We start from the raw sequence: 114,580 nt of genomic DNA on the forward strand, positions 1-114,580 counted from the left end.
CATGCGCTGGGTCACGAGGAAGCCGCCGAAGATGTTGACGGACGCCAGGATGACGGCGAGAAAGCCGAGGACCTTGGAGAAGCCGAAGCCGGCCGGACCGGCGGCGACCAGCGCGCCGACGATGATGACCGACGACACGGCGTTGGTGACGGCCATCAGCGGCGAATGCAGAGCCGGGGTGACGCGCCAGACGACGTAGTAGCCGACAAAGCAGGCCAGCACGAGCACCGTCAGGCCGGTGACGAAGAAGCTGCCATGACCGCCGGCGGCCTCCGCGGCGGGCTGCGCCGCGTGCGCGACCTGGGCGGCCAGCTGGTCGGCCTGCTGGCCGAGCGCCGCGAGGTTCGCCTTGAGCTCGGCAATACGGGCGGACAGTTGGGTCTGATCCATTGCGGTAAGTCTCCTCGGGCGCCCGGTCAGCCGGCGAAGGCGGGGTGAACGATGGCGCCGTCGCGGGTCAGCGCGATGGCCTTGACGATCTCGTCGTCCCAGTTGACGGCGACGCCAGTCTCCTTGCCGTGCAGCGACGTCAGCAGCGCCAGCAGGTTCTTGGCGTACAGGAGCGAGGCGCTCTCGGCGATGCGGCTGGCGTAGTTGGCATGGCCGACGATCTTCACACCGTTGGCCGTGGTCACCACCTCGCCCAGCTTGGCGCCCTCGACGTTGCCGCCCTGCTCCACCGCCAGATCGATGATCACCGAGCCCGGCTTCATCGACGCCACATGCTCCGCCGTCACCAGGATCGGCGCCTTGCGRCCGGGGATCAGCGCGGTGGTGATGACGAGATCCTGCTTCTTGATGTGYTCGGCGACCARGGCKGCCTGCTGGCGCTTGTAGTCGTCCGACATCTCCTTGGCGTAGCCGCCGGCGGTCTCMGCCTGCTTGAACTCGTCGTTCTCGACGGCGACGAAGCTGCCGCCCAGCGACTGCACCTGCTCCTTCACCGCCGGGCGCACGTCGGTGGCCGAGACGATGGCGCCGAGGCGCTTGGCRGTGGCGATGGCCTGGAGGCCGGCGACGCCGACGCCCATGATGAAGGCRCGGGCCGGCGGCACGGTGCCGGCGGCGGTCATCATCATCGGGAAGGCGCGGCCATATTCCGAGGCGGCATCGACGACGGCCTTGTAGCCGGCGAGGTTGGCCTGGGAGGACAGCACGTCCATGACCTGGGCGCGGGTGATGCGCGGCATGAACTCCATGGCGAAGGCGTTCACGCCGGCATCGGCGTAGGCCTTCACATGGTCACGGCTGTTGTAGGGATTGAGGATGGCGAACAGCAACGCACCCTTGCGGATCAGCGCCAGCTCGTCCTCACCGCCCTCGGAAGCGATCAGCGGCCGCTGGACCTTCAGGACGATGTCGGCATCGGCCAGCGCCGAAGCCTGGTCGGCGGCGATGGCGGCCCCCGCCGCCTCATAGGCCGCGTCGGTGATGCTGGAGCCGAGACCGGCCCCGCTCTCCACCACCACGTCCAGTCCCAACCCCTTCAGTTTCTTCACCGTTTCCGGTGAGGCGGCCACGCGAAGTTCGCCCGCACGTCGCTCCTTTGGAATGGCGACTTTCATTAGATAAAACTCCCCTGCCTCAAATACGCCGATCCCGGCATCCCCCATGGGTTATCGGCACAGACGACGCGCATACATGCCGGATCCATGTGACTTTGTGAAGCCGAACCCACCGATGGTAATACCAGCCTATTGGGTGCGCCGCAACAAAGGGAATGGCTGCGTAGGCCTATCGTACGATTGTTTCATGCAAACAGACAAATCAGCCACGGGCTGTTCAAATTCCGCCGACGCTCCCGCTTGTACGAAGGAGTTGCCGCGACGCGATGACGCAGCCGTACCCCTGCCGTGCACCAGCGCGGCACATCGCCGGCTTGCCATTCCCCCCGCCCGCCGATATTGTCCCGCCCCGTTCACGAACACCCCCATCGTTTGAGGTTTTGCCATGTCCGACGTCGGCGGCATCGCGGCGGATCGCCTGAAGTCCTTTGTCGAGCGCATAGAGCGTCTCGAAGAGGAAAAGCGCGGTCTGCAGGAAGACATCAAGGAAGTCTACGCCGAGGCGAAGGGCACCGGTTTCGACACCAAGATCATCCGGCAGATCATTCGCCTGCGGAAGATGGACAAGGCTGACCGCCAGGAGCAGGAAGCCATCCTGGAACTCTACAAGGAAGCCCTGGGCATGGTGGAGTGACGGGTTTCCCGTCACTCTCCCAGCTTACCGGACTTGCGGACGCGGCGGCCCCTTCAGGCCGCCGCTTCGCGTTCCGGCACCTCGGCGGCACGCCCAGCCAGCATCTCCATGACGTTGGCGACGAGCGCCAGCCCAGCCCCTCCATTGGCCCCGCCGTCGGCGGCCCCGTCCAGCGTCAGGATCGATTCGGGATGGAACTGCACGGCGGCCAGCGGCAGCGACCGGTGCTCGACCGCCATCACCGTCCCATCCTCCGTCTCCGCCGTCACCCGCAGGTCCGGCGGCAGGCTGTCGCGCCGCGCCACCAGCGAATGGTACCGGCCGGCCCGCATCCCCTGCGGCAGCCCGTCGAAGAGCCCGCTTCCCTGGTGACGCAAGCTTGACGCCTTGCCATGCATCGGCTCCGGCAAGCGGTCCAGCGTCGCACCGAAATGCTCGACCATACCTTGCAGTCCCAGGCAGACGCCGAACACCGGCACACCGAGATCGAGCGCCGCCTGCACGCTGCCGCCGACATCGAAATCGGCCGGCCGTCCCGGTCCCGGCGACAGCACCAGCAGGTCGGGCGGGTCGTTGCGCAGGGCGGCACGCGCATGGGTATGGCGCAGGGTCGTGACGCTGGCGCCGGTCTGGCGGAAATAGTCGGCCAGCGTATGGACGAAGCTGTCGTCATGATCGACCAGCAGCACCCGCTTGCCCTCGCCACTCCCCTGCCCGCTCCGCCGGACACCCCTCTCAACCACCGACAGCCGCGGGCCGGCACCGCGCACCGCGTCGAGGAAGGCCGACGCCTTCAGCCGGCACTCGGCGTCCTCGGCATCCGGATCGCTGTCGGACAGCAGGGTGGCGCCGGCGCGGACGAAGGCAACCCCGTCCTTCATGCGGATGGTGCGCAGGGTCAGCCCGGTGTCCATCCCGCCGTCGAAGCCGATGCGTCCGAACGCCCCGCCGTACCAGCGGCGCGGCGAATGTTCGGTATCCTCCAGGAACTGCATGGCCCAGCGCTTGGGCGCGCCGGTCACCGTCACCGCCCAGCTGTGGGTGAGAAAGGCATCCAGCGCGTCGAAGCCATGGCGCAGGCGCCCTTCCACATGATCGACGGTGTGGATCAGTCGGGAATACAGCTCGATCATCCGCCGGCCGATCACGCGGACGGAGCCGGGTTCGCACACCCGCGCCTTGTCGTTGCGGTCGACGTCGGTGCACATGGTCAGCTCCGCCGCATCCTTGGCCGAGTTCAGCAGCGTCAGGATCTGCGTCGCGTCGGTCAGCGCATTGCTTCCGCGCGCCACGGTGCCGGAGATCGGGCAGGTCTCCACCCGCCCCTGGCCGACGCGCACGTACATTTCCGGGCTGGCGGCGACCAGGAACTCGCCATCGCCAAGATTGATCAGCGCCTCATAGGGGGCGGGGTTGGCGGTGCGCAGACGGCGGAAGATCGTGGCGGGGGTATCGGCGCAGGGCTCGGCAAAAGTCTGGCCGGGGACGACCTCGAACAGATCGCCGCGTTTGAAAGCCTCCTTCGCTGCTCGCACCACCTGCTGGTATTCGCCGGGGGCATGATCGCACTCCGCGGCGGCGTTGGTGTCGGGCCGGTAGCCATGGGCCCGCCCGCCACCTGCGATGCCCTCGGTAGAGACCCCGTCCACCACGAACTCGTAGGCGAAGCGGCGCGCCACCCCGGCGGCATGGTCGACCACCAGCAGCCGGTCGGGCAGATACAGCACAAGGTCGCGCTGGTCGTCCGGCCGCACCAGCCGGCGGCGGATCGGCTCGAACTGGAAGGCGAGATCGTAGCCGAAGGCGCCATAGAGCCCCAGGAACGGCTCGTCCGGGCAGGCGAACAGTGCCATCAGCACCCGCAGCACGCTGAAGACGGAAGGCTGGCGGCTGCGCTCTTCCTCGGCGAAGCCCCCGGCCGTCCGGCGCACCAGGGCGGTGACCCGGCCGGCGGTGACCTCCAGCCCGACAAGCGCCTCATGCCCGTCCAGCGCGGCGGCCACGGCGGGCAGCAGCAGGTGCCCACGCGGGTTCAGCGCATCGATGCGCACGGTCCGGCCGCGGGCAGTCACCGACAGCGGCGGATCGACGAAGCCCAACGCCTGACGCTGATAGCGCCCGGGCGCCTCCACCCCGCCGGACAGCAGCAGCCCGCGCCGCTCGTCGAGCGCGGTGACCAGAGCATCGACCGCCTCGGCCGGCACCGCCGGCTCGGCAGTGCGGTGCAGACCGAGGCCACCGTCGGTCTTGGCCGCGAACGGACCGAGGAAGGCAGGATCGGCAAGGAACAGATGGGATGGGATCATGACGGCGGTGCTCCGATTCGGGCGTCTTTTCGGTGACGCCGCCCGGTGCTTCCGCCTGCCTGTCCGTTCTTCCGCTGGGTGACCCGCCGTGACGGGTCAGGAAAAAGGCCGCTCCGGATGCACCGGGCGGCCTTTTGTTCTCAATCCACGCTCACGCGCGTCGCCAGGCCGGCCCGTTGGAGACGGGCCACCACCAATGCTGCGACAGGAGGGGCGAGGAGATGTTCATGGCTGCAACCGCAACACAGGGCGGGGCTGCCTGTCAAGTGCTCCCTTCAAGCGTTCCCTGTCACGCCCGGTCCTGCGGCGGGGCGACGGCGTAGCTGCTGAGGTCCTCCTTGCGGCGCTCGTCCGACGGCAGACGGCCCTTGACCAGGAAGCTGATGTTCTCCGCCACGTTGGTGGCATGGTCGCCGATGCGCTCGATCGACTTGGCGGCGAACAGCAGGTGGGTGCAGCCGGTGATCTGCGCCGGCGTCTCCATCATGTAGGTCAGGAACTCGCGGAACAGCGCGGTGTAGGCGGCGTCCACCTCCCCGTCGCGGTCGCGGACGGAGGTGGCAAGCTCCGGATTCTGTTCGGTATAGGCGCGACGCATGTCGCCGATCATCGCCTGCACCATCCGCCCCATGCGGACCAGCGAGGCGACCGGCGGAGCCACCGGCAGGGTCGACAGCGTGACCGCACGCTTGGCGACTGATCCGGCGAAATCGCCCATGCGTTCCAGGTTGGAGGCGATCTTCAACGCCGCGACGATCTCGCGCAGATCCTTCGCCATCGGCTGGCGCAAGGCCAGCAGGCGAACGGTCATCGCCTCCACCTCCGCCTCCAGCCGGTCGATCTCGGCATCGCCCTTCAGAACCTCACCGGCGATGTCGGCATCGGGACCGGCCAGCGAATCGAGCGCAAGCCCGACCTGCCGCTCCACCAGTTCGCCCATGCGGTCGATGGCGGTGCGCAGGGCCGCCAGTTCGGTGTCGAAAGCCGCAAGCGTGTGTCCACCCGACATGATCCCCAACTCCTTGTTCCCACTTGGCTGCGACCGGCGGTTCGACGCCCGGCGCCCCGCAGATGGGGCCTGACGCCGTCCACGCCAAGACGGCGCGGCACTGGATGCGGCATTAACCTTTGGCATAGATTATTTCGGAACACTGGTCTATCGATGGACCACGCAACCATGCAGACCGGACAGGATCGATGACACCGCACGAGTTGGTTGCCGTGCTGGAAAAGCACGAGCGCTGGCTGAAGAATAAGTCGGGCGGTTCGCGCGCCAACCTGACCATGGCGAACATGGAAGGGTCGAACCTGTCCGGGGTCAATCTGGCCCAGGGCAAGCTGTCCGGCGCCAACCTGTCCCATTGCGACCTGTCGAATGCCAATCTCAGCACCGCCGACCTGTTCGCCGCGCACCTGACGAAGGCCGACCTGTCGGGCTGCAACCTCTATCGCGCCGACCTGCGCGGCGCCCACATGCGTGGCGCCAAGCTGAAGCGCGCGATCCTGAAGGAGGCCGACCTGCGCGGCGGCGCCCTGCTGTATGGCGGGCATGGCGGCAAGAATGGCAAGGGGCTCGATTTCGTCCGCTCCGACCTGTCCGGCACGGATTTCGACGACGCGTCGCTGAACAACGCCAACCTGTCGGGCGCCGACCTGACCGACGTGTCGATGAACGGCGCCGATTGCGAGGGCGCACTGCTGACCGGCGCCACGCTGATGCGCGCCAGCATGAAAAGCTGCAATCTCGCTCGTGCCGACCTACGCGGCAGCAACCTGTCCGGCGTGAATTTGCAGGGAGCGGTGCTGCGCGACGCCAACCTGACCGGCGCCATGCTGGCCGGAGCCAACCTGCGCAACGCCGACCTTCAGGGGGCGAAGCTGGAGGGTGCCGATCTGGCCGGCGCCGACACCACCGGCGCCAATCTGGCGCGGTCGGCCGACAATTTCTCCGTCCAGATCCAGCAGGCGCTGCACAGCCATTACACCTGGATCAACACCAACGGAACGATGGGCGCCAGGGCCGACCTGACCGCCGCCGACCTCAGCCACATCGACCTGACGGGGGTCAACCTGTCGGGCGCCAATCTGAAACGGGCCAATCTCAGCGGCGCCAAGATGCGCGAGGCGCTGCTGATCATGTGCGACATCTCCGAAGCGGTGCTGGACGGCGCCGATTTCAGCGGGGCGATCCTGGACGGCGCCAATCTGCGCGGCGCCAACATGACCGGGATCCGGCTGGACGGGGCGGGAGTCGGCTGGGTCGATATAAAGGGGCCGGACGGTCAGCCGACCGGTCGCCTGTGGGCGGCGAACCTGACCGGCGCAAGGCTGACCGGCAGTTCCTGCGTCCGCACCAACCTGCGCGGCGCCAACCTGTCCGACTGCGATTTCAGCAACGCCAACCTGACCGGTGCGATCCTGAGCGACGCCAACATCCGCGACGCGAAATTCACCGGGGCCAACCTGACCGGCGCCAGCCTGCCGCCGCCGCCGGACCCGGATGACGATTGACCCGAGATGCGGCTGATCGGACGGACGGCCACTCCAGACAAATCTTTCGAGATCGACTGAAACGGGACGGCGGGAGCAGCGGACCGAAGCGGCCTTGCGCTACCTCTCGTCCCGACCGCCGCCGTCTTCGCCGTCGCGGGCCGCCGCGCAGGCGGCGTTGAGGTTGGCGCCGACACGGCGCAGCACCTCCAGCGTCAGATCCAGATCTTCAGGCGCAATGCCGTCGATGGCGATCTGCGCGATCTCCGACGCGCTGGGCATCATCGTCTGACGCAGGGCCCGGCCCTTGTCGGTCAGAAAGACGTTCATCTTGCGGCGGTCGTGGCTGTTGCGCACGCGCTGGACCAGCCCCTGGCTCTCCATCACGTTGACGGCGGTGACCGTGGTCGGCTCCATCATGCCCACGCGGTGACTCAGCTCCCGCTGGGTCAATCCGTCCTCTTCCCACAGGGCACGCAGGAAGAACCATTGTCCCATGCTGACCCCCGACCGCGCGATGCGTGTCTGGAGGGCGCGGGCGAAGGCGCGATTCACGTCCCGGACGACGAACGATAAAGCACCATCGGCCGAACCGGCCGCGTCTTCCGACTCGCCGGGGCGTTCCGGCTCCCACCCCTTGACAGACGCCTCCATACCGACAATCTCTCTGCCGTCGTTCCGTGCCCACAGCCACCCCAGCCCGTTGGCCGCGATGGACAGACAGCCGCCTGTCGAGGCGACGCCGCCGCATTGCATCCACCGGGTCCATGCCTGTCTGGTAACACCACCTTGACACGAGTGGGCATGGCTGCGTCATCCAATCATAACGTGTTGTGTGCAAAGCGCAAATCAATTGCGCAGCCATCGGTCGCCGGCATGCAATGATATGTCGGTTTTAGTCATCCAAATCGCCGGCAGCGTAAACAGAACACGCCCACAGACTCTTCGCATGGCCGACTTGTGTCACATCCATCTTTTTGGGGCCGTCGCCAGACACCATATCCGCATATGATGATCGATATGATGATTGCCGATTGGATCGGTTTTATTTGGCAATTCGTACAGCACCAGAACGTTAAATGAATATTTCGCTAAATTGTTGAGAATTCCCTTCCGGCCGCTTGCAACTGCCGCGACCTTTGGTCACACAAGCCCCGAACCGCCCTTCACAGGAGCCGTGAACCCGCAATGACCGCTTCGCCGACCGTCCCCTCGTCCCGTACCGTCACCGTCGCCGCCACCCAGATGGCCTGCAGCTGGGACCGTGCCGCCAACGTCGATGGCGTCGAATCGCTGATTCGCGAGGCTGCCGCCAAGGGCGCGCAGATTATCCTGCCGCAGGAGCTGTTCGAGACCCCGTATTTCTGCAAGGACCAGAAGCAGTCGTTGTTCGAACTGGCTGCGCCGGCCGAAGGTCACCCGGTGATCGGACGGATGCAGGCCCTTGCGCGGGAGCTGTCGGTGGTCATCCCCGTCAGCTTTTTCGAGAAGGCCCGCAACGCCTATTACAACTCGATGGCCATGGTCGATGCGGACGGCAGCCTGCTGGGCGTCTACCGCAAGTCCCACATTCCCGACGGCCCCGGCTATCAGGAGAAATTCTATTTCAGTCCCGGCGACAGCGGCATCCAGGTGTTCAAGACACGCTACGCCACGGTGGGCTGCGCCATCTGCTGGGACCAATGGTTCCCGGAGACGGCGCGCGTCATGGCTTTGAAAGGGGCGGAGATCCTGCTCTATCCCACCGCCATCGGCTCGGAACCGCAGGATTCCTCCATCGACAGCCAGGGCCACTGGACCAGGGTGATGCAGGGCCACGCCGGCGCCAACCTGATGCCGCTGGTGGCCTCCAACCGCGTCGGGGTTGAGCAGGGGGAAGGCTGCGCGCTGACCTTCTATGGCTCGTCCTTCATCGCCGGCCCGCAGGGGGAGATCGTCGCGCAGGCCGACCGCGAGAGCCGGACGGTCCTGACCGCCAGCTTCGAGCTCGACCGCATCGCGGCGCAGCGCGCCTCCTGGGGCGTCTTCCGCGACCGCCGGCCGGAGTTGTATGGCGCCCTGCTGACGCTGGACGGCGAAACCACCCCGCGTCGCTGACCGGTAGGGAGGGGAACTGGCGCTGGCGACAGGCGCTGGCCGCTGAGGCGTCAGACCGTCAGCCCCTTTCCCGTTCCGGAATTGCGTCCCGCAGTGCCGAGCGCCTGTGCCGCGCCGTAGGCGGCGGCGGCGCGGGCGGATGCCGTATCGCCACCCTGCCGGCGCTGGTCTGATTGGGCTTGCAGCTTCGCTGCATCGGCCTGTGCGGCGACTCGCAAGTCCTGAGGCGAGGGATCGGCCGGTGCGAGCGCCGCGGCCTTGACCTGCTCCATCTTGGCGACGGTGGCCGCCGGTTCCGATTCGGCGCTGACATCGATCGGTACCTCGCCGGCGGTGGCGTAGTTCTTGCCGTCCGGACCGCGGGTAAAGGTGAAGGAGGCTCCGCCGGCATGGGCACCGCCGGCCGCCTGATGCGCCGCTTCATGTTGGCGGACGCTGGTGTCGGCCTGCTTGAGTTTCTGGACCTGCTGCTGGGCTGCATCGGACAGGGTGATGCTGTCGGCGGAGCCGCTCTTGCCATGCTGAGCGCCGGATTCCTGGGCACCGGACGCGTCTTTCCCGTCCCGCCGCAGCGGCACGCTGCGCGGGGTGGAATAGGTTCCGATCGACGGGCTGGAGATGGAAAGGTCGGCAGCCACCGCCCGCATCCTCACTCAGATGCCGAACTTCCCATCAATTTAGGACGATTCGTCCGCACCGGCAACGGTATGGACATCCCTGCGACCGTCCCTGGCCCCGTCTCTCTGCCTCAGACCTGCTCGAAGCCGGTCAGGACGTTGGCGACATTGACGCCCAGATCGTCGACGGCATAGCCGCCTTCCAGCACGAACAGGGTCGGCAGGCCTATTCCGGCGATGGCGGCGCCCATGCGCAGGAAATCCTCCGACAAAAGGCGGAAGCGGGAAATCGGGTCGCCGCCATAGGTATCCGCGCCCAGCGAGAGCACCAGCGCGTCGGCGCCGAACTCGCGAATGCGCGCCGCCGCGACGGCCAGCGCCTGGGCGTAAGCGTTCCAGTCGGTCCCCCAGGGCAGCGTCAGGTTCAGGTTCGCCCATTCCCCGGCACCCACTCCGGTCTCATCGGCATGACCGCAGAAATATGGGAACTCGTCGGCCGGATCGGCATGGATCGACACGAACAGCACGTCGCCACGCTCCCAGAAGATCTCCTGGGTGCCGTTGCCATGGTGATAATCGACGTCCAGCACCGCCACGCGCACAGCCCCACCGTCGCGCAGGGATTGCGCCGCGATGGCTGCGTTGTTCAGGAAGCAATAGCCGCCGTAGAAGGCGTGGCCGGCATGGTGACCCGGCGGACGGCACAGCGCAAAGGCGCTGCGGTCGCCGGCCCGCAGCCGGTCGGCGCCGGTCAGCGCGCTGTCGGCTGCGGATGTCGCAGCCCGCCAGGTGCCGGCGGTGATCGGCGTCCCCGCGTCGAAGGAGTAAAAGCCGAGCCGCCCATCGATGGACCGTGGCACCCGCCGCCGCGACATTCCCGGCGCCACCCAGTTCAGCGGCAGCGCGTCGATGTCAGTACCATGCTCCTCCACCCAGTCGTCCCAGGCGGTCTGGAGAAAGCTGAGGTAGCCGGCGTCATGCACCCGTTCCAGCGGGGCGATGCCGTGACGGGTGGGCTCCACGACCGGCCCCAGCCCGACCGCCTCGATCCGCGCCCGGACGATGTCGGCACGCGCGGGCTTCTCGTAGCAGGGAACGAGTTGGCCGTCGTTGAGTTCGGACCGGCCGGCCTGCAGCCGGTGCTCTTCGCTGTGGATGACGATCACGCCGTTGGCTTCCTTGACTGTTTCGCCGCTCCTGTGAGGTCCGGACCGGCGGAAGGCGGACTCATCATAGCGCCCCCTCGCCACCCGTGGGTGCCACCCTTTTGCATGGCGCACCGGACGCAGGCCATTGCCTTTCGGCCTATTGCACGCGATAGTGTTCAGCGCCGATCACTCGCGCTGTGCGGGTGGTTGCTGGGGTTGTTGGACATCCATGTTGGCTGCTGCGTGCAGGATATTCGCCCGAATTGCGCCCGGGGCGGCGTTGATTCTGTGGGCGTGCGCCGTGTCGGCCGCCGGGCCTACGCGGGACGATCCACCATTGCCGCGGCCTCGGCCGGCATCGACGGACTCCCCCTTGGAGGCGGCCTTCTCCATCCGGGCGGGAGAAGCGTTGCGCCAGTTCGGCTATGACCTGTTCGCCTCGGCCACCGATGCGGCTTCGGCGGCCGAAGCGACGCCCGGCGCCATCCAGGGCGACTATGTCCTGAACACCGGCGATACCGTTCTGGTCACCCTGCGCGGCCAGAAATCTTTCAGCAAACGCTTCGCCGTCGACCGAAACGGCCAACTGGTGGTGGACGATCTGCGGCCGCTGACCGCCGCCGGCCTGACGCTGGACGCCCTGCGACGCGACTTGACCGCCGCCGCCGCCGCCACTTGGCCCAGCACCGATGCCTTCGCCTCGCTGGCGGAGGTGCGGCGGATCGGCGTGCTGGTCACCGGCGCCGTGCACCGCCCCGGCCGGCAGGAGATCAGCGCCTTCGCCACCGTGCTCGATGCGCTGTCGGCTGCCGGCGGTGTGGATCGCGGCGGCAGCCTGCGCGCGGTCAGGCTGATGCGGTCCGGCGGTGCGGTCATGGTCGACCTCTATGCCCTGCAAATCGCCGGTGCCACCGGCAACGCGGATATGCCGTTGCGTGACGGTGACCGCCTGTTCGTCCCGCCGCTCGGCGCCACCGTCGCGATTGCCGGACCGGTGAAACGGCCGGGCATTTACGAACTGCCGCCGGATGGCGGCTCCTTGTCGGCGTCGGAGATGCGCGACCTCGCCGGTGGCGCGCTGCGGCCCGGCCGCGGCCGGCTTGTGCGATTCGGCATCGGGCCGTCGGGCGAGGAAGCGACGGAGGAGATCGCCGACCCCGACGCCAAGCGGTTCGGCGACGGCGATCTGCTGCTGATCGCGCCGGAACGGGAAGACCGCCGCGGCGAGGTTCGGCTCGACGGACATGTGCTTCGTCCCGGCCCGCGCGCGCTGACCCGGGTTAAATCCCTGTCCGGACTGCTTTCCCGTGCGGATCTGCGCCCATCGGCCTATTTTCCCTTCGCCGCCCTGGAAAGCACGGCCCCTGCCACGGCGGCGCGCAGCCTGCGGCCGGTCGACCTGTCGGCCGTTCTGAACGGACGCGACCGTCGGCAGCTTTCGGACGGCGACACGCTCTATGTCCTGGGGACTGCGGACGTCGATTTCCTGACGTCGGAGGCGGTGCTGGCCCTGCTGCGCGGCGAACGCCAGCCGCCGCAGGATGCCTGTCCCGGTCTGGTCGCGCTGGCCCGCATCCTGGCGGCGGAGCCGGCCGGCACCCTCGCCACCGGTCCGCAGGCGCGCGCCGCCGCCACGCTGACCGGTTCCCGCACCCCCTGCCCGCCCCTGTTCGCGACGGTGCCGGACCTGCTGCCGCTTGCCCTGCGCCATTCCGTTCTGCGGCTGACCGGTGCGCCGCGGCCCGGTTTCTATCCCGTGGCCGATGGGCCGGAGAGCGCCGGCGCGCGCGAGACCATCGTCGAATCGGAAGCGCCTCAATATGAGCTGATCGGCCATGTTCGCCGGCCCGGCACCCGCCGGTTGCCGGCAGGGGCCACGCTGCGCCAGGCTCTGGCGGAGGGCAAGGCCCTGAAGCGCGACGTGTATCCGCTGCTTGGCATCGTCGAACGCTATGACCGCCGGACCTTGACCCGCGCCTATCTGCCCTTCTCCCCGCAGGAGGTGGCTGCCGGACGTGCCGACCGTGCCCTGAGCGATGGAGACCGCATTCACCTGTTCGCCGCCGATGACATTCGCGGCTTGGTGAAGCCCGCCGAATCCAAGACGGACAGCAAGGCGGACGACGAGTCCGAACCGCCGATGCTGGCGGCCTTGCTCGATCCGGCCATCGTCGCGGTGATCGGAGAGCGGACTGTCCAACTGCGCGGCGCCGTGCGCGATCCCGGCGGCTATCCGGTCGCCGACCTCACCCCGCTGGCGGCCCTGGTCGCGGTGGCAGGTGGGCTGTCCACCGACGCCGACCCCACGGTGGCGGAACTGACCGCCGCCAACGGCACTCGCATCGCCATCGACCTGACCCGCGACGGCGCCCGCAGGATCGGTCCCGGCGATGCGCTGCGGATCAACCCGCGCCCGCAGGCGCTGGAGGCCCGCGCGGTCGCCATCGAAGGGGCGGTGCGCCGTCCCGGCCGCTACGACATCGGCCGCGGCGAGACGCTGTCCTCCCTGATCGCGCGGGCCGGCGGCCTGATCGACGACGCCTATCCGGCTGGAGCCGTGCTGATCCGCGAGAGCGAACGCCGCCGCGAGAAGGAGCAGTTCCAGCTGCAAGCGCGCGAACTGGAGCGCACGCTGGCGCTGGAGGTGGAGAAGGGCGAGCCGGTGAAGGCGGAGAATGTCGCGCTGGCCCGCCAACTCGCCGCCCAGCTTCGCGCTGCCGAGCCGCTCGGCCGCATCGTGGTGGAAGCGGACCCGGCTGTCCTGCGCAGCCGCCCGGCTCTCGACCCGCTGCTGGAGCCCGATGACCGGATCGTGATCCCGAAGCGACCGCTGACCGTGGCGGTGTCGGGCGAGGTTCTGCATCCGACCGCGGCGCAGTTCGTCAGCGGCAAGGGTGCCGAGGATTACCTGAACGAGGCGGGCGGCCCGACGCGCGATGCCGACACCGGCCGCAGCTTCCTGGTCCTGCCGGACGGCCGGGCGCGGCCACTGGCGCTGTCCTCCTGGAACCATCGGGTGGACGTTATCCCGCCCGGGTCGATCCTGGTGGTGCCGCGCGACCCCCGCCCCTTCGACGGGCTGGATGCAACCAAGGCCATCGGCAACATCCTGAGCCAGCTGGCGATCACGGCCGCTTCGATTTCGGTGATCACGCGATGACGGCGCCCGCCCCGCCCCGACTCGCCATCCTGACCGTGGTCCGCAACGACTGCGCCGGACTGGCCGACACCTATGACAGCCTGCGCGGGCAGCTCGGTCCCGGCATCGTCTGGCTGGTCGCCGACGGCGCCTCCACCGATGGAACTGCGGAGTGGCTGGTGGGCCATGCCGATGTCCCGCTGTGGTGGCGCTCAGCCCGCGACTCGGGGCTGTACGATGCGATGAACGATGCGCTCGCCGCCGCGTGCCGGCTGGGCTGCAGCCATGTGCTGTTTCTGAATGCCGGCGACCGGCTGGCGGAGCCGGGCAGCGGCATGCGGCTTTTGCAAGCGATTGCCCGGCATCCCGACTGCGCCCTTTTCTATGGCGATGCGCTGGAACGGCTGGGTGACGGACGTATCCTGCTGAAGCGCGCCCGCTCCCACCGCTGGGCATCGCTGGGCATGTTCACCCACCATCAGGCGATGATCTACTCCGTGACCGCGTTGGCAGGGCTGCGCTTCGACTCCGGTTACCGGATCGCAGCCGATTATGACTTCACCTTGTCGGTGCTGAAGCGCGGACGGGCCGAACGGCTGCACTGGCCGGTCTGTCTGTTCGCGGCCGGCGGCCTGTCGCAGCGCGACGCAACCACTGGCAGGCATGAGCAAACAGCGATTCGACAAAGGCATTTCGGCCATGGAGCCACACACGCCGCAATGATCACCATCGCTCAACGAGTCGCACTGGCATTACGCCACCGCCTTCCCGCTCTATACGCGAAATTACGTTTCCGGTGCCCTGAAATTTAATGTCTTTCGCTCTCTTCCTCCCCCTTCCACCCAAACGGACCGTTGATACGCACAAATGGTTGCATAGAATTTACTTTCTGAACTAAGCATTCTCGCGGCGCCTTCCCTCTGGCTTTCCTTTCGAGGTACGACTTATGAGCGCGACCAAGACCAAACTCGCCCCCGCCCACACCCTGTCGCGCCGCGGCGAAGGTCCTAACCCCATCGACATCCATGTCGGAGCCCGCCTGCGGCTTCGCCGGACCCTGCTTGGCCTGAGCCAGGAAAAGCTGGGCGAAGCGGTCGGGATCACCTTCCAGCAGCTCCAGAAGTACGAGCGTGGGTCGAACCGCATCAGCGCCAGCCGCCTTTACAACCTCTCCCAGGTTCTCGGTGTGCCGGTCAGCTACTTCTTCGACGACATGCCGTCGCCCGACCAGATTGCCGCCGAAGTCCCGGCCGAGGCGATGAGCGAGACGGACGAGTTCGAATCGATGGCCCGCCGCGAGACGCTGGAACTGGTGCGCGCCTATTACCGGATCGAGGATCCGGGTGTGCGCAAGCGGACCTTCGACCTGCTGAAGGCGCTGGGTGGCGACCGGATCGCGTTGCTCGAAGAGTAAGGGTCGCCGGCCGGACGGACAGCCCGGACAGACTCGGAAGCGGCGCGGATGGACGGGAAACGGTCGAACGCTCCCGGTCCCATTGCCGCCGACCGCATCTTGAGCCCGACCTGCCAATAGTAGAATGCGCGCGCCAGCGCGTGATCTAGCCCGGCTGCGCCATCGAGGACGCCAAGGCGCAGCACATAGGCATGCAGAAACGCCAAGAGCGGCCGGCCCGGCAGGCGCTGGAAAAGCCGCTTCTGCATGCGCCGGCCGATGAGGGCGCGGAGGCTGGGAAAGGCGCTGGAGCCGCCCTCCGGTTCACCCGTTATCAGCCGCTCCATCCGACCGTCGGCACGAATCGCCGCCTCCCAATCGGAATAGCGGTTATGGCGATCGAACCAGGCCGAGAGCGGCTTGGCATCCTCATGGTCCATCGGGTGGCGAAGCCGGCCGGTCGTACCGGTCACCTGCGGCTGGTAATGCCCCTCCACCTCCCACATCGCGGCGATATCCAGGTCGGGCTGATCGGGAAAGCGCGCGCGCCGACGGTCCAGCAGAGCAAGCTTGCGATTCCAGCAGCCGAACCGCAGCCGCCGGCCGCGGATAACCGGCCTGCCGTCGATCCAGTAGGCCGCGCAGGCCGGGCCAGCCGCCATCAGCCGGGCGATCTCCTCAACCAGTTCCGGCGTCATCCGCTCGTCGGCATCGACGAACAGAACCCAGTCATGGGCGAATGGCAGACTATCCAGGCACCACTGCTTCTTCTTGGGGTAGCGGCCATTCCAGCGGAAGTGGACCAGGCGGGCGCCATGTGACCGTGCGATGTCCGGCGTACCGTCGTCGCTGCCGCTGTCGACCACGAAACACTCGGCGAATCGGGCAAGCGGCGGCAGGCACTGCGGCAGGTTCGCCGCCTCGTTGCGCGTCATCACCACCACGGAGACCGGAATGGCGGTCACGGCGGGCGCAGGCATGTTGGACATCCTCATGGTGCCGCCTCCACCCCCGTCGTCCGTTCCCGCAAGGCATGGGACACGGATAGGGCGAATCCGGCGGCGACAAGCCCGACCAGCCCGGCCAGCGGAATCACCACGGCCGGGTTCGGCCAGTCCGGCAGGGTGGCGGCGGCCGGCGGCTGGATCATGTCGGCGGCAAAGGGCAGATCGACGCCGATCATCATCGCCACCCGCTCCTGGTCCAGCAGCAGGTCGCTCAGCGCCTGCCGATGTTCCGCCACGGTGACGGCGCCGAGACGAAGCTTGATGTGGGCGATCTGGGCGGCACTGCGCCGGGCCGCTTCCGCCCGCAGATGGGCGTCGGTGGCAGCGGCGATCCGCCCGAGCAGTTCCACTGCAATCGCCCGGTCGGCATGGCGGAAGGTGATCCGCCGCATCGGACCCGACCGCAGCATGTCGACAACCAGCCGATCATGCAGGGCGCGCGCCACGCGGTCGCCGTCCGGCTCAACCCAATCCTCGCGCCCGACCAATGCCAGAAAAGCCCGCTTCACCGTCTGGAACAGTCCGGGCGGCGGACGCCAACGCCCTGCTTCCGCATCCCAACGCTCGGCAAACAGGGCGCGCAGGATGGCGGGGTCCGCAGCCAGACGGTCGGCCACCGGTCCCGAACCGAACAGTTCAAGATAGCGGGCGAAGTCCGACAGCGATTCGTCCCCCGCCCCCGGCTCGGCCACACCGGCGGAATCGCGGCCGTTGAGCGTCGGCACCCGTGCCCCCATCGCGGCGGAGCCGACCCGGGCCGTCGGCCCGATCACCATTGCCGCGGTATAGGCCGGCGTCACCAGCCAGAGAGCCGCCACCGCCAGCGCCAGACCGCCCATCCAGCCGCCGACCAACCAGCGCCAGCCGGTCCGCAGGGTACGGACAAAGCTGCGCAGGTCGCCCTCCCCTCCGGCCATCGGCAGAGCCAGCGTCATGGCATGCGGCTGAGGCTGGGTGTGACGCGGGGCGATGGCGCCGTCAGGCATGGGGCAACGGCCTTCCCAACAGGGGCCGGACGGCACGGCGTGCCTCGACCAGACGTTCGGCCAACCCGACGAAGGCCGCGGCGGCAAGGTCGGCAGTCCAGGCTTCGGTCTTGCGGGCGGCGCGCTCCCCCTCCGCGGCGCAGCGGTTGGGGGCGGCGGCATAGGCGCGCACGGCTTCAGCGATGGCGGCCCCGTCGAACGGGTCGATCACCATGCCGCATCCGTCCATTTGGGCCGCCGCCTCGCTTCCGGCCGGTCCCAGGAACAGGCAGGGCCGGCCGGCCGCCTGCACCCCGGCTAACTTGCTCGGCACCAACATCCCCTCCGCCGCCGGGTCCATCGCCACCAGATGCAGGTCGGCTGCGGACAGGCACTCCGCCAGCCGGTCGGCAGGCTGCCAGGGAAGCCGGCGCAGGTTGCGCACGCCCTTGCAGCGTGCGGCCTCTTCCACCGCAGCGAAGCCCCTGCCCTCACCGACCAGCAGGAAAATCACGGATGGATCGCTGTGCTGCAGCCGGGCCGCCGCCTCCAGCACGCCGTCCATCGGATGGGCAAGCCCCAGCGTGCCGGAATAGGCCACGAGGAAACGGCCGTCGCCCTCCGCCAACCCCAGCGAACGGCGGACGTTGTTGCCGGCCTTCTCCAGGGGACGGATCGCCGGATCGGGCCAGTTGGGCAGCAGGGTCACCCGATCCGCCGCCATGCCGGATGCGACGATGCGTTCGCGCATGCAGCGCCCAATGGCGATCGCCCCATCCTGCCGCCGCAATGCCCGCGCCATACCATGCCCGGCCACGCGGAGAAGCAGGTCCGGCATCCGCACGCCCAGCACCGGAAGAAGATCCGGATAAAGATCCTGGCACCAGTGCAGCGACGCCGCACCATGGCGCGCAGCCAAAACCGGGCCGACCAGCGCCAGCATCGGAGGATCGGTCATCGTCACGACGAGGTCGTGGCGCGGCAGGCGCAGGGCCTGAACCGTGAGTCGGCAAAGCGAGTCGAGATAGGCGCGCGTGTCGGGCCGCTCACCCTCCGCCACCCTGCGGCCGGTGCGGATGAGCGTGACCCCGTCCGGAACAGCGCAGTTCGGCGCCTTGTCGCTGTCCGGCTCGCCATCCGCAACCACCGTCACCCGCCAGCCCGCAGCCGCGATTCGCCCGGACAAATCCGACAGGCAACGTCCGGTCGCCCCGCGATCAGGCGGGAACACCCGGTTGACGAAAATTATGGACGGTCGGTCGAGCAGCACGGCGCACCGAAGCGGTAATTACACGCGAAAGTATGAAGATCCTCTAAGAATCAGACAACCCCTTCCTGCACTCGGCCGCCAAAAGCATCAGGGATAGGATGACGCCGGTGTCAAGGTACTTGAAGCTGGTGTGGAGGCAGAGCGCCATCGCCAGCGGCGGCACCACCGCCAGGGCCAGCGGCGGATCGGCCGCCAGCAGCCCGCACCAGGGCCTGACCAGCGCACCGAGATAGGCCGCCAGCGCCACCATGCCGCACAGTCCGGCCTTCAGCAGGCTGTAGCTCGCCAGCGTGTGGGTATAGCTGACCCGCCAGCCGCCCACCGCCGGATTGGCGATCCGTGCGCCCCAGCCGTCGCCGAACAGCAATGACCAGGGAGAGGCGACGGCATGCTCGATCACCGCCACCGCCTCTTCCCACCGGGCATTGATCCCGGTCAGCCGCGTCTTCTCCGCCGCCTGCTGCCATGCTCCGACCAGCGCATCCCCACCGACGGCAGCCGCCAGCCCCAGACCGATCAGCAGAGGCAAGGCCAGCCACGCCTGCCGCCGCGCCCACCACAGGGCGATCAGCGCCAGCGACAGCAGCGCCAACCCCAGCGCGGTGCGGTGGACCGCTCCGGCCAGCGCGGCAAGGCAGAGAGCCCCGCCGACGGCGCAGGGGATCGCGGCGAGCCACCAGCGGAACCGGCCGCCGATGCCGATCAGCGACAATGCCATCGCCGGCAGGACCACGGCGGCGAACAGCACCGCAGGCGCGTTGAGCAGATAGGCGCCACCGTCGGCCATCGCCCGCTGTCCGATGGCGCCGAACCCCCAATCCGCCTGCCGCCACCAGCGCAAGGCCAGCAGCAGGCCGGCAATGCCAAGCCCACCGGCCAGCGCGCACACGGCGATCCGCCCCGCGGCGCGCAGCGCCGGTACCAGAAGCACGGGAAGGAACAGGTACAAGAGGGGCACGACGTCGCGCAGGATATCGACCGCGTCCCACCCCAGCGCGGCCCCACGCAGCAGCGGCACCCACAGCAGCCAGGCGAATGCCGAAACCGCCACCGGCATCCATTCCCTGTCAGGCGACGTCCGCAGCGCATGGCCGCTCGCCACCGCCAGAGGCCATTTCCAGCCGATCGACAGCAGCATCAGAAGGCCGATGGACAGTTCCACCCCTCGCAGGGCCGGCGGCGCCGGCACGCTGAGGCCGCCATAGAGAAGCAGGGCTGCCGCCATCGACAGCGCGCCCATCCGTGCGGCGGCCACCGTCATGGCCGCCCCTGACGGAAATCGGCCGCGTGGCTCAGGCCCAGCGCTGCTCGGCGCGGTCCAGGCGATAGAACAATCCCTCCTGCGGGCGCAGCCGCAAGGTTCCGGTCAGGGTCAGCGGTTCCCGCGTCGCCGGCAGGGCGATGGCGGTGTGGACATGCATCATGGTTGCCGGTCCGGGGCTTTCGCAGGCGGGACAGCCCATCGGATTGGCCGACAGGATGAAGCGGTTGTGGGTGGCGCCGTCGGTCAGCGGCACCATGAAGCCGCGCACGGTGACCGGCCGGCCGTCCAACGCCGACACCTTCACCGGAAATTGCGGATCGCCGGCCAGACCGCCCATCCGCACGGCGCCCAGGTCGCGCCAGATCGCCGTGGACTCGTCCAGCGGCAGATGAAAGGGGCCGGCGGGGTGGCTCGGCGCCTCCGGCGTTCCGGCAGCCCAAACGGCCCAGCCGGCGACGGGGGCGAGCGCAAGCGGCAACAAAATCTGGCGCCGGCCGGGCATGGCCGTGCCAAGACGGGTGGCGGTGGTCATGGTCGCTTCTCCCCTGCTGCGTTGCTTCGTCACCGGGGCTGCGAAATCGGGGCGCCGTGTGTTGTCGAAGTCTTTTGTCCGGTCGCCTGGGAACTATCCGAGGAACAGCTGTGTCCGGTGCGGGGCGACGCCTTCTGTTGGGCGGTCGCCGATTGCGCGAAAGTCTCCGGCAAGCGAAGTTCAAGGTCAACCGGCAATTCTGCCGGGCGCAGCAGGAAATGGAACGCGTAAGGATAGGTTTCCACCAACCCGGCATCCTCACTCTTTCAAAAAAACGCAATCTGTTTGACGGGGTGCGGCACCGCCCGTCATAGTCCCACCGCTGCCCCTGCCGCACTGCACACAGTGCGGCGCAAGCCGTTCCGATGACGAGACGAGCCATGGAAACCTTCCGCTTCCAGCCGGGCGAAACCCCGGTCCTGCTCAGCATTCCGCATGTCGGGACCATGATTCCGCCGGACATCGCCGCAGCGATGACGCCGGAGGGACTGGTGCAGCCCGACGTCGACCGCCATCTGGACCGGTTGTACCACTTCGCCCCCGCGCTCGGAATCGGTTTCCTGACTGCCCTGTGCTCGCGTTATGTGGTGGACCTCAACCGCGATCCCGACGGCATCGTGCCGCAGCCGGGGCAGGCCCCCACCGAAATCTGCCCCCTGACGACATTCGACCGCGCCCCGATCTATCGACCGGGACTGGAGCCCGACCGTGCGGAGATCGAACGGCGGGTCGGCGCCTATTGGCGCCCCTATCATGAGCAGATGCGCAGCGAGTTGCGCGCCTTGCGCGACCGCTATGGCGTAGCAATCCTGTTCGATGCCCATTCGGTGCGCAGCACGGTTCCGCGCTTCTTCGACGGCACCCTGCCCGACTTCAACCTGGGCACCGGCGACGGCAGCAGCGCCGCCCAGCCGCTGGTCGTCCGGCTGATGAACGTGCTTTCGGCATCGGAGCGCTATTCAGCCGCGCTGAACGGCCGCCTGCGCGGCGGTTTCATCATCCGCAGCTATGGCCAGCCGGAAGAGAACATCCACGCCATCCAGCTCGAACTGACCCAGTCCACCTATATGGACGAGGACTCCCCTTATCACTTCCGCCCGGCGCTGGCGGCAGAGGTGAAGCCGTCGCTGGAGCGGCTGCTGAGCGTCGTGGTCGAATGGGCATGGCAGAAGGCGAGCGGCCAGCGGCGGGCGGCGTTCCTGTAACGCCCCACCGCCTGCCAAGAGACCCGCTGTGCAAAAGGGTCCACCATGAAAGAGTGGCCCTCCCCCGTCGCCGGGGAAGGGCCGAAGGACGGCCTGATCGGGGATGGATCAGATCTGGCCGCGCTCGCTGGCCTGACGCATCAGGACATATTGGCGCATCATCTGGTTGCGGAAGCGGTAGCGCTCCAGTCCCGGCTCGACCACCGGGGCCAGGACGCCGCCATGGTCCTCCCGCGTCAGGCGCTTCAGCAGGTCGAGCGTCGAGGCGCTCGGCAATTCTCCGCTGTCACCAGCCAGATCGTTGGGATCGAACACGCCATAGGCATCGGCCGGGCACAGCGCCGCAGCCAGCAGCGCGTCCTCCAGCTCGGCCCGACGGTCGGCAGCCAGCGCACGGGCGTAGCTCTCGACAATGCCGCGCTCGGCCTCCTGCAGGCAGCGGGCGACGGCATAGGCCAGATCCGGCCGCTCCACCAGCTTGCTTCCCCGGCTGACGGCGCTGCGCGCCGCATGAAGGCCGAGAAGCTGGGCGTAATAGGGCAGGCCACGCACGAACTCCGCGATCCGCCGCACCACGTCGGGGGCGAACTCGATGCCGGCATTCTGCGCACCGGCCTGGATCAGCCGGCCGATCTCCTGATCGGTCATCAGCGGAAGATGCACCGGAACCAGCGAGCGCTGGATCGACGGATGCTTGCCCAGCAGCTGGTCGAGATTCTCAGCGACGCCGACCACCAGCAGGGTGACCGGGATCGAGCTGTCGGTCAGGTTCTTGAACAGCTCCGCCAGCTTGTTGCGGAAATCCTCGTCCTGGACGCGGTCGTACTCGTCCAGGATCAGCAGCACATGGGTGGCGTGGATGCCCGACAGAACCTCGTTCAGCTCGGTGACGCTGAAGGTGCCGTCCGGCAGCAGCTCGTTCAGGCTGGCGAAGTTGCGCCGCGCCGCGAACGGATTGTCGAGCGCGGAACGGTAATAGGTCGACGGGATCTTCTTCAGGAAGTGCCTGAAGATGTCCTCGAAACTCAGTTCGCCGCTGCAGGTCAGCTTCAGCGACAGATAGCCCGCCTGCCCCGCGATCTTTTCGATCGCATTGGCGACGGAGGTCTTTCCGCGGCCGCGGTCGCCATAGAGGATGACGTGCGCCCGCTCCTCTTCGATGGCCGAGATGATGCGGCGCAGCGTGTCGTTGCGGCCGATGAACAGGCCGTTCAGCTGCTGCTTCGGCCGGGTCGGCGTGAAGGCTTCGCGCAGAAGGCCGTTCAGCTCCGGCGTCAGGCCCTTCAGCATGGCCGGCGCATTGGCGCCCATGCCGCCGCGATAGCCGCCGTTGACGGACATCGTAAAGCGCGGCAGGTCGTGCTCGCCCTCGGCATCCTGGCCGCCCGGCTGCGGGAACATGTGGCCGCGGCGGTCGCCGGTGGCCTCGTTGTCGATGATATCGGGCAGCCGCGGCGCGGCCGGACCGCGCATCGCTTCGAATCCGGCACGGCCGCCGATGCCGGCGCCGATGCCACCACCCATGTTGCCGTCCACCGGACGCAGGTGAGCCCCACCGGGCCGGGCGAATCCAGGTCCATTGGAAAAGCCACCGGCCCCGGCATTGCCCATCCCAGGCCCCGCGACGCCGGGACCGCCCATGCCAGGACCACCCATGCCCGGTCCGCCGGTCAGCGGATTCGAACCAAGGCCGCCACCGGTGATGCCCGGATTACCAAGGCCGCCACCGGCAGCCGGCATGCGCTCGTCGGCCACAGCGGCCGAACGACGCTTTCGAAAGAAATTCCGCATCCGTCCCAATCCCCACGCGTTGTCGGCGTTCGCGGAACCGCCCCCCTTTCGGCTTCTCGAATGGGCCAGGGACGGGTCCGCGTGTTCCCGATGTAAGCGCTGCGCCGGCCGGGGTGGGCTGGGATTTCGGATATAATACCGACGCGGCATTCCCCCTTTGGGGACCTCTTTCGAAGGGATGCGCCCCCGAAACCCCTGGGCGCATCCCGGCCATCCTCAGCCGATCAGAATCGGCCCGACCGTGGCCCAGCCGTAGAGCACCGCCAGGAAAAAGGCGAGGGTCATGCATTCACGCAGGAAAGCCAGAACCGACATGCCAACCTCCATTGTTCTCGTCTTGTTCTGATAGAGCTACCAGAACGAACAAAGAACGGCAACCAGCTAGTTCCGTCTATGTTCCCGTTCCGGACTCAGGTGTTCCATTCCGGACACAGATCGAACGAACAGGAGGTAGAAAGTTACGTGTCGAATGCAGGAATCTGTCAGGCCGGATCGGCGTCGTCGTAGCGGATCAGGTCGGTCCAGGCGCGTTCCAGCCGGCGCAGCGTGCGATAGGTGGTTTCGAAGTCGGCACCGTCGCTGTCGGTGCGCAGCAGGGTGTCGGCGCGCGTCGCTTCCAGCTTTTTCAGCGCCTCGCAGGTGGCAAGCCCCTGGGCGGACAGCTTGAGGCGGGCTGCCCGCCGGTCACGCTGGGACGGGCTACGGTCGACATAGCCCGCCTCCACCAGATGCTTCAGATTGTAGGACGCGTTGGAGCCCAGATAATAGCCGCGCTCCAGCAGGTCGCGGACCGACAGTTCCTCGGTGCCTATGTGCAGCAGCATCAGCGCCTGTGTCGGGCTGAGGTCGGTCACGCCGATGCGGGCCAGTTCCATCCGAAGCACGTCAAGGAAGCGCCGGGTGATGCTCTCCATGACGCGGCCAAGGTCGGTGTAGACCGCGGGGGCCGCCACACTCTGCTGCATGCTCATCGTTCCTGTGCCAGTGGCTCGCAAAAGCCGTTGTCCGGTCGCCGCGGCACTGCCGCGTTTTGCCGACCGGCGGACCGGAGAAGCGGCGCCCAAGCCGATGCTGGAGCACCCCTTCCCGTCGCCGTTTCTTAATGGCCTGTGACGATGGGCGGATTTTATTGCGAATTGGAGAGACAAACTTGAGACGCGGCGGCGGCCCGTCTCCCGATACCGCAGGTTACATCGTGCCGGGGAAGGCTCCGCCATCCAAAAGGATGTTCTGCCCGGTCATGAAACCGGAGCTTGCGGCACAAAGAAAGGCACAGGCAGCCCCGAATTCCTCCGGATCGCCGAATCGGCCGGAGGGATTCGACTTGCGGCGCAGTTCCATCTCTTCGTCGATGCTGCGTCCGCCGGCCTTGGCACCGCCTTCCATCGTCTTGCGCAGGCGGTCGGTCTCGAAGGGGCCGGGCAGCAGGTTGTTGATGGTGACGTTGTGCTTCACCGTCTGGCGCGACAGGCCGGCGACGAAGCCGGTCAGACCGGTGCGGGCACCGTTCGACAGGCCCAGAATCGGGATCGGCGCCTTCACCGCGGCCGAGGTGATGTTGACGATCCGGCCGAACCCCCGGGACATCATGCCGTCCACCGTCGCCTTGATCAGAAAGATCGGCGTCAGCATGTTGGCGTCCAGCGCGCGGATCCAATCCTCGCGGTCCCAGTCGTGGAAGTCGCCCGGCGGCGGGCCGCCGGCATTGTTGATCAGGATGTCCGGCTCCGGGCAGGCGGCGAGCGCCGCGGCCCGCCCCTCCTCCGTCGAGATGTCTCCGGCGGCGGTGGTGACGGTGACGCCGGTCGCCTTGCGGATCTCGTCGGCGGTCGCCTCCAGTGCATCGGCGTTGCGGGCGGTCAGGGTGACATGCACGCCCTCGCGGGCCAGCGCGAAGGCGCAGGCGCGGCCCAGCCCCTTGCTGGCGGCGCAGACGATGGCGCGGCGGCCGGCAATACCCAAATCCATGGTCGTCTCTTCCCTTGTCGGTATCAGAGGATCGTTTTGGAACCGGATCGTTGCGGTTCCGTCCGTTGCAGTTCCGAAAGGACTTCCCGGGCCAACGGCACGGTCACGCCACGATGGGCGGCCAGCGACGCATGGTCCAGCGCCGCCACCAGACGGCGGGCGAAATCGAGCGACCGCTCCATCCGCGCCAGCAGATAGGTGATGACCTCCATCCCCGGCCGCAACTGGCGGTCGGCGAACAACTTGACCAGAACCGCGGCGAGCAGCGCGTCGTCGGGCGGCCGGACCTCGACAGCCGGCGCGCCCTTGATGCGCGACCGCAGGTCGGGAAGCTTCGTCCGCCAGTGCGACGGCGCCTTGCGCGACAGCAGCAGAAGATGGCCCCGCTGCTCGCGGGCGAGGTTGTAGAGATGGAACAAAGCCTGTTCCCGCTCCGGCTTTCCGGCAACCATGTCGGCATCCTCGACGACCACCGCGTTGGCGGGGGCCAGCAGGGACGGCACCGTTGCCGACTCGAGGGCATCGCCGCGGGTCACCAGGGCATGGCTGCGGGCGCGCCAGACCTGGGACAGGTGGGTCTTGCCGCAGCCGGCGGGTCCGTACAGCGTCAGAGCGGGGGCGGGCCAGGACGGCCAGCGGTCCAGCCACGCCACGGCATCGGCGTTGCTGGGTGCGACGAGGAAATCCTCGCAACCCATCGCCGTCCGGTGCCCGAGATCGAGCGGTATCTGCGCCGGCAAGCTCATGCGGACACACCCATCAGCGTTCCGCGTCGGTGCCGCGGTAGTACGGGCTCGAGAGATACTGTCGCAAGGCGAAGCGGGTCAACACGCCGATCACCGCGGCGACCGGAACCGCCAGCAGCACGCCGACGAATCCGAACAGGCTGCCGCCCGCCAGCAGGGCGAACATCACCCACACCGCATGCAGCCCGACCTTGTCGCCCACCAGCTTCGGCGTCAGGACATTGCCCTCCACCGCCTGCCCGAACAGGAAGATGCCGATGACGATGGCGACGCGCCAGAACTCGTCGAATTGCAACAGGGCAAGGCCGGTGCTGGCGACGAAGCCGAACAGAGTGCCGACATAGGGGATGAAGGACAGGAGCCCGGCCATCAGGCCGATCACCAGCCCGAAATCCAGCCCCGCCGCCGACAGCGCCAGTGCATAGAAGACGCCCAGCACGACGCAGACCGTCGCCTGCCCCCGCACGAAACCGGACAGGGTGACGTTCACCTCTCGCGCCTGCTCGCGCACCGTCTCGGCATGCTGGCGCGGCAGCCACGAATCGACCTTCCCCACCATCAGGTCCCAGTCGCGCATCATATAGAAGGCGACGACAGGGGTGATGAACATCAGCGTGACGATGTCGAACAGCGCCAGCCCGCCCGACAGGATGCGGGTGACGACACGGCCGACCAGCCCCGCCACCTCACCGGCATAATTGCCGGCGGCAGCGCGCAGCCGCTCGACATCGTCGGCCGGCAAGCGGTGGATGAAGCGGTTCAGCGCCGGGATCAGCCGTTCCTTCGCCAGGGTCGCATAGTTCGGCAGCACCTCCAGCAGATGGGAGACCTGCCCCTGCACCAGCGGCAGCAGAAGCAGCGCCATCAGCACCATGACCAGCACGAAGCCCAGCAGCACCAGCGTGGTGCCGAGCCAGCGCGGCAGCCCCGCCGCCTCCAGCCTGTCGACCGCGGGGTCGAGCAGATAGGCGATGGCCAGCCCGACCACGAAGGGCAGCAGCATGTCGGCCAGCAGCCACAGCGCCAGCACGAACAGCCCCAAGCCGATCAGCCAGAAGCGGAGCTGCTTGGCCGGCGTCACGGAACGCCGCCGAGCCGGTTGAACAGGAGAGCGCCCCGCCGGGCGTACAGCACACCGGACAGCACCGTCGTCACCGTGCAGACGTACACCAGCACCTCGACCAGCTCCCAGCCATACAGGTGGATGTCCGGCAGCCCCAGTGCCGGCGGCGCCAGAACGGCGGCGGCCAGCGCGATCTGCACCACCGTGTTCACCTTGCTGATGTAGAGCGGCTGCATCGCCAGCGTCTCCTTCAGCGTGAACAGCAGGATGACGCCACCGATGATCATGATGTCGCGGAACACCACCATCATCGCCAGCCACAACGGGATGGTGCCGACCCAGGCCAGGGCGATGTACACCCCGACGATCAGAGCCTTGTCGGCCAGCGGATCGAGATAGCCGCCCAGCACCGTACGCGCGCGGAACATGCGGGCGATGGCGCCGTCCAGCGCATCGGACAGACCGGCGGCGACGAAGAGGGCGAAGGCCCACTCCATCCTGCCGGTGAGGATCATGTACATCGCGGCCGGAACCGCCACGATGCGCAGGAACGTGATGATGTTGGGTACGCTCACGGTGCGCTCTTCGCCGGCAGCGTTCCCAGGTTGCGCGGCGGCGCGCCCATCGTGCCCACGGCACCCGCATCCATCGGCGCCGACGGCGCCAGCGATGTCGGGGAGGCCATCGGCGCGGCGGCGGACGGAACGGCACCGGCCGACGCGGCACCCGACCCGCGCGGCAGCAGCGTCAGCTGCCAGTCAGCCGACGGAACAGGCAGCGCGGGGTAACCGGCGGCAACAGGGGCGGCGACGGGCGGCGCGGCATGCGTGAACCCCAGATCCTGTCGGGCGAGCGCCTGGGCCAGCTGTTCGGGCGCACCGCGATAGGTCAGGGTGATCAGCGCCTCGCTGCGGGTGATCGACATCAGGGTGTTGCGGGTCACCGCATTGGCGGCGGACAGCCGCTTGCGCGTTTCCACCCAGTCGTTCACCGCGGTCAGCGGCACTCGGACGAGGGTGTTCTGCTCCGGACCGGTGGCGGTGGTGTGCTCGCGCTTCCACGAATCGTCGACCTGGGTGCCGACCGACGCAACGGCACGGTTCAGCAGCTCGTCGGCGCTGCCGCCGCCCTTCACCTGCACCGTCTGGTTCTCGCGCGTGCCGTCGAGCCCGTAACGGGTGACGTCGACCGTCAGGCCGCGGGCCGGATCGGGGCCGTTGGCCGGAAGATCGGTGCGGGCGACAACGACTCCGCCCGCCTTGTAGGCCTGGGCGATGCGGGCGAGCGCGTCGGCATTGCCGGCGACGGCGTCCTCGCCGCTGATCGCCTGGGCATCGGACAGTTCGCCATCCGGCACCACCAGCGGCACCAGCGAGGCGGCGGGCTGCCGCGCCTCCCAGGCCGCGCGCCAGGGGGTGCGGTCCTGCCACAGGATGGTGCGCCCGTCGGTCAGCGTCACCGGCAGGATGACGAAGGGCCGCGACGGCGGCTCCACATACTGGGCGGCACCGCCGCTCTGACCGAGGGCATCGCGCACCGCATTGGGCCGGAACCGCACGGTGATGGCGCCGACATAGCGGCTTGCCGACACCTTCTCCTCGTCGATCTCGAAGCCCTGGACCAGCTTGGCGATCTCGCCGTCGGACAGGCGCGGAGGGTTGCCGCCGCCGGGAACGAGCCGGCGGTACAGCTCCACCCAGGCCTTGGCCTGCGCCTCGCGGATCGCCTGATCGCGCACAGTGGTCGGATTGCTGCCGTTGATGTCGACCCGGACGCCGGACACCGCAAAGGGGTCTGCAGCAGACGGGGCGGCGGCAGCGGAGGTGGCGGCGGAGGTGGCGGCCGGCGGCGGGGAACCGGTCTGCGCCCCGGCCGGCCCGGTCATCGTAACGACCAGAGCGGTGGACATGGCAGCAAGACCGGCGAGGAGCGGCGCGCGGCGGCGGTGGAGCATTGCAAAGCCTTCCGATTCGAGTATGTTCGGCCCGAGCCCAAGGCCCGGTATATAGCTCAGCCCAAGCGAGGATACCATCAGCACCCAGTCCTATAACATGTCCGACGCCTACAAGCAGGCCGGTGTGGACATCGATGCGGGCAACGCGCTTGTCGAAGCGATCAAGCCGCTTGCCCGCTCCACCGCGCGTTCAGGCTCCGACGCGGGCCTGGGCGGTTTCGGCGCGCTGTTCGATCTGCGCGCCGCCGGCTACCAGGATCCGCTTCTGGTGGCGACGACCGATGGCGTCGGCACCAAGCTGAAGGTGGCGATTCTCGCCAACCGTCACGACACGGTCGGCATCGATCTCGTCGCCATGTGCGTCAACGATCTGGTGGTGCAGGGCGCCGAGCCTCTGCTGTTCCTGGATTACTACGCCACCGGCAAGCTCGACGTGGCCGCCGGCCGCGACATCGTCGCCGGCATCGCCGAAGGCTGCCGTCAGGCCGGCTGCGCGCTGGTTGGCGGCGAGACCGCCGAGATGCCCGGCATGTATTCGGAGGGCGATTACGATCTCGCCGGCTTCTCCGTCGGCGCGGTGGAACGCCAGCACGCCCTGACGGGTTCCGCCGTCCAGGCGGGCGACGTGGTCCTCGGCCTCGCCTCCACCGGCGTGCATTCCAACGGCTATTCGCTGGTTCGCAAGCTGGTCGAGAAGTCGGGCCTCGGCTACGACTCCGCCTGCCCGTGGGATGCCTCGAAGACGCTGGGCGAAGCCCTGCTGACCCCGACCCGCATCTATGTGAAGAGCACGCTGAAGGCGGTGCGCGCCGGCACGGTCCGTGCCATGGCCCACATCACCGGCGGCGGCTTGATCGAGAACATTCCGCGTGTCCTGCCGGACGGGCTGGGTGTCGTTCTCGACGCTTCGACCTGGACCCTGCCCCCCGTCTTCTCCTGGTTGATGAAGACCGGCGGCATCGCTCCGTACGAGATGGCGCGCACCTTCAACGTCGGCCTCGGCATGGTCGTCGTGGTTCCGGCCGACAAGGCGGCCGAGGCCATCGACATCCTGCGCGAAGGCGGCGAGACGGTCTTCACCATCGGCACCGTCACCGCCCTGAAGGACGGCGATGCCCGCGTGACCGTCACTGGCATGGACGCGGCCTGGACCGCGTAAGGGACGCCTAAGGATTCGTTGATGAGCAAGTTGAAGCTCGGCGTCCTGATCTCGGGGCGCGGCAGCAATCTGCAGGCGTTGATCGACGCCTGCGCCGCGCCGGGTTTCCCGGCCGAGATCGCGCTGGTGCTGTCCAACAAGGCCGATGCCTTCGGCCTTGAGCGTGCCTCCGGCGCCGGGATCGCCACCGCGGTGGTCGACCACCGCGGCTATCCCGGCGACAAACCGGCCTTCGAGGCGGCGATGGATGCCGCTCTGCGTGAGGCCGGTGTCGAGCTGGTCTGCCTTGCCGGCTTCATGCGCCTGCTGTCGCCCTGGTTCGTCGGGCAATGGCACAATGCGCTCATCAACATCCACCCGTCCCTGCTGCCCTCCTTCAAGGGGCTGGACACCCATGAGCGGGCGCTGGCCGCCGGCGTCCGCTTCCATGGCTGCACCGTCCATTATGTACGTCCGGAAATGGACGAGGGTCCGATCATCGCCCAGGCGGCGGTGCCGGTCCTGCCGGGCGACGACGGCCACAGCCTAGCCGACCGCGTCCTTTTGTCGGAACACCGGCTCTACCCGCACGCCGTCCGCCTGATCGCCGAAGGCCGCGCCCGAGTCGATGGCGATCTGGTGCGGATCGACGGTCCGGCTTCGGAGCTTGCGGCCCTGGTTAACCCGCCGCTGAACCAGCCGCTCTAGGCTCCGGCCCCTTCCGATCACCACCCTTCCGGCATGGTTGACGGTTCCACTCGGAATCTGTTGCGTTTCTGCGCGCCCGCGTCAAAATTTGCGGGCAAAAGAAACTGTTGGAGGATTGATCGATATGGCGGCCGTGAGTCCGAACCCGGTCAGTGCAGAGACCGTCCGCTCGCATCAGGCGACCTGGATCGCCTTCACCAAATTCATGAAGCTCAGCATCGCCGGGGTCATCGCCGTGCTCGTGCTGCTGGCGATCTTCACGCTGTAGCGGACGGATGGGGAGGAGGCGTAACCGAGCCCCCTCCCCCACACCTCACCCGGCCAGCATCTCCAGCGCCTTCTGCAGCTTGTCGCGGGCCTGATCGGCGGCCTCGCGGCGGTCGCGCTGCTCCTCGATCACCTCTCCCGGAGCCTTGGCGACGAACTGCTCGTTCGACAGCTTGGCGTCGATCTTCTTGATCTCGCCGGCCAGCTTGTCGATCTCCTTGGACAGGCGCGCCTTCTCCTTGTCGAGATCGACGATGCCTTCCAGCGGCAGAACCAGCGTCGTCTCGTCCAGCACCGCCTGGACGCTGCTCTTCGGTACATCGCCCTGGAGCGGCTCGACGCTGGACAGGCGCGCCATGCGCAGGATCAGGTCGCGGTGGGTGTCCAGCCGCTTCAGGCTGACCGCGTTCGGATCCTTCAGCTTCAGCTCGATCTGCGCCGCCGGCGGGACGTTCATCTCCGACCGCATGGAGCGGACCGAGCTGATCAGACGCACGACCCAATCCATCTCGTCGCGCGACGCCGGATCGACGCTGTCGGCGGCGAACTCCGGCCATTCAGCCGAGATCAGCCGGTTGGCACGGGCCGGCGACAGCTGCTCCCACAACTCTTCGGTGATGAAGGGCATCAGCGGATGCAGGATGTGCAGGATCTGGTCGAGCACCCAGGCGGTGGTCGCCCGCGTTTCCGCCTTCGCCGCCTCGTCGGTGCCGGCGAGGATCGGCTTGGTGAACTCCATGTACCAGTCGCAGAAGGTGCCCCAGGTGAACTGGTAGGCGGCACCGGCGGCCTCGTTGAACTTGTAGGCGTCGATCGACTCGGCGACCTTCTTCGCCGCGTCGGCCAGCGAGCCGACGATCCAGCGGTTGACCGTCTGGGTCAGGCCGACCGGCTTGTAGCCGGCGACCGGATCGCAGCCGTTCATCTGGCAGTAGCGGGCGGCGTTCCACAGCTTGGTGGCGAAGTTACGGTAGCCCTCGACCCGGTTCACCGCCAGCTTGATGTCGCGGCCTTGGGTTGCCATCGCCGACAGGGTGAAGCGCAGCGCATCGGTGCCGTACTGGTCGATGATCTCCAGCGGGTCGATGACGTTACCCTTCGACTTCGACATCTTCTGGCCCTTCTCGTCGCGGACAAGGGCATGGATGTAGACGGTGCGGAAGGGCACGTCCTTCATGAAATGCAGGCCCATCATCATCATCCGGGCGACCCAGAAGAAGATGATGTCGAAGCCGGTCACCAGCACGTCGGTCGGATAGTAGCGGTCCAGTTCCGGCGTCTGGTCCGGCCAGCCGAGCGTCGAGAAGGGCCACAGCGCCGACGAGAACCACGTGTCGAGCACATCGGCATCGCGCGTCAGCTCGACGTCGTTGCCGTAATGCACCTTCGCGGCAGCGCGGGCCTCCTCCTCGGTCTCCTCGACGAAGAAGGTGCCGTCCGGACCGTACCAGGCCGGGATCTGATGGCCCCACCAGATCTGGCGGCTGATGCACCAGGGCTGGATGTTGTGCATCCATTCGAAATAGGTGTTCTCCCACTGCTTGGGCACGAACACCGTCTTGCCGGTCTCCACCGCCTCGATGGCGGGCTTCGCCAGGGTCGCGGCATCGACATACCACTGGTCGGTCAGCCACGGCTCGATGGCGACGCCGGAGCGGTCGCCGTGCGGGACCATGTGGGTGTGCGGCTCGATCTTCTCCAGAAGCTCAAGCGCCTCCAGCTCGGCGACGATTTTCTTGCGCGCCTCGTAGCGATCCAGCCCGCGGTAGGCCTCGGGCACATTGTCGTTCAGCCGGGCATCGCGATCCATGATGTTGATCTGCTCGAGCCCGCAGCGCTTCCCGACCTCGAAGTCGTTGAAGTCGTGGGCCGGCGTGATCTTCACCGCACCCGACCCGGTCTCCGGATCGGCATATTCGTCGCCAACGATGGGGATCAGGCGACCGACCAGCGGCAGGCGGACCATCTTGCCGATCAGGTCCTTGTAGCGCTCATCCTCCGGATGCACCGCCACGCCGGTATCGCCCAGCATGGTTTCCGGACGGGTGGTGGCAACCACGATGAAGCGCCCCTCTTCCCCGTCGATGGGGTAGCGGAAGTGCCAGAGGTTGCCCTTGATCTCCTTCTGCTCGACCTCGAGGTCGGAGATCGCGGTGTGCAGCTTCGGGTCCCAGTTGACCAGCCGCTTGTCCTTGTAGATCAGGCCCTGGCGGTGCAGTTCGACGAACACCTTGCGGACGGCGCGGCTCAGCCCCTCGTCCATGGTGAAGCGTTCGCGCGGCCAGTCGGGCGAGGCGCCCAGGCGGCGCAGCTGGCGGGTGATGGTGCCGCCCGATTCGGCCTTCCACTCCCACACCTTGTCGATGAAGGCGTCGCGGCCGAAATCATGGCGGGTCTTGCCGTCCTTCGCCAGATTGCGCTCCACCACCATCTGGGTGGCGATGCCGGCATGGTCGGTGCCGGGCTGCCACAGGGCGTCGCGGCCGCGCATGCGGTTGTAGCGGGTCAGCACGTCCTGGATGGTGAAGGTCAGCGCATGGCCCATGTGCAGGCTGCCGGTGACGTTCGGCGGCGGCATCATGATGGTGTAGGGATTGCCGTTCCCCTGCGGCTGGGCGGCAAAGGCGCCCGACTCTTCCCACAGGCGGTAGTGCTTCTCCTCGACCTCGGCGGGCCGGTACGTCTTTTCCAACATCACCACGAACTTTCGCTAGAAACGTCTTAATCGGGGCTCAAACGGGCAGGGATCGAAAAGGCGGGATCAGAATTTCTGCGACCGCCGGATCATGCGGTCGATCTCCTGCTGGACCAGCCGCTCGACCACCGTCGGCAGATTCTCGTCCAGCCATTCCTTCAACAGCGGCTTCAGCAGTTCGCGCACGACCTCTTCCACCGTGCGGATGCCGATGGGCATCGGTCCGATGGACAGGTCGTCGCCCAGCTCGCGCGCCAGATGGGTCAGGTGGTGCGAGGCATCCTCCGCCGTCCGGCGGGAGATCAGCCCGGCATCCGGATCGACCGCGCGGCGGCGCGGACGTGGCGGGGGCGGCGGCTCGTCATCCTCGAAATCGTCGAAGGCCGGCATCGGCCGCCGGGCGGCCGGACGCGGCGGCGGCATCGGTTCGGGTTCCGGCTCGTCCCAGCGCGGCGGGGGCGGAGGGGGAGGCGACGGCTCCGGAAAGGCCGGCTCCTCCGGCCAGGGGTCGGGATCGGGCTGGCCGAAGTCGGGCCGCTCGTCCGGTTCGTCCTCCACCATCTGGGTCAGTTCCAGAACGTCGTCGTCCTCCTCCACCATCGGGGGTGGCGGGGGCGGCGGCGGAGGGGGTGGCGGGGGCGGCGGCGGAGGGGGTGGTGGAGGTGGAGGCGGCGAAGGCGCCTGAGTTTCCGATTTGGCAGGCTCGCCGTCCTCGGAAATGATCCGCCGGATGGAGGCGAGGATTTCCTCCATCGAAGGTTCTTGCTGGCCCTTATCGCTCATCTTGGCAACCCGAGACGTCAACCTGCCCCAAACCTAGGGCAGGGCTGGCAAAAAAGCCATAATACAAAAACGGCCCGCTTTCGCGGGCCGCTTCGTTCATTCGGTCACCGAAGTTCCGAACCACTTGCCCCGCGTCTTGTCGTAATTCGCGGTCGGGTCGTATTTCTGGACCGGCAGGTTCAGCCTGTCCGCCGTCAACTGTCCGCTGGACGCCAGTACATTGAAGGCCGCGACCATTTCGTCGTGCTGGGCACGGACGAGGAAGACGCGGGCGTTCAGCAGTTCCTGTTCCTGGTTCAGCACGTCGAGCACGGTGCGCGAGCCGACCTGCGCCTCCTGACGGACGCCTTCCAGGGCGATCTGGGCCGCCTTGATCTGCGCCGAGTAGGACTCGATGCTGGCGCGGGCCGTTTGCAGGGCCTGCCAGGCGCTGACCGCCGATTCGGTCACCTGACGGCGGGACTCCTCGATCTGCAGGCGGGCCTGGTTGGCGGTCTGCTTGGCTTCGCGGACCAGGGCTTCCGGCTGGCCGGCCTGATAGAGCGGGATGGTCACCTGGGCGGTGACCTGCGCACTGTCGGAGCGGTTCAGGTCGATACCGGACGAACGGCCCGGATCGTAGGTGCGGGTGCCGCTGGCCGAGAGGTTCACCGACGGCAGCAGGCGGCCGTACTGCTGGTCCACCGCCTCGCGCTGCGCCGCCTCAGTGTAGGAGGCGGACAGGACGTTCGGGTTGTTGGCGCGCGCCAGCTCGACCAGTTCGTCCAGGTTCTTCGGCAGGCGGAAGGCCGGTTTCGGCGCCTTCAGCTCGCCGGGAGCGGCACCGACCAGACGCTCGTAGGTGGCGCGGGAGGCGCGCAGCGTGCCTTCGGCCGAAATCTTGGAGGCGATGGCGGCCGACAGGCGCGACTCGGACTGGCTGACGTCGGTGCGGGTGTATTCGCCGACGCGGAAGCGGTCACGGGCGGCGTCCAGCTGGCGGCGCAGCACCTGCTCGTTGTTGGTTTGCAGCTGCAGGATGGCCTGGTTCTGGACGATATCCAGATAGGCCTGGGCGGCGGCCAGCAGGACCGACTGTTCGGAGGCGATCAGGGTGGCGCGCTGCGCCTCGACCAGCCGCTCGGCGCGGCGGACGGCCGGGGCGACGGTGGCGTCGTAGATCGGCTGGGTGGCGGTGACGCCGACGCTCTTGGCGTTGGCTTCCGAGCCGGTCGAACCGCCGTCGAACTTGCTCTCGCTTGTCGAGCGGGAGATGCCGGCGGTCACGCGGGCCGTCGGACGGTAGCCGGACAGCGCCTGGGGCACGCCTTCGTCGACGGCACGCAGGCGGGCGCGCTGGGCGCCGATCGTCGGGTTGTTGGCATAGGCCTGGGCGAGGGCCTGTTCGAGGGACTGGGCCTGGGCCGTACCACCGCCGGTCACTGCTGTGCCCATCGTGGCGGTCAGGGTCAGGGCCGTCGCCAGCAGCCAGCGGCGCGCAAAACGGCTTCGCACGGTCATGTTCAGTAGACCTTCATGTTCGGGTCGATTCGGCGCGCCCAGGCATCGACACCGCCATCCAGGTTGATGGCGCGGTCGAAGCCCTTGGAACGCAGCCACATGGTGACCTGCGCGCTGCGGCCACCGTGGTGACACACGACGACGACATCGCGGTCCTTCGGCAGCTCCTCCACCCGACCGGGAAGCCCGTTCATCGGGATGTGCAGGCTGCCGTCGATGGCGCACAGCGCAAACTCCCACGGTTCGCGCACGTCGAGGACGACCGGTTCGTCGCCGGCCTTGCGGCGGCGGTCCAGTTCTTCCACCTCGATCTCAAACGGTGCGGCCATGGTTGCTCACTTTCGTGCAAGGGCGACGGCGACGGTAGCGCAGAACCGCGCAGAGGTAAACTGCACGGTTCAGTTCAAGACCAGTCCAACCGGCGAATCCGGTCAGAACACGAAGGAGGCCTTCTTTTCGAAGCCCGGCAGCGCGTGCGGCTGTGCCTCGAACAGGATGCGGCTGGACACCACGCCGGCGGTGCGCTGGAACAGCCGGACCTCGCCGACACTGCCCTTGCCCTGGACGATGGCGAGCAGACGACCGCCTTCCGCCAGCTGGCCGGTCAGCGAAGCCGGCACCTCCGGAACGGTACCTTCGACGACGATCACATCGTAAGGGGCGTTTTGGGCGTACCCCTCCGCCAGCGGACCGGTGACGGTCTTGGCGTTGGCGATCCCCTGCCCGGCCAGCGCCGCGGCCGCGGCGGCGGTCAGCTCTTCATCGCAATCCAGGCCGACGACCGACGAGGCGAGCCGCCCCAGCACCGCGGTGGAGTAACCGCCGGCGGCCCCGACGTCGAGCACGCGGTCGGTTTCCTGCACGGCAGCTGCCTGCAGCATACGGGCGAAGACCATCGGTTCCAGCAGGAAGCGGCCCTTGCCGATGGGGAGATCGTCGTCGACATAAGCGACGCCGCGCGCCGACGAAGGAACGAAGGCTTCGCGCGGAAGCTCCGACAGGACATCGACGAGACGTTGATCCGTCACCTTGTTGGGGCGGATCTGTCCCTCGACCATGAAATAGCGTGCGGCGGCGAAATCGGTCATGGCGGTCGCTTATTGATGTGTTGTGACGACACCGGCACCAAGCCGAACAGCGAACGGCTTCCTGCCATGGCGGTATATAGCCGCAAAGGCTTGGCGAACACAACGTCACGAGCGATATGCGGGCGGGCTTTGCCGAAGGTCGGGAAAACGGCCGGCGGAGTTGTCGGCAAAGAGCGGCCATGCCGGTTCGATCGACGATGTTCAAAAATCGTCACCATTCGCCTTGACCGCTCCGTTCCAGGCCGCTATACCACCGCTCCACACCGAGGGCGCACCGGAAACGGCGCGCCGGTGCCGGTCAGGATGGCGCGGTGGCAGAGTGGTGATGCAGCGGACTGCAAATCCGTGTACGTGGGTTCGATTCCCGCCCGTGCCTCCATCCTAACCCTCTGGAAACCTTAGGGTTTTCAGCCTTTAGCCCTGAAGCCTAGTTGGCGCAGGGCACCCAATTTGCTCCCATCTTGCTCCCAATTGCACCCAAGGCTTCGGCCTGCTGTGGGCGTTTGCTCCCACGGCTGATCCGTTGCCCGATGAACGCCCCCTATCTGCCTCAGCGACTCGCCGCAGTCCAGCCCCTTCCCTTCAGGCATCGCAGGGAAGCCCGTTGCGCTGTGGGAGCGGAATGGGAGCAAAGGCGCCACCAGCCTACAGTTTGGACGGCACAGTTGAAATTCAGGCGCCGCACCTCCCCCCGGTGGGGGCCGATTTACGGAATGGCGTCCCCCTCTCGGGGAACCGAAGATCAAAGGGGCCGGGGGGTGCCGGGAGTCCCTTAGAGAAATCTGGCAGGCTTCCCTACCGTGAAGGGCCGGAACAACAACCAATCAACAGCCCTAAAGCCTCATTCTTTGAAGTCGGTTTTCCAAAGGGCCGGGGGAGGGTCGGGAGTGTCTTCCGGTCCCTTGGGACTCCTACCGCCCTTCCCTGCCCCGCGGTTCAGGCATCGGCACCAAGGATGCGGTAGACGCTGGCACGGCCGATCCCGAGTCGCTTGGCAATCTCGCTGGCACCCACGCCCTGCGCCTTCAGAGCCATTACGTCTTCCGCCTTGGCCTGTGCCGTGGGCTTCCTGCCCTTGTATTTCCCGTCAGCCTTGGCCTTGGCGATACCCTCCCGCTGGCGTTCAAGCATGATCTCCCGCTCAAATTCAGCTACGCCACCAAGCATGGTCAGCATCAGCTTGCCGGTGGGGGTGCTGGTGTCGATGCCCATGTTCAGGATGCGCAGGGATGCGCCCTTGGCCTTCAGGGCGTCGAGGATCGTCATCAGGTGGGCGACGGAGCGGGCCAAGCGGTCGAGCTTCGTCACCACCAGGGCATCCCCTTCCCGGATGAAGTCGAGGGCAATGGCAAGCTGTTCCCGGTTCGCCACGTCCACAGAGGATACCTGTTCCTGAAACAGCCTCTCGCACCCTGCCGCCTGAAGGTCACGGGCCTGTGCCTCAATGCCGGCCTTCTGATCAAGGGTGCTGGTGCGAGCGTAGCCGATCAGCATGGTCTGTTCCGTCCCAAGCGTCTCAATGAACCCTCAGACGTTATCGCCCTGATGTCCCAAAATGGCAAGCGGGATTTCATTGGGATGGCTTGGGCGTGGGCGTGAGACGACTCGCTAGGGCACGGTCTATTGGGACGGAGCGGGCCAGTGGGTGCAACTGTCCAGCTTGTGCTTTGGGTGCGCCGGTTGTATGATTTGCATTGCCTCTCAGGATCGGATGCCGGTCGCTGTAGAGGGGGAGTAGTTGATGACGTCAACGGCGAATTTCGCCAGCGACACGAGCCTGATTATCCACAGCGTGGCTTTCAGCAGCTTGCGGCTCATCTTCCGACCTCCATCGTTAGGTTAGCACATGTAGTTTTTCGCGTTAGGTAGCGATGCTCCGGTAAAGCTGCCGAATATAGTGGACCCCAAAACAGTCCAAGCGGCGTGGCTAATTGGCATTGATAGAGGGGGCCGAAGTCTTCCGGGGGAGCGGATTATTGGGTAGACGCGACAGAACCCAGGCTATGCCACGTTCCCCCGGACTTGCTACTTTGCTCTTGGCCTGATGCCATATGAGTGATCCTGTCTGGTATCGGAAGAAGCGGTACGCGCACTTTGATGTTCCGTTATCTGCGGACCACGCTACCGCTTACGTCTCCAATCCAGAGCGAGTTGCAAAGCGGAGTTTCTATCCGTTTCTTGCCTTCGACATTAAAGTAAGGCGGTACAAATCAAAGAAGGGTGTCGCAGAAATCAAGAGCAAGAAAAGGCCGATCCGCATGGCATCCCATGTTGATGGTTATATTTTTTCCTATTACGCTTGGATGTTATCTAAGCGTTACGAAAGTTTTATTGAAGACACGCCTCTTCAGAATTGCGTTCTTGCTTACAGAAGCGGGATCGGCTCAAACATCACATTCGCAAAGGATGCGTTTTCGGAGGTAGATAGACGCGGAGCTTGTGTGGCCATTGCTATGGATTTGGAGAAGTTTTTTGACTCTCTTGATCACGAGCACCTAAAACGGCAATGGTGTCAGGTTATAGGGATGGACCGACTTCCGCCTGATCACTATGCTGTGTTCAAAGCAATGACCCGATATGCCCGTGTGGATCGGGAGGCAGCATACGCCGCGTTAGGTATCAAAGATGTGCCTCCAAAGCCGCTATGCACTCCATCGGAATTCCGTACAAAGATCAGAGCGGGCAGACTCATTCAGGTGAACGCGGATGATTTCGGAATTCCGCAAGGTTCTCCGATGTCGTCCGTTCTTTCCAATATCTACATGATACCGTTCGATCAAGAGATGGTTGCACTGGCCCACGGCTTACATGGATATTACAGGCGATATTGCGATGACATTCTGTGGATCATAGAAGATGGGGATCAAGATACGGTACAAAGAGCCGTCGAAATTGCGCTCACACGAATTGGGAGCAAAATCGCAGTCAACCAAGAAAAAACTATTATATCGCGTTTCGATTTTAAGGGACTGAGCGCAGGGGAAAAGCCTCTCCAGTACCTGGGATTTACCTATGACGGTTACAAACGTCTTATACGATCCCAAACGCTGTCGAAGTTCTGGCGGAAGGTAGTTTATGGCGTTCGCGCCGCAAAAGGCAGGGCCAATAAGTCAGCCAAAGCCGGTGCGAGTGGGGATGTTTTCAAGAGGAAGCTATACCGGCGGTTTACACATCTCGGCAGAAACAACTTTATTTCATACGCAAAGCGATCTTTTAAAACCATGGAAGATGAAGCGATACGCTCGCAGGTCAAAGACCACTGGCAACGGATACAGGAAGAACTAGGCAAGCCACTAAAATAGGGAGGAACCCGAAGGCCCTTCCCTATGTCATCCTCTGTCCGTCTGCTGTTCAAGGTGTAGGTAGGCCATAACCGTTTCCCGGCTAATGCGGGCCTTGGGCTTCTCACGGTCGATGTACAAGCGGCGGCTAATGCCCGATGCATCGGCTGTGGATGCCTGGGTCATGCCAAGCCGCACACGCCACGCCTTCAGGTCTTCGGGTATCCATTCGGGAACCTCTAGGCTGCCTGCTATTAGACGTTTACTCTCCAATACGTTGCCAAAATTGGAAGGAGGTCTTTCGCAATTTGCCTCCGACCTCGACAATGCCGAGTTCGTCCAGAGCCTCACTGAAAGCCGGATGTTCCCGCACATCTTTATTGAAGTTCTCGGGCTTCATGCTAATTGCTTGCGCAACCTGCTTGAACCGCACCTTAGTGCCTGCCTGAACGTTCTTATCCATTTCCGACAGGTAGACAATCGCCTTTGCGACATAGCCGGTCAACTTCAGTCCCTCAGGTCGCCATGGCCTCACCATCGCACCTGGGAACGCTTCCGCAAGCGCCCCTTGGAAGTTATGGCGGCTGTTGCCGATAATGAAGGCGTTGGTGGGCGGGCAACCATCACCCTCACAGCGACGCACAGAGGACCGGCAGAGGGCCTGTAGAATATGGTGCATCGTTTCCCCCATCTTCACCCGCGCCAGCGCCTCAACACTTACACAGGCGTCGGATGCCCGCTGGTCGGCAACGGAGCGCTTCAGGGCCTCATACTGTGCGGTGCCGTAGAACAGCGTTCCGGCAAGGATCACGTTCGGTCGATCCACATAGGCGTTGGTTGCCATGTGGTTGCCCCACGTCAGGAAGGCGACATCCACGTCGGCTCCCTGTAGATGCTGGCGGGTCAGTCGCTCGTAATCTCCACCGGTTAGGTGGGGCTTGTGGACGATGACCAACCAAGGTTCCTGCGGCTTTGTCAGAACCATTCGGGCGACCTCATTGCACAGTTCGTCCCCATGCAGGGCGAAGGAGGATTTGCCGCCCCCTTTGTCCCAGAGATGGACGGTGAGGTTGTCGTACCGCTTCACAGCCGATTGGAGCCTCACCAGTAGGCCGCGGGCTTCCAAGTCGTCATAGGTGGCGCGGACACGCCCCGACGCATCCAGAATGAGCATGGGGGCCATATCGGGCGGAAGGCTGTCCCGGTAATCCACCAAGGACCATCCGTCCCGGTTGCCACATCGGACGCTGACTGTTCGCCCCGACAGGTGCCACAGATCGGCCGCCGCATCCTTCAGCCTTGTGGGCGCCCTCCGCCCCATTGCCCGAATCAACTTTGGAAGACCGATGCCGAACTCTGCCGCGAAGGAGGGAACGGCATAGGTGCTATTGTCGGGTAGCCCCTCGACCTCATTCACCATCGCCATGATCCGGGCGCGTAGGTCTGGGTTGACGGTAGACAGGGTTTCCAGCAGGCCGGCAACGGTGTTGGTGTTCAGCACCACGGCACGGGCGGGAAGGAACGATTCATCCCACACCCGAACCGCCCTTGGTCTGCCTTGATAGGAGAAAGCAACCGCATCGGACAGCCGACGGCCCCGCATCCGCTCCAAACGCTGGTGGGTCGTTACCAGCACCTGCGCCTCTTGGGGCACCGGATGAGCAAGAGCGTTCAAGGTGGGGTCGCTGGTCATGACGGCAACGGCGGTAGGTGGCAGAACCCCGAAAGCGTTCATGCCCTGTAGGAAACTGCGGACCTCTTCCAGCCGACCAAGGCAGATCAGCACCCCGACGCCAGCATGGGCAGGGGAACGGACAAGGTTGCGGACAAAGGCGTAGAGGGCCTGGGTCTTGCCTACGCCTGGGTCCAGGGATGACAGGTAGAGGGACGGACGGGCTGTGCCGTTTGCCATCGCCTCCATGGCCTTGGCCTGATCGGACAGAGCTTCCCACATAGCGGGGCTAGGGCTATGGCCCACCGAAGTGAAATACTCCTTCAAACAATCAATCGTGATAGTAGAAAGCGAACCACATTCATGTTCCATAGGGCATAGTAGTGCATTGTCCGCAGCCGCATCGGCCGGGAGAGCGGTAGGTTCCATAGTTTTCCTGTTAAGGTTGGTTGGTGATATTAAAGGGGTAGGCTCTCTCTTTATCTAATAGAGATATCCCCCTTGTTTTCTTAATGGCGCTTCAGAACACCTTCACTGTATCCGCCGCATCAATTACCAGACGCCTTTGATCCGAAGCTCTGTAAGGATGCGGAGAAGGTCTTCTTTGGTAGTATTGAAAAATTTTTCCTCTAATTCACGAAAGACGTCCGCTCTTCTTTGGTATGCAGAAGCTTCAGCCTTCAGGCGCTCTTCGAACGTCTGTTCTGCCTTCTCGACATTTATAAGCTGGCTGCCAGGGCACAGTGCATTCGCTCGATTGACCGTAGCCTCAGCCGTCATTCCGTACGCTTCGGCCGCCCTGGTCAGCTTGTTCGCAGCCACATCCCGTTCATGTTCCGCCCCCCGCTCGGCAAGAGCATGGATGCGCAGGACGTGTTCAGCGTCACGCTGGGTGAACTCGGGTGCAGGCTCCTTAGGACGCTTGGTCGCGAACGTCTGAAGGAAGGCGTCAATACCGCCATCAAAAGTGCGGAGGTCCGCATCTTCGGACAGCTTAGCGACGCGCATATAGGCAGCAGCTTGGCGATAGCTGCACCGGCAGTTCGCCTGCACCCAGTCCTTGAACGTCCCGTGCTGGCATTGGTCCTTGGCCTTCAACAGCGCCTCGCCAGCCCGCTTCGCCTCCAAGAGCATTCCCTTGGCGTGGTGTTGGGTCTGGGCGTGGGCGTCATTCACTTCGCGGGCCAGGAATGACAGGTTTACGATGATAGTCGGCAGCATCTTTCGATCCCTCAGAGTGTGTGGTTCTCTAAGGGTGGGGGGATTAATTTGGTTGGTGGCCGAAACGGCTAGAAGCGTTCCGACTAATGGTAGTCAGGAAGATTATTGGACGCTATATGTTGCGCTCTGATGCTAAATAAGAGGCTTCAAACCTCAGGCCCTCTCAGTCACGCCAGCGCCACCAAGGCCGCATTGTCCGCAGCAAGCCGCAGGGCTTCCGCGAAGGTCTGAGGAACCCGGAAGGTCGGGGCAGCCGGCACCCGATCACCGCGGCGATACGCGGCGAACACCCGGACCAGGGTAGCCCGAACCTCCTTGGCCTTTTCCGTCCGGGAGAACATGGCGACTAGAAGGGCCTGTTCCTCGTTCAGATAGAAGGCGGTCGAGGGGCGGCCACCAGTTTGGAGGCGTTCACTCCAAAGGGGTCCAAAGCCTTCAAGCTCGCCACGCTTGCCGGAACGTTACGTTCAACGAACGCGACATGCTCTATGCGTTTAAACTCGGTCATGCTTGCTAGGATTTGTGTTCGACCCGCACAAACCTCCGAAACCTGCAAGCGCAGGCAGGCTTGCCGGCATTTTCCGTACGGCACGGAATATTCCCAAATCCTTGAAGCGCGGAACGGTGCGGCGCTATCAGGTCTCGGATATCCACGAGGAGGTAGGGTTTGCTTTCACGGTAAGCAAATTGCCGGAGCGTTCAATCTCGACCTTGCTCGGTGCAACCGTACTCAGGCTGCCCGGTAGCGTGGTCAGGAACGTGGCTTGCCGCTTGTTCAGATAGTAGGCGGTAGCCGGGCGCCCCCGGTTTTTACCGTGGCAGTAACAAGAGGGTTGGGGACCGCGGGCGCCTCCCGCAAACCTCCGAAACTCTCAAGCGCGGCCACGCTTGCCGGAAATTGATTTCTTCTCAATCAAAATACCAAAGCCATCAATCTCGGATACGTATCCCGGTACAAATGACACCTCTCGTCTGGCGCAGACTCCACTGCGATTACTAGTAATCCACTCTGTCTATTAAATCCGGCCCCTTCCAAGAACCCAGATATGCCGATCCATATTCCAACAATAAATTTGGATCATCATTATATATTTCGATAATCGCTTTGGCGTGATCTTGAATACTCTCCAACTGAGCCGCCGCCCATTTCCAATCGACATCTATCAAAATTCCAAACTTATCCACAACATTTCTCAATCTCTCTGATGTCGGGGGGTGAGTATCGATGTCTGCCAATGTGGCATCAAGCGCCTCTTCTATGCGCTCGAAGAACTCTAGGTATAGGAAAAAGAGAATGGCGGCAGTCGATATTAATTTTCGGGAATCTTCACCCTCAATCTCTTCTATTGCACCTATATCTGCCTCATACTCCTCATGCCAACTGCGCTTATAACTCTGCCATTCATGCCCCTTCCCTTCCCCTGGATCATTTCTGATCGGCCGCGTCATACGTAGGCCAAGACCTTTGTGCCCGAAGCGATGATGCGAAAACTCATGACCGATGACAAACTTCATCTGCCATTCGGTCATATGACGCAAAAACGCGTCTATATCATTAGGAACAATGCCGCGTGGATCTAAATCAAAGTCCAGAGCCTCTGTCATGATCATCGTTCTTGCGGCAACAATCATTGCATGACCTTGAACGTCATCAGGAACCGACGGAAGCCCATAAAGCTCTCCAAATGCCAGGTTCATGAAGTACAATGCATACCGAAGCACTTCGGAAACGACAATCACCCGACCGCAAGCGGTTTCAATGCACATTGCTTCGCGGCTATTTGTCAAAACATACCTATGAGGAATACATTCGGCAATCATGCGCCCTATATCCGTCATCTCGGCAAGATAATTGTCGAAGTCTTGTTGAAATACCGGCTCAAGGTAGTTTTCTGTGCCCATCGCAGCGGCTCGGGCGCGGGCCACTCGATATAGTCGGGTATGATCGAGCAACGGGTCAGCCTGAATACGAAGCAGGCAATCTTCCAGAGTTGCAGGATTCATTAAGCGATCTGCTATCGTTGGATCGGAAGTATCCAAAAGCATATAGAATAGTCGACCGATATCTTCTGGATTCATCCGATCCCCCGTCAATCTACCGATCACTTATACTTTACAAGCGTCCCGTTTTAACTGGTCTACGTGGGCGGAAGCCCATAACTATAACGCAATGACCGATACATCTGAATACGCCAGCATGGCTACTTGGGTGAGGTGGTTGCGAGCGAGAGCGTTACCAATTGACAAACAATACCATCGGTCTGGCTCAGTTCACTAGCAGCGTCTTCAGCGTGATAGGTCAGCTACCAGGGGGTAAGGCGGAGGCGGAGGCGGAGGCGGAGGCGGAGGCGGAGGCGGAGGCGGAGAACCAACATCAACCGCACCGTGCGTCAAGGAGGGCGCTAAGAGCTTCTGTAAGCGTTGCGAAGGGCAGCAGCAAGCAAGGGAGGGGACAACGCCCCTCACCCGCTGTCAACCTAGCTTAGATGCAAGTTCAGAGGCGTCTGGATTATAATAACGCTTCAACACCTGAATGCTACGATGCCCGGTCACAGCCGACAATTCAAGCACATTGGAAAGCCGCTTGCTTAGGTCAGTAGCTGCGATATGGCGAAGATCGTGGAACGTAATGTGTGGGAAGCTAGGGTTTCTTTTGCGGATTGCCCTAATGACCTTCTGGTAAGAGCGAACAACGGTGCCGGGGCGCATCACGTCGGGGAACAGAGGGCCAGTGGTCGGCCTGCCTTGCTCAACCCACCATTCCCGCAGAACCTTCACAGCCTCCGTGGAAAGGGGAACGTCCCGGTTATCGCCGTTCTTTGTGTCCGTCAGGTGAATTACGTTTGCCTTATTCCAACATTCCCAACGGGCAATCTGCCAAAGCTCCCCCTGTCGCATTGCCGTTAGCGCCGCAAGACGGGCGATATAATACAGGTAGGGTTTGCGGATTGGGTTGCGAAGCTCCTTCCACAGTTCCTCACGCTGGATCGTCGTAAGACGGACATCGCGCCCTTTCCGGTTCTTCGGAAGTTTCACACCGCGGACAGGGTTCTGAAGATCGGGCATCGCCCATTCGCTACGGGCGTGTTGGTAGATAGCGGACAGGATTGCCAGCTTATTGCGGATCGTTGAAGGGGAAATCGGAAGCCCTCTACAGCCCTTCCGCTGTTCTTCGGCCTGTCGCCATTCCACAAGCTCCACTGTGGTTATATCCGCCATTCGCTTATCGGCCAGGGAAAGGGCCAGCCAAGAGCCGATCCGCCCCTTTTCCTGTTCGTGGCCTTTCTTCTTTGGACTCTCTTCGGTGAGATAGCGGGTAAGGGCCTCCCTGAGCGTCAGGGGATAGCCTGTGGCGTTGGACGGTAGGTCTACTGCCGCTTTGGGTTCGGGCACATCCTGAAGCGTCCTACAGGGCGTCACAGACTCGCGCTTGCGTCCCCTGCCCCTCCCCACGACTCCAAGGGCGGCTTCCTGTTCCTCACCCCACTTCCGGGCTTCCTCGACGGCTTCCAGGGGGAAAGTCCGTTGGGCCTCGACCTTGCCTCGGACCCTCACGACCACCCGCAGGCTGCGCCCCCGTTTCTCGACGTAAGCCATTTTGCTCCCATCTTGCTCCCAGGGAACAAGGGGGCTGTTGGGTGGCTTAGACCATTGATTTCCTTAGGAAAATGCGGTGGCAGAGTGGTGATGCAGCGGACTGCAAATCCGTGTACGTGGGTTCGATTCCCGCCCGTGCCTCCATACCTGACAGCAGTATAGATGATGGTCAATTAGACTGAACGCAGCCCCGCCCCCAGCGGGGCTTTTTGCGTTTGGACCTTGTTTTCATTCGCAGAATGCCCTTCGCCCGCCGTCGAAAGAAAATTCATTTTTCTGTCGGAATTGGCTTGGCAGGGCCGAATGGTTCGGCTATACACCCGCCACGCCAACAACGGCGGCGGCCGAAAGGTCAGTCACCGATCCCGGTTAGCTCAGTTGGTAGAGCAGCGGACTGTTAATCCGCTTGTCGCTGGTTCGAGTCCAGCACCGGGAGCCAGATCGAAAAGGCCGGATGCCGAATGCATCCGGCCTTTTTGTCTTTCTGCACTCTTGCCGCTTGACTGTGGCGCTTAAGTAACCGAATTCGGTTTAAAGCAGTTGGGCTAGGACTGACGGTGGCCCACCACGGCATGAACTAGTCCCAAAAGACGAGCCTGCCTTGCCGGAAGCGAAATGCCGCGCATGTCTGCGCGGGGTTAGACTTGATAATAATCCGGGCCGAGCCTTGGGCCGGGCGTCTCCAGCCGATGGAGGACCGCCGTGCTTCTGCCATTCCAATCCGAACATTTCCGCACCGCACCGCCAGTCGGCAGCACAGGCAACCGCTCGCCCGAATCCGACGAACGTCCGGTCCGGACGGTCGACTGCGTCACGGCAATGCTGCTGTTCCTGGCGGCCGTGCTGGTCGCCCTGCTGGCTTTCAGCGCCGATTGGACCGGACCTGTCGCCGACCGCAGTCCGCAGGCCTACGAGAACACCCCGGTTCTGGTGATCCCGCCCAACCCGCGCTGACCGGTCGGGAGCAAGGCACCGGTCGTTGAGGCGCCCTACTCCACCAGATCGTCATAGATGCTGTCGTCGGAGTCCGATGGGTCGCCGCCCACCGCGGCGACCGCCACCCGCTTCCATTCCCCACACCAGTCGGTGGATAGGGTAATTGGGAAATCGCCTTCCGGGCTTCGCGGGGTCACCACCGGCGGATAGCGCCGGCAGGTTCCCTTCGGCCCGCGCTGGCGGAGCCCCTGCCCCTCCCAGAAGCGGCAGGTGTAGCAGGTGTCGAGTCGCTTCATCGCGGACCGCTCTCCTTAATGATGGCCGGCGTTATATCGGTCGGCCACGCGGACCCGCTTCCCCCTCCATCAGCCGGTGGAGGGCGGCTTGGCAGGCCGCATCGTGTCTGCGCATCTGGCGTAGTACGACTTGATGTCCGCGTCCAGAACGCTGCGGCGGCGTCCCTCCTCGGACCCTTCCGGTGCGTCGCTCAGGCGCTGGAACTCCTGGACGGCCTGTTCCAACTCCTGTTCGCTTTCGATGGGCATGCTGTCACCTTTCCCCTTTGATTGCGGGACCCGGACAGGACAACAGCGGCCGACGGCGGTATGTTTCCATCACCATGGTCGCGCTTGTGGTGGACGACCGCGCGATGACGGCTTGATGAGCCGCGACTCGAACGCAATGTCATGCTTGTGTCACCCGAGTCGCGACGGACAGGGCCGCGCGTCGCCGGGGGTGCCCTTGGCCCTGCCTTGCGCGGGAGTGCGGCGTCATGCGGGTCGTCTCAACACCGGTTATGCCGCGTCTGGCGGCGGCCGTCCTTTTCCTGATCGGGCTGCAATTGGTCGTCCCCGGCGTTGTCCCGGCCAAAGCGGCGGAGTCTGCGCAGCTCGACCCGGAGCGTGTCGTCCGTTCCGTCGTCGGCATCACCGCGACCGTGCCGGCGGACAGCCAGAGCGCCCGCACGCTGGGCACCGACCGCGAGGGCAGCGGGGTCGTCATCGACGGTTCCGGCCTGATCCTGACCATCGGCTATACGGTGATGGAGGCGTCGCAGATCCAGGTCATCGCCGCGGACGGACGCAGCTATCCCGCCAACATGGTGGCCTACGACCCCGTCAGCGGCTTCGGGCTGCTGCGGGCGGAGATGGGATTTTCAGCCCCCTGGCTGCGGCTGGCCGGTACAGGCGCCGTGAAGGAAGGCGATACCCTGCTGGCGCTCAGCGGCGGCGGCAATCGCGGAGCCACCGCCGTGAAGGTGGTCGGCAAGCGGGAGTTCGCCGGCTATTGGGAATATCTGCTGGACGAGGCGCTGTTCACCTTCCCGCCGATCCGCGCCTTCAATGGCGCCGCCCTGGTCAACCGCGAGGGCCGGCTGGTCGGGATCGGATCGCTGCTGGTGGCGGAGGCGGTGGAGGGGCGCGGCCTGCCCGGCAACATGTTCGTCCCCGTTTCGGCGCTTGAGCCGATTTTGGCCGACCTTCTGGCTTACGGGCGACGGCAGGAACCCGCCCGTCCCTGGCTGGGCGTCACCCTGCGCGAAGAGATGGGGCGGCTGCTGGTGGAAAAGGTGTCGCCACGCAGCCCAGCCGAGTCGGCCGGCCTGCGCCCCGGCGATTGGATCGTCGGCGTCGGCGGGCAGCGCTTCAATGGACTGGCGGATTTCTACCGCAAGCTCTGGGGGCTGGGACCGGCCGGCATCGTCGTTCCGCTCGAGGTGATGCGCGGTTCCACCTTGACCCCGGTTCCCGTGACCTCGGCCGACCGCGTGCGGTTCCTAAGGCTGAACCCGACGCTGTGATGCCTGCCCCAATAGCGGGTTACCTTCCCGGGCGCTTGTGGACGGCGTGCCGGCATAGCACCCTGTGGGAAACAGCCATCCATGGACCCGCGCCGATCATGAACCATCCCGACATCGAGATTCTCGACAAGAAGACCCCCTACAAGGGCTTTCTGACCATCGACGTCTACCGCCTGCGCCACAAGAAGTTCGACGGCACATGGACCGAGGTGCTGCCGCCGCGCGAGGTGTGCGACCGTGGGGCCGCGGTGGGCGTCCTGCTTTACGATCCCGATCTCGACACCGTGGTGATGATCGAGCAGTTCCGCGTCGGCTCCGCGGCAGCCGGCGGCCCGGCCTGGATGACCGAGATCGTCGCCGGCATGGTCGGCGAAGGCGAGAGCCCGGAGGAGGTTGCGCGCCGCGAATCGATGGAGGAGGCCGGCTGCGCCATCCAGGAGATCGAGCAGATCTGCGATTATTACGTCAGCCCGGGCGCCTTCACCGAGGTCGTCACCGTCTTTTGCGGCCGGGTCGACAGCCGCAACCTCGCCGCGACCGGCGGCCTGGAGGAGGAACATGAGGACATCCGCATCATGGCCCTGCCCGCCGACGAGGCGATCGGCATGATGGACGAGAACCGCCTGCGCAACTCCGTCGCCATCATCGCCATCGGCTGGCTGGCCCGCCACCGCGAGTCCCTGCGCAAGCGCTGGCTGGGTCAGGGGTAAGGTGCGGGGGGTTCTCGGCTCCCAGGCTCCACCGCTTATTTCACGCTCGATTCGCGTTCAATGCAGCATTTCACACTCCCTGCCTTGAAACCGCAGCCCTGCGCCCTGATAGTATCGGCAGCAATCCACATCCGACTTTGGGAGTACCCGCCTTGGACATCCGCAACGGCTTCATCGGCGCCATCGGCAACACGCCGCTGATTCGCCTGGAAGGGCCATCGAAGGCGACGGGTTGCGAAATCCTGGGCAAGGCGGAGTTCCTGAACCCCGGCGGGTCGGTGAAGGATCGTGCCGCTCTCGCCATCGTCCGCGACGCGGAAGAGCGCGGGCTGCTGCGCCCCGGCGGCACCATCGTCGAGGGCACGGCGGGCAACACCGGCATCGGGCTGGCTCTGGTCGGCAATGCTCTCGGCTATCGCACCGTTATCGTGATGCCGGAAACGCAGAGCCAGGAAAAGAAGGACATGCTGCGCCTGATCGGCGCCGACCTGCGGCTGGTCCCGGCAGTCCCCTATTCCAACCCGGACAATTACGTCCGCTATTCCGGCCGTCTGGCCGAGGAACTGGCGAAGACCGAGCCGAACGGCGTCGTCTGGGCCAACCAGTTCGACAACACCGCCAACCGCGACGGCCACCGCACCACCACCGGGCCGGAAATCTGGGACCAGACCGGCGGCAAGCTCGACGCCTTCACCTGTGCGGTGGGCAGCGGCGGCACGCTGGCCGGCATCGCGCTGGCCCTGAAGGAGCGGAATCCGAACATCCGCATCACGCTGGCCGACCCGATGGGCGCCGCCCTTTTCAGCTACTACACCAGCGGTGAGCTGAAGTCGGAAGGCAGTTCCATCACCGAAGGCATCGGCCAGGGCCGCATCACCGCCAACCTGGAAGACGCGCCAATCGACGACGCCGTGCAGATTCCCGATGAAGAGGCGCTGCCGATCGTCTTCGACCTGATCAAGACCCAGGGTCTGGTGCTGGGCGGCTCGTCGGGCATCAACATCGCCGCCGCCATGCGGGTGGCGCGCGACCTCGGCCCCGGCCACACGGTGGTGACCATCCTGTGCGACGGGGGTCAGCGTTACCAATCGAAGCTCTTCAATCCTGACTTCCTCCGTGAGAAGAATCTTCCTGTGCCAGACTGGCTGGCCTGACTCTGTTCGAGGGGGATATGGACGCGCTTTTCCGTGAGGACGCCTACGCCCGCAACTGCGTCGCCACCGTTACGACGGTGGACGAGCGTGGCATCCGGCTCGACCGCACCGTCTTCTATCCGACCGGCGGCGGCCAGCCGGGCGATACCGGCGTCCTGCGCTTCGACGGTTTCGAAGTCCGCATCAAGGACACGGTGAAGGGCGACGGCGGCCCCGACGACGTCATCCATGTGCCGGAAGACGGACAGGAGCTGCCCAGCCCCGGCACCGCGGTGGAGGCGGAGATCGATTGGAACCGCCGCCATCGCCACATGCGCATGCACACCGCGCTGCATTTGCTGTGCGCGGTGGTGCCGGGATCGGTCACCGGCGGGCAGATCGGCGCGGACAAGAGCCGGCTGGACTTCAACGTCCCCGCCGAATCGCTGGACAAGGACTCCATCACCGAGGCGGTGAACCGGCTGATCGCTGCCGACACTCCCGTCGGCACCCGCTGGATCACCGACGACGAGATGGCGACGCAGCCGGAACTGGTGCGCACCATGTCGGTGAAGCCGCCGACCGGCAGTGGCCGGGTGCGTCTGCTGGATGTGGAGGGCGTCGATTTGCAGCCCTGCGGCGGCACCCATGTCGCCCGCACCGGCGAGATCGGCGGAATCGAGGTGACGAAGATCGAAAACAAGGGCAAGCAGAACCGGCGCGTCGTCATCGCGCTGGAGGACTGAAGCCGTTTCGCCGATCCGTTGCCCGACAGCCCCCATCTTCTAAGGACGCGCAGCATGAGCGACAGCATTGTTGAAGCGCTGACCGGCCCCGTCGTTTCCACCGACTGGCTGGCCCGCAATCTCGGCCGGACGGGGCTGAAAATCCTCGACGGGTCCTGGCACATGCCGGCGCTGAAGCGCGATATCCGGGCGGAGTTCGCGGCGTCCCACATCCCCGGCGCTCGCCTGTGCGACGTCGACGAGGTGGCGGCGCCGAACACCGCCCCCCTGCCCCACATGATCCCGGACGAGGAGACCTTCGCCGCGAAGATCGGCGCGCTGGGCATCGGCGACGGCGACACCGTCGTCGTTTATGACAGCGCCGGCATGGCGACCGCGGCGGCGCGTGTCTGGTGGCTGTTCCGCCTGTTCGGTTTCGACCGGGTGGCGGTTCTGGACGGCGGCCTGCCGAAATGGCTGGCGGAAGAACACCTGACCGAATCGGACGACGCCGCCCCGGTCCAGCCGGCGGTCTTCACGGCACGCAAGCGGCCGGACCTGATTCGCAGCGCCGATCAGCTGCTCGCCAACATCGACGGGCAGGCCGATCAGGTCACCGACGCGCGTGCCCAGCCACGATTCGAAGGTGCGGTGGCGGAGCCCTGGCCCGGCCGGCGCAGCGGCCGCATTCCCGGCAGCTTCAACCTGCCCCACACCGACCTGATCGACGCCGACAGCAAGACCCTGCTGCCGCCGGATGTCATCGTGCAGAGGGCGCGTGCGGCGGGGCTGGACCTCGACCGTCCGGTGGTCGCCTCCTGCGGCAGCGGCATCACCGCCTGCGTCATCGCGCTGGGCCTCGCCACCGCCGGCAAACCGGACGTGGCGATCTATGACGGCTCCTGGGCCGAATGGGGCCTGCGGGAGGATCTGCCGCTGGAGACGGGGCCGCGGCAGCCGTGAGCGAGTCCGTCACTGTCAGATCCTGCGCAGCGGAGGATCGCGACGCCGTCGTCGCGCTGTGGACGGCCTGCGGGCTCGTGGTGCCATGGAACGACCCGGCGTCCGACTTCGCGCTGGCACTGTCGAAGAGCAGTTCGACGGTGCTGGCCGCCATCGGGGACGGGCGGATCGCCGCCACCGCCATGGCCGGACAGGACGGACATCGCGGCTGGATCTATTACGTGGCCGTCGATCCGGCCTTGCAAGGCCGGGGCCTCGGCCGCCGGATGGTGGCGGAGGCTGAAAGCTGGCTGGCCGCAGCCGGCATGCCCAAGGTCCAGCTGCTCGTCCGCGAGACCAACCAACGGGTGCTGGCCTTCTATGAGAGGTTGGGCTATGCCAGATCGCCCGTTACGATGATGCAGAAATGGCTGACCAACCCTTCTCTCTGACCCGCCCCGCCGTGCCTGCCGCCAGCCGGCCGGGCCATCTGCCGGTAATCGTCACCTATCTGGAGATGACGGCGCCGCCGGCCCATGCGCCGGTGCGCCAGCCGGCCGGCAACCTCACGCTGTTGCGGTCCAATCCGCCGAGTTGGTCCTTCTACCGCCATCTCTACGACACTGTGGGCGAGCCCTGGCTGTGGCACGAACGCCGCCGCATGCCGCGCAAGGAGCTGGAGCGCTCGATCCGCGACCCGCGGGTAGAGGTGTGGGTGCTGTATGTCGACGGCACGCCCGCCGGTTACGGCGAGCTGGACCGGCGGACACAGGAAACCGACCTCGCCTATTTCGGCCTGATGCCCGACTTCATCGGCCACAAGCTGGGCCCCTGGCTGCTCGACACCATCATCCGCAAGGCCTGGGACGGCGGTGCGTCGAAGCTGGTCGTCAACACCTGCACCTTCGACCATCCCAAGGCCCTGCCGCTTTACCAGAGCATGGGCTTCGTCCCCACCCGCCATGTCGCCCGCGAGGTTCGCGACCCGCGGCTGGACGGTGTGCTGCCGCGCAGCTCGGGGGATCACATTCCGCTGGCGGGGTGAGGCTGGGGAAGCCTGCCCACCTCCCCCCTTGACCACCCCGACCACCGCGCCCCATCTACCGCGGAACGCCGGAACCCTGTTGCGGACCGGCGCGTTCCTTCAGACAGGCGGAAGCTCCGCCATGACGAGCGTGAGGTGGGGCCTTGATGGGTTGGATCATTCGGACGCTGGTGTTGTGCTTCATCGTCGGCTTCGTGCTGTCGTTCCTGCGCATCGATCCGGCCAGCATCCTGACGAACAGCTGGCAGACGGTGCAGGACATCGCGGCACTGGTCATCGAAGCCGGGAGTTGGGCCCTGCCCTACATCCTGATCGGTGCGGTCGTGGTGGTGCCGCTGTCGCTGATCGGGTTGGTCATGCGCTGGAACCGCTCGCGTCCGCCCTCCTGAATCCGGACAAAAAAACAGGAGGCACCGGAACCGGGGCCTCCTGTGAAACAGGGAGGGTTAGAGACAGTCATAGGTCTACGCCCGATCACCCCTTCCTGCGTTGATGCATGTCAACGGACCGGCATTTTCCCCGACCTTTGCCGAAACTTCCGGCCGAAAAAAGAAAAAGCCGGAGCCATCCATGCGGATGCTCCGGCTCAGTGATACAGGGAGGTTTAGAGACGAGACGGAAATTATGCCGAAACGCATAGACCGTTCGTTGATCTGGATCAAAAGCGCTCAAATTTCCGGCAAGGCACGCGCATCGTCCCGCCGCTGTTCTCAGCCGAGAATCTCCGCCAGTGCCACCACCAGCGCCTTGTTCTCCTCTTCGCGGCCGATGGTGATGCGCAGGCAGTCCGACAGACCATATTCGGTCACCGCCTTCACCAGGATGCCGCGGTGGGCGAGATGGTCGATGACCGCCTGGGTGCCCAGCGACGGATCGGTCGGCACGCGCGCCAGCACGAAGTTGCAGACGCTTGGATAGACCCGCAGCCCGACCCGTTCCAGTTCTCGGGACAGCCAGGGCAGCCATTGCGCATTGTGGGCGAAGGTCGCCTCTTCATGCTCGGCGTCGCTCAGCGCGGCGGCGGCGGTCAGTTGGGCGGGCAGCGAGACGTTGAAGGTGCCGCGGATGGCGTTCACCGCCTCGATCACCGTCGCCGGACCGTAGCCCCAGCCGACCCGCAAGCCGGCCAAGCCATGCATCTTGGAGAAGGTGCGGATCAGCATGACGTTGTCGGAATTCTCGACGATCTCCGTCCCGTCGCTGTAATCCGGCAGGCGGCAGTAATCGGCATAGGCCGAATCCAGAACCAGCAGCGTGTGCGGCGGCAGTCCGGCGCGCAGCCGTTGCACGGCATCGGCCGGAATGTAGGTACCGGTCGGGTTGTTGGGGTTGGCGAGGAAGCAGATTCTGGTGCGCTCGCTGGCGCGGTCGATCAGCGCCTCGACATCCACCACCATGTCGCGTTCCGCCGCGATGATCGCGGTGGCGCCCGCGGCGCGGATCGCCTTGAGGAAGCCGCGATAGCCACGCTCGTGGCACAGCACCTCGTCACCGGGCCCGGCGAAGGCCTGCGCGACCAGATGGATCAACTCCTCCGACCCGGCGCTGCAGACTACGTGATCGACGTCGATGGAGTGGCGGCGCGCGATGGCGTGGCGCAGCGGTTCCTGGTCCCAGTCGGGATAGCAGTGGATGCGGGTCGCCGCCTCGCAATAGGCGTCCAGCGCCAGCGGGCTCGGGCCGAGCGGATTGTGGGTCAGCGAGAGGTCGATCCACCGGCGGCCGTCGCGTGGAGGGCGAGCGGGACGGTACGGCTTGATCTGGCCAACGCTGGGACGGGGGCTGAGCAGGTCCATAACCTCGGTCTCCGGTAGCGGATCGGTCGAACAGCACGTCAGGCGACCGATTGAACCGCAAACCGGTGCGCGACGCCACAGGACATTGCGCCGCGCACCCTAAGTCGAGGTGTTTTGTTTCCGGATGGCAGGCCGAACGGAACCGCCGGCCTGCCGTTCGTATCAGTGGTTTAGAATTTGGCTGAGGAAGAGGCGCGTGCGGTCCGACTTCGGATTGGAGAAGAACGCGTCCGGGGTGTCCTGCTCGACGATCTCGCCGCGATCCATGAAGATCACGCGGTCGGCGACCGACTTGGCGAAGCCCATCTCGTGCGTCACGCACAGCATGGTCATGCCGTCCTCGGCCAGACCGATCATGACGTCCAGCACCTCCTTGACCATTTCAGGGTCGAGCGCGGAGGTCGGCTCGTCGAACAGCATCACCTTCGGGCTCATGCACAGCGACCGCGCAATGGCGACGCGCTGCTGCTGGCCGCCCGACAACTGGCCGGGATATTTCTTGGCCTGCTCCGCGATGCGCACCCGCTTCAGGTAGCTCATCGCCCGCTCTTCCGCTTCCGCCTTCGGCATCTTGCGGACCCAGATGGGCGCCAGAGTGCAGTTTTCCAGCACGGTCAGGTGCGGGAACAGGTTGAAGTGCTGGAACACCATGCCGACTTCGCGGCGAACCAGTTCGATGTTCTTGAGGTTGTTGGTCAGCTCGATCCCATCGATGACGATCGTGCCCTTCTGATGCTCCTCAAGCCGGTTCAGGCAGCGGATCATCGTCGACTTGCCCGACCCGGACGGACCGCAGACGACGATGCGCTCGCCCTTCTGGACGCTGAGGTTGATGTTCTTCAGGACGTGGAACTCGCCGTACCACTTGTTGACGCCCGTGCAGCGGATGATTTCCTCGCCGCTGAGGGCGTGCTTCGGCTTGGCTGCCTGGGACATGGCCTGGGACATGGGTTCTCGTGTCTCCCTTGACGGCGAGGGTCAGCGGCGATGGCCGCGATTGAGATCGCGTTCGAGCTTCTGGCTGTATTTCGACATGCTGAAGCAGAAGATCCAGTAGATCACGCCGATGAACAGATAGGCCTCGCGGTAGAAACCGCGCCAGGACGGATCGGACAGCGCGGCCTTCGCCGTGCCGAGCAGATCGTACAGGCCGATGATGATGACCAGCGAGGTGTCCTTGAAGAAGCTGATGAAGGTGTTCACCAGCGGAGGGATGGCGACGGCCAGCGCCTGCGGCAGGATGATCTTGCGCATCTTCTGCCAATAGCTGAGCCCCAGCCCGTCCGCCGCCTCATACTGCCCCTTCGGGATCGCCTGCAGGCCGCCGCGGATCGCTTCCGCCATATAGGCGGCGGCGAACATGATGAAGGCGATCTGCGCGCGCAGCAGCTTGTCGATGGACACGCCGTTCGGCAGGAACAGCGGCAGCATCACCGACGCCATGAACAGCAGGCTGATCAGCGGCACGCCGCGAATCAGTTCGATGTAGGTGACGCACAGCACCTTGACCGCCGGCATGTTCGACCGGCGGCCCAGCGCCAGCAGGATCGACACCGGGAATGCCACGGCCAGACCGATCACCGACAGGATGATGGTCAGCGGCAGGCCGCCCCACAGCGTGTTCTCGACATAGGTCAGGCCGAAGACGCCGCCCCACATCAGGACCGCCACCAGCGCCAGCCCGGCGGCCCAGACCAGCCCGAACCACGGCTTCCAGAAGCGGCGGTCGCAGCTGGCGACCAGCAGGGCGATGAAGACGGCGATGGTCACCAGCGGCCGCCACTGCTGTTCCCACGGGAACATGCCGAACATGATGAAGCGCAGCTTCTCGCTGATGAAGCCCCAGCAGGCGCCGCCGGCATCCTGCCGGCAGACGGTTGAGGTCGCGTCGAAGCCGTGGGCGCGGAACAGCAGCCAGTTCATGAAAGGCGGAATCGCCGACGCCAGCAGCCCCAGGACCAGAATGGTCAGGATGGCGTTGTACCAGCTGTTGAACAGGTTGTTGCGCAGCCACGCAATCGGGCCGACGGTGTTGGCCGGCGGACGTTCGTCCGGCAGGCCGACGCTTTGCACGTTGTCGGTCATGGCCGTTACCGCTCCACCAGCGCGATGCGCTTGTTGTACCAGTTCATGAAGATCGAGATGCTGAGGCTGATGACCAGATAGGTGCCCATGATCATCGTCACGCCTTCGATGGCCTGACCGGTCTGGTTCAGCGTCGTGTTGGCGATGGACACCAGATCGGGATAGCCGATGGCCAGCGCCAGCGAGCTGTTCTTCGTCAGGTTCAGATACTGGCTGGTCAGCGGTGGCACGATCACGCGCAGCGCCTGGGGCAGGATCACCAGACGCAGCGTCGGGCTGCCCGGCAGGCCGAGGGCACGGGCCGCCTCGGTCTGGCCCCAGTTGACCGCCTTGATGCCGCTGCGCACCACCTCGGCGATGAAGGCCGCGGTGTAGAGCGTCAGTCCGGTCAGGATGGCGAAGAATTCCGGAGATATGGAGGCGCCGCCGGTGAAGTTGAAGCCGGCAAGCTTCGGCACGTCCATCGCGAGCGGTGCGCCGCCGGCAAGCCAGGTCAGGACCGGCAGGCCGACGATCAGGCCGAGGCCGGCCCAGCCCGCCGGGAACGGCTGCCCGGTGCGCGCCTGCCGTGCCCTGGCCCAGCGCGACACGCCCCAGGCGGCGACGATGCCGACCAGCAGGGCGATGCCCATGTTGGTCCAGACCGGATCGGGCGCGGGCACCGGCACGCGCAGGCCACGCTGCGACAGGAAGACGCCCGGGATCGGGTTCAGCGCCTGGCGCACCGGCGGCAGGCCGTCCGACACCAGCGCGTACCAGAAGAACAGCTGCAGCAGCGGCGGGATGTTGCGGATGATCTCGACATAGGTCGAGGCCAGCTTGGCGATCAGCCAGTTGCTGGACAGGCGGGCGACGCCGATGATCGTACCGATGATCGTCGCCAGGATGACGCCGATGATCGACACCTTCAGCGTGTTCAGCACGCCGACCAGGAAGGCCCGGCCATAGCTGTCCTTCGGCGAATAGTCGATCAGCGACTCGCCGATGCCGAAGGCCGCTTCACGCTCCAGGAAATGGTACCCAGTCGCGATCGAGCGCCGCGCGAGGTTGTCGAGCGTGTTTGAAATCAGGAACCAGCCGACCAGGACGACCGCGCCGACCACCAGAATCTGGTAGACGATGGCGCGGAACGTCGGGTCGCTGAGGGAAAACGATACGCCACCCGGCGGCGGAGCGCCTTGGGTGGTCCGGGTCTCGGTCGCCACGGACTACTCTCCCCCAACCATCGCGCCCCATACGGTGCCCACGCGGTCCCGGACGTTCTTCCGGGCATTTCCCACACCGTAGGGAATGCGACATGTCTCCCAAATGCGGCCCCCTGCGCAGGCGCTTCGCTGGCGCCCTTCGCGACCGCTCCCAAAAGAACCGGAAGGCCGCCCCCGGCAACGGGCTGCGGGCGGCCTTCAGACGGTGACGTGCCTTACCGGAACGGCTGCGCGTACATCAGGCCACCCTTGGTCCACAGCGCGTTCAGGCCGCGCTCCAGCTTCAGCGGGGTGCCCGGGCCGACGTTGCGGTCGAAGATCTCGGCATAGTTGCCGACCTTCTTCACGACGTTGTAGGCCCACTTCTCGTCCAGGCCCAGGGCCTTGCCCATGCCCGGCGAGGTGCCGAGGAAGCGCTGGATGTCCGGGTTCTTCGAGTTGGTGAACTCGTCGACATTCTTGGAGGTGATGCCGAACTCTTCCGCCTGGATGGTGGCGAAGACGGTCCACTTCACGATGTCGAACCACTGGTCGTCGCCATGGCGCACGGCCGGGGCCAGCGGCTCCTTGGAGATGACTTCCGGCAGGATGACGTGGTCGTCCGGAACCGGGGCGACACCGGCGCGGGTGCCGGCCAGACCGGACACGTCGGTCGTCAGCACGTCGCAGCGGCCAGCGAAGTAGGCGGCGTTCACCTCGTCGTTCGACTCGATGACGACCGGGTTGTAGGTCATGTTGTTGGCGCGGAAATAGTCCGCGAGGTTCAGTTCGGTCGTGGTGCCGGACTGGACGCAGACGGTGGCGCCGTTCAGCTCCTTGGCGCTCTTCACGCCCAGCTTCTTCGGAACCATGAAGCCCTGGCCGTCGTAATAGGTGACGGGGGCGAAGTTCAGGCCGACCGAGGTGTCGCGGGTCAGCGTGGCGGTGGTGTTGCGCGACAGCAGGTCGACTTCGCCCGACTGGATGGCGGGGAAACGCTGCTGGGCGGACAGCGGGGTGAACTTGACCTTGTTGGCATCGCCGAAGATGGCGACGGCGACGGCACGGCAGTAATCGACGTCCAGGCCGGTCCAGTTGCCGGCGCTGTCGGGGTTGCCGAAGCCCGGAAGGCCGGCGTTCACGCCGCACTGCACGAAGCCGCGCTGCTTGACGGTGTCCAGCGTGGCAGCGCCGGCGACGGCGCTGGCGGAAACGACCACGGCCGCTGCGGCGGCGGCCAGGAACCCTGACTTCATATTATGAACTCCACCCTGTTCTTGCGTTCTTCGCTTTGAGCGGTCTGATGACGCGCTTGGTCACGCCGGCTCCATAATCCAACCGGAACGACCCTGCCGGACCGATCCGCCTGACAACCCGGCGGACCGATCCCCATGGACCCGTCCTGTGAGGATCGCGACGCAGCCATGCGCGTGGGACAAGAGTGTATCAACTTGATCCGGCTTGTCGAATCCTCTGTGCATTGGTGGTGTTACCAGAACATCCCGTCCGCTGACGGCCGTTGCGCGCAATCCGCGATGGCGGCGGGGCGTCCGGGGTGACACAATGTTCGGCCGCGCCCGCACCGCCTGCCCTGGGGTTCTCCCGGCTACGGCGGACTCGGACGGGCCGGATTGCCGCTCCAGCCAAACGGACAGTCGATGAAGGACGTCACCAAGGACACGATTCTCGTGCATGCCGGCCGCGACCCGCGGAACAACCACGGCATCGTCAACCCGCCGGTCTATCATTGCTCGACCGTGCTGTTCCCGACCTTGGACGCGCTGGAGGAAAGCGACCGGAACATGCTGACCAGCGTGAACTACGGTCGCATGGGCACGCCCACCACCTTCGCCTTCGAAGAGGCGGCGGCTGAACTGGAAGGCGGCTACAGGTCGGTGAACACCGGCTCCGGCCTCGCCGCCATCGCCATCGCGCTGTCCGCCTTCACCAAGGCCGGCGACCATGTGCTGATCACCGACAGCGCCTATGGCCCCACCCGCCGCTTCGCCAAGGAGACGCTGATCCCCTATGGCGTGGAGGTGGAGTTCTACGATCCCTGCATCGGCGCCGGCATTTCCGCCCTGCTGCGGCCCAACACCAGCGTGGTCTTCCTCGAATCGCCGGGCTCCCTGACCTTCGAGGTGCAGGACGTACCGGCCATCGCCGCCGCTGCAAAGACGGTCGGCGCCACGGTGATGATCGACAACACCTGGGCGACCCCGCTATTCTTCCGCCCCTTCGACCACGGCGTCGATCTGTCGATCCACGCCGCGACCAAATACATGGTCGGCCATGCCGATGCGATGCTGGGCGTCGTCACCTGCCGCGACGAGGAAAGCTGGACCGCGGTCAAGAAGACCGCCACCCGTTTCGGCGTCTGCGGCGGGCCGGACGACCTCTATCTCGGCCTGCGCGGCCTGCGCACCCTGTCGGTGCGCATGCGCCAGCACCAGGAGAGCGCACTGGCGCTCGCCGACTGGCTGGCGGCCCGGCCGGAGGTGACGCGGGTGCTGCATCCCGCCCGTCCCGACTTCCCCGGTCATGAACTGTGGAAGCGCGATTTCACCGGCTCCAGCGGCCTGTTCTCGGTGATCGTCAATCAGGTGCCGCGCAAGGCGCTGGCGGCGATGCTGGACGGGATGGAGCTGTTCGGCATGGGCTACAGCTGGGGCGGCTTCGAGAGCCTGATCCTGCCGACGCGGCCGGCGGCGGTGCGCTCCGCCACCCGCTGGACCGATCCGGGTCAGGTTCTGCGCCTGCACGCCGGGCTTGAGAGTCCCGACGACCTGATCCGCGATCTTGAGGCCGGCTTCCGGCGGATGGCCGCCGCCCTTTGAGTGCGGCGGACAGTTGAGGAGTGATTTGCCATGACGGAAACACCGTCGACCGAGCCCGGCCCGTTTGAAGAGGTGCTGGCCGCGATCCGCTTCACCGCCGATGGGCTGGTGCCCGCCATCGCCCAGGCCGAGGGCAGCGGCGAAATCCTGATGATGGCCTGGATGAACCGCGATGCGGTGGTCGAGACCCTGTCCACCGGCCGCGTCTGCTACTGGTCGCGGTCGCGCGGCGGGCTGTGGCGCAAGGGCGAAACCTCCGGACAGGTGCAGCGGCTGAAGGATTTCCGGGTGGATTGCGACGGCGACACACTGCTGCTGATCGTCGAGCAGGACGGTGTCGCCTGTCATACCGGCCGGCGCAGCTGCTTCTATCGCGCCTGGCGCGACGGAAAGCTGGAGACGATCCAGGCGGTCGAAACCGATCCGTCCATCCTCTATGGCGGCCATTCGCACAGCCACGGCTGAGAGATCCGACTTGAAAAGGGCTGGGAAGGGAGCCGATTCGCCACGGCGGGTGCGTTTGTTGATCCACATCAAAGCAGCACCCCTGCCGAAGGGTATACACACCTTCTTGTCTCTAACCCTCCCTGTATATGACTGCACCGGGCGCTCCTTTGGACGCCCGGTTATTTTTTGCCTTCAGGGCCGCATCCGAAACTTCGGACAGCACCCGGCGCTTTTGCGTCACGGAACCTCTTTCGGACGATCCGCTCCGGCACCCTGTTTGGCCGGTGGCATACCGCCTCGCCTGCCCGCGCATCGCCTTGGTCAGCCGAGCCTGTGCCGTTCCGCAGCTGAAAACCTGCCCATATGGGAGAGAAAGTCTTTATTCAGTCACAGAAAGATCCTGCTTTCGACCACAAAAACAACGAATAAAGAAGCAGTTCATTTCTTTAATTCGATCAAGTTTCAATTATCTGTGTCATCTCATCCGCCCCCCTTTGTATTGCCCCTTTATCGCTTTTCGACCGCCCGGGACCCATGGTTAACATCTGGTTAATCGTTAACAGCACGTTAACGGCACTGATGGAGAGACGCCATGCGCCAGTTTTGGGGGACTTCGAACAACGACGCCATGACCGGCACCGCCTTTGATGACCGTCTCGACGGACTGGATGGCGACGACCGCATCAACGGCGCCGGCGGAAACGACCAGCTGTATGGCGAACGGGGAAATGACTCGCTGATCGGCGGTCTGGGCAACGACCAGCTGCATGGCGGCGACGGCAACGACTGGCTCGGCGACCCCTATGGCGGCAACGAGGCCGGCAACGATTCGATGTGGGGCGATGCCGGCAACGACCAGCTGTTCGGCGGCGAAGGCAACGACTGGCTGGACGGCGGCACCGGCGACGACATCTTGAAGGGGATGCGCGGCGACGACACCATGATCGGCGGCGCCGGCAACGACACGCTGTATGACAGCTACCGCGACGGAGGTGCCGACCTGTTCCGGCCGGGCACCGGTGACGACACGATGGTCAGCTACACCGATGGGCAGGTCGACCGCTTCCTGATGGAGCAGGCGACCGGCGGCTTCGGCCACGACACCATCAGTTACTTCGAGCGGGGGATCGACCAGATCGAATTCCATGGCTACAGCGCGGGCCAGATGTCGCTGACCTCCAGCGGCTTCCAGTCGACCTTCACCTTCGCTGACGGCTCGTCGCTGACCGTCGATCAGGTCGGGCTGACCGCCGGCCACGATTTCATCTTCACCTGACCTTTCCGGTTCCCCTGTCCGGCCCCCTATCCAGAAGGAGGTCTCTCGTGGGCGATGGGGTCACCCCGTCGGCGCGGGGGACCTCCGGCCACGCTCGTGCTGTTGTAGGGGCGGACACTTCCGCGCCGTCAGCAAAAAGGCCAAAAACGATGGACCACCGCCGCCTTTCCCTGCGCACGCTCCTCCCCGCCCTGCCGGCCCTGGCTCTCCTGCCGGTTCTGGCGTTGGGTGCCTGCGCCAGCTCCGACATGGGCGGTGTCCCGTCGGCGGAGGTCGCGACCCAGCCTCCGGTGGAACTGGTCGGGCTGACAGTGCAGACACCGGACGGCCGCCGCATCCTCGGCAACGTCACCGACCTCGTGATCGGGCCGACCAACCGGGTGGAGCAGGCGATCATCACCGTCGGCGCCCCCCGTTTCCCGAACGAGCACAAGGTGACGGTCGCCAGCGACAATCTGCGCTATGCCCGCAACCGTCAGGCGGTGATCCTCACCGGCATGACGGCGGAACAGTTCGCCGCACTGCCGCCCACCGCCGGAAGCGACCGCATGGTGTCGCTCGGCAGCAATGGGGTGGTTCTGCCTGCCGGTACCGCACCGACCAACTGGGCCGGGGCAACGACCCCGACGCGCTGACCCTTTCCCAAACGGAAACGCACCAATAAGAAAGGGGGGCCGTATGAACCGGCCCCCCTTTTGCTGCCCAGATTTTACTGTCTGGCTTTAGCGACGCTTCCCATCACTTGCCCTGAAGCTGCTTCATGATGTCGTCCGCCGGGCTCTGCTCCGACTGGCCCGGAGCGCCGAAGGGCGGAGCCACGTCCTGATTGTCGAAGGCCGGAATCTCGATCTTCACGTCGTTCAGGTTGATCACCGGTCCCTTGTCGCGGCCGGCATCGACCAGCTGCGGGAAGCCGATGACGAGACCGACCATGATGATCTGGATGATCACGAAGGGAACCGCACCCCAGTAGATCTGGCCGGTGGTGATCTTCCCGATCTTCCTGCCGGTGACCTTGTCGATGTAGTCCATCTTCGGCGCCACCGACCGCAGGAAGAACAGCGCGAAGCCGAAGGGCGGGTGCATGAAGCTGGTCTGCATGTTGACGCCCAGCAGGACGCCGAACCAGATCAGGTCGATGCCCAGCTTGTCCGCCACCGGTCCCAGCAGGGGGACAATGATGAAGGCCAGCTCGAAGAAATCGAGGAAGAAGGCCAGGACGAAGACCAGGATGTTGCAGACGATCAGGAAGCCCAGCTCGCCGCCCGGCAGGCCGATCAGCAGATGCTCCACCCAGAGGTCGCCGTTGACGGCGCGGAACACCAGGCCGAACACGGTCGAGCCGATCAGGATGAACACCACGAAGGACGACAGCTTGGCGGTCGAATCCATCGCCTGACGCATCAGGTTCCAGCTGAGCTGACGCTTGGCGAGCGCCAGCAGGATGGCGCCGGCGGCCCCCATGGCGCCGCCCTCCGTCGGGGTGGCGATGCCGATGAAGATGGTGCCCAGCACCAGGAAGATCAGCACCAGCGGCGGAACCAGCGAGGTGATGACCCGCAGCAGAAGCTGGGCTCCGCGCAGCGTGCGGGCTTCCGGCGGCAGTGCCGGAACCATCTCCGGCTTGATGATGCTGGTGAGCAGGATATAGCCGGTATAGAGGCCGGTCAGCACCAGACCGGGGATCAGGGCGCCGGCATACATGTCGCCGACCGACCGGCCGAGCTGGTCGGCCAGCACGATCAGCACCAGCGACGGCGGAATGATCTGGGCCAGCGTGCCCGACGCCGCGATGACGCCCGATGCGACCCGGCGGTCATAGCCATAGCGCAGCATGATCGGCAGCGAGATCAGGCCCATGGAGATGACCGAGGCCGCGACCACGCCGGTGGTCGCAGCCAGCAGCGCGCCGACGAAGATCACCGCATAGGCCAGACCGCCGCGGATCGGACCGAACAGCTGCCCGATGGTGTCGAGCAGATCCTCGGCCATGCCGGATCGCTCCAGAATCAGGCCCATGAAGGTGAAGAAGGGAATCGCCAGCAGCGTGTCGTTGCGCATGATGCCGAACACACGTTCGGGCAGCGCCTGCATCAGCGCCGGGGTCAGCAGACCCAGCTCGATGCCGACCAGACCGAACACCAGACCGTTGGCCGCCAGGGCGAAGGCGACCGGAAATCCCATCAACAGGAAAAGCACCAGGGCGCCAAACATCACCGGCGCCATATTGGCGGATATGAACTCTACCATCTGGGGGGCTCCCGGTCCTTAGGAGTGGCTGTGCATCTTCTCGCCCGGCTCGTCACGATGGCCGGTGAGGAAGGCGATGCGCTTGATCAGTTCCGACACACCCTGTGCGGTGAGCAGGAAGAAGCCGACCGGGACCAGGAGCTTCGCGGGCCAGCGGATCAGACCGCCGGCGTCGCTCGACATTTCATTGGTCAGGAAACTGTCCATGAACATCGGCCAGGACAGCACCATGATGAGGATCGTCATCGGGAACATGAAGACCAGGATGCCGAAGATGTCGACCCAAGCCTGGAATCGCCTCGAGAAACGGCCCAGCACGATGTCGATGCGGATATGTTCGTTGCGCAGGAAAGTATAGCCGGCGCAGAGCAGGAACACCGCCGAGAACAGATACCATTGGAGTTCCAGCCAAGCGTTGGAACTGGTGTTCAATCCATAGCGGATGACCGCATTGGCCGAGCTGACGATGACGGCGACCAGCACGAGCCAGTAGGCGAGCCTGCCGATGCCTTCGTTCACGGCATCGATCAGCCCGCTTAGTCTGAGCAGACCTCTCAAAGGAGAAACCTCCCTGTTGCGGGGGCGCGGCCTTGGCCGTCCCCTTTTGCTTTTGTTGCAGCCGCATAGGCGCGGCAGGTCGCAACCCTCTCTCGTTCGGAGGGTATACCAAAAGATAGGATTTGAAGGGACTATTCCTTTCCCGCCTCCCAGCGGCAAGGGCTACGTTGGAGCTACGTAGAATCCCGTAGATCCCCGCTTTCCATGTTGGGGCCGGACCGGATCCAGGGCACGGAAACCGTGGGCATTTTGCAAAACGCAATCCGCATATTGCCAAATCGCGATAATCCAGAATGCATCCCGTGATCGGGGAAAGCAGATAGAATATTGGATTCAAACAATATTTGATCGGCAGAAATCGCAACGCCATATGGCGCGCCTTTTGCTCGATTTGCGGAGAAGGTGAGCGGACATGCCTCACTTCCGTAAGAGTTGAGGAACCATGCAGGCCCGCACCCTTAACCGGGGAAAATGCAGGTCGAGAGAAACCTCAGATCAGGAGCACCAGCCATGGCGTCGATTTCAAACCTTTCAGTCAAGTCACGGACGCTTCTTGCGATCCTAACCCTTCTGGTATGCACGGCTGGTCTCGGCATATTCTCCTTGATCAAACTCTCGACAATCAACGAAGAGGCCGCCGATGTGCGCGACAACTGGTTGCCATCGGTCTCAGCAATTTCCAGACTTTACACGACTTTCGACTATTATCGCACATTGGAAGGCGCTCATCTGATCGCATCCACCGATGAAGATATTAGGAGCGAGGACAAAGCACTTCTGGAAAGCGCCGACAGGATCGAACAACGGCGGATGGATTACCAAAAGCTTTTGACACCGGGCTGGGAAACCGAGACCTACCAGAAATTCGTCACGAGCTATCAAACCTACATGAAAATCAGCCGGGAGCAGCTTCTGCCGCTGTCACGCAAGAACGACAATGATGGTGCCGGCGCCATATATCGCGGTTTGTCGCGGGATGAGTTCCGAACCTCCAAAGAACTTCTTCAGTCTCTGATGGACTTCAACGCCGCCGAAGGCAAACGTGCGGCCGACCGCGGTGAACAGGTCTACCGAACCAGCAAGCTGTGGGTCACCGCTATCCTGGTGCTGGTCGTTGCCATCTGCGTGGGCGTGGCCTGGATGATCGTCAACACGGTGATCCGGCCGATTCAGACGATCACCTCGATGATGGGGCGCCTTGCTGACCGCGACATGACGGTTTCCATCGATGGGACCGACCGTGCCGACGAACTGGGCGCCATGGCCCGTGCGGTGCAGGTGTTCAAGGACAACATGATCGAGGCCGACCGCCTCGCTGCCGCCGAGGCTGCCGAGCAGCAGGCCAAGACGCGCCGCGCCCAAGCCGTCGAGCGGTTGCTCACCGGCTTCGAAAATTCCTCGACCGCCGCCCTGCGCACCGTGGCAGCCGCCGCGTCGGAGTTGGACGCCACCGCGCACAGCATGTCGGCGATGGCCCAGCAGACCAGCACCCAGGCCACCGTCGTGGCGTCGGCKGCCGAGCAGACCAGCGCCAACGTCCAGACCGTCGCCACCGCCACCGAAGAGATGGCCAGTTCSATCCGCGAGATCGGCACCCAGATCGCCCGCTCCGCCGACATCGCCGGCAAGGCGGTGAGCGAGGCCAGCCAGACCAGCRAYGCGGTCCGCAGTCTCGCCGAAGCCGCGCAGAAGATTGGCGAGGTSGTCGGCCTGATCACCGACATCGCCAGCCAGACCAACCTGCTGGCGCTGAACGCCACCATCGARGCGGCACGKGCGGGAGAGGCYGGCAAGGGCTTCGCCGTGGTCGCCAGCGAGGTGAAGAGCCTTGCCGGCCAGACGGCCAAGGCGACGGAGGAGATCGCCAGCCAGATCGGCGCCATCCAGCAGACGACGCAGGGCGTGGTGACGGCGATCACCGGCATCGGCGGCACCATCGGCAGCATCAACGACATCACCACCGCCATTGCCGCCGCCATCGAGGAGCAGAGCGCCGCCACCAACGAGATCTCCCGCAACGTCCAGCAGGCCGCGGCAGGGACGCAGGAAGTGACGGGCAGCATCGTTCAGGTGACACAGGCGGCGGGCGAGGCAGGCAATGCCGCCGGTCAGGTGCTGACCGCCGCCGGCGAGTTGTCCCGGCAGGCCGAACTGATGCGCCGCGATGTCGAAACCTTCCTGGGCGACATCAAGGCCGCCTGAGCGCCAGCCTCCCGACCGCAAGCGAAAAGCCCCGCCGAAGCGGGGCTTTTCGCTGTTTTGAAACGGACTGCCGAGATGGCGACCCCAGCTGGATTCGAACCAGCGACCTGCCGCTTAGAAGGCGGCTGCTCTATCCAACTGAGCTATGGGGCCTTATCCTGCTTTCTCCCCGGATGCCGGTCGCGACTCGGGTCGATACCGGCTGCCGAATAGGCTATCAGAAGCGCGGGCGGTCGGTGCGGAAGTTGTCGGCGTAGTTGCGCGGACGGACGCGGCGGACCGCAGCCTCCTGCACGGTATAGCTCCAACCCTCGCGCTCCGCGAAGGCGATGGCCTCTTCCTTGGTCTCGAAGGACAAGCGCACCTGGTTCAGCGTGTCGCCGGAGCTGGTCCAGCCCATCAGCGGTTCCGGACGGCGCGGCGTCTCGATCTCGTAATCCAGCATCCAACGGTGAGTCTTGGCCCGGCCGGATTGCATGGCCGTCTTGCTCGGCTGATAGATCCGGACGTTCATGGCTCGCTCGTCTCCCCAAATGCCTGCCGTTGCGTCCTGGCTCCATGGCTTGGACGCGGATTTGTCCTCTGGCGATGGTCGGGGCGCCCGGATTCGAACCGGGGGCCTCCAGTACCCAAAACTGGCGCGCTGACCAGACTGCGCTACGCCCCGTCGCCGCGTTGTGAGATACACGAACGCCACGCCCACGGCAAGCGGAGGGCGCACCGCTTTCGCGGTCTTTTCCATCCCGCCTGCCCTGCCGGTCGTTCGCTGCGGCATTCGGTCGCTCAACAGCCTGTCGTCAACACCGTTCCGGATCCGTTTCGTTGCCATCACTCACCCCCGCACCGCTCGCCATCTTCCTGTTCCAGCCGGACCTTGCCGACCGGCCGGACCGCCGCTCGGCCATCGACCTCGCCCACGAACTGCTGCGAACAGGTGCTGCGGTGGATGTGGTGGCGCCGATGGGCGGAGGGCCGCTGCGCGCGGAGCTGGATCCCGCCGTCGGGCAGATCGACCTTGCCAAGCGCCATGCCGCCACATCCCCTCTCGCCCTGGCGCGCATGGTGGCGGAACGGCAGCCGGCGCTGCTGGCCGTTCCGCGGGAGGTGGTCTGGGTCGGCCGGCTAGCGCTGTGGCTGGTGCGCAGCAAGGTGCCGCTGGTCGTGCTGACGGGCGAAATGGAGACCGACCTAGCGGCTATTCGTGCCGCAGCGCCTCGATCGGGTTGAGGCGGGCAGCCCGTCTGGCGGGGTACAGGCCGAAGAACACGCCGACGATACCGCTGACCACCACCGCCAAAACGACCGAGTCGATCTGGATCAGCGTCGGCCATCCGGCCAGAGCCGCGACTCCCATGGCGGTGCCGATGCCGAGCGCCACGCCGACGGCGGCGCCGATCAGCGACAGGGTGGTCGATTCGATCAGGAACTGCACCAGGATGTCGCGCCGCCTCGCCCCAATCGCAAGCCGCAGCCCGATCTCCCGCGTGCGCTCGGTCACCGACACCAGCATGATGTTCATGATGCCGATGCCGCCGACCAGCAACGAGACCGCCGCCACGGCGGCCAGCAGGAAGGACAGGGCGCGTGACGAGGCATCGCGGGTCGCCGACACCTCCGACAGGTCACGCATCCAGAAATCGTCGTCCTGGCCGGCAACCAGCCGGTGGCGCTGGCGCAGCAGGTCGCGGATCTGCGCCTGGGCCTCGGCCATGTCGGTGCCGTCGCGCATCTTCACCACCATGGTGTGGATGAAGCGCGGATTGCTTTTCGCCATGCCTGGAATGTTGCGCTTGGCGGTGGACAGCGGCACGAAGATGACATCGTCCTGGTCCTGTCCCTGGGTGTTCTGCCCCTTCTCCGCCAGCACGCCGACAACGGTCAGCGGGGTGGAGAAGACCCGCACCGGCTCGCCGATGGGGTCGCCGCCGCCGAACAGGTTGCGCACCACCGTCTGGCCCAGCACCACCACCTTGTTGGCCTGTGCCACATCCTCGTCCGACAGACCGCGCCCCGTCGCGACATTCCAGTCGCGGGCATCCATATAGTCGGGCGTGATGCCGAACAGCACGGTGCCCCAATTCTGGTTGCCGGCGACGATCTGCAATCCCCAGCGCACCGACGGAGCCGTCACCACCACGCCGGGGATCTCCGACAGCACCGCCAGCGCATCGTCCTCCGTCAGGGAAGAGGCCGTGCCGGCGCCCAGCTTCACACCGCCCCGGGCGATGCTGCCCTGCCCCACCATGATCAGGTTGGTGCCCAGGCTGGCGATCTGGCGCAGCACCTGATCGCGTGCTCCGGCGCCCACCGCGACCATGGCGATCACGGCGGCCACGCCGATGACGATGCCCAGCATGGTCAGCGCGCTGCGCAGCGGGTTGGCCCGCAGCGAATCGAGCGCGGCGCGCAGGGCGTCCCAGGCGGTCATGCCGCAGCCTCCGGCGTCTGGTTCACGTCGTCGATCAGCCGGCCGTCACGGAAGTTCAGGACGCGGGACGCGAAGCGCGCCACCTCCGGCTCATGCGTCACCAGCACGATTGTGATGCCGCGGCGGTTCAGCCGCTGGAACAGGCCGATGATCTCCAGGCTGGTGGCGCTGTCGAGCGCACCGGTCGGCTCGTCGGCCAGCAGCAGCAGCGGGTCGTTGACCAGCGCGCGGGCGATGGCGACACGCTGCTGCTGTCCGCCGGAAAGCTGGGTCGGCCGGTGCCTTGCCCGCTCGCGCAGCCCCACCGAGTCGAGTGCGGCGAGCGCCCGCTCGACCCGCTGGGTATGGCCGACGCCGGCATAGACCATCGGCAGCATGACGTTGTCGAGCGCCGTCTGCCGCGGCAGCAGGTTGAAGGATTGGAAGACGAAGCCGATGCTGCGGTTCCGCACCGCCGCCAGCGCGTCGGAGGATAGTCCGGCACCCTCTTGCCCCGCCACCTCCTGCCGATCCAGCCGGTAGGTACCCGAATCCGGGCGGTCCAGGCAGCCCAGCAGGTTCATGAAGGTGGATTTGCCGGACCCCGACGGCCCCATCACCGCAACGAACTCGCCACGGTGGATGACGACGGAGACATCGTCCAGCGCATGGACGATCTGCGGCCCCATGCGGTAATGGCGGGTCAGGCGCTCGACCGTAATCAGAGGCGCAACCTGAGGTTCGGCCGGTTCAGAAACCAAGGCGCGGTCCCCGGCGGGTGTCCCGGTCGGCGGCGAGGATGCCGGTGATGACCTCCTGCCCCGCCCGCAGGTCGCCGGACACCAGTTCGGTGAAGCTGCCGTCGCCGATGCCGAGCCGCACCGGCACACCGACAGGGCTCCCGTTGCCGGGGCTGGGCACCCAGACGGTGCGCGTGGCTTCGGCTGCCCGGCCGGGATCGATCAGCGACTCGAAGCGGTCGCGCTGCGCCGGGTCGAGCAGTCCGGCCATCCGCTCCAGCGTCGCGGTGCGGATGGCGTTGGCCTCCACCCGGCGGCGCTCCGGATCGCCGCCTTCCGCATCCAGTGCTGTGAAGCGCTCGCGGGCCTCGGCGACCAGGGCGGCGATGTCGCGCCGCTTGATCTCGTCCAGCTTCAGCCCGTCCGTCACCCGCTTGGCGGCAGCCTCCAGCGCCGCGGCACCGCGCCCGCCATTCAGGCCGCCGGTGGTCGGCGCCGGCGCATCGGCGGAAGACTCGACGCCCGGCGGACGGAAGCGCAGGGCGGCGTTCGGCAGCTTCACCGCCGATGGCCGTTCATCCACCGTGATGCGCAGGTTGGCGGTCATGCCGGGCAGCAGCCGCAGCTCCGGATTCTCCACCGTGATGACGACGATGTAGGTGACGACGGTCTGGTCCTCCTTCGGCGCCAGCCGCACCTGCGCCACCCGGCCGGTGAAGCTGTCGCCGGGGAAGGCGTTGACGGTGAAACGCACCGCCATCCCTTCGCGGACCCGGCCGATGTCGGCCTCGTCGATATTGGCCAGCACCTCCATCTGCCGCAGATCCTGGGCGATGGTGAACAGGGTGGGCGCCGACAGGCTCGCCGCCACCGTCTGGCCGGTGCTGACCGCCCGGTTCACCACCACGCCGTCGATGGGCGAGCGGATGACCGAGCGGTTGAGGTCGACACGGACCAGTTGCAAGGCTGCCTCGCGCTGGGCCACCTGGGCACGGGCGACCTCCACCTGGGCGGCGGCAACCGCCAGCGAGGCTTCGGCGGATGCCTCCGCCGCTTCGGCCTGCCGCTTCTGCGCACGGGCGGCGATCAGCTGGGCCTGGGCGCTGTGGGCCGCGGTCTCCGCCTTTTCCAGATCGGCGGCGGCGACCACGCCACGGCCCTGCAGGTCGCGCCGCCGCCACAGGTCGCGCTCCGCATCGCGTTGGGCAAGGTCGGCGCGGACGATCTGCGCGTCGGCATTGGCAATGCTGGCGTTGGCATTGGCGAGATCGGCCCGCGCCTTGTCGAGCAGGGCCTGCTGCTGGATCAGCGCCGCCTTGGCGGAATCGACATCGGCACCGGCCTGGGCCAGCCGCGCGGCCAACTGGTCGCCGTTCAGCCGGGCAAGGATCTGCCCGCTGGTGACCCGGCTGTTGAAATCGGCGTAAAGCTCGGCGATCTGGCCGGAGAGTTGCGAACTGACCTCAACCGTCACCAGCGCGCTCATGGTGCCGGTGGCGGTGATGGCGCTGACCAGCGGACCTTGCTCCACCCGCGCCAGCCGATAGGCCGGTCCCGGCTCGGCCCGCGCCAGCACGACATAGGCGGACAGGCCGGCTGCGGCGCTGAGCGCCAGTCCGAGAAAAATCGCCGCCCGCCTGCCTGCTCCCTTGGCCATCGCGCCCCTCCGCACCGCGCCACCTGCACGATGAATCTGGGAGAGTTTACGCGAAAGTCATGGGCTGGGGGGCCGTCTTTCGGCTTTCGGCTTACGGCTTGGCAATGTCCGGCGAGACCACCCGGTCGCCGGGACGGATGCCGAGCCGCGAGGCCATGCCGCCGTTCAGTTCCAGGATCGCCTTGACCGGGCCGTCGGAGCTGACGGAGTCCAGCGATTCCGGCACCGCCCGCTCATGGATGTTCACGATGCGGCCGTCGGCGGCGATGAACAGCATGTCCAGCGGAATCAGGGTGTTCTTCATCCAGAAGCTGGCGGGCTGAACCCGGTCGTAGACGAACAGCATCCCGGCATCGGCGGCCATCGACTGACGAAACATCAGCCCCTGGGCCTGCTGGCCGGGCGTCAGCGCCAGTTCGATGTCGAAGCGGAACTTGCCGCCGCCGGCCGTCTCGACGGTCAGCTTGGATTTCTGGAAACTCTCCAGCGCCAGTGCCGGGAAGGCGACCACCAGCAGCAGGAGTGCCGCCACCACACCCCGAAAACTCCGACCGACCATCATGCATGTCCCCGAAGGCTGTCTTGACCCGTGGATGCGGGAGAGGCGCCAGTGAAGCACGGCGCCCCGCCCCAGCCAAATTAAGCCTGTTTAGGACTTCGCCAGACGGTCGAAGGCCTGGAGCTTCGCCAGCAGGGCCGGCATGTCCGTCAGCGGAACCATGTTGGGACCGTCGCTGGGCGCGCAGTCGGGGTTCTCATGCGTCTCCATGAAGACGGCGGCGACGCCGACGGCGATGGCGGCGCGGGCCAGGACCGGGACGAACTCCCGCTGGCCGCCCGAGGTGGTGCCCTGTCCGCCCGGCTGCTGGACGGAATGGGTGGCGTCGAACACCACCGGGAAACCGGTCTCCGCCATGATCGGCAGCGACCGCATGTCCGACACCAGCGTGTTGTAGCCGAAGCTGGCGCCGCGCTCGCACAGCAGCACGCGCTCGTTGCCCGAGGCGACCAGCTTGGCGGCGACGTTCTTCATGTCCCACGGCGCCAGGAACTGGCCCTTCTTGACGTTCACCGCGCGGCCGGTTTCGGCGGCGGCGATCAGCAGGTCGGTCTGCCGGCAGAGAAAGGCCGGGATCTGCAGCACGTCCACAGCCTCGGCGACCGGGGCGCACTGGGTGGATTCATGCACGTCGGTGATGACCGGGCAGCCGAACCGCTCGCGGATTTCCGCGAAGATCGGCAGGGCCTTGTTCATGCCCAGACCGCGCGCGGTGGCGATGGAGGTGCGGTTGGCCTTGTCGAAGCTCGACTTGTAGATCAGCCCCATGCCCAGCGCGCGGGTCATCTCCACCAGAGCGGACGCGGTCTCCATCGCATGGTCGCGGCTTTCCATCTGGCAGGGGCCGGCGATCAGGACGAAGGGACGGTCGTTGGCAATGGTCAGGTCGCCGACCTGAACGGCGCGCGGCGTGGTCATCGGAGTGCTCCAAAACAAATCGAGGCGAGAGGGCGCCGCCCTCCCGCGCTCACCCGACAGGGGTTCGGGCAAGGGTCGGAAGACCCTTGCATCCCACTATTCAGGAAATCGGTCAACGGCGCTGGCGTCAGGCCAGATGCGTCCGGAAGAACTCCACCGTCAGCCGGTTCGCCTCGTCGGCGGCATCACGGTCGTAATGCTCGCCGCCCGGCCGGGCGAAGGCATGGTCCATGCCCGGATAGACCTTGGCGGTCACCCATTCGTTGTCCTTCACCCCGGCGACCACCGCATCGCGCTTGTCGGGGCTGGAGAACTTGTCGTTCTCCGCGATGTGCAGCAGCAGCGGCTTGCCGATCTTCCCGGCCTCGCCCAGCAACCCTTCCAGCCCGACGCCGTAATAGCCGACATTGGCATCGGCGTCCGACCGCGTCGCCATCATGAAGGCCAGCCGGCCGCCCAGGCAGTAGCCGACGCTGCCGGCCTTGCCGGTGCAGCCGTCGTGACCACGCACCCAAGCCAGTGCTGCTTTGAGGTCGTCCACCGCCTTGTCCTGATCCATGCCGTTCAGCAGGGCGAAGGCCTGGTTCCATTCCTCTTGCGTCTTGTCGGTCAGCTGCACGCCCGGCTGCTGGCGCCAGAACAGGTCCGGGCACACCGCCAGGAACCCCTGAGAGGCGTACCAGTCGCACATCTCGCGCATCACCGCGTTGACGCCGAAGATCTCCTGAATAACCACCAACCCGCCGGCTGGGGTCACCGTGGGCTTGGCGACATAAGCGGAAAAGCGACCGCCATCGGCGGCGTCGATCATCACGTCGGACATAGTGCTTCTATCCTCCCGTAGGCAAATCCGCCCCTGATATGGAGCGGACTTGCCCCGGGTCACCTGTCTTTCGTCAGAAACCGACGCTGACTCCAACGAAGCCGCCGAAATCGCGGCGGTTCTCCTCGCCCAGCCGGGCATTCAGGCCCAGCGTGCCGGTCACCGACTCCGCCAGCTTGAAGGAGGCGCCGGCAGTCAGGTCGACATAGCTGCGGTCCGGCTTCGCCACCGCCACGTCATAGGCCAGCGTGGAAATGCTGCGGCTTTCCACCGTGATGGAGCGCTGGTCGTCCTTGAACTCCCGGTTCAGCGTCACCTTGGCATAGGGCAGGACGCTGCCGAAATCATAGGCCGCCTGATAGCCGATGCTGCCGACCAGCGAGTTGCGCGTCTGCGAGCGGTAGGTGAAGCCGAACAGGCTGTTGTCCTCGCTGAACCCTTCCACCTCGACATGCTGGTAGCGCAGGCCCAGCACCGGGCCGTGGGTCAGCGCGCCGGTCATGAACTCATAGCCACCCTCGGCGCCGATGGAGGCGTTGATGCCCTCGGTGTTGCCGCTGGTCGAATGGTCAGTGCCGTTGATGCTGACACCACGGCGCAGGTCGTAGTCCGCGAAGCCGATGGAGCCGACGCCGTTCACGAAGGCGCCGCCCATGCGGTAGACGCCGTAGCCGCTCAGCACATACTCCCGCTGCTTGTAATCGCCGCCGGTGGAGAAGCTGCCGCGGTAATGCGACGCCGTGCCGGCCACGCCGAGCAGCAGGTTTTCGGTGAAACGCTTGTCGATGCCGACGCTGACCGACAGCGGCGTCCCGCGCACCTCCGCCTGACCGCCGGCACCGGGGTCGCCGGTGCGGTCGCTGGTCAGCCGGCCGACCCCGCCGCTGATCCAGGCGCCGCTGGTGCCGGGCTTCCGGCTCCACAGGCTGGTCGCCGCCTGGGCCAGGATGGTGGAGGTCAGCCGGTCGCGGGTGTGGATCGGCGATTCGGCGAGTTGCGCCACATTGCCGGGGGCGGTCAGCGCGTTCAGCACGAAGTCCGACACGGCGCGATGCCCGGCCGTGGTCGGATGGACGCCATCGGCGAACAGGTAGGTCTGGGCCGCGTTGGGCGCCACCAGCGTCCCGGAGGTGCAGAGCAGCGAACTGCTGGTGGTGCAGGCAGTGCCGGTCACATTGGTGAAGCCGAAGGCCGCCGGATCGGCCACTGCCGCCCGCAGCAGGGAATAGGTGTCGATGGGAATGACCGATACGCCGGCATTCGCCAGACCCAGCGTGACCAGCTGGTTATAGCCGCTGACCAGCTGCGTAATCTGTGCCGCCGCAGTGGCACCCTGCGCCCGCCCGAGCGGCGTCGATCCGATGTCCGGCACCGTCGGCACCAGGATCGTGCGCGCCCCGGCGGCGCGCAGACGCGCGACCTGCGTCACCAGATCGCCGGCAGCCTGCGTCACCGTCGCCTGTGCGGTGGCCGGGTTGTTGAGTGCCGTGAAGATGTCGTTCGCTCCACCCCAGACGGTGTAGAGCGCATTCGGATCGGCCCGGCCGCCGCTGGAGGCGAGATAGCCGGAGATCTGCGTCGCCACGCTGGGAGCGAGCGCGGTCGGGCCGGTCGCCGGAAAACCGACCGAGGTGTTCACCCGTGCGCCGCCGACCGCATAGTCGGTGCCGCCCCGCGCCGCCGTGGTGGCAGAGGTGCCGAGCGCCCCGGCGACGGTCTCCGCCCACACCGGCCCCGGGTTGGTGGTGAACTTGCCGCCGACGGGCAGCAGCGACTGGAACGCGCCGCTGTCGGTCAGGCTGTCGCCGAAGAAGATGGTGGAGGAGTAATCCGCCGCAGCGGCCGGGACCGCGGCGACCGCGGTCAGACAGGTGGCGAGCGCGGCGATCCTGACGCGATTCATGGCCCTTCCCCGATCAGATTGTTTGATTATCCGATTTTCAGAGGATCGTCGCACAAGGGTATCGGGCGCGCAAGACACCTGACGTATGGGGAAGGTTGCCGGCAGCAAAAAGCCCCGCCGGTGAGGGCGGGGCTTCCGTAGCCGAGGACGGTCAGTCCGAAAAGGTCAGACCAGCCGGCTCTGATCGATGGCCGCCTTGATGAATGCGGTGAACAGCGGGTGCGGCTCGAACGGCTTGGACTTCAGTTCCGGGTGGAACTGCACGCCGATGAACCAGGGATGGTCGGGGATCTCGACGATCTCCGGCAGTTCCCCGTCCGGCGACAGGCCGCTGAACTTCATGCCGCAGCGCTCCAGACGCTCCTTGTAGTACACGTTCACCTCATAGCGGTGACGGTGCCGTTCGGAGATGTCGGTGGTGCCGTAGATCTCGGCGACCTTGCTGCCGTCCAGCAGCTTGGCCGGATAGGCGCCCAGACGCATGGTGCCGCCCAGATCGCCGACTTCGGCACGGCGTTCCAGCGTGTTGCCGCGCATCCACTCCGTCATCAGGCCGACGACCGGGTTGCCCGGCTTGCCCAGCTCGGTGGAACCGGCATCCTCGATCTTCGCCATGTTGCGGGCGGATTCGATCACCGCCATCTGCATGCCGAAGCAGATGCCGAAGTACGGCACCTTGCGCTCACGCGCAAACTGGGCCGCCCGGATCTTGCCTTCCGTGCCGCGGGAGCCGAAGCCGCCCGGCACCAGGATGCCATGGACGTTCTCCAGCCGCTTCACCGCAGCATCGTCGTCCTCGAAGATCTCCGAATCGATCCAGTCGAGGTTGACCTTGACGTTGTTGGCGATGCCGCCATGGGTCAGCGCCTCGGCCAGCGACTTGTAGCTGTCGAGCAGGCTGATGTACTTGCCGACCACCGCGATGGTGACCTCGCCCTGCGGCTTGCGCACCCGATCCATGATGCGGGTCCAGCGCGACAGGTCCGGCTCCTTGTCGGTCGGCAGGCCGAAATAGCTCAGGACCTGGGTGTCGAAGCCTTCCTCATGGTAGCTGATCGGCACCTGGTAGATCGAGTCGACGTCAAGCGCCGCGATTACCCGCTCCGGACGGATGTTGCAGAATAGCGCGATCTTCTTGCGCTCGTTCTCCGGAATAGGACGGTCGGCGCGGCACAGCAGAATGTTGGCCTGGATGCCGACGCTCAGCAGTTCCTTCACCGAATGCTGGGTCGGCTTGGTCTTCAGCTCGCCGGCGGTCGGGATGTAGGGCAGCAGCGTCAGGTGGATGTAGAGCACGTTCTCCTGGCCGACCTCGTTGCCGAACTGGCGGATCGCCTCCAGGAAGGGCAGCGACTCGATATCGCCCACCGTGCCGCCGATCTCGATGAGGACGAAGTCCTCGTCGGTGGCGTCGGCGCGGATGAACTCCTTGATCTCGTCGGTGATGTGCGGAATGACCTGGACGGTGCCGCCCAGGTAATCGCCGCGACGCTCCTTCGCGATCACGGTGGAGTAGATGCGGCCGGTGGTGATGTTGTCGCCCTTGCGGGCCGACACGCCGGTGAAGCGCTCGTAATGGCCGAGGTCAAGGTCCGTCTCGGCCCCGTCGTCGGTCACGAAGACCTCGCCGTGCTGATACGGGCTCATCGTGCCGGGATCGACGTTCAGGTACGGGTCCAGCTTGCGCAGCCGCACCTTGTAGCCGCGCGTCTGGAGAAGCGCCCCAAGCGCCGCCGATGCCAGACCTTTGCCCAGCGAAGAAACGACGCCACCGGTGATGAAGATGTAGCGAGTCATGTCCGTCCGAAGAGCTTGAGAGCTGTTCCATGTCCCCAGAGGGGACGGATTTGCCATGTCCCCAGAGGGGGCGGAGTTTCCATGTCCCCCGATGGGGGCGAATGTTCCAGTCCCCGGAGGGCCGCCGCGGCGTCAGCCGCAATCAACCCTCAAAAGAAAGAGGCGGCTTCGGGGAGGCCGCCTCGCTGTCCGCTTCGCACCCGTGCGCTGGGAACTGTCCCGTTACTGGGACACCGGCGGCGCGGGTTGGGCCGGAGCGACCGGCTGGGCCGGGGCCGCCGGGCTCGCCGGCAGCGTGTCGATGATCGACGCCGGGCGCGAATGGCCGCCGGCCAGGATCGCCAGCACGATGCTGGTGGCGAAGAAGCAGCCCGCCAGAATGCCGGTGGTCCGCGTCAGCAGGTTGGCCGTGCCGCGGGTGCTCATCATGCCGCCCATCGTGCCGCCGCCGATGCCGAGCCCGCCGCCTTCCGACCGCTGGATCAGGATCACACCGACCAGCCCGACGGCGATCAGCAGATGAATGACCAGAATCACCGATTCCATGCGATGCTCACCCCACACCATCCCAAAAATCGAATAGCGCGCCACAGGCCGTCTTAAGGGCCCGTGGCSCGCGCCCATTGTTTGTACCGCGCCATCGCGCGATATGCCAGCGCCAAAATACCTGAGCCTTATCCGTTGGCGGCATGGCTGACACCGATTGCGCGCCATGCCGCAAGGGAAGGCCGGCGTCAGCGGCAGGCGGTGCCGATGGCCCAGAAATCGTCGGCCTTCAGCGACGCACCGCCGACCAGAGCGCCGTCGACATTCTCCACCGCCATCAGCTCCGCCGCATTGCTCGGCTTGACCGAGCCGCCATAGAGGATGCGGACCTTGGCGGACCCGGCGATCTTGCCGTCCAGCTCGGCGCGGATATGGGCGTGCATCGCCTTCACATCGTCCGGGGTTGCGGTCTTGCCGGTGCCGATGGCCCAGACCGGCTCATAGGCGATGACGGTGTTCTCCGCCGTCGCACCGGCGGGAATGGAACCGGCCAGTTGGCCCGACACCACGGCGTTGGCCTGACCGGCATCGCGCTGCCCCTCGGTCTCGCCGACGCAGACGATGGCGACGAGGCCCTCCTTGTGGGCGGCCACCGCCTTGGCATTCACCACGGCATCGCTCTCGCCATGGTCGGCGCGGCGCTCCGAATGGCCGAGGATGACGAAGCGGCAGCCGGCGTCCTTCAGCATGGTCGGTGCAACGTCGCCGGTGTGGGCGCCGGAGGTTTTCGGCGCACAGTCCTGGCCGCCCAGCGCCAGCGGGCTGTCGGCGATCGCCTCGCCCACCGGGAACAACAGCGGAAAGGGAGGGCAGACCAGCATGTCGAAAGCGACCGGCCCGGCGCCCTTCAGCCGGCCGGCGAGGTCGGAGGCGAGATCCAGCGCGTCGGCCTTCAACCCGTTCATCTTCCAGTTTCCGGCGATCAGCTTCCGGTTGGCGGTCATGGTCGTTTCCTTCTTGTCTCGGCTTTATATGGGAACTTGCGGAACGTTCTTGGCCTCTCGTGACCAAAGCCCATAGCAAGCCCGCTGCGGAAATTCCACTCACCCGACCGGCACATCGCCCCCCGAAAGCCATAAGAGACATCTTGTAGCAGTCCCCCGGCGGAGGCCCGTCGGACGCCCTCCGGCAAAGCCGGATCACATCCTTGGCGGAGCCGGACCATACGAAGTGCCATGTTGCGAATGCCCCTTTCCGGAATAGCATCATTTGCAACACACCAACTCCCCGCGGCGAAGGCCTGACCCCCATGAAGAACTTCTCGGACCTGACGGAAAAGGAGCTGCTGGCACTCGCCATCGCGCTGGAGGAGGAGGACAGCCGCATCTACGACGAGTTCGCCCACGGTCTTGCCGACAATTACCCCGACACCGCCAAGCTGTTCCGCGCGATGGCGTCGGAGGAAAGCGGGCACCGCCATCGGCTGCTGGAACTGTTCCAGGCACGATTCGGCGACCACATCCCGCTGATCCGTCGCCAGGACGTGAAGGGCTTCGTCGAGCGCAAGCCGGTCTGGCTGACCCGCCCGCTGGGGGTCGACACCGTGCGGCGGCAGGCCGAATTGATGGAGGCGGAAACCAAGCGCTTCTACACCCGCGCCGCCGAGCGGTCGCAGGACACCGCAATCCGCCAGCTTCTGGGCGACCTGGCGGAGGAGGAGCGGCGGCACGAGGCCAAGGCCGAGCGGCTGGAGGCGAAATACGTCTCGCCCCAGGTGCGCGAGCAGGAGCACGAATCGGAAAGGCGCCTGTTCCTCCTGCAGATCGTCCAGCCGGGTCTGGCCGGGCTGATGGACGGGTCGGTGTCCACGCTGGCCCCGCTGTTCGCCGCTGCCTTCGCCACCCAAAGCAGCCATGAGACCTTTCTGGTCGGCCTCGCCGCCTCCATCGGCGCCGGCATCTCGATGGGCTTCGCCGAGGCGCTGTCCGACAACGGGTCGCTGACCGGGCGCGGCAGCCCGTGGCTGCGCGGTCTGGTCTGCGGCGCCATGACCACGCTGGGCGGGCTGGGCCACGCCCTGCCCTATCTGATCCCGCATTTCTGGACGGCGACCGCCGTCGCCATCGCCGTGGTGGCGGTGGAACTGGCCGTCATCGCCTGGATCCGCAACCGTTACATGGACACGCCGCTGCTGTCCGCCGCGTTCCAGGTGGTGGTCGGCGGGCTGCTCGTCTTCGGCACCGGCATCTTGATCGGCAGCGCCTGAGCGCGGGAGGAAAAGCCGGTTTCCAGAACGAGCTTGTTCTTGTAACCGGGCGCACGATTGTTTATGTCTGAGTTACTGTCCTAATTAGAATAAATCGAACCAACCGCGTCGCCATGGCTGACCTTAAAGCGGGCGTGAACCAGCTCTTCCTCCGCGAGGAGGAACTCCGCACCGGGATGGAGCTGCTTTTCTACGCCTATCGCGAATTCACCGCCGAACCGGACGAAATTCTGGCGGAGATCGGCTTCGGCCGCGCGCATCACCGCGTGATCTACTTCGTCGGCCGTTATCCGAAGATCACGGTGTCGGAACTGCTGGCGATCCTGAAGATCACCAAGCAGAGCCTGTCGCGCGTGCTGGGCGAGTTGGTCCGCCAGGGCTTCATCGACCAGCAGACCGGTGCCCGTGACCGAAGGCAGCGGCTGCTGGAGTTGACGGAAAAGGGTGTGGAGCTGGAGCGCCAGCTGTCCGAGACCCAGCGTCAGCGCATCGCCCGTGCCTATCGCATGGCGGGGGCCGAGGCGGTGGAAGGTTTCCGCAAGGTGATGATGGGCATGCTGGACGAGGAGGACCGGGCGAAATTCGCACCGCCCGTTCCCCCTGCCCGTCTTGCCGTCAAACGCTGATCCGGAAAATGTCGTAGCGGATCAGCCGGCTTTCGATTCGATGGTCTCCACCGGAGCTGCGGTTTGGGCCTCCGTCGGCGTTGCCTCGGTCGGCTTTGCTTCGGTTGCGCCGTCGGCCGGCTTTTCAGCGGCCGTCTTCGCCTCGTTGGGATTGCGGCGGCGGAAGCCGCCCTTGCGGTACACCACGTTTTCAGAAGCGCCAGGTGGGCATTGAACGATGTTCCCGCCCTTCGCCAGGAAGGCACGGGTCATGTCGGCGAGGTCTTGGGAGTCCAGGTCCCGGGGGTCGTTGGACCTGTGGTGGTCGGCCATCGTGATCGCTCCTCGTGTCTCTCGGCCCTCAGCGGAGGGCACATGGAGGTTAACACGGATCAAGGCCAAAACGGCCAAGCGCTTACACGACTGCCCGCCATGCATACCCAAGATATGTTCGGCAGGCACCTCTATGTCGATTGCGGGGAGCCGCGTTATAGTCCGGCCATGACCGAAGATCAGCCCCACATCCTGGTCGTCGACGACGACACCCGCCTGCGCGAACTCTTGCGCAAATACCTCGCCGGCAACGGCTTTCTGGTCAGCACCGCCCGCGACGCCGCCGATGCGCGGGCACAGCTGGGCGGGCTGGCCTTCGACCTGCTGGTGCTCGACATCATGATGCCGGGCGAATCGGGGCTGTCGCTGACCGAATCGCTCCGGCGCGAGCGGGACCTGCCGATCCTGCTGCTGACCGCCCGCGACGAGCCGGACGACCGCATCGCCGGGCTGGAAGCCGGGGCCGACGACTATCTCGCCAAGCCCTTCAACCCGCGCGAACTGCTGCTGCGCATCAACTCCATCCTGCGCCGGCAGGCGGCACGCCCGCCGGAACCGACGGCGCCGCCGGCGGCTCCGGTCCGGCTCGGTCCACTCACCTATCTGCCCGACCGGGACGAGTTGCGCCAGGGCGACGAGGTGATCCGCCTGACCACGGCGGAGGCCAGCCTGCTGCGCATCCTCGCCACCTCGCCCGGCATCACCTTTACGCGCGACGAGCTGACCGAACGCAGCAAGGTCGCCGGCAATGCCCGCACCGTCGATGTCCAGGTCACACGCCTGCGCCGCAAGATCGAGGCCGACCCGCGCGAGCCGCGCTACCTCCACACCGTCCGCGGCGAGGGGTATGTGCTGAGGCCCGATCCGTGACGGCGAGCGGGCAGGCCGGGGCCGACAATGCAGCGGCCAAGCGGGCGGCGGTCCGCCGGGCCGAACGGCGGCGGCGTACGCCGTTCCTGAAGAGGTTTCTGCCGCGCACCCTGTTCGGACGGTCCCTGCTGATCATCGTCACGCCGGTGATCCTGGCCCAGGCGGTGGCGACCTGGATCTTCTACGATCGGCATTGGGACACGGTGACGAACCGGCTGGCCTATGGGGTTGCCGGCGACATCGCCACCGTCATCGCCGTGCTGGAACACGACCCGACGCCGGAGGGGCGCGACTGGACGTTGGCCACCGCCGCCCGCACCACCGACCTGATCGTCACGCTGGAGCCTGGCCAGATCCTGCCGGAGCAGCGTCGCCAGCAGAGCGGCCTGCTCGGCGGCCTGCTGGAACGCACGCTGGGCAAGGCGCTGGAGGACCGGGTCGGCCGCCCCTTCACGATAAACACCCGCGTCGCCCATGAATGGTACGAGATCCGGGTGCAGATGGCCGACGGCGTGCTCTCGGTGATGTCGCCGGAGCGCCGGCTGTTCACGCCCACCAGCTACATCTTCATTCTGTGGATGGTCGGGTCGGCCATCGTGCTGTTCGCCGTCGCCATCCTGTTCATGCGCAACCAGATCAGGCCGATCAAGCGGCTGGCGATTGCCGCCGATGCGCTGGGCAAGGGACGCGACGTCTCCAACTTCAAGATGGAGGGGGCGACGGAGGTACGGCAGGCGGCATCCGCCTTCCTGCTGATGCGCGAGCGCATCCAGCGCCAGATCAACCAGCGAACCGAGATGCTGGCCGGCGTCAGCCACGATTTGCGCACGCCGCTGACCCGGATGAAACTGGCGCTCGACATGATCGAGGATCCCGACCTCGACCCCGAGGTGGAGGAACTGAAGGCCGATGTCGCCGAAATGGAGGAGATGATCGAAGGCTACCTCGCCTTCGCCCGCGGCGAGGGGACCGAGGCGGTGCAGCCGACCGACCTGACCCGCCTGCTGAACGAGGTCGCCGCCGGTGCCCGGCGCGAGGGAACCGAGGTAACGCTGACCGCACCGGAGGGGCTGTCCCTTCCGCTGCGGCCCAACGCGGTCCGCCGCTGTATCGCCAACCTGCTGGTCAATGCCGGTCGCCATGCCGGCTCCGCCTGGGTCAAGGCCGAACGCGAGGGCGGCACCATCGAGATCACGGTGGATGACGATGGCCCCGGTATTCCCGCCTATCTGCGCGACGACGTGTTCAAGCCGTTCTTCCGCGTCGACAGCAGCCGCAACCTCGACACCGGCGGCTCGGGCCTGGGGCTGACCATCGCACGCGACGTGGCGCGCAGCCACGGCGGCGACATCACGCTGGACGACAGCCCATACGGCGGCCTGCGCGCGGTGATCCGGCTGCCGATCTGATCCGATGAGGTGATGCCATGAAAAAGCCCGCCTTCATTCAGGCGGGCAATTCATGTCATGCAATGACGGCCTCGTCCCCCACCCTCCCTACGAGCAATAAAGTGCAGGCAGGAAAGGTGGGAACGGGGGCAATGGACGAGCGCGGGGTTACTGGTTCGCCGCCGCCGCGACGACATTGGCGCCGGCAAGCTCGCCGCCGATGCCGTTGTTCAGCGCCCAGATGGCGGCCTGGGTGCGGTTGGAGGCGTTGATCTTGCGCAGCAGGCTCTTCAGGTGAACCTTCACGGTGGCTTCCGTGATGTTCAGGTGGTTGGCGATCATCTTGTTGCTGTCGCCGTTCAGCAGGCAACGCAGGATCTGCACCTCACGCTGCGACAGGCCCTTGCGCGACACCGGCATCTCGGTGCCGTTGCCGTTGACCCGGCCGGAGATCAGCAGAGCCGCCAGATGGGTCGGGAACACCTTCTCGCCCATCATCACCAGCTTCAGCGACTGCGCCAGCGCGTCGGACGACAGGTCCTTCATCAGATAGCCGTCGGCACCGGCTTCCAGCGCGTTCGCCAGGCGGCGGGTGCACAGGTCGCTGGTCAGAATGACCAGCCGGGTGTCCGGCAGCAGGGCGCGCAGGCGGCGCATGCCGTCGGCTTCCTCGTCGCCGCCATTCTGCAGGTCAAGAAGGACCAGCTGAGGCCGAATGCCGTTCTCGACCGAACCCAGCGCCTCCCGCAGGTTTCCCGCCTCGGCGACGATCTGGAAGGGCGAATCGTCGAGCAGGCGCTTCAGCCCCTCGCGAAACAGCTTGTTCGAGTCGATAAGAAAAGCGCGCACTGAGTCCATCGTCCGCTCCCGCAATTTTAGTCGATCGTCATGACGTCGTGGCCAGGGTGGAGGCCGTTGTACAGAGGAAGGTCCCGACGCATTGGCGATTCGGCGATTACCCCTCGATAGCTTCGGCAGGCCGTTATTTAGGGGGAGGTTACCCCCGTGTCGTGTCCTACGGTACCACTCTCCGGAGTTAAAAGAAGAACGCATTGGGCATATGCGCAAAGCCTCTCCAAGATTTCCGGATCCAAAGATATCACAGCAGCGAACATTGTTATGCGCAAAGGCATTAACTGTTTTGTTAACCACCACTTATTTGCGTATGAGCGTATCTCCTAAGCAATCAATACCGCAAAATTCTCACATCGGGTTGCTCCGATCACTGCCGACGGGATGACGCCAACAGATACCCCGAATGGAACGTCCGTACTTTCGACATAGAAGAGGCCGCCGCCGCCGTCGTAGCCTTGACCCTGCCCGGTCGTGCATGCGCATTTCCGCCGGCTTCCGCCACCCGGCGAAGAGAGGATGAGGACAGGATGGGCTGGCAGATCATCGCCGCCGCCATGGCGGGCTATCTTGTGCTGCTGGGACGCAGTGCCTGGAAACAGGGCGAGTTCCTCCAGTACCTGCGCAGCCTCGCCATCGTCGCCACCCTATGCGCCCTGCTTGCCGGCGCCGTCGCCCTGGCGATGCTGCTGGACGGAGCATAGGCGCGCGGCCAGCCCCTTCTCCCACTGCCCACAAACGAAAAGGGCGCCGGCGGTTTCCCGCCGGCGCCCTTCTTAATTGCCCGCAGACGATCAGCTGAGCGGGATCGCCACGAAGCGCAGGTCGCCCTTGCGGTCGACCAGCAGCAGCACCGACTTCTTGCTCTGCTCCTTGGCCTTCTGGACCTTGGCGGTCACGTCCTCGGGCTTGCGGACCTCTTCCTGGCCGACCTCGATGATGACGTCGCCGGCGCGCAGGCCCTTTTCCGCCGCGGTGGAGTTGCCCGCCACGTCGGTGATGACCACGCCCTTCATGTCGGGCTTGATCTCGTACTGCTGGCGCAGTTCCGGGGTGATGGCGGTCAGCTTCATGCCGAGGGATTCGGTCGGCTTCTGGGCCGGGGCCTTGTCCTTCGGCGGTTGCTTCTCGTCCGGACCGGCGGCGAGCAGACCCTGTTCCTCTGCGGCCTCAAGCTCGCCGACCTTGACCTGGACGGTCTGCGACTTACCCTTGCGCCACACTTCGACCGGGACGGCCTTGTCGATGGAGGTTTCGGCGACGACGCGCGGCAGGCGGCGCATCTCGTCGATTTCGCGGCCATCGAACCTGGTCACGACGTCACCGGCCTGGATGCCGCCCTTGGCGGCCGGGCCGTCGGGGGTGACGGAGGCGACCAGCGCGCCCTTGTGGCCGGGCAGGCCCAGGCTTTCGGCGATCTCCGGCGTCACCGCCTGGATACGCACGCCCAGCCAGCCGCGACGGGTCTTGCCATAGTCCTTCAGCTGCGCCACCACCTGCTTGGCGAGGTTGGACGGAATGGCGAAACCGATGCCGACCGACCCGCCCGACGGCGAGAAGATGGCGGTATTGATGCCGATGACCTCGCCGTTCAGGTTGAACATCGGGCCGCCGGAATTGCCGCGGTTGATCGAGGCGTCGGTCTGGAGGAAATCGTCGTACGGGCCAGCGTCGATGTTGCGCTGGCGCGCCGAGATGATGCCGGCGGTGACCGACCCGCCGAGGCCGAACGGGTTGCCGATGGCCAGCACCCAGTCGCCGACACGCATGGCGTCGCTGTCGCCGAAGGGAACGGCGACCAGCGGGTGGCTGGTCTTGATCTTCAGCAGGGCGAGATCGGTCTTGCTGTCCTTGCCGACCAGCTCCGCCTTGATGTTGGTATCGTCTTGCAGGATGACGGTGATCTCGTCGGCGTCCTGAACGACGTGGTTGTTGGTGACCACATAGCCGTTCTTGGCGTCGATGATGAAGCCGGAACCGAGCGACGTCGCCTTGCGCTGCGGCTGGTCCTGCTGCTGCTGGCGGTCGAAGAAGTCCTTGAAGAAGTCCTCGAAGGGCGAGCCCGGCGGGAATTGCGGGATCTCCGGCCGCTGGCCCTGCGGACGCTGCGGCGCGTTCTGGCTGGTGGAGATGTTGACGACCGCCGGCAGCAGCTTTTCCGCCAGATCGGCGAAGCTGCCGGGCGCATTGCGGTTCGGCGTTGCAGCTTGAGCTTGGGCCGGAGCGGCGGCGATGCCGCCCATCACGGCGCCGCCGGCCATGACCGACGTCATGCCCCAGACGATCGCGGCAACGAGCGGCCGGACGCCCGCCTTGCGAGGCCGGGCCTCGGCCACGGCGCCGCGCGTGGCGGGTTCGAAGTTGGGTATGCGAATCAACGTGCTCTCCCTACCAGACGTCCGGCCGATTCCATGGACGGGAGCGGCCGCCCAGTTCTGGGCCATATATGTGTTGGGCCAAGAGTATGGCCGCAAGATGGCGTGCCGGTCCAGTCGGCACCAGTGGAAAACTTAAGGCCGGAGTTTTCTTTTGAACTCTTGCTGCGGACCACAGGTCCATCGGCTCGCCCGGCCCGACAGCATTGCGGCCGGACCGGGGGAAACCCCGATCCGGCCGCAAGCCGTTTCGACCCTGTCGCGCGGCGTTACTGCGCCGGAGCGGCCGGCGCGGGGGCCGGTGCCGGAGCCGATGCGGGTGCCGGGGCACCACCGCCGACCTGCGGGCCGGCGCCGTTGAAGTAACGGAAGAACTCACCGGTCGGCGACAGCACCATGGTGGTGTCGTTGCCGTTCAGCGACTTGCGATAGGCCTCAAGCGACCGGTAGAAGCCGTAGAAGGCGGGATCCTGCGAGGTCGCCTCGGCGATCAGCTTCAACGCGCTGTTGTCGCCTTCACCGCGCAGGATCTGCGCGTCGCGCTGGGCCTCGGCGATGATGACCGTGCGCTCGCGTTCGGCACGCGACTTGATCTGCTGCGACTGCTCCTGGCCCTGGGCGCGGGCCTCGGACGCTTCGCGTTCACGCTCGGACCGCATGCGGGCGAAGATCGACTGGCTGGTCTCCTCCGGCAGGTCGGCGCGGCGGATGCGGACATCGACGATCTCGATGCCGAAGCGCTTGGCCTCGTCGTTCACCTGCCCCTTGATGTCGGTCATGATGCGGGCACGTTCGTCCGACAGCACGGCCAGCACCGTGACGTTGCCGAGCACGCGGCGCAGGGCCGAGTTGACGATGGAGTTCAGGCGGGTTTCGGCCACCGCCTCGGTCCCGGCGGTCTGGTAGAAGCGCAGCGGGTCGTGGATGCGGTAGCGGGCGAAGGCATCGACATCCAGGCGCTTCTGGTCGGCCAGGATGACCTGCTCCACCGGCGGGTCGAGGTCGAGGACGCGGCGGTCGAGCAGCCGGACCTCCTGGATGAAGGGGATCTTCACCTTCAGGCCCGGATCCTGGATCACCCGGCGCGGCTCGCCGAACTGCAGGACGAGCGCCTGCTGGGCCTCGTTGACGGTGAACAGGGCGGACGACGCGATGACGCCGAGGGCGACGATGGCGATACCGGCGATGGCGAGGGTGCGTTTCATGATGCGATCCTCCTCACTGGCCGGACATTGACGGGTTCTGGGAAGAATTCTGAGGCAGCGCGGACAGCGGCTGCGTCTGCGTGCCGGATCGCGCGCCCCCCTGGTTGCCGCCCTGGTTGGACGGAGCCTGACGCGGCGCCTGCTGCGGGGCCGGCGTGGCATTCGGGGCCAGCTGGTTCAGCGGCAGATAGGGCACGACGTTCTGCGCCGAACCCTCGACGATGATCTTGTTCCGGCCGCGGAAGATCTCCTCCATGGTCTCCAGATACATGCGCTTGGACGTGACGTCCTTGCTCAGCGCATAGGCTTCGTAAACCTTGCGGAAGCGGTCGGCGTCGCCCTGCGCCAGGCTGACCACCTGCTCGCGGTAGGCCGAGGCCTCCTGCACCAGCCGCTCCGCCTCGCCGCGGGCGCGCGGGATGATGTCGTTGCGGTAGGCTTCCGCCTCGTTGCGGGCGCGTTCGCGGTCGGCGCGGGCACGCTGCACGTCGTTGAACGCGTCGATGACCGGCTGCGGCGGATCGGCCTTCTGCAACTGGACCTGGGTGATCTCGATGCCGGCCTGATACTCGTCCAGCATGGTCTGGAGAAGCTGGCGGGTCGAGGTTTCGATCTGCTGGCGCGCTTCGGTCAGCGCCGGCTGCAGGTCGGTGCGGCCGATGACCTCGCGCATGGCGCTCTCGGCGGCCTTCTTCACCGTCACTTCCGGCTCGCGGATCTTGAACAGGAAGTTGCCGGCGTCCTTGATGACCCAGAACACCGTGAAGTCGATGTCGACGATGTTCTCGTCGCCGGTCAGCATCAGCGACTCGTCCGGCACGTCGCGGTCGTTGCGGCCGCCGCCGACGGAGGACCGGTAACCGACCTCGATGCGGTTGACGCGCGTCACCTTGGGCAGCAGCACCGTCTCGATCGGCGACGGCAGGCGGTAGCGCAGGCCGGGCTGTTCGGTGCGGGTCCACTCGCCGAAGCGCATGACGACGCCCTGCTCGTCCGCCTCGACGCGGTAGATGCCGCTGGCGAGCCAGATCAGGCCGAGCACGCCGGCAACCAGCGCCACGCCGCGGCCGCTGCCGAAGCCGCCGGGCATGGCGCGCCGCAGGCGATCCTGGCTGCGCCGCAGAAGATCCTCAAGGTCGGGAGGCTGCGGGCCGCCGCCACCGCCGCCATTTCCTCCGCCCTGGGGACGGCCCCACGGGTTGCCCGGGCCATTGTTGCCCGGCGGGGGACCCCAGGGGCCGCCACCTCCGCCCCCACCTTGATTGTTCCACGGCATCCGACTCTGTCCCCCTTCTGCGATTCGTCCCATCATGTGGAAGCGCAATGGCTTAAGCCCCGCGCATCCCTTTACCGATCTCGTCCGTCGGTCCTATAGTCCCCCATACCCTTCGGCAAGGATTCCACCAACGGATATCCGCCAATATCGGGAAGACAGCGGAGTTTTCAACCATGGCGCAGATCAGCGAAGCTCAAGTCATGCAGGCGCTGAAGACCGTCATCGACCCGGACCGGGGCGGCGACATCGTCAGTTTGGGCATGTTGTCGGGCCTCGTGGTGCGCGACGGGCATGTCGCTTTTTCCATCGAAGTGGACCCCAAGCGCGGCGCCCAGGCCGAGCCTCTGCGTCACGCCGCCGAGAAGGCGGTCGATGCCCTGCCCGGCGTCCTTTCGGTCACCGCGGTACTGACCGCCCATCGCGCGGCACCGCAGGGTGCGGCACAGAGCCACACGCATTCGCATGGTGGGCAGCACGGCCACTCCCATGGCCATTCCCATGGAGGGGCACCGCAGGGAGCGCCGCAGGGCGACCCGCAGAAGCCGCTGGTTCCCGGCGTGAAGGCCATCGTCGCGGTGGCGTCCGGCAAGGGCGGCGTCGGCAAGTCGACCACCTCGGCCAATCTGGCGCTGGCGCTGGCGGCGAACGGGCTGAAGGTCGGCCTGCTCGACGCCGACATCTACGGCCCGTCGATGCCGCGCATGATGGGGATCGCCGGCCGGCCGAACAGCCCCGACGGCAAGCGCCTGGAGCCGATGGAGAATTTCGGCGTCAAGGTGATGTCCATGGGCTTCCTGGTCGCCGAGGACACGCCGATGATCTGGCGCGGACCGATGGTGATGAGCGCGTTGCAGCAGATGCTGCGCGACGTGAACTGGGGCACCCTCGACGTGCTGGTGGTGGACATGCCGCCGGGCACCGGCGACGCCCAGCTGACCATGGCCCAGCAGGTTCCGCTGGCGGGTGCGGTGATCGTCTCCACCCCGCAGGACATCGCCCTGCTGGATGCCCGCAAGGGGCTGAACATGTTCCGCCGCGTCGATGTACCCGTGCTGGGCATCATCGAGAACATGAGCTATTTCTGCTGCCCCAACTGCGGCCACCGCACCGACATCTTCAGCCACGGCGGCGCCCGCAAGGAAGCCGACGATCTGGGCATGGAGTTCCTCGGCGAGATCCCGCTTCACCTGTCGATCCGCGAGACCTCCGACCAGGGCCAGCCCATCGTGGTGTCGCAGCCGGACTCCGAGCATGCCCAGGCCTATCGCCGGATCGCGATGCGCCTGTGGGAGAAGATCGGCGGCGGCACCGGCGGCCGTGCGGCACCGCGCATCGTCGTGCAGTGACCGGTCAGGGGTGGGAGGTCGCCTCCCACCCCGTCCCGTTCATCCGTAGCGCCGCAACGCCTCCACCGTCAGCCCCAGGCCGACGGAGCCGAAGATGTTGCCTTCCACCACCCGCGCGCCCGGCGCCTCGGCCAGGATCGCCGCGCGGACCTGGGGCAGCAGGGTGGAGCCGCCGGTCAGGAACACCGCGTCGATGCGGTCGGCGGTCACGCCTGCGTCGGACAGGCAGTCGCGGATGCGTGTGCCGATGCGGGCCGCCAGCGAGCCGGTGGCGCGGTTCAGCGCCTGCCGATCCACCGCCAGGGCAAGGTCCCCGTCGCCCCAATCCAGCGCCAGCTGCGTCGCCTCATGGTCGGACAGGGCGATCTTGGTGCGCTCCACCGCCATCGCCAGCGCATGGCCCTGGCGATGTTCGACCACGCCGATCAGGCGCTCGATCTTCTCCGGCTCGGCGGAATCGCGTTGCAGGCGCTCCAGCTCGGCCATCGCCTTGGCGGTGTAGAGGAAATTGATCTTCGACCAGGTGGCCAGATCGAAATAGATGCTCTTCGGCGCCAGCAGCCCGGCGCGCTTCATCGCGCTGCCCAGCCCCAGCTCGGGCATGGCGGTGGCGAGGCTGAGGTCACGGTCGAAATCGGTGCCGCCGACGCGGATGCCGTCGTTGGCCAGGATGTCGCCGGCCCGGTCCGCCTTGCCGCGCCGGTCCGGCCCGATGCGGACGACGGAAAAGTCCGACGTGCCGCCGCCGATGTCGGCGATCAGCGCCAGTTCCTCGCCCGCCACCTGCTGCTCGTAGTCGAGGGCGGCGGCGATGGGTTCGAACTGGAAGGAGACGTTGCGGAAGCCGGCGGCCTGCGCGATCCGGCCCAGCGTCTCTTCCGCCGCGGCATCGCCGGCCGGGTCGCCATCGACGAAATGGACCGGGCGGCCGACGACGACGTCGCCCAGTTCCTCGCCCAGCGCATCCTCCGCCCGCTTCTTCACCAGATCGAGGAAGGTGCCGATCACCGCGCGGAAGCTGATGCGGCCCTTGCGGAGTGCGGTGTCGGCGTCGATCAGGTCGGTGCCGAGCATCGACTTGATCGAGCGCATCAGCCGCCCCTCCACCCCCGACACATAGCCGTCGATGGCGGCTTGGCCGATGGTGGTCCGGTCATGTTCGAAGTCGAAGAACACCGCGGTCGGCAGGGTCGTCCGCGTGCCGTCCAGCGCCAGCAGCCGGAAGCCGTCCGCATCCTGTACGCCCAGCGTCGTGTTCGAGGTGCCGAAATCGAGCCCGCACGCCGTCATGTCCCGCCTCCTGCCCGGATGACCGGTGCGGCCAGCCGCCGCACCGGAAAAGGGGCGAGCGTATAACGGCTCCGGACCGCCGGATCAAGCGCCCTGCCGATCAATCGTCACATGTGGCGCATCGCCCTGCCCGCCAGAGGACGGCTGGCCAGCACCACCGGCAGCAGGAACAGGGTCAGGTTGGTCCAGGAGAAGGCACGCCCTCGCCCCTCCTCCCGGCCCCGGCCTCTGCCCCTGCCGTGCTCCGGCTGCCGTTCCATCCAGCCGCCGCTGGCGCCCTGGTATTCCGGCATGGCCGTCAGCACGCCGCCCGAGGTGTCGGGGGCGGAGCGGTTCTGGAACATGTCGCGCTCGATGGTATGAGCGAGCGCTCGCTCGGTCATCTGCGGCGCCATGGCGTTGCCGACGGCGGCGAGACGCCCCTCGGCGCCGACGAACAGCTCGCGCTGGGGATTGGCCGCCAGCGACAGGATGGCCGCGGCGACCTCCTCCGGCGGGTGGATCGGGTTCAGCGGCTTGATTGCCCGGCCGGTGTAGTTGGCGGCATGCTGCCACAGCGGGGTGTCGATGGAGGCCGGCATGACCATGCAGACATGGATGTCTGGCTCGTCCACCAGCTCCTGCCGCAGGGATTCGGAGAAACCGCGCACGGCGAATTTCGCCGCCGTGTAGGGGGTGGCATAGCGCTGGCCGATGTTGGACACCATCGACGCGGTGTTGATGACGATGCCCTCCCCGCGGTCGAGGAAATGGGGCAGAACGGCGCGGCAGCCATGGACCATGCCGAAGAAGTCGGTGCGCACCACCTGTTCGAACACCTCGTCGGGGATGTCCTCGAAACGGCCGAAGGCGATGACGCCGGCATTGTTCACCCAGACATCGATGCCGCCGAAGGCCTGGATGGCACGGTCTGCCAGAGCCTGCATCGCGCGCTGGTCGGTTACGTCGGTCGGCACCACCATGGCGCGGCCTCCGGCCTCGATGCACTCCTCCGCCACCTCGTGCAGAGCCGCCATCCGCCGGGCGGCCAGGATCACCGCGGCCCCCTGGCTGGCGAACTCCAGCGCGGTCGCCCGACCGATGCCGCTGGAGGCGCCCGTGATGACAACCACCTTGTCGCTCATATCGCTGCCCGGCCGCTTCGCCATGACCGCAGTCCTTTCGTCAAAGTTTCTCGGGGCAAATTCCTTGCGATTGCGCCGTACAACAGCGCAGGGACCGGAAAATTTCGGACGAGGGTCGACCGCGGCGCATGCGGCCGTCCCGCCGCCGGTCTGGAGATGCGGAGACGAACCGGCTACAGTCACACGTCCAGTAAGGATTTTGTCCTCAACCAGTGTGGAGCGGGCGCGGTGCCGGCGAGAGAGCTTGACGTGAAGGGGCTGCATTGCCCGTTGCCCATCCTGCGCACCCGCGCCCTGCTGAACGGGATGGAGGCTGGGGAGGAGCTGGTGGTCTACGCGACCGATCCGGCCTCCGTCATCGACTTCAAGCATTTCTGCAACACGACCGACAACGCGCTGCTGTCGCACGAAACCCAGCCGGACGAAATCCACAAGACGGTCTTCGTCTACCGCATCCGCCGCGGCGTCTGAGGCGTCCATCGCCGCCCGTCCGCCGTCCCGCGAAAGGTCCATGCCCCGATGCCGCTTCCCCCCGCGATTCTGCCGCCCCTGCGTCCCGGCGCCGTCATCCATGGCCCCGGCTCCTATGGCGTCGATACGCTGCTGGACGGCTTTTCGGCGGAGCTGAAGCGGCGCGGCTTCCGTGTCGGCGGGCTGGTCCAGCGCAACCACGGGCCGGGCGACGATTGCGCCGAGCGGATGGAACTGGTCGATGTCGCCACCGGCCACGCCTATGACATCACCCAGAAGCTGGGCCGGGAATCGCAGTCCTGCCGCGTCGATCCGACCGGCGTGGCGGAAGCCAGCCAAGCGATCCGCAACGCCGTCGCGTCGGGCGTCGACCTGCTGGTGGTTAACAAGTTTGCCGGGCTTGAATCGCATGGCGACGGCCTGTCGGATGAGATGCTGGCCGCCATCGCCGAAGGCATTCCCGTGCTGACCAGCGTCGGCAGCCGCTATCTCAACGAATGGCAGACCGCGACCGGCGGCTTCTGCGACCTGCTCTCGCCGGTGGCCGACGCGCTTTGGCGCTGGTGGGGGCCGCAGCGGATGTACCAGGATCTGGTGCAGGGCGTCGCCGATGCCGACGTCCGCCGCGTCGTCACCGGCGACAAATGGGTGCTGGTGGAAACCGCCGATGGCCTCGGCGTCGCCGCAAGGCAGGCGCCGGCGGCTGAGGACGATGCGCAGCGCTGGACCGGGCGGAGCCTGCGCGATCTTGCCGCCATGGCCGCTCAGTCCTGGGATCCGCTGGAGATCGCCGTCGGTGTCGCCGCCCTGAACGCGCATTACAACCGTCCCGAGGTGACCGGCGTCCCCGGCAACGGACTGGACCTGTTCGCCGCGGTCGAGGGCCGGGTCGTGGTGATCGGCGGATTCCCGCAGCTTGCCCGCCGCCTGCCCCGCGCCAAGGTGATCGACATGAACCCGCAGGACGGCGAGTACCCCGAGGCCGCCTGCGACTGGCTGCTGCCGGGCGCCGATGCGGTGGCCATCACGGCGTCGGCCTTCGCCAACCGCACCCTGCCCCGCCTGCTGCGGGTTTCGGCGGGAGCGGAGGTGGCGATGGTCGGCCCCGGAACGCCGCTGACCCCGCGCCTGTTCGATTACGGGATCCAGTCGCTGGCCGGTTTCGTCGCCATCGACCTCGAGGCGGTGGTGCGCACCATCGCCGGCGGTGGCGGTTCGCGCGATTTTCATCCCTATGGCCGGATGGTCACTCTGCACCGGCCATCCCATTCTTAGATCGGATCGCGTAAAATCGGACTCGATTTGACGCGTGAATCCGATCGTCAAACTTAAAGCTATAGCTCCGTGCGTTTCATAGTAAACGCATGGAGCTGTAACTGAACAAGAATACTGGAGGAGTTGAGACCCCATGGCCGATCTGGACCACCAGACCCGCGTCGAACTGGAAGCCGCCGCCTTCCGCGGTCTGGTCGAACATCTGCGCAAGCGCACCGACGTGCAGAACATCGACTTGATGAACCTCGCCGGCTTCTGCCGCAACTGCCTGTCGAAATGGTACGCGGCGGCCGCCAAGGAACGCGGCGTCCAGTTGTCCGACGAGGATGCCCGCATCGCCGTCTACGGCATGCCCTATTCCGAATGGAAGCAGAAGCACCAGAAGGAAGCCACGCCCGAACAACAGAAGACGTTCGAGGATACCAAGCCGCTGCACGCCGAGATCAGCGGCCACCGGTAAGCCCCCCATAGCCTTTACCAAGCCCCCTTCCCGCGCCGATGCACGGAGAAGGGGGCAACGCCTCAGGCGTTCACCGAAAAGGGCTGCACCACCGCCTTGAACTCCGCCATCGCCTCGCAGGCGTCGGAATGGGCGGCGAGCGCCGGCCAGCGGGAGCGGTCGAACACGGCTGGGTGGGCTTCGCCGACGAAGCGCAAGGCACAGCCGGCGGCGATGTCGGCATGGCCGATGCGGTCGCCGAACCACCAGGGACCGGGAGCGGCGGCGCGGTCGGCCTCCAGCACGTCGAGGACGGCACCGATCTGGCCGGTGCAGCGCTCCATCCACAGATCGGACCGTTCCTTGTGCAGGACGCGTTCGTAGACAAGGCTGACCGCCTTGTCGGCCAATCCCGTCGCCAGCGCTGAGAGCTTCAGCGACCGTCGGCGCTCCGGCCCCTGGCGGGCGATCAGTGCCCGGTCCGGTCCGGCGGCCTCGTCGAGATGATCGAGGATGGCGCCGCTTTCGATCAGCACCTCGCCATCCGCCAGCACCAGCGTCGGCACCCGCTTCAGCGGGTTGAAGCGTGCGACCTCTGCCGCGTCGGAAAAGACCGACCATGGCCGATGCTCGTACGCCATGCCGTAGAGGCGCAGAGCGATGGCGACGCGACGCACGAAGGGCGAATCATACTGTCCGATCAGAATCATCGACATAATCCCTGTTGATGGATGGGCCCCGCTGATGGGTGGGTTGATGGATGGCCCTCTCTACCCATCCTAGACCGGATTTATCCCGCAGCCGCATTCGTGCAACGCGGCTCAGTCCCGCGCCACGATCGGGGTCAGCTTGTAGCGGGCGGCGATGCTCTCCAGCCGTCCATCCGCCTTGATCGCGGCAACGAAGGTGTTGACCCGGTCCAGCCAGGCTGCATCGCCCGGCGCCACCGCATAGGCGTAGGGTGTCGGTTGCACCGGCACATCCGGCACGATCAGCCGTGCCCAGGGGTGGAAGGCCAGCATGCGCTGTCCATAGGGATAATCGGTCAGGAAGGCGTCGGCACGGCCGGACTGCACCTCCTCCTCCCGCTCCTGCGGACGGGTGACGGCGACGATGCGCGCGGCCTTCATGGCGGAGCGGGCGTAGCCGTCCATGTAGGTGTCCTTCTGCACCACCACGACATTGCCGGTGCGGTCCAGATCCTCCCACCGCTGGATGCCGCCATTGGTCTGGGTGGTCACCGCATAGATGCCGCTGCGCAGATAGGGCTGGCTGAAGGCGACCTGCTGCGCCCGTGCACGGGTAGCGCCGATGGCGAACATGCCGATGTCGCAGCGGTCGGCCAGCAAATCCTCGATGAAGCGGGGAAAGCTGCTTTCCACCACCGTCAGGCGAACGCCCAGATCCTTGGCGAATTCCTGTGCCAGTTCCGCATCCAGCCCCTCAAGCGCACCGGTGCGTGGATTTCGGAACGAGATCGCATAGTAATCGGGCCACGAGCAGACACGAAGTTGCTTTTGTTCTGCAATTTTCTGAAGTCTCCCGTCCGCCGCCATGGTCGGCGCTACGATTCCGACCGACAGAACCGACAGAATTGAGAAGCTGACCGCCCAAAGGCCGCGCGTCGCCATGTCACACCTTTCGTTAACCAACCATCTCTGTTCTTTGCGACCTGGAAGCAAGACCGCAAAACCGCAGCGGTATCTTATCATCGACCGGCTCGCAACGGCAGCGGATGCTTGGCGTCGGGTGTGTGTAGCTGCTATTGTCCCAGACGCAAACTTCGACCAAGAGCTTGGGCCCAGCGCATTGATCCGACTGCGATCCGGTTGCGGACCGCAGATGACGGACGGGTTCGGACCCATGCAACATGCGGCTTGGTCGCTCCACCACATCTGACCGTCCGGAACGAACGCCCTGTCCTCGTCCCCAGTCAAAGCGGATCTGAAGGGTCTCTTCGAAAAGCGGGGCGGCGTCATCGCCTTCGCCCTTCTTGCGGTTTTCGCCCTGCTGATCAACCAGGGCCAGCAGCTGATCACCGCGCGCCAGGCGGCCCTCGACTCGGCCGAGGCCAGCCTCGCCAGCCTCGCCGCGGCGCTGGAGGTCTCGACCACCCGCACGGTGCAATCGGTCGACGTGACCCTGTCCTCCATCGTCGACGCTCTGTCGGACGCCAACTGGACGGGGGAGGACGGCGCGCCCGGTCCCGACGTGACGGCCATGCTGACGGACCGGCTGCGCCGGTCGCCCCACCTGCGCGGGCTGACCCTGCTCGACCGCACCGGACGGATCGTCGCCACCACCGAAGGTGCTTACCCCGCCGCCACCTATCTGACGGAACTGGACGTGTTCCGACTGCAGGCGGCTGCCCAGGGCAACGGGCTGGTCATCGGCGATCCACGCCCCGGACGCAGCCTGATCGACCGCGCTCCGGCGGGCGAACGGTCGGGCCGCTGGCTGCTGCCGATGAGCCGCGCCCTGCGTGAGGCAGACGGCACGCTGCAGGCGGTCGTCGTCGCCACCGTCAATCCGGATTACTTCCAGGGCCTGTACCGGGCGGTGCAGGGTGGCACCGGCGCGGGAATGGGCGACCGGATCGCGCTGTACCGCTATGACGGCACGCTGCTGACCGTCCAGCCGCAGATCGGGGACGAGATCGCCAAGTCCTTCGCCGCCACCCCGCTGTTCCGCCATTATCTGCCACAGGCGGAATATGGCGTGTTCCGCCACTCCGGGACCGATGTCGGCGCCGGCCCGGGAACGCGAATCGTCGCCTACCGGACGACTCCGGTCTGGCCGCTGATCCTGACGGTCAGCGTGCGCACGGACACGGTTCTGGCCCCCTGGCGCGACAATCTGCGGATGGCGTCGCTGCTGTCCGGCGGCATGATCCTGCTGCTCAGCCTGTTCGGGCTGCTGCTGGCCCGCTCCCTTGCGGCACAGCGCGAACAGGGCAAGGAACTGGAAGAGACCAATGCCCGCCTGTCCGCCATCGTCGATACCGCGGCGGAGGGCATCGTCACCGCGCGGCCGGACGGCGTGATCGAAGCGGCCAACCCGGCCGCCCATGCCATCTTCCGCTGCGCGCCGGGCGAGCTTGTCGGCCGGCCGGTGGTGGATTTCCTGCCGACGGACAGGCGGTCCGGCATCTCCCGCGCGCTGGAGGAGATCGCGCGCGGCCGCCACGCCATGGACCTCGCTACCCGCGGCGAGATCATCGCGCTGCGGGTGGCGGCCGACGATGCCGGGGATCGGACGGAAAGCTTCCCGCTGGCCTACTCGATGGCCTTGGTCAAGACCGCCGCCGGCCCGCTTTATGCCGCCATCCTGCGCGACCTGACCGAGGAGAAGCGGCTGGAGCATACGTTGCGCGACGCCAAGGAGCGGGCGGAGGACGGCCAGCGCATCAAGATGGAATTCCTCGCGACGATGAGTCACGAGATCCGCACACCGATGAACGGGGTGATCGGCATGGCCGGGCTGCTGCTCGACACGCCGATGGAAGCCGAACAGCGCACCTATGCCGAGACGATCCGCGATTCCGCCGAATCGCTGCTGGTCATCATCAACGACATCCTCGACTTCTCAAAGATCGACGCCGGCCGGTTGGATTTGGAGGTTGGAGAGTTCGAACTGGTGCCGATGGTCGAGAGCGTCGCGGAAATTCTGGCGCCGCGCGCCGCGGCCAAGGGACTGGACCTCGCCAGCTTCGTGCCGCCGGGGCTGCGCGGTCCCCTGCTGGGCGATGCCGGCAGGCTGCGGCAGATCCTGTTGAACCTTGCCGGCAACGCCGTGAAATTCACCGATTCCGGCAGCGTCACCATCCTGTTGAGCGAGGAGCCCGACGAGCGGCAGGAAGCGGACGGTCCCGACGCCGGCAAGGCGGAAGACGGCGTCCGCGTCCGGTTCGAGGTGCGCGACACCGGCATCGGCATCCCGGAGGAGGAGCGGCCGCGCCTGTTCGCCATGTTCACCCAGGTCGATTCGTCCCCCGCCCGGCGCCATGGCGGCACCGGTCTGGGACTGGCGATCTGCAAGCGGCTGGCCGAGTTGATGGGCGGCCGGATCGGCGTGGACAGCGAGCTGGGGACGGGAAGCGTCTTCTGGGTGTCCGTTCCGCTGAAGCGCGGTGTCGGCAGCGCCCATCCGCCGGCCCCCATCGGCAACTGGGCGGGACGGCGCCTTCTGCTGGTCGATGACATCGCCGTCAACCGCGATCTGCTGACCCGGCAGATCGACGGCTTCGGCATCGTCGTCGAGACGGCGGAGAGTGGAGAGCAGGCGCTCGACCGGCTGGTCGCCGCCGCCCGTCTCGGCACGCCCTTCGATGCCGCGATCCTCGATCACCGCATGCCCGGCCTGACCGGACCGGAAGTGGCACGGCGTATCCGCACCATACCGGAACTGGCCGGCATCCGGCTGGCGCTCGCCTCCTCGCAAAGGCTGGAAGGGCAGGAGCAGGCGCCGGTGGACACCCACCTGCCCAAGCCGATCCGCTTCAGCACCCTGTGCCAATGCCTCGCCCGCCTGCTGGAACGGCCTGCGCTGTCGCTGGCGGGCGCCCCGGCCGCGTCCTGGCCCGATGCTGCGCCGGGGAGTGGTCCGGCCGCCGGGAACGTCATTCCGCGTCCGATCGACAGCCCGGCAGCGGTGCCGCCGACCGCCGCAAAAATCGATCCGGCCCCCAACGGCCAGCCGACGCCGCGCGTCCGCGTTCTGGTGGCGGAAGACAATCCGGTCAACCAGCAGCTGACACTGGCCCTGCTGCGCCGGGCCGGCGTCAGCGCGGAAGCGGTGTCCAACGGCGAGGAGGCGGTGGAGGCGGTGACCGCCCGGCCGTACGACCTCGTCCTGATGGACGTCCAGATGCCGGTGATGGATGGGCTGGCGGCAACGCGGCGGATTCGCAAGCTGTCCGGAACGGCGGCCCGGATTCCCGTCGTGGCGCTGACCGCCAATGCCATGCAGGGCGATGCCGCCATCTGTCTGGAGGCCGGCATGGACGACTATCTGTCCAAGCCGATCAACGCCCGCAAGCTGCTGGACACCATCGCCCGCTTCATCCCTCCGGCGGCGGACGGCAAGAGCGACGGCGCCGGCCAAGCCGCATCGCCACCGAAGGCGGATTCCGGACCCGCCACCGTCAACACCGAGAAGATCGAGGAACTGCGCGATGCGCTGGGCAAGGACGGCTTCGCCCTGCTTCTCGAAACCTTCTTCGGCGACAGCCCGCAGCATCTCGATCTGCTGCGCGCAGCCATTGCACGCGGCGACCGCACCGGAATCGAGCGGGAAGCCCACATCCTGAAGGGCTCGGCCGCGAATGTCGGCTTCGACCGGATGGCGGAGACCGCTCATCATCTGGTCGACGCTGCCCGCCGTGGCGACCTCGACGCCCTGACCGCCACCGCGGGCGAACGCGTCGCCGACGAACTGTCGGCGGCACGGAAAGCAGCTGTGGCGCTTGTGGCGACTGACGATTGATGTCTACAACTGGCAATGCTGCGACGCAGTGCCGCCGGTGATTGTGCGATTACGGCGGTTTCGGTAAAATGCCATGGAATTTCCCAAATCGCGCCCCGAACCGCTGGAGTACACGCCGACCATGGCCGATGCCGTCACCGCTCTGGTCGTCGATGACGAGGAAATGACCCGCGCCATCGTCGCCGGCTATCTGTCCCGCATCGGCTATCGAACGCTGGAGGCGGAGACGAAGGCGCAGGCCTGGGAGATCCTGTCGGCCAGCGGATCGACGATCCATGTCGTGCTGCTCGACCGCCGGCTGTCCGACGGCGACGGACTGGAACTGTACGAGCGGATGAAGCGCGAGCCGCATCTGGCCGACATCCCCGTCATCGTCCAGACCATCTCAGACAGCAGTTCCGAAATCGCCGCGGCGATCCGTGCCGGCGTCTTTTATTACCTGATCAAGCCCTATGACGGCGCCCTGCTGCGCTCCGTCGTCCGTGCGGCGGAGGAGACGACCGGAAGGTTGAAGAGCCTGCAAGGCGACCTGCGGTCACGCTCCGACGCCATCGGCCTGCTGCGCGACGGGCGCTTCCGCTTCCGGACCCCGCAGGAGGCGCAGAATCTTGCCATCACCCTGTCGTCGGTCGCCGCCACCGCTCACAGCCTGACCTTCGGCCTGTCGGAGATATTGGTGAACGCGGTGGAACACGGCAACCTCGGCATCGGATTCGAGGCAAAGGGACGGCTGAAGGCCAGCGGCATGCTGGCGCGCGAGATCGAAGCGCGGCTGGCCTCGGCCGAACATTGCGAAAAATACGCCACCTTGCATGTCGAGCGCACCGACAGCCGCGTCATCTTCACCGTCACCGACATGGGATCGGGCTTCGATTTCAACCGCTACCTGTCGGTCGATGCCTCGCAGTCGGATGCCACCCATGGCCGCGGCATCGCGCTGGCCCGCATGGTCGGTTTCGACCAGCTCACCTTTGTCGGCAACGGCAACCGCGTGGTCGGCATCGTCAATCTGGACCGGACCGCGGACGGACGCTCCGGCTGATCCACAGCACCGTCAGATCGTCGGCCAGCAGCCGGGGCACGGTCGCGAAATAGCGGTCGAGCATACGGCCCAACGGACGCTCCAGTTCATCGTCGCCGAGCCCCCGCACCAGATCGGTCACGCCGTCATAGCCGAACATCTCGCCGTCCCAGCCACGCGCCTCGTACAGCGCGTCGCTGAACAGCAGCAGGGTCGAGCCGGGCGGGAAATCCAGGCAGTGGTTGCGGTATCGCGCCTCGCCCGCCAAGCCCAGGGGCAGACCGCAACTCGGCCCCACCTCCAGCCCGCCGTCCCTGTGGCGGACCAGCGGCTTCGGCGCGCCGGCGGTGGCGTAGACCAGCCGGTCGGCACCGACATCGACCACGGCATAGATCATCGCGGCGAACTGCGCCTCCGGCAAAAGCCCGACCAGCAGACCGTTCAACGTGCGTAGCGTCTCGGCCGGATCGTCGGCCGGAAGGTCGGTGCGGGCCAGCAGCGCGTGCAGCCGGAAGGTGTTCAGCGCGGCCGCCACCCCGTGGCCGGTGAAGTCGCACAGAAACAGGGCGAAGCGCCGGTCATCGAGCGGACGCGCACCCCACAGATCGCCGCCCAACTCCGAACTCGATTCGAAATGGCTGTCCATCGCGATGCCGTAGCGTCCCTCCAACGACCGGCAGGCAGAGGCATCCGGCAGCAGTCCCAATTGCATCTGCCGCGCCAGCGCCATCCGCTGCATGGCGCCGTGATGGTAGCTGTGCAGGCTGCGGATAACCTCCTGAAGGGAGCGGTCGAGGCGGCGCCTCTCCAGATACACCGACAGGCGGGCGGACAGTTCCGCCAGCGTCAGCGGACGCGCCAGCAGGTCGGTCGCTCCTGCCCGCATCAGCTCCGCCCGGCGGGAGCCGCTGGCAAAGCGGCCGAGGACGAGGATGGGCACGTCACGCAGTTGCGCCATCTCCCGCAATCCCACCAGGAGATCCGGACCGAAGCCGGGCAGCCCGGCATGCAGAAGGAGAAGCTGCGGGGACTCGGCCGCGGCATCGGCAGCCGCCTGCACCAGCCCGTCGCCATCCACCACCGTGAGGCGTCGAACCCCCAGCCGGCCCAGGACATCGCGCAGCGGCCCGGCGGCGGATGGGCGAGGATGGCCGATGACGACCGGCGGACCGCCGCTCACCGGTCAGAACTCGCAGGGAATGATGGTGTGGAACTCGGAAATCTCGATCAGGTCACGGACCTGACCGCGCGGATGCTTCAGGCGGAAGGTGATGCCGGCCTGCCTGGCAGCGTTGTTCGCCATCACCAGAAGCCCCAGCCCCGCGGAATCCATGTAATCGATGGCAGACAGGTTGAGAACGCAATCTGCGATGCCTGCCTTCTCCCATCCCGCGAGGATCGTCCGGAAATCGGTGTCGGCTTCGAAGGTGATTTGTCCGCGCATCTCCAGTTCGCGCAGGGTGCCGCTGTCATGCACCGTGTAGTCCATCGCCCCGTCCCACATTGCCAGCCGCCAACCCGACGGCCCGGCCACCGAGACGTCTCCACGATCAAGGATAGCATAGCGCGGAACAGGAACCAGCCGGAAGGCTACATTCCAGGCTCGAACACCGCCACAAGGTTGCGGCCGAGATGCTTGGCGCGATAAAGCGCGAGGTCGGCACGATGGATTGCCCGCTCCAGCGTGTCGGTCGCACCCTCCAGCCCGGCGATGCCGATGCTGACCGTCAGACGGAAGGTGCCGTCCGGCGCCTCGATGGGCATGCGGGCCAGATGGCGGCGCACCCGTTCGGCCACCACGCGGCTTTCATCGGCGGTCGCACCGGGCAGGACCACCACGAACTCCTCCCCGCCCAGCCGGCCGAGGATGTCGTATTCCCGCAGGATGGCCTGACAGCCGGCCGCCACCATGCGGAGCGCATCGTCGCCGGTGGCATGGCCGAAGCTGTCGTTGATGCGCTTGAAATGGTCGACGTCGAGGACGAAGACCGACAGCGGCTCGTGGAAGCGATGGGCGCGGGCCAACTGGGCGCGGGCCATGTCCATGAAGGAACGCCGGTTGAAAATGCCGGTCAGGGGATCGCGCGACGCCATGTCGCGCAGCGCCTCTTCCATGCTGCGGCGTTCGGTGTAGTCGTAGATCCAGGCCAGATTGACCGCCGTGCCCTGGATCACCGCCTGATTCACCGTGAACAGGGTCCAGAAGGGCGACCCGTCGGCCCGCCTGAACTGAACCTCCATGTTGGTGACACCGCCACCGCCGCGCAGCCGCTCCAGCACGCGCAGGCGCTGGTGGCTGTCGAGGTAGTAATCGCGGGCGCGGCTGCCGATCAGCTTCTCGCGCGGCAGGCCAATCAGCTCGGCGAAGCGGGTGTTGACGAAAATGATGCAGCCGTCGTCGCGGCGGGACACCGAAACGCCGATAGGGCTCTGTTCGAGGATGGCTTCAAGCCGCTCCTCGTTCGGATGCAGGGCATCCAATTCCCGGCTGACACCGGCAATGCCCGACTCGTCACGGAAGTTACCCATGGCCGGGAAGCGGGTCGCACCCTTCGCCACAAGGACCGGCGCCTCGTACCGGACATTGCCGCCATAGTCCAGCAGCGTGCCGGTGGCCGGACTCCCAGCCTGCGATGCAGCCTCGTCCGCAAGCATGGCCTGCCGATACACCGCATCGACGTCCGTCACCGTCACCAGCCGCAGGCTTTCCGCCCCTCCTTCGGCCTTCGCGCCGGACGGAAGCGAGGTCCAGGGCGCCTCCTCCACCGTCACCCGGCAGACGGTGCCGTCGTTCCGCAGCGCCCGGTGCGCCCGCGCCGGATCGGCGGCCGGACCGCCGTCGTCGCAGGTGTCCAGCCCGAACTCGCACAGGCTGCGTCCCGGCAAACCACCCGGTTCGCAGGCCAGCAGCGTATGGAGCGCCGGATTCGCATGATGAATGATCCCCGAAGCCGCGACGACGCAAACCCCGACCGGAAGGCGGTCAAGGATCGACAACGCGGCATCGCGTCCGTCATGCGCATCACGGCCGGAGATCATTGCCATGCAACCCGGAACCGGCATGGCCGAGAGTGTATCATTGACTTTTGATTCCCCGCAGCGCCGGTGGTTTCCGACAAGGTCGAACTGGAAGAGCCGGACTTCTAAGAACGGTTGAGTGTATAAAATTTTCGGCGATTGTTCAAGACGCGGACATTTTACAAGGTTGCATCGCCCAAACTTGTTTCCGGACAAGCGCGTCATCAAGACGCTGCCATGCCGCATCGTCTTCCGGCAGTCCGAACCGCAGCCAATCCGGCCGGTGCTCGAACCGGCGCACCAGGATTCCGGCTTCGCCCAGTGCCCGATAGAGCGCTGGCGCCCGACCGTCCTCGACAAGACGGAACAGGTCCGTCCCGCCAACCACCCGCAATCCGGCTCCCGCCAGCAGCCGGTCCAACTCCGCCGCGGCATCCGTCAGGCGATTGCGCGTGGCTGCGATCCAGCCGCGGTCGCTGAGGGCCGCCGTGGCGATGCTCAGCCCCGGACCGGACACCGCCCAGGGTCCGATGGCCTCGCGCAATGCCGCCGCCAGATCGGCCGGGGCGAGCGCTATGCCCAGGCGCAGCCCCGCCAGCCCGAAGAACTTGCCGAAGGAGCGCAAGATGACCAGCCCCGGCCGGCCGGCATGCGCAGCGGCACTATCGTCCGGCCGCATATCGGCGAAGGCTTCGTCCACCACCAGCCAGCCGCCGCGCGCGGCCTGCGCCGCGGCAAGCTCCAGCAGCCGGGCGACAGGCCAGCTCCGGCCATCGGGGTTGTTGGGGTTGACGACGACCAGCACGTCGGCTTCCGCCACGTCCGCCACCATCCGCACGTCGTGGCCGGCCAGCGCCCAGCAGCGGGCATGCTCGGCATAGGTCGGCCCCAGCACGGCCACGCTGCCCGGCGCACGCAGTCGCGGCAACAGCTGGATCAGCGCTTGCGAACCGGAGGCCGCGGCAACCAGCTCCGCCGATGGCACGCCGTAGCAATCGGCCGCCGCCGCGCGCAGCGCCGCCTCCTCGCCCCGGCCGGGCAGCCGGGTCCAGGCGTCCTGCGGCACCGGCGGCAGCGGATAGGACCAAGGGTTGATGCCGGTGGACAGATCGACCCACGGCAGCGGCGCACCGGGAAAGGCGGCACGGGCACCGTCCAGGTCGCCGCCGTGCAGAAGGGCGCCGCCGGTCGCCTCACCCTGCCCCCGCGGGTCCGCCACAGGCAGGTCCGCTCCAAGCGGGTCCGCCATGTGCGGCTTGGTCGCCGGGCTGTCTTCGGCCATGATCGCGCTCCTCATTTCCCCGTCGCGCGGCCAGCGGGCCGCCCCAATCCTGGAACGTCCCTGCCGTGCCGCTGCATCCCTTCCTGCTCGCCACCGCGCTGATCATCGAGGCGGCGGTCGGCTATCCCGATCCACTCTACGCCCGCATCCGTCACCCGGTCGTATGGATCGGAGCGCTTATCGCCCAGTTGGACGGCGCACTCAACCGTGAGACCGACGGCTTCGACCGCCGCAAGGCGTTCGGCGTCCTGGCCGTGCTGGTGCTTCTGCTGACGGTAGGCGGAGTCGCGGTAGCGGTGGCCTGGGCCTGCCGGCTCCTGCCCTTCGGCTGGCTGGTCGAGGCGGCGCTGGCGTCCACCCTGCTGGCCCAGCGCAGCCTGCACGACCATGTGGCGGCGGTCGCCAAGGGCTTCCGCACCGCCGGGCTGGAGGGCGCGCGCAAGGCGGTGTCGATGATCGTCGGCCGCAACCCGGCCACTCTGGACGAACCCGCCGTCGCCCGTGCCGCCATCGAGAGCCTTGCCGAGAATTTTTCCGACGGGGTGGTGGCGCCGGCCTTCTGGCTGCTGGTGGGCGGGTGGCCGGGTCTGGCGCTCTACAAGGCGATCAATACGGCGGACAGCATGATCGGCCACCGCACCCCGCGTCACGAAGCCTTCGGCTGGGCAGCGGCACGGCTGGACGATCTGGTCAACCTGCCGGGATCGCGCCTGACCGCCCTTCTGCTGGTGGGTGCCGCCTGGATGACGGGAGGGTCGGATGCGCGGCAGGCCTGGGCGTCGGTGAGGCAGGACGCCCACCGCCACCGTTCCCCCAACGCCGGCTGGCCGGAGGCGGCGATGGCCGGTGCGCTCGACCTGCGGCTGGGCGGCCCGCGGGTCTATGGAAACACCCGGATCGAGGATGTCTGGCTCGGCGCGGGACGCACCGCCGCCACGCCGGACGACATCGGCCGGGCACTGGCGCTCTACCGCCGCGCCTGCGTGCTGCTGATCGCCGGGGCGCTGGTGCTGGCCGTGCTGGGGTGACCGCTCACCCCCGCCCCGCCCGCCGCACCATCAAGGACAGGCGCCGGCCGACCCGGCGCGCGAACTGACGGACCGCGATCAGCAGTCCGCGTGCGGCGCGGACGGGAGCGGTTTCCTTCAGCCAGGCGAGCCAGGCCGTCACCCGCACATAACCCCAGGCGAACCAGCCGATGGTCAGCAGCTTCGGCTTGGCGATGTGGAACAGCCGCTCCACCAGCGTGATCTTGACCAACTCCGCCCCGATGATCACGCCGGCGCCGGCTATGGGGCGGCCTGTCGCGAACAGCCAGGCGCCGACCGGCTTCGCCGGCTCCAGCAGGGCCAAAGGCACAAGCACGAGGACCAGCGACGGATAAGGTCCAAGCCCCGCCACCCATTGCCCGAATCGCGCGAACAGCGGCAGCCGCGCGATCCGGCGGGCGACCGGACGCACCACCCAATAGGCCAATGCGTCCAGCAGGAAATACGCGACCGCGAACAGTGTCGCGACCGGACGCAACAGGCGGGACAGCAGTCGGCGCGGCGGCGGCGGTTCGGGGGAGGCGGGACGGTTCTGCGCCCCGGGAGGGGGAGTGCTGTTCATTGGAAATATTCCGCCGGAGGTCCTAGGTCCCTTCTACCACGAAGGCGAGCCTTTCGTTCGTGGGAAGGGGCTGGCACCTTCAGCCAAATTGTTTCCGTAAACGCACAATCGAGTCCGCTCCCTCCCCGAACGATCCCACACAACAGCCAAAGCGACCGTGCCCGGCCATTACGACCCCCTCCTCGTCGCATTATCCTATGTGATCGCCGTGTTCGGCGGTTATGTGGCGCTGGATCTTGCCCATCACTCCCGCAGTGGCACGGCAGGCCAATCCCTCGTGTCGGACCTCCGGAAGGCGACCGGAAGCGGTCCGGGCGACAAACGGCGATTGGCCGGTGCGGCGCTGGCGCTCGGTGCCGGAATTTGGTCAATGCATTTCATCGGCATGCTCGCCTACCGCAGCGACATGCCCATCGGCTATGACGCCGGGCTGACTGCGTTGTCCTTCGTGCTGGCCGTCGGCGTTTCGGGAGCCGGCCTGTTTGCGGTAGCGCGAAACCGCCATAACAACTATTTTAAATTGCCGATTGCGGGCACCCTGACAGGGCTCGGCATCGTCAGCATGCATTATGTGGGAATGGCGGGAATGCGCATGGACATGGACCTGTCCTATGACGTGGTTCTGGTCGCTGTTTCGGTGATCGTCGCCATCGCCGCCTCGACCGCGGCGTTGTGGCTGGCCTTCCGGACCAGCCGCCCACTGCAACGCGCCTCCGGCGCCGTGCTGCTGGGGCTGGGGGTGGTGACGATGCACTACACCGGCATGGCCGCCGCCGGGATGGAGCCGATAACGGAGCTGAGCACCGCCATTGGAGGCGCGGACGCCAACCCGACCGTCCTTTCCCATGCGGCGTCCCACTCCGGCCAGGGCATCGCGCTGTCCTCTTCTCTGCTGGCGATCATGACCGGGATGGGGACGCTGCTTCTGCTGTCGCTGGCGATGCTGTCATCGATGCTCGACCGCCGGCAGCAGGCGGAGCGGTCGGCGGAGCAGGAAGCGCGATACCGTGCCATCGTCGATACCGCGGTGGACCCCATCGTCCTGATCGACGACCGGGGCATCGTGGAGTCCTTCAACTACGCGGCGGAGAAGACCTTCGGCTACCGGGCCGAGGAGGTCATCGGGCGCAACATCAACATGCTGATGCCGGAGCCCTACCGCAGCGCCCATGACGGGTATCTCGACCGCTACCACCGGACGGGCGAGCGGCGGATCGTCGGGATCGGCCGCGAGGTGGACGGTCTGCGCAAGGACGGTTCCACCTTCCCGCTCGACCTGTCGGTGGGCGAATGGCATGTCGGCAAGCGCCGCATGTACACCGGCATTATGCGCGATATCACCGCCCGCAGGGCGTCGGAGGAAGCGATCCTGCGCGCCCGCGACGAGGCGGAGGCTGCGAAGGTCGAGGCCTTGCAGGCCCGCGACGATGCCCAGCGCGCCGACCGCGCCAAGACCAAGTTCCTGGCCGCCGCCAGCCACGACCTGCGCCAGCCGCTGCAATCGCTCTTCTTCTTCGCCCACGCCCTGTCGGACAAGCTGGAGGATCATCCGGCCGCTCCCCTGCTGGCCAGCATGACCGATTCGCTGAACGGGCTGCGGGTGATGCTGGACAGCCTGCTGGATGTCTCCCGCCTCGATGCCGGGGTGGTGAAGCCGAGCGTCACCGACTTCGCGCTCGGCCCCCTGCTGGAGCGTCTGACGGAGGAATACCGCATTCGCGCCGCCGAGTCGGGCCTGACGCTGCGCCATGTCCCGACGTCCGCCTGGACCCGCAGCGATCCCGCCCTGCTGGAACGCATCCTGCGCAACCTGATCGAGAACGCAATCCGCTACACCGAGCGCGGCGACATCCTGATCGGCTGCCGGCACCGTGCCGGCGCGTTGCGGCTGGTGGTTCTGGATCAGGGCATCGGCATCCCCGCCGACAAGTTCCAGGATATCTTCCAGGAGTTCACCCAGCTCGCCAATCCGGAGCGCGACCGCCGCAAGGGACTTGGGCTGGGGCTCGCCATCGTGCGCCGGCTGGCCGGGCTGCTGGACCATGGGGTGACGGTGCAATCCGTGCCGGGACGCGGCAGCGGCTTCTTCCTCGATGTGCCGACGGCGGTTCCGCGCCCGATCCCCAAGCCGGTGCGCGTCCCCGCCGAACTGCCGGATGCCAAGGGGCTGATCGTGGTCGTCGACGACGACACCATCATCCTGCTGAGCATGCGGGCGATGCTGGAGGAATGGGGCTACGAGGTGGTCGCCGCGGTGTCCGCCGACGAGGCCATCGCCTCGCTGCTGAATCTCGGCCGGCAGCCGGCGATGATCGTCGCCGACTATCGCCTGCGCGAAGGACGGACGGGGGTGGAAGCGATCCGCGACATCTACGGCGTCTGCGGCGTGCGCGTTCCCGCCGTGGTGCTGACCGGCGACACCGACCCCGCCCGCATCGCCGAGGTCCAGCGCAGCGGCCACCGGCTGATCCACAAGCCCGTCTCCGCCCCGATGCTGCGCGAGATCCTGACCACCGCTGCATAAGGCGGCAGATCTTCCACCCGAACCGGCGGCAGGGGCGCGAAAAAGCGCCCGACTCCACCGAAGCAACCCTGGACGGGCCGGCGGCCGGAAGACTAGCATCCGCCGCCCGACCGAGCCTCCCGGCGGCCCCCGCCCGTCGCCGCCCCCTTCTCTCCCACGGACCGTGATGCTGCGCCGTTCCCTGATCCGCGCCGGCGAGACCTGCGCTTTCCAACTCCGCGCCGCCCTGGCGCGTGCGCTGTCCCGCCCGGCCCCGCCCGTTGCCCCGCCTGCCGCTCCGCCCTACGACGGCTATCCGCCGCCGCCCCACCAGACTCAGCAGCCGGTCCAGTATCCGGGCGCGCCCTATCCAGGCGCCCCTTACCCGCAGGCGCCGCAACAGCCGGTCTATCCACCCCCAAACGCTTATCCGCCGAGAACCTACCCCCCCGCGGCCCATCCCATGGGTGCTCCGCCGCCCGGCCAGCCCTATCCCCAGCAGCAGCCGGCGCCGCCCTACGGCGTGCAGCCGCAACCGGTGCCGCCCCCTCGCACCTCCCGGCGCCCACGCCTGCGCCTGCCGCGGGGACGCTGGGGCAAGGTCGCGGCCGTCGCCGGTGTGCTTGTGCTGCTGCCGCCGGCCGGTCTGCTCGGCACCTATGTGTGGATGCGGGCTCAACAGCCGCAGACCAGCGGCACGGTCGCCATTCCCGGCAACGGCGCGCCGGCCGAGGTCGTGCGGGACAAGCAGGGTGTGGTCCATATCTTCGCCGCGACCGAACGCGACGCCTACCGCGCGCTGGGCTATGCCCACGCCCAGGACCGCCTGTGGCAGATGGAGACGATGCGCCGGGCCGGCGCCGGCCGGCTGGCCGAGTTGATCGGTACCAAATACGGCGACTTCGCGCTCCGCACCGACCGGCTCATGCGCACGCTGGGCGTCCGCCGCGCGGCGGAGGCAATGGCCGCCACCCTGTCGCCCGACGCCCGCACCGCCTTCGAAGCCTATGCCGAGGGCGTGAACGCCTATCTCGCCACCCGGTCGGAGGGGTTGCCGGTCGAATTCCAGCTTCTGCGTCACACCCCGGAGCCCTGGACCGTCGCCGACAGTCTGGTCTGGGCCAAGCTGATGGCGCTGCAACTGTCGGCCAACTACCGCGACGAGCTGTTCCGCTCCCGCGTTCTGGAACGGCTGTCGCCGCAACAGGTCGACGACCTGTTCCCCCCCGACGGCCCCGGTTCCCCCACCACGCTGGCGAGCGACCTGCGCGGCATGGATTTGCGGGAAACGGTGCGCCGCACCCTGGCGGCCCTGCCGCAGATGGGTTTCGACACCGCGTCGAACGAATGGGTCCTGACCGGCGCCCGCACCACGACCGGCAAGCCGATCCTCGCCAACGATCCGCATCTGGGTCTGGAAGCGCCGATCCTCTGGTATCTCGCCCGCATCGTCACGCCGGACTTCACCGTCACCGGCGCCACCGTGCCGGGCGTGCCGCTGACCATCCTGGGCCACAACGGCAAGGTCGCCTGGGGCTTCACCACCACCCACAGCGACACCCAGGATCTGTTCGTCGAGAAACCCGACCCGCAGGATGCTGCGCGCTACCTGACCCCCGACGGCAGCCAGCCCTTCGAAACGCGTGCCGAGACCATCGGCATCGCCGGCGAGGCGTCGCAGACGCTGACCGTCCGAACCACGCGGCATGGCCCCGTCATCTCCGATCTGGACGCCCCGTCCATCGACGGCAAGGCACCCGGTCCGGTGCTCGCGCTGTCCTTCCCCGGCCTTGCCGACGACGACACCAGCGCGGAGGCTCTCTACCGCCTGAATCATGCCGGATCGGCGGAGGGCGTGCGCGACGCGCTGCGCCTGCATGTCGCCCCGCAGCAGAACGTCGTCTATGCCGATGTGAGCGGAGAGGTCGGCTTCATCACCCCCGGCCGGGTGCCGATCCGCCGCAAGGGCGATGGCCGCGTGCCGGTTCCCGGCTGGACCGGCGAGTATGACTGGACCGGCTTCCTGCCTTATTACGCCCTGCCGCAGTCGGTGAATCCGCCGACCGGGCAGTTCGTCAACGCCAACAACGCGGTGGTCGGGCGCGACTATCCCTATCGCCTCGCCACCGAATGGCCGGATCCCTCGCGCGCCAAGCGCATCGTCGAGATGCTGGGCAACGGGCGCCATTCGGTCGAGGATGTGGCGCGCCAGCAGATGGACATCG

Annotated in this window: 105 protein-coding genes and 4 tRNA genes (1 of these 109 cut by a window edge); 42 read left to right on the plus strand and 67 right to left on the minus strand. The window is 66.3% G+C overall.

Features of this window, described 5'->3' with window-relative positions:
- Positions 1-390 (minus strand): NAD(P) transhydrogenase subunit alpha (locus tag VH569_RS26495; RefSeq protein ID WP_423319252.1); only part of this gene is annotated, 390 nt, incomplete at its 3' end.
- Positions 391-416: 26 nt separating this feature from the next.
- Positions 417-1,565 carry a Re/Si-specific NAD(P)(+) transhydrogenase subunit alpha gene (locus tag VH569_RS26500; protein WP_423319253.1) on the minus strand — a complete coding sequence of 383 codons (1,149 nt, stop codon included), beginning with the start codon at positions 1,563-1,565 and terminating at the stop codon, positions 417-419.
- Between the two features lie 385 nt (positions 1,566-1,950).
- Here VH569_RS26500 and VH569_RS26505 point away from each other — a divergent pair, with 385 nt between their 5' ends.
- Entirely contained in the window at positions 1,951-2,199 is a 249-nt protein-coding gene (locus VH569_RS26505) for a DUF2312 domain-containing protein (protein ID WP_012973951.1), read from the plus strand.
- Between the two features lie 53 nt (positions 2,200-2,252).
- Here VH569_RS26505 and VH569_RS26510 read toward each other — a convergent pair whose 3' ends face one another.
- On the minus strand, positions 2,253-4,505 hold the full coding sequence (locus VH569_RS26510; RefSeq protein WP_423319256.1) for an anthranilate synthase: 2,253 nt from the start codon (positions 4,503-4,505) through the stop codon (positions 2,253-2,255).
- A 289-nt stretch (positions 4,506-4,794) separates the two neighbouring features.
- On the minus strand, positions 4,795-5,514 hold the full coding sequence (gene phoU, locus VH569_RS26515; RefSeq protein ID WP_174474263.1) for a phosphate signaling complex protein PhoU: 720 nt from the start codon (positions 5,512-5,514) through the stop codon (positions 4,795-4,797).
- 188 nt (positions 5,515-5,702) lie between these two features.
- On the opposite strand from phoU, the gene VH569_RS26520 reads away from it, so the two are divergent.
- Positions 5,703-7,016, plus strand: coding sequence for a pentapeptide repeat-containing protein (locus VH569_RS26520; RefSeq protein ID WP_109051704.1), 1,314 nt, complete (start codon positions 5,703-5,705; stop codon positions 7,014-7,016).
- A 99-nt stretch (positions 7,017-7,115) separates the two neighbouring features.
- On the opposite strand, the gene VH569_RS26525 is transcribed toward VH569_RS26520, so the two are convergent.
- Positions 7,116-7,649: a MarR family winged helix-turn-helix transcriptional regulator gene (locus tag VH569_RS26525; RefSeq protein WP_109051703.1), complete on the minus strand. Its 534-nt coding sequence runs from the start codon at positions 7,647-7,649 to the stop codon at positions 7,116-7,118.
- A 534-nt stretch (positions 7,650-8,183) separates the two neighbouring features.
- Here VH569_RS26525 and aguB point away from each other — a divergent pair.
- Positions 8,184-9,092, plus strand: coding sequence for an N-carbamoylputrescine amidase (gene aguB, locus VH569_RS26530; protein ID WP_423319258.1), 909 nt, complete (start codon positions 8,184-8,186; stop codon positions 9,090-9,092).
- 50 nt (positions 9,093-9,142) lie between these two features.
- Here the strand turns inward: aguB and VH569_RS26535 are convergent, their stop codons facing one another.
- Complete coding sequence (locus VH569_RS26535) at positions 9,143-9,739, minus strand: putative metalloprotease CJM1_0395 family protein (protein WP_423319260.1); 597 nt, start codon at positions 9,737-9,739, stop codon at positions 9,143-9,145.
- A 101-nt stretch (positions 9,740-9,840) separates the two neighbouring features.
- Positions 9,841-10,875 (minus strand): histone deacetylase family protein, encoded by a 1,035-nt coding sequence (locus VH569_RS26540; protein ID WP_423319262.1) that lies wholly within the window; start codon positions 10,873-10,875, stop codon positions 9,841-9,843.
- Between the two features lie 355 nt (positions 10,876-11,230).
- Here VH569_RS26540 and VH569_RS26545 point away from each other — a divergent pair, with 355 nt between their 5' ends.
- From VH569_RS26545 to VH569_RS26555, 3 genes are all read left to right on the plus strand, one after another.
- Positions 11,231-14,017 carry an SLBB domain-containing protein gene (locus VH569_RS26545; RefSeq protein ID WP_423319264.1) on the plus strand — a complete coding sequence of 929 codons (2,787 nt, stop codon included), beginning with the start codon at positions 11,231-11,233 and terminating at the stop codon, positions 14,015-14,017.
- A complete protein-coding gene (locus VH569_RS26550) occupies positions 14,014-14,808 on the plus strand; it encodes a colanic acid biosynthesis glycosyl transferase (RefSeq protein ID WP_423319265.1) in 795 nt (264 codons plus the stop codon). Before VH569_RS26545 ends, VH569_RS26550 begins: the two co-directional genes overlap by 4 nt.
- Positions 14,809-14,942: 134 nt before the next feature.
- The gene (locus VH569_RS26555) at positions 14,943-15,410 is read left to right on the plus strand and encodes a helix-turn-helix domain-containing protein (RefSeq protein WP_109051699.1); all 468 of its coding nucleotides are present in this window, start codon (positions 14,943-14,945) and stop codon (positions 15,408-15,410) included.
- Here VH569_RS26555 and VH569_RS26560 read toward each other — a convergent pair.
- Genes VH569_RS26560 through VH569_RS26580 form a run of 5 tightly spaced genes read right to left on the minus strand, consistent with a single transcriptional unit; the run spans position 15,320 to position 20,427 of the window.
- The gene (locus tag VH569_RS26560) at positions 15,320-16,384 is read right to left on the minus strand and encodes a glycosyltransferase family 2 protein (RefSeq protein WP_423319267.1); all 1,065 of its coding nucleotides are present in this window, start codon (positions 16,382-16,384) and stop codon (positions 15,320-15,322) included. The two genes, VH569_RS26555 and VH569_RS26560, sit on opposite strands and share 91 nt — an antisense overlap.
- Positions 16,381-17,382: a hypothetical protein gene (locus tag VH569_RS26565; protein ID WP_423319269.1), complete on the minus strand. Its 1,002-nt coding sequence runs from the start codon at positions 17,380-17,382 to the stop codon at positions 16,381-16,383. Before VH569_RS26565 ends, VH569_RS26560 begins: the two co-directional genes overlap by 4 nt.
- Positions 17,375-18,631, minus strand: coding sequence for a glycosyltransferase family 4 protein (locus VH569_RS26570; protein ID WP_423319271.1), 1,257 nt, complete (start codon positions 18,629-18,631; stop codon positions 17,375-17,377). Before VH569_RS26570 ends, VH569_RS26565 begins: the two co-directional genes overlap by 8 nt.
- Before the next feature lie 43 nt (positions 18,632-18,674).
- Positions 18,675-19,892, minus strand: coding sequence for a hypothetical protein (locus tag VH569_RS26575; RefSeq protein ID WP_423319273.1), 1,218 nt, complete (start codon positions 19,890-19,892; stop codon positions 18,675-18,677).
- A 31-nt stretch (positions 19,893-19,923) separates the two neighbouring features.
- On the minus strand, positions 19,924-20,427 hold the full coding sequence (locus VH569_RS26580) for a hypothetical protein (RefSeq protein WP_423319274.1): 504 nt from the start codon (positions 20,425-20,427) through the stop codon (positions 19,924-19,926).
- Positions 20,428-20,807: 380 nt separating this feature from the next.
- On the opposite strand from VH569_RS26580, the gene hutG reads away from it, so the two are divergent.
- The gene (gene hutG, locus VH569_RS26585) at positions 20,808-21,632 is read left to right on the plus strand and encodes an N-formylglutamate deformylase (protein ID WP_423319276.1); all 825 of its coding nucleotides are present in this window, start codon (positions 20,808-20,810) and stop codon (positions 21,630-21,632) included.
- A 108-nt stretch (positions 21,633-21,740) separates the two neighbouring features.
- Here the strand turns inward: hutG and VH569_RS26590 are convergent, their stop codons facing one another.
- The 7 genes from VH569_RS26590 to VH569_RS26620 form a co-directional block, all read right to left on the minus strand.
- Positions 21,741-23,156 carry an ATP-binding protein gene (locus VH569_RS26590; RefSeq protein ID WP_423319278.1) on the minus strand — a complete coding sequence of 472 codons (1,416 nt, stop codon included), beginning with the start codon at positions 23,154-23,156 and terminating at the stop codon, positions 21,741-21,743.
- Between the two features lie 749 nt (positions 23,157-23,905).
- A complete protein-coding gene (locus VH569_RS26595) occupies positions 23,906-24,394 on the minus strand; it encodes a MarR family winged helix-turn-helix transcriptional regulator (protein WP_109051694.1) in 489 nt (162 codons plus the stop codon).
- A 217-nt stretch (positions 24,395-24,611) separates the two neighbouring features.
- Positions 24,612-25,391, minus strand: a complete 780-nt coding sequence (locus VH569_RS26600) for an SDR family oxidoreductase (protein WP_423319280.1) — start codon at positions 25,389-25,391, stop codon at positions 24,612-24,614.
- Between the two features lie 23 nt (positions 25,392-25,414).
- Positions 25,415-26,137, minus strand: a complete 723-nt coding sequence (locus VH569_RS26605; RefSeq protein WP_377809267.1) for an HdaA/DnaA family protein — start codon at positions 26,135-26,137, stop codon at positions 25,415-25,417.
- A 13-nt stretch (positions 26,138-26,150) separates the two neighbouring features.
- Positions 26,151-27,218: an AI-2E family transporter gene (locus VH569_RS26610; protein WP_395459596.1), complete on the minus strand. Its 1,068-nt coding sequence runs from the start codon at positions 27,216-27,218 to the stop codon at positions 26,151-26,153.
- Positions 27,215-27,775, minus strand: coding sequence for a CDP-alcohol phosphatidyltransferase family protein (locus VH569_RS26615; RefSeq protein WP_109051690.1), 561 nt, complete (start codon positions 27,773-27,775; stop codon positions 27,215-27,217). The genes VH569_RS26610 and VH569_RS26615 overlap by 4 nt, the downstream gene beginning before the upstream one ends.
- The gene (locus tag VH569_RS26620; RefSeq protein WP_423319283.1) at positions 27,772-29,109 is read right to left on the minus strand and encodes a DUF2066 domain-containing protein; all 1,338 of its coding nucleotides are present in this window, start codon (positions 29,107-29,109) and stop codon (positions 27,772-27,774) included. The genes VH569_RS26615 and VH569_RS26620 overlap by 4 nt, the downstream gene beginning before the upstream one ends.
- A 142-nt stretch (positions 29,110-29,251) precedes the next feature.
- Here VH569_RS26620 and purM point away from each other — a divergent pair, with 142 nt between their 5' ends.
- The 3 genes from purM to VH569_RS26635 all read left to right on the plus strand — a co-directional run bounded on the left by purM (position 29,252) and on the right by VH569_RS26635 (position 31,268).
- Positions 29,252-30,313 (plus strand): phosphoribosylformylglycinamidine cyclo-ligase, encoded by a 1,062-nt coding sequence (gene purM / locus VH569_RS26625; protein WP_423319285.1) that lies wholly within the window; start codon positions 29,252-29,254, stop codon positions 30,311-30,313.
- A 21-nt stretch (positions 30,314-30,334) separates the two neighbouring features.
- Entirely contained in the window at positions 30,335-31,000 is a 666-nt protein-coding gene (purN, locus tag VH569_RS26630) for a phosphoribosylglycinamide formyltransferase (RefSeq protein WP_423319287.1), read from the plus strand.
- A 124-nt stretch (positions 31,001-31,124) separates the two neighbouring features.
- Positions 31,125-31,268 carry an aa3-type cytochrome c oxidase subunit IV gene (locus VH569_RS26635; RefSeq protein ID WP_109051686.1) on the plus strand — a complete coding sequence of 48 codons (144 nt, stop codon included), beginning with the start codon at positions 31,125-31,127 and terminating at the stop codon, positions 31,266-31,268.
- Positions 31,269-31,313: 45 nt separating this feature from the next.
- Here VH569_RS26635 and VH569_RS26640 read toward each other — a convergent pair whose 3' ends face one another.
- From VH569_RS26640 to VH569_RS26665, 6 genes are all read right to left on the minus strand, one after another.
- Entirely contained in the window at positions 31,314-33,962 is a 2,649-nt protein-coding gene (locus VH569_RS26640; RefSeq protein ID WP_423319290.1) for a valine--tRNA ligase, read from the minus strand.
- Between the two features lie 66 nt (positions 33,963-34,028).
- Positions 34,029-34,562, minus strand: coding sequence for a DUF2497 domain-containing protein (locus tag VH569_RS26645; protein WP_423319291.1), 534 nt, complete (start codon positions 34,560-34,562; stop codon positions 34,029-34,031).
- A gap of 279 nt (positions 34,563-34,841) precedes the next feature.
- Positions 34,842-36,245 carry a TolC family outer membrane protein gene (locus VH569_RS26650; RefSeq protein WP_098739751.1) on the minus strand — a complete coding sequence of 468 codons (1,404 nt, stop codon included), beginning with the start codon at positions 36,243-36,245 and terminating at the stop codon, positions 34,842-34,844.
- A 2-nt stretch (positions 36,246-36,247) separates the two neighbouring features.
- Positions 36,248-36,574 carry a rhodanese-like domain-containing protein gene (locus VH569_RS26655; protein ID WP_098739752.1) on the minus strand — a complete coding sequence of 109 codons (327 nt, stop codon included), beginning with the start codon at positions 36,572-36,574 and terminating at the stop codon, positions 36,248-36,250.
- 102 nt (positions 36,575-36,676) lie between these two features.
- Positions 36,677-37,333 carry a protein-L-isoaspartate O-methyltransferase family protein gene (locus tag VH569_RS26660; RefSeq protein WP_098739753.1) on the minus strand — a complete coding sequence of 219 codons (657 nt, stop codon included), beginning with the start codon at positions 37,331-37,333 and terminating at the stop codon, positions 36,677-36,679.
- The gene (locus tag VH569_RS26665) at positions 37,330-37,551 is read right to left on the minus strand and encodes a hypothetical protein (RefSeq protein ID WP_377809259.1); all 222 of its coding nucleotides are present in this window, start codon (positions 37,549-37,551) and stop codon (positions 37,330-37,332) included. Before VH569_RS26665 ends, VH569_RS26660 begins: the two co-directional genes overlap by 4 nt.
- Before the next feature lie 87 nt (positions 37,552-37,638).
- Between VH569_RS26665 and VH569_RS26670 the strand changes: the two genes are divergently transcribed.
- Positions 37,639-37,712, plus strand: a tRNA-Cys gene (locus VH569_RS26670).
- A gap of 557 nt (positions 37,713-38,269) precedes the next feature.
- On the opposite strand, the gene VH569_RS26675 is transcribed toward VH569_RS26670, so the two are convergent.
- Positions 38,270-38,827 carry a recombinase family protein gene (locus VH569_RS26675; protein WP_423319292.1) on the minus strand — a complete coding sequence of 186 codons (558 nt, stop codon included), beginning with the start codon at positions 38,825-38,827 and terminating at the stop codon, positions 38,270-38,272.
- Positions 38,828-39,384: 557 nt separating this feature from the next.
- Between VH569_RS26675 and drt2 the strand changes: the two genes are divergently transcribed.
- The gene (gene drt2, locus VH569_RS26680) at positions 39,385-40,635 is read left to right on the plus strand and encodes an antiviral reverse transcriptase Drt2 (protein WP_423319294.1); all 1,251 of its coding nucleotides are present in this window, start codon (positions 39,385-39,387) and stop codon (positions 40,633-40,635) included.
- 27 nt (positions 40,636-40,662) lie between these two features.
- Here the strand turns inward: drt2 and VH569_RS26685 are convergent, their stop codons facing one another.
- The 5 genes from VH569_RS26685 to VH569_RS26705 form a co-directional block, all read right to left on the minus strand.
- Positions 40,663-40,989 carry a helix-turn-helix domain-containing protein gene (locus VH569_RS26685; RefSeq protein WP_423319295.1) on the minus strand — a complete coding sequence of 109 codons (327 nt, stop codon included), beginning with the start codon at positions 40,987-40,989 and terminating at the stop codon, positions 40,663-40,665.
- A complete protein-coding gene (locus VH569_RS26690; protein ID WP_423319297.1) occupies positions 40,877-42,613 on the minus strand; it encodes a hypothetical protein in 1,737 nt (578 codons plus the stop codon). The genes VH569_RS26685 and VH569_RS26690 overlap by 113 nt, the downstream gene beginning before the upstream one ends.
- Before the next feature lie 225 nt (positions 42,614-42,838).
- Positions 42,839-43,507: a DUF3102 domain-containing protein gene (locus VH569_RS26695; RefSeq protein WP_423319299.1), complete on the minus strand. Its 669-nt coding sequence runs from the start codon at positions 43,505-43,507 to the stop codon at positions 42,839-42,841.
- 996 nt (positions 43,508-44,503) lie between these two features.
- Complete coding sequence (locus VH569_RS26700) at positions 44,504-45,586, minus strand: hypothetical protein (RefSeq protein ID WP_423319301.1); 1,083 nt, start codon at positions 45,584-45,586, stop codon at positions 44,504-44,506.
- Positions 45,587-45,979: 393 nt separating this feature from the next.
- The gene (locus VH569_RS26705) at positions 45,980-47,104 is read right to left on the minus strand and encodes a tyrosine-type recombinase/integrase (RefSeq protein ID WP_423319303.1); all 1,125 of its coding nucleotides are present in this window, start codon (positions 47,102-47,104) and stop codon (positions 45,980-45,982) included.
- Between the two features lie 363 nt (positions 47,105-47,467).
- On the opposite strand from VH569_RS26705, the gene VH569_RS26710 reads away from it, so the two are divergent.
- Both VH569_RS26710 and VH569_RS26715 read left to right on the plus strand, forming a co-directional pair.
- Positions 47,468-47,543, plus strand: a tRNA-Asn gene (locus VH569_RS26710).
- Positions 47,544-47,806: 263 nt separating this feature from the next.
- Entirely contained in the window at positions 47,807-48,058 is a 252-nt protein-coding gene (locus VH569_RS26715) for a hypothetical protein (protein ID WP_423319304.1), read from the plus strand.
- A 35-nt stretch (positions 48,059-48,093) separates the two neighbouring features.
- Here the strand turns inward: VH569_RS26715 and VH569_RS26720 are convergent, their stop codons facing one another.
- The gene (locus VH569_RS26720; RefSeq protein ID WP_109048993.1) at positions 48,094-48,336 is read right to left on the minus strand and encodes a hypothetical protein; all 243 of its coding nucleotides are present in this window, start codon (positions 48,334-48,336) and stop codon (positions 48,094-48,096) included.
- Between the two features lie 69 nt (positions 48,337-48,405).
- On the minus strand, positions 48,406-48,585 hold the full coding sequence (locus tag VH569_RS26725; RefSeq protein WP_098739756.1) for a hypothetical protein: 180 nt from the start codon (positions 48,583-48,585) through the stop codon (positions 48,406-48,408).
- A gap of 227 nt (positions 48,586-48,812) precedes the next feature.
- On the opposite strand from VH569_RS26725, the gene VH569_RS26730 reads away from it, so the two are divergent.
- The 8 genes from VH569_RS26730 to VH569_RS26765 all read left to right on the plus strand — a co-directional run bounded on the left by VH569_RS26730 (position 48,813) and on the right by VH569_RS26765 (position 54,785).
- Positions 48,813-49,841: a S1C family serine protease gene (locus tag VH569_RS26730; protein WP_423319307.1), complete on the plus strand. Its 1,029-nt coding sequence runs from the start codon at positions 48,813-48,815 to the stop codon at positions 49,839-49,841.
- A 98-nt stretch (positions 49,842-49,939) separates the two neighbouring features.
- Positions 49,940-50,551 carry an NUDIX domain-containing protein gene (locus VH569_RS26735; protein WP_423319309.1) on the plus strand — a complete coding sequence of 204 codons (612 nt, stop codon included), beginning with the start codon at positions 49,940-49,942 and terminating at the stop codon, positions 50,549-50,551.
- A gap of 152 nt (positions 50,552-50,703) precedes the next feature.
- Positions 50,704-51,705, plus strand: coding sequence for a cysteine synthase A (locus VH569_RS26740; protein WP_109048996.1), 1,002 nt, complete (start codon positions 50,704-50,706; stop codon positions 51,703-51,705).
- A gap of 17 nt (positions 51,706-51,722) precedes the next feature.
- Positions 51,723-52,430: an alanyl-tRNA editing protein gene (locus VH569_RS26745; protein ID WP_423319312.1), complete on the plus strand. Its 708-nt coding sequence runs from the start codon at positions 51,723-51,725 to the stop codon at positions 52,428-52,430.
- Positions 52,431-52,484: 54 nt separating this feature from the next.
- Positions 52,485-53,372: a sulfurtransferase gene (locus VH569_RS26750; RefSeq protein WP_423319314.1), complete on the plus strand. Its 888-nt coding sequence runs from the start codon at positions 52,485-52,487 to the stop codon at positions 53,370-53,372.
- A complete protein-coding gene (locus tag VH569_RS26755; protein WP_423319316.1) occupies positions 53,369-53,803 on the plus strand; it encodes a GNAT family acetyltransferase in 435 nt (144 codons plus the stop codon). The genes VH569_RS26750 and VH569_RS26755 overlap by 4 nt, the downstream gene beginning before the upstream one ends.
- Positions 53,779-54,396, plus strand: a complete 618-nt coding sequence (locus VH569_RS26760; RefSeq protein ID WP_423319318.1) for a GNAT family N-acetyltransferase — start codon at positions 53,779-53,781, stop codon at positions 54,394-54,396. The genes VH569_RS26755 and VH569_RS26760 overlap by 25 nt, the downstream gene beginning before the upstream one ends.
- Positions 54,397-54,542: 146 nt before the next feature.
- Complete coding sequence (locus VH569_RS26765) at positions 54,543-54,785, plus strand: hypothetical protein (protein WP_246307237.1); 243 nt, start codon at positions 54,543-54,545, stop codon at positions 54,783-54,785.
- A gap of 321 nt (positions 54,786-55,106) precedes the next feature.
- On the opposite strand, the gene VH569_RS26770 is transcribed toward VH569_RS26765, so the two are convergent.
- The 5 genes from VH569_RS26770 to VH569_RS26790 all read right to left on the minus strand — a co-directional run bounded on the left by VH569_RS26770 (position 55,107) and on the right by VH569_RS26790 (position 60,717).
- The gene (locus tag VH569_RS26770) at positions 55,107-56,192 is read right to left on the minus strand and encodes a pyridoxal phosphate-dependent aminotransferase (protein WP_423319321.1); all 1,086 of its coding nucleotides are present in this window, start codon (positions 56,190-56,192) and stop codon (positions 55,107-55,109) included.
- A gap of 162 nt (positions 56,193-56,354) precedes the next feature.
- Positions 56,355-57,140: an amino acid ABC transporter ATP-binding protein gene (locus tag VH569_RS26775; protein ID WP_098739765.1), complete on the minus strand. Its 786-nt coding sequence runs from the start codon at positions 57,138-57,140 to the stop codon at positions 56,355-56,357.
- Between the two features lie 30 nt (positions 57,141-57,170).
- Positions 57,171-58,277 carry an amino acid ABC transporter permease gene (locus VH569_RS26780; RefSeq protein ID WP_109047536.1) on the minus strand — a complete coding sequence of 369 codons (1,107 nt, stop codon included), beginning with the start codon at positions 58,275-58,277 and terminating at the stop codon, positions 57,171-57,173.
- Between the two features lie 5 nt (positions 58,278-58,282).
- The gene (locus VH569_RS26785) at positions 58,283-59,482 is read right to left on the minus strand and encodes an amino acid ABC transporter permease (RefSeq protein WP_423319324.1); all 1,200 of its coding nucleotides are present in this window, start codon (positions 59,480-59,482) and stop codon (positions 58,283-58,285) included.
- A gap of 215 nt (positions 59,483-59,697) precedes the next feature.
- Positions 59,698-60,717, minus strand: coding sequence for an amino acid ABC transporter substrate-binding protein (locus VH569_RS26790; RefSeq protein ID WP_109047534.1), 1,020 nt, complete (start codon positions 60,715-60,717; stop codon positions 59,698-59,700).
- A gap of 402 nt (positions 60,718-61,119) precedes the next feature.
- Here VH569_RS26790 and metC point away from each other — a divergent pair, with 402 nt between their 5' ends.
- The 4 genes from metC (at position 61,120) to VH569_RS26810 (ending at position 64,656) form a co-directional block, all read left to right on the plus strand.
- A complete protein-coding gene (metC, locus tag VH569_RS26795; RefSeq protein ID WP_423319326.1) occupies positions 61,120-62,298 on the plus strand; it encodes a cystathionine beta-lyase in 1,179 nt (392 codons plus the stop codon).
- Positions 62,299-62,328: 30 nt separating this feature from the next.
- Positions 62,329-62,763 carry a phosphoribosyl-AMP cyclohydrolase gene (gene hisI / locus VH569_RS26800; RefSeq protein WP_423319328.1) on the plus strand — a complete coding sequence of 145 codons (435 nt, stop codon included), beginning with the start codon at positions 62,329-62,331 and terminating at the stop codon, positions 62,761-62,763.
- 574 nt (positions 62,764-63,337) lie between these two features.
- Positions 63,338-64,021 carry a calcium-binding protein gene (locus tag VH569_RS26805; RefSeq protein WP_423319330.1) on the plus strand — a complete coding sequence of 228 codons (684 nt, stop codon included), beginning with the start codon at positions 63,338-63,340 and terminating at the stop codon, positions 64,019-64,021.
- Between the two features lie 149 nt (positions 64,022-64,170).
- Entirely contained in the window at positions 64,171-64,656 is a 486-nt protein-coding gene (locus VH569_RS26810) for a PRC-barrel domain-containing protein (RefSeq protein WP_423319332.1), read from the plus strand.
- A 103-nt stretch (positions 64,657-64,759) separates the two neighbouring features.
- Here VH569_RS26810 and VH569_RS26815 read toward each other — a convergent pair whose 3' ends face one another.
- Positions 64,760-66,271: a TRAP transporter large permease gene (locus tag VH569_RS26815; RefSeq protein ID WP_423319334.1), complete on the minus strand. Its 1,512-nt coding sequence runs from the start codon at positions 66,269-66,271 to the stop codon at positions 64,760-64,762.
- An 18-nt stretch (positions 66,272-66,289) separates the two neighbouring features.
- The gene (locus VH569_RS26820; protein WP_423319335.1) at positions 66,290-66,829 is read right to left on the minus strand and encodes a TRAP transporter small permease subunit; all 540 of its coding nucleotides are present in this window, start codon (positions 66,827-66,829) and stop codon (positions 66,290-66,292) included.
- 510 nt (positions 66,830-67,339) lie between these two features.
- Between VH569_RS26820 and VH569_RS26825 the strand changes: the two genes are divergently transcribed.
- Positions 67,340-69,031: a methyl-accepting chemotaxis protein gene (locus VH569_RS26825; RefSeq protein ID WP_423319337.1), complete on the plus strand. Its 1,692-nt coding sequence runs from the start codon at positions 67,340-67,342 to the stop codon at positions 69,029-69,031.
- A gap of 76 nt (positions 69,032-69,107) precedes the next feature.
- Here the strand turns inward: VH569_RS26825 and VH569_RS26830 are convergent.
- The 3 genes from VH569_RS26830 to VH569_RS26840 all read right to left on the minus strand — a co-directional run bounded on the left by VH569_RS26830 (position 69,108) and on the right by VH569_RS26840 (position 69,698).
- Positions 69,108-69,184, minus strand: a tRNA-Arg gene (locus VH569_RS26830).
- A gap of 64 nt (positions 69,185-69,248) precedes the next feature.
- Positions 69,249-69,545 carry an ETC complex I subunit gene (locus VH569_RS26835; protein ID WP_109050332.1) on the minus strand — a complete coding sequence of 99 codons (297 nt, stop codon included), beginning with the start codon at positions 69,543-69,545 and terminating at the stop codon, positions 69,249-69,251.
- Positions 69,546-69,620: 75 nt separating this feature from the next.
- Positions 69,621-69,698: transfer RNA gene (locus VH569_RS26840), tRNA-Pro, on the minus strand.
- Positions 69,699-69,853: 155 nt separating this feature from the next.
- Between VH569_RS26840 and VH569_RS26845 the strand changes: the two genes are divergently transcribed.
- Positions 69,854-70,258 (plus strand): hypothetical protein, encoded by a 405-nt coding sequence (locus tag VH569_RS26845; RefSeq protein WP_423319339.1) that lies wholly within the window; start codon positions 69,854-69,856, stop codon positions 70,256-70,258.
- On the opposite strand, the gene VH569_RS26850 is transcribed toward VH569_RS26845, so the two are convergent.
- From VH569_RS26850 to tpiA, 10 genes are all read right to left on the minus strand, one after another.
- Positions 70,227-71,459 (minus strand): ABC transporter permease, encoded by a 1,233-nt coding sequence (locus VH569_RS26850; RefSeq protein ID WP_395459648.1) that lies wholly within the window; start codon positions 71,457-71,459, stop codon positions 70,227-70,229. The two genes, VH569_RS26845 and VH569_RS26850, sit on opposite strands and share 32 nt — an antisense overlap.
- Entirely contained in the window at positions 71,456-72,199 is a 744-nt protein-coding gene (locus VH569_RS26855; protein WP_423319342.1) for an ABC transporter ATP-binding protein, read from the minus strand. Before VH569_RS26855 ends, VH569_RS26850 begins: the two co-directional genes overlap by 4 nt.
- The gene (locus tag VH569_RS26860) at positions 72,189-73,835 is read right to left on the minus strand and encodes an efflux RND transporter periplasmic adaptor subunit (RefSeq protein WP_423319344.1); all 1,647 of its coding nucleotides are present in this window, start codon (positions 73,833-73,835) and stop codon (positions 72,189-72,191) included. Before VH569_RS26860 ends, VH569_RS26855 begins: the two co-directional genes overlap by 11 nt.
- Before the next feature lie 91 nt (positions 73,836-73,926).
- Positions 73,927-74,370, minus strand: a complete 444-nt coding sequence (locus VH569_RS26865) for a DUF192 domain-containing protein (RefSeq protein ID WP_423319346.1) — start codon at positions 74,368-74,370, stop codon at positions 73,927-73,929.
- A 114-nt stretch (positions 74,371-74,484) separates the two neighbouring features.
- Positions 74,485-75,312: a 3-deoxy-8-phosphooctulonate synthase gene (gene kdsA / locus VH569_RS26870; protein WP_423319348.1), complete on the minus strand. Its 828-nt coding sequence runs from the start codon at positions 75,310-75,312 to the stop codon at positions 74,485-74,487.
- A gap of 127 nt (positions 75,313-75,439) precedes the next feature.
- Positions 75,440-76,135: a dienelactone hydrolase family protein gene (locus VH569_RS26875; RefSeq protein WP_423319350.1), complete on the minus strand. Its 696-nt coding sequence runs from the start codon at positions 76,133-76,135 to the stop codon at positions 75,440-75,442.
- A 73-nt stretch (positions 76,136-76,208) separates the two neighbouring features.
- A complete protein-coding gene (locus VH569_RS26880; RefSeq protein WP_423319352.1) occupies positions 76,209-78,038 on the minus strand; it encodes an autotransporter domain-containing protein in 1,830 nt (609 codons plus the stop codon).
- 165 nt (positions 78,039-78,203) lie between these two features.
- The gene (locus tag VH569_RS26885; RefSeq protein WP_109050325.1) at positions 78,204-79,835 is read right to left on the minus strand and encodes a CTP synthase; all 1,632 of its coding nucleotides are present in this window, start codon (positions 79,833-79,835) and stop codon (positions 78,204-78,206) included.
- A gap of 222 nt (positions 79,836-80,057) precedes the next feature.
- A complete protein-coding gene (gene secG / locus VH569_RS26890; RefSeq protein WP_423319355.1) occupies positions 80,058-80,381 on the minus strand; it encodes a preprotein translocase subunit SecG in 324 nt (107 codons plus the stop codon).
- Between the two features lie 188 nt (positions 80,382-80,569).
- Positions 80,570-81,325 (minus strand): triose-phosphate isomerase, encoded by a 756-nt coding sequence (gene tpiA / locus VH569_RS26895; protein ID WP_423319357.1) that lies wholly within the window; start codon positions 81,323-81,325, stop codon positions 80,570-80,572.
- Positions 81,326-81,630: 305 nt separating this feature from the next.
- On the opposite strand from tpiA, the gene mbfA reads away from it, so the two are divergent.
- Together mbfA and VH569_RS26905 are read left to right on the plus strand one after the other, a co-directional pair.
- Entirely contained in the window at positions 81,631-82,587 is a 957-nt protein-coding gene (gene mbfA / locus VH569_RS26900; RefSeq protein ID WP_423319359.1) for an iron exporter MbfA, read from the plus strand.
- Between the two features lie 113 nt (positions 82,588-82,700).
- Positions 82,701-83,213: a MarR family winged helix-turn-helix transcriptional regulator gene (locus VH569_RS26905; RefSeq protein WP_098739700.1), complete on the plus strand. Its 513-nt coding sequence runs from the start codon at positions 82,701-82,703 to the stop codon at positions 83,211-83,213.
- A gap of 21 nt (positions 83,214-83,234) precedes the next feature.
- On the opposite strand, the gene VH569_RS26910 is transcribed toward VH569_RS26905, so the two are convergent.
- Positions 83,235-83,525 (minus strand): hypothetical protein, encoded by a 291-nt coding sequence (locus tag VH569_RS26910; RefSeq protein ID WP_423319362.1) that lies wholly within the window; start codon positions 83,523-83,525, stop codon positions 83,235-83,237.
- Between the two features lie 168 nt (positions 83,526-83,693).
- Between VH569_RS26910 and VH569_RS26915 the strand changes: the two genes are divergently transcribed.
- Together VH569_RS26915 and VH569_RS26920 are read left to right on the plus strand one after the other, a co-directional pair.
- The gene (locus tag VH569_RS26915; RefSeq protein WP_098739701.1) at positions 83,694-84,395 is read left to right on the plus strand and encodes a response regulator; all 702 of its coding nucleotides are present in this window, start codon (positions 83,694-83,696) and stop codon (positions 84,393-84,395) included.
- On the plus strand, positions 84,392-85,804 hold the full coding sequence (locus tag VH569_RS26920) for an ATP-binding protein (RefSeq protein WP_423319363.1): 1,413 nt from the start codon (positions 84,392-84,394) through the stop codon (positions 85,802-85,804). The genes VH569_RS26915 and VH569_RS26920 overlap by 4 nt, the downstream gene beginning before the upstream one ends.
- Positions 85,805-85,951: 147 nt before the next feature.
- Here the strand turns inward: VH569_RS26920 and VH569_RS26925 are convergent, their stop codons facing one another.
- Positions 85,952-86,641: a LuxR C-terminal-related transcriptional regulator gene (locus VH569_RS26925; RefSeq protein ID WP_423319365.1), complete on the minus strand. Its 690-nt coding sequence runs from the start codon at positions 86,639-86,641 to the stop codon at positions 85,952-85,954.
- Positions 86,642-87,165: 524 nt separating this feature from the next.
- On the opposite strand from VH569_RS26925, the gene VH569_RS26930 reads away from it, so the two are divergent.
- Positions 87,166-87,339: a hypothetical protein gene (locus VH569_RS26930; protein WP_199235437.1), complete on the plus strand. Its 174-nt coding sequence runs from the start codon at positions 87,166-87,168 to the stop codon at positions 87,337-87,339.
- A 90-nt stretch (positions 87,340-87,429) separates the two neighbouring features.
- On the opposite strand, the gene VH569_RS26935 is transcribed toward VH569_RS26930, so the two are convergent.
- The 3 genes from VH569_RS26935 to hflK all read right to left on the minus strand — a co-directional run bounded on the left by VH569_RS26935 (position 87,430) and on the right by hflK (position 91,491).
- Entirely contained in the window at positions 87,430-89,079 is a 1,650-nt protein-coding gene (locus VH569_RS26935) for a DegQ family serine endoprotease (protein ID WP_423319367.1), read from the minus strand.
- A 200-nt stretch (positions 89,080-89,279) separates the two neighbouring features.
- Positions 89,280-90,215, minus strand: a complete 936-nt coding sequence (gene hflC / locus VH569_RS26940) for a protease modulator HflC (protein ID WP_423319369.1) — start codon at positions 90,213-90,215, stop codon at positions 89,280-89,282.
- A 13-nt stretch (positions 90,216-90,228) separates the two neighbouring features.
- Entirely contained in the window at positions 90,229-91,491 is a 1,263-nt protein-coding gene (gene hflK / locus VH569_RS26945) for an FtsH protease activity modulator HflK (RefSeq protein ID WP_423319371.1), read from the minus strand.
- 173 nt (positions 91,492-91,664) lie between these two features.
- Between hflK and apbC the strand changes: the two genes are divergently transcribed.
- A complete protein-coding gene (gene apbC, locus VH569_RS26950; RefSeq protein ID WP_423319373.1) occupies positions 91,665-92,837 on the plus strand; it encodes an iron-sulfur cluster carrier protein ApbC in 1,173 nt (390 codons plus the stop codon).
- A 39-nt stretch (positions 92,838-92,876) separates the two neighbouring features.
- On the opposite strand, the gene VH569_RS26955 is transcribed toward apbC, so the two are convergent.
- On the minus strand, positions 92,877-94,127 hold the full coding sequence (locus VH569_RS26955; RefSeq protein WP_423319375.1) for an Hsp70 family protein: 1,251 nt from the start codon (positions 94,125-94,127) through the stop codon (positions 92,877-92,879).
- A 107-nt stretch (positions 94,128-94,234) separates the two neighbouring features.
- Positions 94,235-95,275: an SDR family oxidoreductase gene (locus VH569_RS26960; RefSeq protein WP_377809309.1), complete on the minus strand. Its 1,041-nt coding sequence runs from the start codon at positions 95,273-95,275 to the stop codon at positions 94,235-94,237.
- Between the two features lie 225 nt (positions 95,276-95,500).
- Here VH569_RS26960 and VH569_RS26965 point away from each other — a divergent pair, with 225 nt between their 5' ends.
- From VH569_RS26965 to VH569_RS26975, 3 genes are all read left to right on the plus strand, one after another.
- On the plus strand, positions 95,501-95,722 hold the full coding sequence (locus tag VH569_RS26965; RefSeq protein ID WP_377809308.1) for a sulfurtransferase TusA family protein: 222 nt from the start codon (positions 95,501-95,503) through the stop codon (positions 95,720-95,722).
- A gap of 48 nt (positions 95,723-95,770) precedes the next feature.
- A complete protein-coding gene (locus VH569_RS26970) occupies positions 95,771-96,997 on the plus strand; it encodes a DUF2478 domain-containing protein (protein ID WP_423319377.1) in 1,227 nt (408 codons plus the stop codon).
- A gap of 133 nt (positions 96,998-97,130) precedes the next feature.
- Positions 97,131-97,457, plus strand: coding sequence for a DUF1244 domain-containing protein (locus tag VH569_RS26975; protein ID WP_423319378.1), 327 nt, complete (start codon positions 97,131-97,133; stop codon positions 97,455-97,457).
- A 62-nt stretch (positions 97,458-97,519) separates the two neighbouring features.
- On the opposite strand, the gene VH569_RS26980 is transcribed toward VH569_RS26975, so the two are convergent.
- Both VH569_RS26980 and VH569_RS26985 read right to left on the minus strand, forming a co-directional pair.
- Positions 97,520-98,146: a glutathione S-transferase family protein gene (locus tag VH569_RS26980; protein WP_423319380.1), complete on the minus strand. Its 627-nt coding sequence runs from the start codon at positions 98,144-98,146 to the stop codon at positions 97,520-97,522.
- 111 nt (positions 98,147-98,257) lie between these two features.
- Complete coding sequence (locus VH569_RS26985) at positions 98,258-99,067, minus strand: substrate-binding periplasmic protein (protein ID WP_423319382.1); 810 nt, start codon at positions 99,065-99,067, stop codon at positions 98,258-98,260.
- A gap of 490 nt (positions 99,068-99,557) precedes the next feature.
- On the opposite strand from VH569_RS26985, the gene VH569_RS26990 reads away from it, so the two are divergent.
- Entirely contained in the window at positions 99,558-102,920 is a 3,363-nt protein-coding gene (locus VH569_RS26990; RefSeq protein WP_423319384.1) for a response regulator, read from the plus strand.
- A 73-nt stretch (positions 102,921-102,993) separates the two neighbouring features.
- Positions 102,994-103,962 carry a response regulator gene (locus tag VH569_RS26995; RefSeq protein ID WP_423319386.1) on the plus strand — a complete coding sequence of 323 codons (969 nt, stop codon included), beginning with the start codon at positions 102,994-102,996 and terminating at the stop codon, positions 103,960-103,962.
- Here VH569_RS26995 and VH569_RS27000 read toward each other — a convergent pair.
- The 4 genes from VH569_RS27000 to cobD all read right to left on the minus strand — a co-directional run bounded on the left by VH569_RS27000 (position 103,925) and on the right by cobD (position 108,241).
- Positions 103,925-105,121 carry a PP2C family protein-serine/threonine phosphatase gene (locus tag VH569_RS27000; protein WP_423319388.1) on the minus strand — a complete coding sequence of 399 codons (1,197 nt, stop codon included), beginning with the start codon at positions 105,119-105,121 and terminating at the stop codon, positions 103,925-103,927. The two genes, VH569_RS26995 and VH569_RS27000, sit on opposite strands and share 38 nt — an antisense overlap.
- Before the next feature lie 3 nt (positions 105,122-105,124).
- Positions 105,125-105,475 (minus strand): STAS domain-containing protein, encoded by a 351-nt coding sequence (locus tag VH569_RS27005; RefSeq protein ID WP_423319390.1) that lies wholly within the window; start codon positions 105,473-105,475, stop codon positions 105,125-105,127.
- A 56-nt stretch (positions 105,476-105,531) separates the two neighbouring features.
- Positions 105,532-106,986 carry a sensor domain-containing diguanylate cyclase gene (locus tag VH569_RS27010; RefSeq protein ID WP_423319392.1) on the minus strand — a complete coding sequence of 485 codons (1,455 nt, stop codon included), beginning with the start codon at positions 106,984-106,986 and terminating at the stop codon, positions 105,532-105,534.
- Positions 106,987-107,122: 136 nt separating this feature from the next.
- Positions 107,123-108,241 (minus strand): threonine-phosphate decarboxylase CobD, encoded by a 1,119-nt coding sequence (gene cobD, locus VH569_RS27015; protein WP_423319395.1) that lies wholly within the window; start codon positions 108,239-108,241, stop codon positions 107,123-107,125.
- A 65-nt stretch (positions 108,242-108,306) separates the two neighbouring features.
- Here cobD and cbiB point away from each other — a divergent pair, with 65 nt between their 5' ends.
- Entirely contained in the window at positions 108,307-109,269 is a 963-nt protein-coding gene (gene cbiB, locus VH569_RS27020) for an adenosylcobinamide-phosphate synthase CbiB (RefSeq protein ID WP_423319397.1), read from the plus strand.
- Positions 109,270-109,273: 4 nt separating this feature from the next.
- On the opposite strand, the gene VH569_RS27025 is transcribed toward cbiB, so the two are convergent.
- On the minus strand, positions 109,274-109,852 hold the full coding sequence (locus VH569_RS27025; protein ID WP_423319399.1) for a hypothetical protein: 579 nt from the start codon (positions 109,850-109,852) through the stop codon (positions 109,274-109,276).
- Positions 109,853-110,060: 208 nt separating this feature from the next.
- Between VH569_RS27025 and VH569_RS27030 the strand changes: the two genes are divergently transcribed.
- Both VH569_RS27030 and VH569_RS27035 read left to right on the plus strand, forming a co-directional pair.
- Positions 110,061-112,376 carry an MHYT domain-containing protein gene (locus tag VH569_RS27030; RefSeq protein ID WP_423319412.1) on the plus strand — a complete coding sequence of 772 codons (2,316 nt, stop codon included), beginning with the start codon at positions 110,061-110,063 and terminating at the stop codon, positions 112,374-112,376.
- Between the two features lie 166 nt (positions 112,377-112,542).
- Positions 112,543-114,580, plus strand: the 5' portion of a protein-coding gene (locus tag VH569_RS27035) for a penicillin acylase family protein (protein ID WP_423319401.1). It continues 770 nt past the right edge of the window; 2,038 of the gene's 2,808 nt are visible here — the first part of the coding sequence; the start codon lies at positions 112,543-112,545; the stop codon falls past the right edge of the window.

Source organism: Azospirillum sp. 11R-A (assembly GCF_049472615.1).
Classification (GTDB): domain Bacteria; phylum Pseudomonadota; class Alphaproteobacteria; order Azospirillales; family Azospirillaceae; genus Azospirillum; species Azospirillum palustre.

Bases quoted from the DNA above. Each gene is read 5' to 3' on its own strand.
- VH569_RS26885 (WP_109050325.1), bottom strand. From the start codon at position 79,835: ATGACTCGCTACATCTTCATCACCGGTGGCGTCGTTTCTTCGCTGGGC.
- VH569_RS26645 (WP_423319291.1), bottom strand. From the start codon at position 34,562: ATGGTGGAGGAGGACGACGACGTTCTGGAACTGACCCAGATGGTGGAG.
- VH569_RS26700 (WP_423319301.1), bottom strand. From the start codon at position 45,586: ATGAATCCAGAAGATATCGGTCGACTATTCTATATGCTTTTGGATACT.
- VH569_RS26555 (WP_109051699.1), top strand. From the start codon at position 14,943: ATGAGCGCGACCAAGACCAAACTCGCCCCCGCCCACACCCTGTCGCGC.
- apbC (WP_423319373.1), top strand. From the start codon at position 91,665: ATGGCGCAGATCAGCGAAGCTCAAGTCATGCAGGCGCTGAAGACCGTC.
- VH569_RS26705 (WP_423319303.1), bottom strand. From the start codon at position 47,104: ATGGCTTACGTCGAGAAACGGGGGCGCAGCCTGCGGGTGGTCGTGAGG.
- VH569_RS26660 (WP_098739753.1), bottom strand. From the start codon at position 37,333: ATGACCGATTTCGCCGCCGCACGCTATTTCATGGTCGAGGGACAGATC.
- VH569_RS26565 (WP_423319269.1), bottom strand. From the start codon at position 17,382: ATGCCTGACGGCGCCATCGCCCCGCGTCACACCCAGCCTCAGCCGCAT.
- secG (WP_423319355.1), bottom strand. From the start codon at position 80,381: ATGGAATCGGTGATTCTGGTCATTCATCTGCTGATCGCCGTCGGGCTG.
- hflC (WP_423319369.1), bottom strand. From the start codon at position 90,215: ATGAAACGCACCCTCGCCATCGCCGGTATCGCCATCGTCGCCCTCGGC.
- purN (WP_423319287.1), top strand. From the start codon at position 30,335: ATGAGCAAGTTGAAGCTCGGCGTCCTGATCTCGGGGCGCGGCAGCAAT.
- VH569_RS26525 (WP_109051703.1), bottom strand. From the start codon at position 7,649: ATGGAGGCGTCTGTCAAGGGGTGGGAGCCGGAACGCCCCGGCGAGTCG.
- VH569_RS26930 (WP_199235437.1), top strand. From the start codon at position 87,166: ATGGGCTGGCAGATCATCGCCGCCGCCATGGCGGGCTATCTTGTGCTG.
- VH569_RS26725 (WP_098739756.1), bottom strand. From the start codon at position 48,585: ATGCCCATCGAAAGCGAACAGGAGTTGGAACAGGCCGTCCAGGAGTTC.
- VH569_RS26975 (WP_423319378.1), top strand. From the start codon at position 97,131: ATGGCCGATCTGGACCACCAGACCCGCGTCGAACTGGAAGCCGCCGCC.
- VH569_RS26835 (WP_109050332.1), bottom strand. From the start codon at position 69,545: ATGAACGTCCGGATCTATCAGCCGAGCAAGACGGCCATGCAATCCGGC.
- VH569_RS26635 (WP_109051686.1), top strand. From the start codon at position 31,125: ATGGCGGCCGTGAGTCCGAACCCGGTCAGTGCAGAGACCGTCCGCTCG.
- VH569_RS26640 (WP_423319290.1), bottom strand. From the start codon at position 33,962: ATGTTGGAAAAGACGTACCGGCCCGCCGAGGTCGAGGAGAAGCACTAC.
- VH569_RS27025 (WP_423319399.1), bottom strand. From the start codon at position 109,852: ATGAACAGCACTCCCCCTCCCGGGGCGCAGAACCGTCCCGCCTCCCCC.
- VH569_RS26770 (WP_423319321.1), bottom strand. From the start codon at position 56,192: ATGGACCTGCTCAGCCCCCGTCCCAGCGTTGGCCAGATCAAGCCGTAC.
- metC (WP_423319326.1), top strand. From the start codon at position 61,120: ATGAAGGACGTCACCAAGGACACGATTCTCGTGCATGCCGGCCGCGAC.
- VH569_RS26720 (WP_109048993.1), bottom strand. From the start codon at position 48,336: ATGAAGCGACTCGACACCTGCTACACCTGCCGCTTCTGGGAGGGGCAG.
- aguB (WP_423319258.1), top strand. From the start codon at position 8,184: ATGACCGCTTCGCCGACCGTCCCCTCGTCCCGTACCGTCACCGTCGCC.
- VH569_RS26915 (WP_098739701.1), top strand. From the start codon at position 83,694: ATGACCGAAGATCAGCCCCACATCCTGGTCGTCGACGACGACACCCGC.
- VH569_RS26880 (WP_423319352.1), bottom strand. From the start codon at position 78,038: ATGAATCGCGTCAGGATCGCCGCGCTCGCCACCTGTCTGACCGCGGTC.
- VH569_RS26580 (WP_423319274.1), bottom strand. From the start codon at position 20,427: ATGACCACCGCCACCCGTCTTGGCACGGCCATGCCCGGCCGGCGCCAG.
- VH569_RS26780 (WP_109047536.1), bottom strand. From the start codon at position 58,277: ATGACCGACAACGTGCAAAGCGTCGGCCTGCCGGACGAACGTCCGCCG.
- VH569_RS26605 (WP_377809267.1), bottom strand. From the start codon at position 26,137: ATGAGCTTGCCGGCGCAGATACCGCTCGATCTCGGGCACCGGACGGCG.
- VH569_RS26735 (WP_423319309.1), top strand. From the start codon at position 49,940: ATGAACCATCCCGACATCGAGATTCTCGACAAGAAGACCCCCTACAAG.
- VH569_RS26985 (WP_423319382.1), bottom strand. From the start codon at position 99,067: ATGGCGACGCGCGGCCTTTGGGCGGTCAGCTTCTCAATTCTGTCGGTT.
- VH569_RS26860 (WP_423319344.1), bottom strand. From the start codon at position 73,835: ATGGCCAAGGGAGCAGGCAGGCGGGCGGCGATTTTTCTCGGACTGGCG.
- VH569_RS26650 (WP_098739751.1), bottom strand. From the start codon at position 36,245: ATGACCGTGCGAAGCCGTTTTGCGCGCCGCTGGCTGCTGGCGACGGCC.
- VH569_RS26695 (WP_423319299.1), bottom strand. From the start codon at position 43,507: ATGCTGCCGACTATCATCGTAAACCTGTCATTCCTGGCCCGCGAAGTG.
- hutG (WP_423319276.1), top strand. From the start codon at position 20,808: ATGGAAACCTTCCGCTTCCAGCCGGGCGAAACCCCGGTCCTGCTCAGC.
- VH569_RS26850 (WP_395459648.1), bottom strand. From the start codon at position 71,459: ATGACCGCCTGGGACGCCCTGCGCGCCGCGCTCGATTCGCTGCGGGCC.
- drt2 (WP_423319294.1), top strand. From the start codon at position 39,385: ATGAGTGATCCTGTCTGGTATCGGAAGAAGCGGTACGCGCACTTTGAT.
- VH569_RS26730 (WP_423319307.1), top strand. From the start codon at position 48,813: ATGCGGGTCGTCTCAACACCGGTTATGCCGCGTCTGGCGGCGGCCGTC.
- VH569_RS26535 (WP_423319260.1), bottom strand. From the start codon at position 9,739: ATGCGGGCGGTGGCTGCCGACCTTTCCATCTCCAGCCCGTCGATCGGA.
- VH569_RS26875 (WP_423319350.1), bottom strand. From the start codon at position 76,135: ATGTCCGACGTGATGATCGACGCCGCCGATGGCGGTCGCTTTTCCGCT.
- VH569_RS26575 (WP_423319273.1), bottom strand. From the start codon at position 19,892: ATGACGGTGGCCGCCGCACGGATGGGCGCGCTGTCGATGGCGGCAGCC.
- VH569_RS26750 (WP_423319314.1), top strand. From the start codon at position 52,485: ATGAGCGACAGCATTGTTGAAGCGCTGACCGGCCCCGTCGTTTCCACC.
- VH569_RS26995 (WP_423319386.1), top strand. From the start codon at position 102,994: ATGGAATTTCCCAAATCGCGCCCCGAACCGCTGGAGTACACGCCGACC.
- VH569_RS26910 (WP_423319362.1), bottom strand. From the start codon at position 83,525: ATGGCCGACCACCACAGGTCCAACGACCCCCGGGACCTGGACTCCCAA.
- VH569_RS26510 (WP_423319256.1), bottom strand. From the start codon at position 4,505: ATGATCCCATCCCATCTGTTCCTTGCCGATCCTGCCTTCCTCGGTCCG.
- kdsA (WP_423319348.1), bottom strand. From the start codon at position 75,312: ATGACCACGCCGCGCGCCGTTCAGGTCGGCGACCTGACCATTGCCAAC.
- VH569_RS26810 (WP_423319332.1), top strand. From the start codon at position 64,171: ATGGACCACCGCCGCCTTTCCCTGCGCACGCTCCTCCCCGCCCTGCCG.
- VH569_RS26600 (WP_423319280.1), bottom strand. From the start codon at position 25,391: ATGGATTTGGGTATTGCCGGCCGCCGCGCCATCGTCTGCGCCGCCAGC.
- VH569_RS26980 (WP_423319380.1), bottom strand. From the start codon at position 98,146: ATGATTCTGATCGGACAGTATGATTCGCCCTTCGTGCGTCGCGTCGCC.
- tpiA (WP_423319357.1), bottom strand. From the start codon at position 81,325: ATGACCGCCAACCGGAAGCTGATCGCCGGAAACTGGAAGATGAACGGG.
- VH569_RS26550 (WP_423319265.1), top strand. From the start codon at position 14,014: ATGACGGCGCCCGCCCCGCCCCGACTCGCCATCCTGACCGTGGTCCGC.
- VH569_RS26560 (WP_423319267.1), bottom strand. From the start codon at position 16,384: ATGAGGATGTCCAACATGCCTGCGCCCGCCGTGACCGCCATTCCGGTC.
- VH569_RS26790 (WP_109047534.1), bottom strand. From the start codon at position 60,717: ATGAAGTCAGGGTTCCTGGCCGCCGCCGCAGCGGCCGTGGTCGTTTCC.
- VH569_RS26765 (WP_246307237.1), top strand. From the start codon at position 54,543: ATGGGTTGGATCATTCGGACGCTGGTGTTGTGCTTCATCGTCGGCTTC.
- VH569_RS26655 (WP_098739752.1), bottom strand. From the start codon at position 36,574: ATGGCCGCACCGTTTGAGATCGAGGTGGAAGAACTGGACCGCCGCCGC.
- VH569_RS26775 (WP_098739765.1), bottom strand. From the start codon at position 57,140: ATGTCCCAGGCCATGTCCCAGGCAGCCAAGCCGAAGCACGCCCTCAGC.
- hisI (WP_423319328.1), top strand. From the start codon at position 62,329: ATGACGGAAACACCGTCGACCGAGCCCGGCCCGTTTGAAGAGGTGCTG.
- VH569_RS26685 (WP_423319295.1), bottom strand. From the start codon at position 40,989: ATGTGCGGGAACATCCGGCTTTCAGTGAGGCTCTGGACGAACTCGGCA.
- VH569_RS26805 (WP_423319330.1), top strand. From the start codon at position 63,338: ATGCGCCAGTTTTGGGGGACTTCGAACAACGACGCCATGACCGGCACC.
- VH569_RS26935 (WP_423319367.1), bottom strand. From the start codon at position 89,079: ATGGCCCAGAACTGGGCGGCCGCTCCCGTCCATGGAATCGGCCGGACG.
- VH569_RS26595 (WP_109051694.1), bottom strand. From the start codon at position 24,394: ATGAGCATGCAGCAGAGTGTGGCGGCCCCCGCGGTCTACACCGACCTT.
- VH569_RS26675 (WP_423319292.1), bottom strand. From the start codon at position 38,827: ATGCTGATCGGCTACGCTCGCACCAGCACCCTTGATCAGAAGGCCGGC.
- mbfA (WP_423319359.1), top strand. From the start codon at position 81,631: ATGAAGAACTTCTCGGACCTGACGGAAAAGGAGCTGCTGGCACTCGCC.
- phoU (WP_174474263.1), bottom strand. From the start codon at position 5,514: ATGTCGGGTGGACACACGCTTGCGGCTTTCGACACCGAACTGGCGGCC.
- VH569_RS27010 (WP_423319392.1), bottom strand. From the start codon at position 106,986: ATGGCAATGATCTCCGGCCGTGATGCGCATGACGGACGCGATGCCGCG.
- VH569_RS26620 (WP_423319283.1), bottom strand. From the start codon at position 29,109: ATGTCCACCGCTCTGGTCGTTACGATGACCGGGCCGGCCGGGGCGCAG.
- hflK (WP_423319371.1), bottom strand. From the start codon at position 91,491: ATGCCGTGGAACAATCAAGGTGGGGGCGGAGGTGGCGGCCCCTGGGGT.
- VH569_RS26505 (WP_012973951.1), top strand. From the start codon at position 1,951: ATGTCCGACGTCGGCGGCATCGCGGCGGATCGCCTGAAGTCCTTTGTC.
- purM (WP_423319285.1), top strand. From the start codon at position 29,252: ATGTCCGACGCCTACAAGCAGGCCGGTGTGGACATCGATGCGGGCAAC.
- VH569_RS26760 (WP_423319318.1), top strand. From the start codon at position 53,779: ATGGCTGACCAACCCTTCTCTCTGACCCGCCCCGCCGTGCCTGCCGCC.
- VH569_RS26970 (WP_423319377.1), top strand. From the start codon at position 95,771: ATGCCGCTTCCCCCCGCGATTCTGCCGCCCCTGCGTCCCGGCGCCGTC.
- VH569_RS26745 (WP_423319312.1), top strand. From the start codon at position 51,723: ATGGACGCGCTTTTCCGTGAGGACGCCTACGCCCGCAACTGCGTCGCC.
- VH569_RS26520 (WP_109051704.1), top strand. From the start codon at position 5,703: ATGACACCGCACGAGTTGGTTGCCGTGCTGGAAAAGCACGAGCGCTGG.
- VH569_RS26590 (WP_423319278.1), bottom strand. From the start codon at position 23,156: ATGGGTGGTGGCATCGGCGCCGGCATCGGCGGCCGTGCCGGATTCGAA.
- VH569_RS26815 (WP_423319334.1), bottom strand. From the start codon at position 66,271: ATGGTAGAGTTCATATCCGCCAATATGGCGCCGGTGATGTTTGGCGCC.
- VH569_RS26925 (WP_423319365.1), bottom strand. From the start codon at position 86,641: ATGGACTCAGTGCGCGCTTTTCTTATCGACTCGAACAAGCTGTTTCGC.
- cobD (WP_423319395.1), bottom strand. From the start codon at position 108,241: ATGGCCGAAGACAGCCCGGCGACCAAGCCGCACATGGCGGACCCGCTT.
- VH569_RS26905 (WP_098739700.1), top strand. From the start codon at position 82,701: ATGGCTGACCTTAAAGCGGGCGTGAACCAGCTCTTCCTCCGCGAGGAG.
- VH569_RS26665 (WP_377809259.1), bottom strand. From the start codon at position 37,551: ATGGTGACGATTTTTGAACATCGTCGATCGAACCGGCATGGCCGCTCT.
- VH569_RS26955 (WP_423319375.1), bottom strand. From the start codon at position 94,127: ATGACGGCGTGCGGGCTCGATTTCGGCACCTCGAACACGACGCTGGGC.
- VH569_RS26960 (WP_377809309.1), bottom strand. From the start codon at position 95,275: ATGGCGAAGCGGCCGGGCAGCGATATGAGCGACAAGGTGGTTGTCATC.